The sequence below is a fragment of the Mycobacterium decipiens genome, assembly GCF_963853665.1.
Lineage (GTDB): Bacteria > Actinomycetota > Actinomycetes > Mycobacteriales > Mycobacteriaceae > Mycobacterium > Mycobacterium decipiens.
On sequence record NZ_OY970459.1, the window covers coordinates 2,186,145 to 2,301,487 of the forward strand.

81 protein-coding genes, 8 pseudogenes and 1 riboswitch (2 of these 90 cut by a window edge) are annotated in these 115,343 nt (G+C 64.5%); of the genes and pseudogenes, 58 read left to right on the top strand and 31 right to left on the bottom strand.

Going from position 1 to position 115,343, the window contains the following annotated elements:
* The 5 genes and pseudogenes from sufD to AADZ55_RS09960 all read left to right on the top strand — a co-directional run.
* A protein-coding gene (gene sufD, locus AADZ55_RS09940; protein WP_085325137.1) for a Fe-S cluster assembly protein SufD crosses the window boundary here: on the top strand, positions 1 to 1,126 show its 3' portion. The gene continues 86 nt to the left of window position 1, outside the view; 1,126 of the gene's 1,212 nt are visible here — the last part of the coding sequence; the start codon falls outside the window, past its left edge; the stop codon is at positions 1,124 to 1,126.
* Positions 1,123 to 1,911 (top strand): Fe-S cluster assembly ATPase SufC, encoded by a 789-nt coding sequence (gene sufC / locus AADZ55_RS09945; RefSeq protein ID WP_085325136.1) that lies wholly within the window; start codon positions 1,123 to 1,125, stop codon positions 1,909 to 1,911. The genes sufD and sufC overlap by 4 nt, the downstream gene beginning before the upstream one ends.
* Positions 1,912 to 1,913: 2 nt before the next feature.
* The gene (locus AADZ55_RS09950; RefSeq protein ID WP_085325135.1) at positions 1,914 to 3,167 is read left to right on the top strand and encodes a cysteine desulfurase; all 1,254 of its coding nucleotides are present in this window, start codon (positions 1,914 to 1,916) and stop codon (positions 3,165 to 3,167) included.
* Positions 3,164 to 3,680, top strand: a pseudogene (sufU, locus tag AADZ55_RS09955) (Fe-S cluster assembly sulfur transfer protein SufU); the annotation flags it as partial. The gene AADZ55_RS09950 and the pseudogene sufU, both read left to right, overlap by 4 nt.
* On the top strand, positions 3,658 to 4,005 hold the full coding sequence (locus AADZ55_RS09960; RefSeq protein WP_085325134.1) for a metal-sulfur cluster assembly factor: 348 nt from the start codon (positions 3,658 to 3,660) through the stop codon (positions 4,003 to 4,005). The pseudogene sufU and the gene AADZ55_RS09960, both read left to right, overlap by 23 nt.
* Before the next feature lie 9 nt (positions 4,006 to 4,014).
* Here the strand turns inward: AADZ55_RS09960 and AADZ55_RS09965 are convergent, their stop codons facing one another.
* Positions 4,015 to 5,844, bottom strand: a complete 1,830-nt coding sequence (locus AADZ55_RS09965; RefSeq protein WP_085325215.1) for an acyl-CoA dehydrogenase — start codon at positions 5,842 to 5,844, stop codon at positions 4,015 to 4,017.
* A gap of 123 nt (positions 5,845 to 5,967) precedes the next feature.
* A pseudogene (locus AADZ55_RS09970) lies at positions 5,968 to 7,068 on the bottom strand (PE family protein); the annotation flags it as partial.
* Between the two features lie 338 nt (positions 7,069 to 7,406).
* Here AADZ55_RS09970 and AADZ55_RS09975 point away from each other — a divergent pair.
* From AADZ55_RS09975 to AADZ55_RS10000, 6 genes and pseudogenes are all read left to right on the top strand, one after another.
* Positions 7,407 to 9,380 carry a heavy metal translocating P-type ATPase gene (locus tag AADZ55_RS09975; RefSeq protein ID WP_085325132.1) on the top strand — a complete coding sequence of 658 codons (1,974 nt, stop codon included), beginning with the start codon at positions 7,407 to 7,409 and terminating at the stop codon, positions 9,378 to 9,380.
* 42 nt (positions 9,381 to 9,422) lie between these two features.
* Positions 9,423 to 9,781 (top strand): annotated as a pseudogene (locus AADZ55_RS09980) (thioredoxin family protein).
* 57 nt (positions 9,782 to 9,838) lie between these two features.
* Positions 9,839 to 10,210, top strand: coding sequence for a thioredoxin (trxA, locus tag AADZ55_RS09985; RefSeq protein WP_085325131.1), 372 nt, complete (start codon positions 9,839 to 9,841; stop codon positions 10,208 to 10,210).
* Positions 10,211 to 10,225: 15 nt separating this feature from the next.
* A pseudogene (locus AADZ55_RS09990) lies at positions 10,226 to 11,056 on the top strand (enoyl-CoA hydratase); the annotation flags it as partial.
* 21 nt (positions 11,057 to 11,077) lie between these two features.
* Entirely contained in the window at positions 11,078 to 12,715 is a 1,638-nt protein-coding gene (locus AADZ55_RS09995; protein WP_085325129.1) for a macrolide ABC transporter ATP-binding protein, read from the top strand.
* 109 nt (positions 12,716 to 12,824) lie between these two features.
* Positions 12,825 to 13,025: a helix-turn-helix domain-containing protein gene (locus AADZ55_RS10000; RefSeq protein ID WP_085325214.1), complete on the top strand. Its 201-nt coding sequence runs from the start codon at positions 12,825 to 12,827 to the stop codon at positions 13,023 to 13,025.
* A gap of 45 nt (positions 13,026 to 13,070) precedes the next feature.
* Here the strand turns inward: AADZ55_RS10000 and AADZ55_RS10005 are convergent, their stop codons facing one another.
* Together AADZ55_RS10005 and AADZ55_RS10010 are read right to left on the bottom strand one after the other, a co-directional pair.
* Positions 13,071 to 13,634, bottom strand: a complete 564-nt coding sequence (locus AADZ55_RS10005; protein WP_085325128.1) for a TetR/AcrR family transcriptional regulator — start codon at positions 13,632 to 13,634, stop codon at positions 13,071 to 13,073.
* A gap of 21 nt (positions 13,635 to 13,655) precedes the next feature.
* Positions 13,656 to 16,496, bottom strand: a complete 2,841-nt coding sequence (locus AADZ55_RS10010; protein ID WP_085325127.1) for an aconitate hydratase — start codon at positions 16,494 to 16,496, stop codon at positions 13,656 to 13,658.
* Between the two features lie 281 nt (positions 16,497 to 16,777).
* Here AADZ55_RS10010 and AADZ55_RS10015 point away from each other — a divergent pair, with 281 nt between their 5' ends.
* The 6 genes from AADZ55_RS10015 (at position 16,778) to AADZ55_RS10040 (ending at position 22,988) form a co-directional block, all read left to right on the top strand.
* Positions 16,778 to 17,329: a DUF6676 family protein gene (locus AADZ55_RS10015; RefSeq protein WP_085325126.1), complete on the top strand. Its 552-nt coding sequence runs from the start codon at positions 16,778 to 16,780 to the stop codon at positions 17,327 to 17,329.
* 225 nt (positions 17,330 to 17,554) lie between these two features.
* Positions 17,555 to 18,970: an NlpC/P60 family peptidoglycan endopeptidase RipA gene (gene ripA, locus AADZ55_RS10020; protein ID WP_085325125.1), complete on the top strand. Its 1,416-nt coding sequence runs from the start codon at positions 17,555 to 17,557 to the stop codon at positions 18,968 to 18,970.
* A gap of 10 nt (positions 18,971 to 18,980) precedes the next feature.
* Entirely contained in the window at positions 18,981 to 19,706 is a 726-nt protein-coding gene (ripB, locus tag AADZ55_RS10025; protein WP_085325124.1) for an NlpC/P60 family peptidoglycan endopeptidase RipB, read from the top strand.
* Positions 19,707 to 19,847: 141 nt separating this feature from the next.
* The gene (locus tag AADZ55_RS10030) at positions 19,848 to 20,978 is read left to right on the top strand and encodes an AAA family ATPase (protein ID WP_085325123.1); all 1,131 of its coding nucleotides are present in this window, start codon (positions 19,848 to 19,850) and stop codon (positions 20,976 to 20,978) included.
* Entirely contained in the window at positions 20,975 to 21,928 is a 954-nt protein-coding gene (locus tag AADZ55_RS10035) for a DUF58 domain-containing protein (RefSeq protein WP_085325122.1), read from the top strand. Before AADZ55_RS10030 ends, AADZ55_RS10035 begins: the two co-directional genes overlap by 4 nt.
* Positions 21,929 to 21,980: 52 nt before the next feature.
* The gene (locus AADZ55_RS10040) at positions 21,981 to 22,988 is read left to right on the top strand and encodes a VWA domain-containing protein (RefSeq protein WP_085325121.1); all 1,008 of its coding nucleotides are present in this window, start codon (positions 21,981 to 21,983) and stop codon (positions 22,986 to 22,988) included.
* Here AADZ55_RS10040 and AADZ55_RS23565 read toward each other — a convergent pair.
* A pseudogene (locus AADZ55_RS23565) lies at positions 22,966 to 23,438 on the bottom strand (hypothetical protein). The gene AADZ55_RS10040 and the pseudogene AADZ55_RS23565 sit on opposite strands and share 23 nt — an antisense overlap.
* A gap of 142 nt (positions 23,439 to 23,580) precedes the next feature.
* Between AADZ55_RS23565 and fabG1 the strand changes: the two are divergent.
* Genes fabG1 through AADZ55_RS10060 form a run of 3 tightly spaced genes read left to right on the top strand, consistent with a single transcriptional unit; the run spans position 23,581 to position 26,224 of the window.
* A complete protein-coding gene (gene fabG1 / locus AADZ55_RS10050) occupies positions 23,581 to 24,348 on the top strand; it encodes a 3-oxoacyl-ACP reductase FabG1 (RefSeq protein ID WP_085325120.1) in 768 nt (255 codons plus the stop codon).
* A 14-nt stretch (positions 24,349 to 24,362) separates the two neighbouring features.
* On the top strand, positions 24,363 to 25,172 hold the full coding sequence (inhA, locus tag AADZ55_RS10055; protein WP_085325119.1) for an NADH-dependent enoyl-ACP reductase InhA: 810 nt from the start codon (positions 24,363 to 24,365) through the stop codon (positions 25,170 to 25,172).
* Between the two features lie 5 nt (positions 25,173 to 25,177).
* On the top strand, positions 25,178 to 26,224 hold the full coding sequence (locus tag AADZ55_RS10060; RefSeq protein ID WP_085325118.1) for a ferrochelatase: 1,047 nt from the start codon (positions 25,178 to 25,180) through the stop codon (positions 26,222 to 26,224).
* Here AADZ55_RS10060 and AADZ55_RS10065 read toward each other — a convergent pair.
* Positions 26,190 to 27,125 (bottom strand): hypothetical protein, encoded by a 936-nt coding sequence (locus AADZ55_RS10065; RefSeq protein ID WP_085325213.1) that lies wholly within the window; start codon positions 27,123 to 27,125, stop codon positions 26,190 to 26,192. The genes AADZ55_RS10060 and AADZ55_RS10065 overlap by 35 nt on opposite strands.
* A gap of 57 nt (positions 27,126 to 27,182) precedes the next feature.
* Between AADZ55_RS10065 and AADZ55_RS10070 the strand changes: the two genes are divergently transcribed.
* From AADZ55_RS10070 to AADZ55_RS10080, 3 genes are read left to right on the top strand one after another with little or no spacing between them, the layout of a single operon-like run.
* Positions 27,183 to 27,617, top strand: coding sequence for an NfeD family protein (locus AADZ55_RS10070; RefSeq protein ID WP_085325117.1), 435 nt, complete (start codon positions 27,183 to 27,185; stop codon positions 27,615 to 27,617).
* Between the two features lie 35 nt (positions 27,618 to 27,652).
* Entirely contained in the window at positions 27,653 to 28,798 is a 1,146-nt protein-coding gene (locus AADZ55_RS10075; protein WP_085325116.1) for an SPFH domain-containing protein, read from the top strand.
* Positions 28,799 to 28,807: 9 nt separating this feature from the next.
* Positions 28,808 to 29,161 carry a DoxX family protein gene (locus AADZ55_RS10080; protein ID WP_085325115.1) on the top strand — a complete coding sequence of 118 codons (354 nt, stop codon included), beginning with the start codon at positions 28,808 to 28,810 and terminating at the stop codon, positions 29,159 to 29,161.
* Here AADZ55_RS10080 and AADZ55_RS10085 read toward each other — a convergent pair.
* On the bottom strand, positions 29,158 to 29,655 hold the full coding sequence (locus AADZ55_RS10085) for a nitroreductase family deazaflavin-dependent oxidoreductase (RefSeq protein ID WP_423202373.1): 498 nt from the start codon (positions 29,653 to 29,655) through the stop codon (positions 29,158 to 29,160). The two genes, AADZ55_RS10080 and AADZ55_RS10085, sit on opposite strands and share 4 nt — an antisense overlap.
* Before the next feature lie 710 nt (positions 29,656 to 30,365).
* Between AADZ55_RS10085 and AADZ55_RS10090 the strand changes: the two genes are divergently transcribed.
* Together AADZ55_RS10090 and AADZ55_RS10095 are read left to right on the top strand one after the other, a co-directional pair.
* Complete coding sequence (locus AADZ55_RS10090) at positions 30,366 to 31,109, top strand: response regulator transcription factor (protein ID WP_085325211.1); 744 nt, start codon at positions 30,366 to 30,368, stop codon at positions 31,107 to 31,109.
* Positions 31,106 to 32,596, top strand: a complete 1,491-nt coding sequence (locus tag AADZ55_RS10095) for a HAMP domain-containing sensor histidine kinase (protein WP_341286289.1) — start codon at positions 31,106 to 31,108, stop codon at positions 32,594 to 32,596. Before AADZ55_RS10090 ends, AADZ55_RS10095 begins: the two co-directional genes overlap by 4 nt.
* A gap of 291 nt (positions 32,597 to 32,887) precedes the next feature.
* Here the strand turns inward: AADZ55_RS10095 and AADZ55_RS10100 are convergent, their stop codons facing one another.
* Positions 32,888 to 33,649 carry a TVP38/TMEM64 family protein gene (locus AADZ55_RS10100; protein ID WP_119185041.1) on the bottom strand — a complete coding sequence of 254 codons (762 nt, stop codon included), beginning with the start codon at positions 33,647 to 33,649 and terminating at the stop codon, positions 32,888 to 32,890.
* A gap of 190 nt (positions 33,650 to 33,839) precedes the next feature.
* On the opposite strand from AADZ55_RS10100, the gene mutA reads away from it, so the two are divergent.
* The 4 genes from mutA to AADZ55_RS10120 all read left to right on the top strand — a co-directional run bounded on the left by mutA (position 33,840) and on the right by AADZ55_RS10120 (position 40,385).
* Positions 33,840 to 35,702 carry a methylmalonyl-CoA mutase small subunit gene (mutA, locus tag AADZ55_RS10105; RefSeq protein ID WP_085326527.1) on the top strand — a complete coding sequence of 621 codons (1,863 nt, stop codon included), beginning with the start codon at positions 33,840 to 33,842 and terminating at the stop codon, positions 35,700 to 35,702.
* Positions 35,703 to 37,964, top strand: a complete 2,262-nt coding sequence (gene scpA / locus AADZ55_RS10110; RefSeq protein ID WP_085326526.1) for a methylmalonyl-CoA mutase — start codon at positions 35,703 to 35,705, stop codon at positions 37,962 to 37,964.
* A gap of 100 nt (positions 37,965 to 38,064) precedes the next feature.
* Complete coding sequence (meaB, locus tag AADZ55_RS10115; RefSeq protein ID WP_085326525.1) at positions 38,065 to 39,036, top strand: methylmalonyl Co-A mutase-associated GTPase MeaB; 972 nt, start codon at positions 38,065 to 38,067, stop codon at positions 39,034 to 39,036.
* Between the two features lie 62 nt (positions 39,037 to 39,098).
* Positions 39,099 to 40,385: a serine hydrolase domain-containing protein gene (locus AADZ55_RS10120; protein WP_085326524.1), complete on the top strand. Its 1,287-nt coding sequence runs from the start codon at positions 39,099 to 39,101 to the stop codon at positions 40,383 to 40,385.
* A 7-nt stretch (positions 40,386 to 40,392) separates the two neighbouring features.
* Here the strand turns inward: AADZ55_RS10120 and AADZ55_RS10125 are convergent, their stop codons facing one another.
* Positions 40,393 to 40,611: a dodecin gene (locus AADZ55_RS10125; RefSeq protein ID WP_085326523.1), complete on the bottom strand. Its 219-nt coding sequence runs from the start codon at positions 40,609 to 40,611 to the stop codon at positions 40,393 to 40,395.
* A gap of 201 nt (positions 40,612 to 40,812) precedes the next feature.
* On the opposite strand from AADZ55_RS10125, the gene AADZ55_RS10130 reads away from it, so the two are divergent.
* The 7 genes from AADZ55_RS10130 (at position 40,813) to AADZ55_RS10160 (ending at position 51,111) form a co-directional block, all read left to right on the top strand.
* Complete coding sequence (locus AADZ55_RS10130; protein WP_085326522.1) at positions 40,813 to 42,336, top strand: glycosyltransferase family 87 protein; 1,524 nt, start codon at positions 40,813 to 40,815, stop codon at positions 42,334 to 42,336.
* 196 nt (positions 42,337 to 42,532) lie between these two features.
* A complete protein-coding gene (locus tag AADZ55_RS10135; protein ID WP_085326538.1) occupies positions 42,533 to 43,792 on the top strand; it encodes a nucleotide sugar dehydrogenase in 1,260 nt (419 codons plus the stop codon).
* Complete coding sequence (locus AADZ55_RS10140) at positions 43,789 to 44,808, top strand: NAD-dependent epimerase/dehydratase family protein (RefSeq protein ID WP_085326521.1); 1,020 nt, start codon at positions 43,789 to 43,791, stop codon at positions 44,806 to 44,808. Before AADZ55_RS10135 ends, AADZ55_RS10140 begins: the two co-directional genes overlap by 4 nt.
* Before the next feature lie 29 nt (positions 44,809 to 44,837).
* Complete coding sequence (locus AADZ55_RS10145) at positions 44,838 to 46,331, top strand: glycosyltransferase (protein ID WP_085326520.1); 1,494 nt, start codon at positions 44,838 to 44,840, stop codon at positions 46,329 to 46,331.
* A gap of 150 nt (positions 46,332 to 46,481) precedes the next feature.
* A complete protein-coding gene (locus AADZ55_RS10150; RefSeq protein WP_085326519.1) occupies positions 46,482 to 46,922 on the top strand; it encodes a hypothetical protein in 441 nt (146 codons plus the stop codon).
* Between the two features lie 333 nt (positions 46,923 to 47,255).
* Complete coding sequence (locus AADZ55_RS10155; RefSeq protein WP_242670225.1) at positions 47,256 to 49,130, top strand: hypothetical protein; 1,875 nt, start codon at positions 47,256 to 47,258, stop codon at positions 49,128 to 49,130.
* A gap of 55 nt (positions 49,131 to 49,185) precedes the next feature.
* Positions 49,186 to 51,111, top strand: a complete 1,926-nt coding sequence (locus AADZ55_RS10160; protein ID WP_085326517.1) for a hypothetical protein — start codon at positions 49,186 to 49,188, stop codon at positions 51,109 to 51,111.
* Positions 51,112 to 51,326: 215 nt separating this feature from the next.
* Here AADZ55_RS10160 and rfbG read toward each other — a convergent pair whose 3' ends face one another.
* Positions 51,327 to 52,343 (bottom strand): CDP-glucose 4,6-dehydratase, encoded by a 1,017-nt coding sequence (rfbG, locus tag AADZ55_RS10165; protein ID WP_085326516.1) that lies wholly within the window; start codon positions 52,341 to 52,343, stop codon positions 51,327 to 51,329.
* Between the two features lie 190 nt (positions 52,344 to 52,533).
* A complete protein-coding gene (locus AADZ55_RS10170) occupies positions 52,534 to 53,280 on the bottom strand; it encodes a TylF/MycF/NovP-related O-methyltransferase (protein ID WP_085326515.1) in 747 nt (248 codons plus the stop codon).
* Between the two features lie 417 nt (positions 53,281 to 53,697).
* On the opposite strand from AADZ55_RS10170, the gene AADZ55_RS10175 reads away from it, so the two are divergent.
* Genes AADZ55_RS10175 through AADZ55_RS10185 form a run of 3 tightly spaced genes read left to right on the top strand, consistent with a single transcriptional unit; the run spans position 53,698 to position 56,135 of the window.
* The gene (locus AADZ55_RS10175; RefSeq protein ID WP_119185040.1) at positions 53,698 to 54,705 is read left to right on the top strand and encodes a glycosyltransferase family 2 protein; all 1,008 of its coding nucleotides are present in this window, start codon (positions 53,698 to 53,700) and stop codon (positions 54,703 to 54,705) included.
* Positions 54,706 to 54,714: 9 nt separating this feature from the next.
* A complete protein-coding gene (locus AADZ55_RS10180; protein WP_242670213.1) occupies positions 54,715 to 55,227 on the top strand; it encodes a GtrA family protein in 513 nt (170 codons plus the stop codon).
* Positions 55,224 to 56,135, top strand: a complete 912-nt coding sequence (locus AADZ55_RS10185) for a glycosyltransferase family 2 protein (protein ID WP_085326514.1) — start codon at positions 55,224 to 55,226, stop codon at positions 56,133 to 56,135. The genes AADZ55_RS10180 and AADZ55_RS10185 overlap by 4 nt, the downstream gene beginning before the upstream one ends.
* A 36-nt stretch (positions 56,136 to 56,171) precedes the next feature.
* Here the strand turns inward: AADZ55_RS10185 and gmd are convergent, their stop codons facing one another.
* Both gmd and AADZ55_RS10195 read right to left on the bottom strand, forming a co-directional pair.
* Complete coding sequence (gene gmd, locus AADZ55_RS10190) at positions 56,172 to 57,194, bottom strand: GDP-mannose 4,6-dehydratase (RefSeq protein ID WP_085326535.1); 1,023 nt, start codon at positions 57,192 to 57,194, stop codon at positions 56,172 to 56,174.
* A 117-nt stretch (positions 57,195 to 57,311) separates the two neighbouring features.
* A complete protein-coding gene (locus tag AADZ55_RS10195; RefSeq protein WP_085326513.1) occupies positions 57,312 to 58,628 on the bottom strand; it encodes a hypothetical protein in 1,317 nt (438 codons plus the stop codon).
* A gap of 163 nt (positions 58,629 to 58,791) precedes the next feature.
* Between AADZ55_RS10195 and AADZ55_RS10200 the strand changes: the two genes are divergently transcribed.
* Complete coding sequence (locus tag AADZ55_RS10200; protein ID WP_085326512.1) at positions 58,792 to 60,543, top strand: AMP-binding protein; 1,752 nt, start codon at positions 58,792 to 58,794, stop codon at positions 60,541 to 60,543.
* A 25-nt stretch (positions 60,544 to 60,568) separates the two neighbouring features.
* Here the strand turns inward: AADZ55_RS10200 and AADZ55_RS10205 are convergent, their stop codons facing one another.
* The 4 genes and pseudogenes from AADZ55_RS10205 to AADZ55_RS10220 form a co-directional block, all read right to left on the bottom strand.
* Entirely contained in the window at positions 60,569 to 64,195 is a 3,627-nt protein-coding gene (locus AADZ55_RS10205) for an RND family transporter (protein WP_085326511.1), read from the bottom strand.
* Between the two features lie 268 nt (positions 64,196 to 64,463).
* A complete protein-coding gene (locus tag AADZ55_RS10210) occupies positions 64,464 to 65,210 on the bottom strand; it encodes a glycosyltransferase family 2 protein (RefSeq protein WP_085326510.1) in 747 nt (248 codons plus the stop codon).
* A gap of 91 nt (positions 65,211 to 65,301) precedes the next feature.
* On the bottom strand, positions 65,302 to 66,270 hold the full coding sequence (locus tag AADZ55_RS10215; protein ID WP_085326534.1) for a GDP-L-fucose synthase family protein: 969 nt from the start codon (positions 66,268 to 66,270) through the stop codon (positions 65,302 to 65,304).
* Positions 66,271 to 66,359: 89 nt separating this feature from the next.
* Positions 66,360 to 66,545: pseudogene (locus tag AADZ55_RS10220) on the bottom strand (GDP-mannose 4,6-dehydratase); the annotation flags it as partial.
* Between the two features lie 289 nt (positions 66,546 to 66,834).
* Here AADZ55_RS10220 and AADZ55_RS10225 point away from each other — a divergent pair.
* The 3 genes from AADZ55_RS10225 to AADZ55_RS10235 are packed head-to-tail and all read left to right on the top strand — an operon-like array spanning position 66,835 to position 69,490.
* Complete coding sequence (locus AADZ55_RS10225; protein WP_085326508.1) at positions 66,835 to 67,578, top strand: GAP family protein; 744 nt, start codon at positions 66,835 to 66,837, stop codon at positions 67,576 to 67,578.
* A gap of 47 nt (positions 67,579 to 67,625) precedes the next feature.
* On the top strand, positions 67,626 to 68,636 hold the full coding sequence (locus AADZ55_RS10230) for a glycosyltransferase family 2 protein (RefSeq protein WP_085326533.1): 1,011 nt from the start codon (positions 67,626 to 67,628) through the stop codon (positions 68,634 to 68,636).
* A 59-nt stretch (positions 68,637 to 68,695) separates the two neighbouring features.
* Positions 68,696 to 69,490 (top strand): glycosyltransferase family 2 protein, encoded by a 795-nt coding sequence (locus AADZ55_RS10235; RefSeq protein ID WP_242670250.1) that lies wholly within the window; start codon positions 68,696 to 68,698, stop codon positions 69,488 to 69,490.
* A gap of 12 nt (positions 69,491 to 69,502) precedes the next feature.
* On the opposite strand, the gene AADZ55_RS10240 is transcribed toward AADZ55_RS10235, so the two are convergent.
* The 7 genes from AADZ55_RS10240 to AADZ55_RS10270 form a co-directional block, all read right to left on the bottom strand.
* Positions 69,503 to 70,798: a glycosyltransferase gene (locus AADZ55_RS10240; RefSeq protein WP_085326507.1), complete on the bottom strand. Its 1,296-nt coding sequence runs from the start codon at positions 70,796 to 70,798 to the stop codon at positions 69,503 to 69,505.
* Between the two features lie 214 nt (positions 70,799 to 71,012).
* Complete coding sequence (locus AADZ55_RS10245; RefSeq protein ID WP_165759435.1) at positions 71,013 to 72,509, bottom strand: condensation domain-containing protein; 1,497 nt, start codon at positions 72,507 to 72,509, stop codon at positions 71,013 to 71,015.
* A 7-nt stretch (positions 72,510 to 72,516) separates the two neighbouring features.
* On the bottom strand, positions 72,517 to 78,810 hold the full coding sequence (gene pks2 / locus AADZ55_RS10250) for a sulfolipid-1 biosynthesis phthioceranic/hydroxyphthioceranic acid synthase (RefSeq protein ID WP_085326506.1): 6,294 nt from the start codon (positions 78,808 to 78,810) through the stop codon (positions 72,517 to 72,519).
* A 567-nt stretch (positions 78,811 to 79,377) separates the two neighbouring features.
* On the bottom strand, positions 79,378 to 80,835 hold the full coding sequence (locus tag AADZ55_RS10255) for a condensation domain-containing protein (RefSeq protein WP_165759433.1): 1,458 nt from the start codon (positions 80,833 to 80,835) through the stop codon (positions 79,378 to 79,380).
* A gap of 58 nt (positions 80,836 to 80,893) precedes the next feature.
* A complete protein-coding gene (gene pks2 / locus AADZ55_RS10260; RefSeq protein WP_085326504.1) occupies positions 80,894 to 87,235 on the bottom strand; it encodes a sulfolipid-1 biosynthesis phthioceranic/hydroxyphthioceranic acid synthase in 6,342 nt (2,113 codons plus the stop codon).
* Between the two features lie 343 nt (positions 87,236 to 87,578).
* Positions 87,579 to 89,288 carry a class I adenylate-forming enzyme family protein gene (locus tag AADZ55_RS10265; protein WP_207569129.1) on the bottom strand — a complete coding sequence of 570 codons (1,710 nt, stop codon included), beginning with the start codon at positions 89,286 to 89,288 and terminating at the stop codon, positions 87,579 to 87,581.
* A 58-nt stretch (positions 89,289 to 89,346) separates the two neighbouring features.
* Positions 89,347 to 90,753 carry an APC family permease gene (locus AADZ55_RS10270; RefSeq protein ID WP_085326530.1) on the bottom strand — a complete coding sequence of 469 codons (1,407 nt, stop codon included), beginning with the start codon at positions 90,751 to 90,753 and terminating at the stop codon, positions 89,347 to 89,349.
* 354 nt (positions 90,754 to 91,107) lie between these two features.
* On the opposite strand from AADZ55_RS10270, the gene AADZ55_RS10275 reads away from it, so the two are divergent.
* Together AADZ55_RS10275 and AADZ55_RS10280 are read left to right on the top strand one after the other, a co-directional pair.
* Positions 91,108 to 92,211 (top strand): zinc-dependent alcohol dehydrogenase, encoded by a 1,104-nt coding sequence (locus AADZ55_RS10275; RefSeq protein WP_085326501.1) that lies wholly within the window; start codon positions 91,108 to 91,110, stop codon positions 92,209 to 92,211.
* Entirely contained in the window at positions 92,208 to 92,774 is a 567-nt protein-coding gene (locus AADZ55_RS10280; protein WP_085326500.1) for a carboxymuconolactone decarboxylase family protein, read from the top strand. The genes AADZ55_RS10275 and AADZ55_RS10280 overlap by 4 nt, the downstream gene beginning before the upstream one ends.
* 8 nt (positions 92,775 to 92,782) lie before the next feature.
* On the opposite strand, the gene AADZ55_RS10285 is transcribed toward AADZ55_RS10280, so the two are convergent.
* Complete coding sequence (locus AADZ55_RS10285; RefSeq protein ID WP_085326499.1) at positions 92,783 to 93,217, bottom strand: PaaI family thioesterase; 435 nt, start codon at positions 93,215 to 93,217, stop codon at positions 92,783 to 92,785.
* Between the two features lie 59 nt (positions 93,218 to 93,276).
* Here AADZ55_RS10285 and AADZ55_RS10290 point away from each other — a divergent pair, with 59 nt between their 5' ends.
* The 4 genes from AADZ55_RS10290 (at position 93,277) to ileS (ending at position 99,440) form a co-directional block, all read left to right on the top strand.
* Positions 93,277 to 94,404: an NAD(P)H-dependent flavin oxidoreductase gene (locus AADZ55_RS10290; protein ID WP_085326498.1), complete on the top strand. Its 1,128-nt coding sequence runs from the start codon at positions 93,277 to 93,279 to the stop codon at positions 94,402 to 94,404.
* A 6-nt stretch (positions 94,405 to 94,410) separates the two neighbouring features.
* Positions 94,411 to 95,103, top strand: coding sequence for a TetR/AcrR family transcriptional regulator (locus AADZ55_RS10295; RefSeq protein ID WP_085326497.1), 693 nt, complete (start codon positions 94,411 to 94,413; stop codon positions 95,101 to 95,103).
* A 97-nt stretch (positions 95,104 to 95,200) separates the two neighbouring features.
* Positions 95,201 to 95,370, top strand: a riboswitch (M-box (ykoK) riboswitch).
* Between the two features lie 294 nt (positions 95,371 to 95,664).
* The gene (locus AADZ55_RS10300) at positions 95,665 to 95,901 is read left to right on the top strand and encodes an Rv1535 family protein (RefSeq protein WP_085326496.1); all 237 of its coding nucleotides are present in this window, start codon (positions 95,665 to 95,667) and stop codon (positions 95,899 to 95,901) included.
* A 377-nt stretch (positions 95,902 to 96,278) separates the two neighbouring features.
* On the top strand, positions 96,279 to 99,440 hold the full coding sequence (gene ileS / locus AADZ55_RS10305; RefSeq protein ID WP_085326529.1) for an isoleucine--tRNA ligase: 3,162 nt from the start codon (positions 96,279 to 96,281) through the stop codon (positions 99,438 to 99,440).
* An 8-nt stretch (positions 99,441 to 99,448) separates the two neighbouring features.
* Here ileS and AADZ55_RS10310 read toward each other — a convergent pair whose 3' ends face one another.
* Positions 99,449 to 100,015, bottom strand: a complete 567-nt coding sequence (locus AADZ55_RS10310; protein WP_085326495.1) for a class I SAM-dependent methyltransferase — start codon at positions 100,013 to 100,015, stop codon at positions 99,449 to 99,451.
* A 56-nt stretch (positions 100,016 to 100,071) separates the two neighbouring features.
* Between AADZ55_RS10310 and AADZ55_RS10315 the strand changes: the two genes are divergently transcribed.
* Positions 100,072 to 101,466: a DNA polymerase IV gene (locus AADZ55_RS10315; RefSeq protein ID WP_341286307.1), complete on the top strand. Its 1,395-nt coding sequence runs from the start codon at positions 100,072 to 100,074 to the stop codon at positions 101,464 to 101,466.
* Here the strand turns inward: AADZ55_RS10315 and AADZ55_RS10320 are convergent.
* Positions 101,431 to 102,411 carry an asparaginase gene (locus AADZ55_RS10320; RefSeq protein WP_085324829.1) on the bottom strand — a complete coding sequence of 327 codons (981 nt, stop codon included), beginning with the start codon at positions 102,409 to 102,411 and terminating at the stop codon, positions 101,431 to 101,433. The two genes, AADZ55_RS10315 and AADZ55_RS10320, sit on opposite strands and share 36 nt — an antisense overlap.
* 65 nt (positions 102,412 to 102,476) lie before the next feature.
* Between AADZ55_RS10320 and lspA the strand changes: the two genes are divergently transcribed.
* Both lspA and AADZ55_RS10330 read left to right on the top strand, forming a co-directional pair.
* Positions 102,477 to 103,085: a signal peptidase II gene (lspA, locus tag AADZ55_RS10325; RefSeq protein WP_085324717.1), complete on the top strand. Its 609-nt coding sequence runs from the start codon at positions 102,477 to 102,479 to the stop codon at positions 103,083 to 103,085.
* The gene (locus AADZ55_RS10330; RefSeq protein ID WP_085324718.1) at positions 103,078 to 104,004 is read left to right on the top strand and encodes an RluA family pseudouridine synthase; all 927 of its coding nucleotides are present in this window, start codon (positions 103,078 to 103,080) and stop codon (positions 104,002 to 104,004) included. The genes lspA and AADZ55_RS10330 overlap by 8 nt, the downstream gene beginning before the upstream one ends.
* A 36-nt stretch (positions 104,005 to 104,040) precedes the next feature.
* On the opposite strand, the gene AADZ55_RS10335 is transcribed toward AADZ55_RS10330, so the two are convergent.
* Both AADZ55_RS10335 and glbN read right to left on the bottom strand, forming a co-directional pair.
* On the bottom strand, positions 104,041 to 104,667 hold the full coding sequence (locus tag AADZ55_RS10335; protein WP_085324719.1) for a lysozyme inhibitor LprI family protein: 627 nt from the start codon (positions 104,665 to 104,667) through the stop codon (positions 104,041 to 104,043).
* Between the two features lie 57 nt (positions 104,668 to 104,724).
* Positions 104,725 to 105,135 (bottom strand): group 1 truncated hemoglobin GlbN, encoded by a 411-nt coding sequence (gene glbN, locus AADZ55_RS10340; protein ID WP_085324720.1) that lies wholly within the window; start codon positions 105,133 to 105,135, stop codon positions 104,725 to 104,727.
* 184 nt (positions 105,136 to 105,319) lie between these two features.
* Between glbN and AADZ55_RS10345 the strand changes: the two genes are divergently transcribed.
* The 4 genes from AADZ55_RS10345 (at position 105,320) to dnaE (ending at position 111,312) form a co-directional block, all read left to right on the top strand.
* Positions 105,320 to 106,345: an SDR family NAD(P)-dependent oxidoreductase gene (locus AADZ55_RS10345; RefSeq protein WP_085324721.1), complete on the top strand. Its 1,026-nt coding sequence runs from the start codon at positions 105,320 to 105,322 to the stop codon at positions 106,343 to 106,345.
* A 4-nt stretch (positions 106,346 to 106,349) separates the two neighbouring features.
* On the top strand, positions 106,350 to 107,153 hold the full coding sequence (locus AADZ55_RS10350) for an SDR family NAD(P)-dependent oxidoreductase (protein ID WP_085324722.1): 804 nt from the start codon (positions 106,350 to 106,352) through the stop codon (positions 107,151 to 107,153).
* 121 nt (positions 107,154 to 107,274) lie between these two features.
* Positions 107,275 to 107,706: a type II toxin-antitoxin system Rv0910 family toxin gene (locus tag AADZ55_RS10355; protein ID WP_085324723.1), complete on the top strand. Its 432-nt coding sequence runs from the start codon at positions 107,275 to 107,277 to the stop codon at positions 107,704 to 107,706.
* Positions 107,707 to 107,772: 66 nt separating this feature from the next.
* Positions 107,773 to 111,312, top strand: a complete 3,540-nt coding sequence (dnaE, locus tag AADZ55_RS10360) for a DNA polymerase III subunit alpha (RefSeq protein ID WP_085324724.1) — start codon at positions 107,773 to 107,775, stop codon at positions 111,310 to 111,312.
* Positions 111,313 to 111,362: 50 nt separating this feature from the next.
* On the opposite strand, the pseudogene AADZ55_RS10365 reads toward dnaE, so the two are convergent.
* A pseudogene (locus AADZ55_RS10365) lies at positions 111,363 to 112,019 on the bottom strand (hypothetical protein); the annotation flags it as partial.
* Between the two features lie 13 nt (positions 112,020 to 112,032).
* Positions 112,033 to 112,197: pseudogene (locus AADZ55_RS10370) on the bottom strand (PPE domain-containing protein); the annotation flags it as partial.
* 450 nt (positions 112,198 to 112,647) lie between these two features.
* Here AADZ55_RS10370 and fadD11 point away from each other — a divergent pair.
* Positions 112,648 to 114,474, top strand: coding sequence for a fatty acid--CoA ligase FadD11 (gene fadD11, locus AADZ55_RS10375; RefSeq protein ID WP_085324726.1), 1,827 nt, complete (start codon positions 112,648 to 112,650; stop codon positions 114,472 to 114,474).
* Between the two features lie 13 nt (positions 114,475 to 114,487).
* Positions 114,488 to 115,343 carry the beginning of a lysophospholipid acyltransferase gene (locus AADZ55_RS10380; protein ID WP_085324830.1) on the top strand. 1,082 nt of this gene lie beyond the right edge of the window, so 856 of the gene's 1,938 nt are visible here — the first part of the coding sequence; the start codon lies at positions 114,488 to 114,490; the stop codon falls past the right edge of the window.

Here is a 115,343-nt window from a genome sequence, read left to right on the forward strand (position 1 = left end):
TTTCGAGGTACCGCACGGCCGCGACGAGATTTGGCGGTTCACCCCGCTGCGGCGGTTGCGTGGCCTGCACGATGGATCCGCACCGGCCACCGGCAGTGCTCAGATCAGCGTCAGCGAGCAGCCTGGGGTGCGGGTCGAGACCGTGCGCCGCGGCGACCCGCGGCTAGGAGGGGGCGGTGTTCCCGCTGATCGTGTTGCCGCTCAGGCATTTTCGTCGTTCAACTCCGCGACGCTGGTCAGCGTCGGCCGAGACACCCAGATCACCGAGCCGGTGAACGTCGCCATCACCGGTCCCGGCGCGGGCGCGGTTGCCTACGGGCACCTGCAGATCCGCGTCGAGGAGCTGGCCGAGGCGGTCGTAGTCGTCGACAACCGGGGCAGCGGAACCTACGCCGACAATGTCGAATTCATTGTCGACGACGCTGCCCGGCTCACGGTCGTGTGGATCACCGACTGGGCCGACGACGTGGTCCACCTCAGCGCGCACCACGCCCGGCTCGGCAAGGACGCGGTGCTGCGACACGTCACCGTCACGTTGGGCGGCGAGGTGGTGCGGATGTCGGCCAACGTGCGTTTCTCCGGTCCCGGTGGGGATGCCGAACTGCTGGGCCTGTACTTCGCAGATGACGGCCAGCACCTCGAGTCGCGGTTGTTGGTTGACCACGCTCACCCCGACTGCAAGTCGAACGTGCTGTACAAGGGTGCGCTGCAAGGAGATCCGGCTTCGTCGTTGCCCGACGCACACACGGTCTGGGTGGGCGACGTCCTAATCCGCGCCGAGGCCACCGGTACCGACACCTTCGAGGTGAACCGCAATCTGGTGCTCACCGATGGTGCGCGTGCCGACTCGGTGCCCAACCTCGAGATTGAGACCGGTGAGATCGCCGGCGCCGGACATGCCAGCGCCACCGGCCGTTTTGACGACGAGCAATTGTTCTACCTGCGCTCCCGCGGTATCCCGGAAGAGCTGGCCCGCCGGCTGGTGGTACGCGGCTTTTTCGGCGAGATCATCGCCAAGATCGCCGTCCCCGAGGTACGCGAGCGCCTGACCGCAGCCATCGAACACGAACTGGCCATCACGGAAACCAAAACAACGGAAAAGACGGAAAAAACAGCAGCCTCATGACCACATTGACTATCAAAGACCTGCACGTCAGCGTCGAGAACCCGAACGCCGCCGACGGGGAGCGCGAGATCCCCATCCTTAGGGGCGTCGACCTCACCGTGAGATCCGGTGAGACACATGCCTTGATGGGCCCCAACGGCTCCGGCAAGTCCACGCTGTCATACGCCATCGCAGGGCATCCCAAATACCAGGTGACTTCGGGGTCCATCACGCTGGACGGTGCGGACGTGTTGGCCATGAGCATCGACGAGCGCGCCCGGGCTGGACTGTTTCTGGCCATGCAGTATCCCGTCGAGGTACCCGGCGTCTCAATGTCGAACTTTCTGCGGTCAGCGGCGACCGCCGTCCGGGGCGAACCGCCGAAGCTGCGGCACTGGGTGAAAGAGGTGAAGGCCGCGATGGCCGACCTCAACATCGACCCGGCGTTCGCCGAGCGAAGTGTCAACGAGGGCTTCTCCGGTGGTGAGAAGAAGCGCCACGAGATCCTGCAGCTTGAACTGCTCAAGCCGAAGATCGCCATCTTGGACGAGACCGATTCCGGCCTGGACGTCGACGCGCTGCGCGTGGTCAGCGACGGTGTGAACCGCTATGCGGACTCCGTGCACGGCGGCATCCTGTTGATCACCCACTACACCCGCATCCTGCGTTACATCCATCCAGAGCATGTGCACGTGTTCGTCGGCGGGCGCATCGTCGAATCCGGTGGTTCGGAGCTGGCCGACGAACTTGATCAGAACGGCTACGTACGCTTCTCCCCCCATCAAGCGGCGGCAACGGGCGCCTAGCCATGACCACCTCGGTGACCCCGCTCGACCTTTCGGCGATCCGCGCCGATTTTCCGATACTGAAGCGGGTCATGCGCAGCGGAAATCAGTTGGCGTACCTGGACTCCGGGGCGACATCACAGCGGCCTCTGCAGGTGCTTGATGCCGAGCGCGAGTTCCTGGCCTTGTCCAACGGCGCCGTGCATCGGGGTGCCCACCAGCTGATGGAGGAGGCCACCGACGCCTACGAGCAGGGCCGCGCCGACGTCGCGTCGTTCGTCGGTGCTGACGCCGACGAGTTGGTGTTCACCAAGAACGCCACCGAGGCGCTCAACTTGGTGTCATATGTGCTGGGGGACAACCGTTTCGGGCAGGCAGTCGGCCACGGCGACGTTATTGTCACCACGGAACTCGAGCACCACGCCAACCTGATCCCGTGGCAGGAGCTCGCCCGGCGCACCGGTGCCACGTTGCGCTGGTATGGCGTCACTGACAACGGCCATATCGACCTGGACTCACTGCAACTCGACGAGCGCGTCAAAGTCGTTGCGTTCACCCATCACTCGAATGTGACGGGTGCAGTGACGCCGGTGCGTGAATTGGTCTCCCGCGCTAAGGACGTGGGTGCGCTGACCGTGCTGGACGCCTGCCAGTCGGTGCCACATCAGCCGGTCGACCTGCACGGGCTCGATGTTGACTTCGCCGCGTTCTCGGGTCATAAAATGTTGGGCCCCAATGGAATCGGTGCACTGTACGGGCGTCGTGAACTTCTGGCACAGATGCCGCCTTTCCTCACCGGTGGTTCGATGATCGAAACGGTGACCATGGAGGCCACCACGTACGCCCCGGCGCCGCAACGGTTCGAGGCCGGTACTCCGATGACCTCCCAGGTGGTCGGGTTGGCCGCCGCGGTACGCTATTTGGGATCCATCGGGATGGACGCCGTCGAAGCCCACGAACGCGAGCTGGTTGCCGCGACCATCGAGGGCCTATCCGGAATCGAGGCAGTCCGCATCATCGGGCCCACATCGATGGAAAACCGTGGATCGCCAGTCTCGTTCGTCGTCGACGGCGTGCACGCGCATGACGTCGGTCAGGTGCTCGACGACGACGGCGTCGCAGTTCGGGTCGGGCATCACTGTGCGTTGCCGCTGCACCGCAGGTTTCACCTGGCCGCCACGGCGCGGGCGTCGTTCGCGGTGTACAACACCGCCGACGAGGTGGACCGGTTGGTGGCCGGTGTGCGGCGCTCCCTGGATTTCTTTGGGAGAGCCTGAAGTTGCGCCTGGAGCAGATCTATCAGGACGTGATCCTTGACCACTACAAGCACCCGCAGCATAGGGGGCTGCGGGAGCCGTACGGCGCGCAGGTGTACCACGTGAACCCGATCTGCGGTGATGAGATCACCCTGCGGGTCGCGTTATCCGACGACGGTGCGATCGTCGCAGACGTTTCTTATGACGGGCAAGGTTGTTCGATCAGCCAGGCGTCGACGTCGGTGCTCACCCAGCAGGTGATCGGTCAGAGCGTTCCTGAGGCGCTGAAGACCATCACGGCGTTTACTGAAATGGTGTCCTCGCGCGGAGCGGTCGAAGGAGACGAAGAAGTCCTGGGTGACGGGGTCGCGTTCGCCGGGGTAGCCAAGTACCCGGCGCGGGTGAAGTGCGCGCTGCTCGGATGGATGGCGTTTAAGGATGCGCTGGCCCAAGCTAGCGTGGAAAGTGATGCGCTCAGTGCAGGCCAGTCACATCCTCGAGGAGGTCAGGGATGAGCGAAACCACCGCACCGGACGACGAGTTGCTCGCCGATGTCGAGGAGGCGATGCGCGACGTCGTCGACCCGGAGCTCGGGATCAACGTCGTTGACCTGGGATTGGTCTACGGTCTAGGCCTGGAAGAAGGCGACGAAGGAACTGTCGCGCTGATCGATATGACGTTGACTTCGGCGGCGTGTCCGCTAACCGATGTGATCGAGGACCAGTCGCGCAGCGCGTTGGTCGGTAGTGGCCTGGTCAACGAGATACGGATCAATTGGGTGTGGAACCCGCCGTGGGGCCCGGACAAGATCACCGAGGATGGGCGCGAGCAACTACGCGCCCTCGGCTTCACCGTCTGAACGGCACCGTCAGAAGGCGTCTTCGGAGAGACGCATGACCTCGTGGTCAATGGATTCGATGACACTGCGGACTCCGGTCAGTTTCGGCAGCATGTTCTTCGCAAAGAATGCGGCGACCGCGATCTTGCCCCGATAGAACGGCTCATCGTTCTTCGAGGGCCCGTCGGCCAACGCGGCGCGCGCAACGCCGGCTTGGACGAGCAACCGCCAGCCGATGAGCAGGTCGCCGACGGCTAGCAGGTATCGCACGGATCCCAGCCCGACTTTGTAGATGTCGTTGGGGTGCTGTGCGGCGGACATCAAGTATCCGCTCAGCGTGCCCGTCATTGTGGTGACATCGTCGAGCGCGGTTTGCAGTAGCTGGGCGTAGGGCTTCAGCGCCTCGTCAATGTTGTCGATGGTGTCACTGATCTGGCCTGTCACATGGCGCAGGGCTTGTCCGTGGTCGCGCACGATCTTGCGGAAGAAGAAGTCCAGGGCCTGGATTGCGGTGGTGCCTTCGTAGAGCGAATCGATCTTGGCATCGCGGATGTACTGCTCGATGGGATAGTCGACCAGAAAGCCCGAGCCGCCCAGCGTCTGCAGTGACTCGGTCAGGATCTCGTAGGCCCGTTCTGAGCCGACCCCTTTGACGATGGGCAACAGCAGATCGTCGACGCGGTGCGCCATGTCGTGGTCGGCGCCCGAAACTCGTTGTGCCACATCGTCATCCTGGTGCGCGGCGGCGTAGAGGTACAGCGCCCGTAGGCCTTCGGCGTAGGCCTTTTGGGTCATCAGGCTGCGGCGCACATCGGGGTGGTGCATGATGGTGACCCGCGGCGCCGTCTTATCCGTCATCTGGGTCAGATCCGCACCTTGTATCCGCTCCTTGGCATACGCCAGCGCATTGAGATAGCCGGTGGACAACGTGCCAGCGGATTTGATGCCGATTGTCATCCGAGCGTGTTCGATAATGGTGAACATCTGGGCGATCCCGTTGTGGGTGCCGCCGACCAGGTAGCCAACGGCGGGCACGTCGGTGCCGCCAAACGTCAATTCGCACGTCGGGGAGGACTTCAGACCCATCTTGTGTTCCAGCCCGGTGGCGTAAACGCCGTTGCGGGGCCCGAGCTCCAAGGTGTCGGGGTCGAAAAGGTAGTTGGGGACATAGAACAGGCTCAACCCCTTGGTGCCTGGTCCCGCTCCTTCCGGCCGGGCCAGCACGAGATGGAAGATGTTCTCGGCGGTATCGCCGACGTCGCCACCGGAGATGAACCGCTTGACGCCCTCGATGTGCCAGGTGCCGTCCGGTTGTTGGATGGCCTTGGCGCGGCCCGCGCCGACATCGGAGCCGGCGTCGGGTTCGGTGAGCACCATGGTGGCCTGCCAGCCGCGCTCCACACCCATTGCCGCCCATCGCCGCTGTTGTTCGTCGCCCTCGATGTAGAGCGAATTGGCCATCACCGAGCCCAGGTTGAAGAAGCACGCGGAGGGATTGGCGCACAAGATCATTTCATTGACCGCCCAGGTGAGCGGCGGCGGCGCGGCCATGCCGCCGATCTCCTCGGGCATACCCAGCCGCCACCACTCGGCCTCTTTGATCGCTTGCACCGTCTTTACCAACTCGTCGGACACGCTGATGCTGTGGGTGGCCGGATCGAACACCGGTGGGTTGCGGTCGGCGTGGGCGAAGGATTCGGCGACTGGACCTTCGGCCAGGCGCGCCACTTCGGCCAGAATCGTGCGGACCGTGTCGGCGTCGAGCTCGCTATAGCGTCCGGTACCTAGGACGGCGCCGACGTCAAGGACCTCGAACAGGTTGAACTCGAGATCGCGGACGTTGGCGATGTAGTGCCCCAATGCGGTTCCCTTCACGTCGGCCAATCAGCCCGCGATCGGGCCTCGATCCGGAACAGTCTCTCCGAGTACGGAAAACGTACGCAACCGTAACCAGTGGTATTGCGGGCTGACCTGCTACTACTAGCCGGGCGCGCCGTCTTGGCCGAACAGCAGTCCGCGCTTGCCGCCGAGGCCGTCGGTGGCACCCAATCCGCCGCCGGTCCCGCCGTTGCCGCCGTTGCCGATCAGCAGCGCGTTGCCGCCGTTGCCGCCGTTGCCGTCTACCAAGCCACCATCACCACCGGCCCCGCCATTGCCGATCAACCCGGCCTGGCCGCCGACGCCGCCATTGGCGTTCGACCCGCCGGTGCCACCGGTGCCGCCGTTGCCCAGGAAGAATCCGGCGTTGCCACCACCCCCGGCGTTCCCGTCGGAACTGGCGCCTCCGCCTGCGCCACCGTCGCCCAGCAAAATGGCCTGGCCACCGTTACCGCCGCTGAAGACACCGTTGCCGCCGGCGCCGCCGTTGCCGTACAGAAAGCCACCATTGCCACCGGGACCGGCGACTCCCATGCCGTTAGGGACGCCGCCGCCAGCGCCGCCCGCGCCCAGGAGTAGGGCGGACCCACCGAGACCACCGCTGCCGCCTCCGCCGCCGCCGAGACCGCCGGCACCGCCATTGCCGAACAGCCCGCCGGTGCCACCGCTGCCGCCGTTCGCGCCCAGCCCGCCGGCCCCGCCGGCCCCGCCGTCACCGATCAATCCCGCGGACCCGCCGTTGCCGCCGCCTACCCCGGCGGTGGATGACGAGAAGCCGTTGCCACCGTTGCCGAGCAGCAGTCCGCCGGCCGCTCCGTTCGGGTTCGCGGCCGTCCCATCGGCGCCGTTGCCGATCAGCGGACGGCCCAACAGCAATTGGGTGGGCGCATTGATGGCGTCGAGCACCGGCTGCAACGGGCCGGCGGCGGCGGCCTCTGCGCTGGCGTACGCCGCCGCGCCACCAAGCAGGCTCTGCACGAACTGGTCGTGAAACGCCGCGGCCTGGGTGCTCAGCGTCTGATAGCCCCGGCCGTACGAGTCGAACAACGCCGCGATGGCGGCCGACACTTCGTCGGCGCCCGCAGCGACGACGGCGGTCGTCTGGGCCGCCGCGGCCGAGTTGGCCTCACTAATCGTCGAACCGATCCGCGCCAGATTCCCCGCTGCCCCCGAAACCATCTCCGTGTTAGCGATCACGAAAGACATTTCGCACCTCCCCTGTGAAGCGTCAGTGACGGAAGAATCTTATCGTGATTCGGCAGCTATGTTTGTCCATTCTGCATCCATTTTCAGGTTGATTTTGCATGCACAGGTTCAGAATTCAATCTGCATCGTTTATGTGCCAGATGTGAACCGAGGTCGACCTAGAAGCGTGAGCGTTTGAGCCGATGGACGAGCAGGCGGCGTTGCGGGTTGCCCCGCTTGCCTTGTGCGAGTGACCAATTCAATCGCATACCGAAATGCAATCGAGATTTCGTGGCGATCGCTGCGTCCCTACACTCGGTTCATCCTGACGAACTCTCAACCTTTGTGAGGCCGCCGGAATGACCTTGACCGCTCTCGAAGTGACTGTCGCGGAGGCTTCTTTCGACCGCGATCCGAACATGGCCAACCGACCTTTGAGCTGGCGGGCGGCGCTTTGGTCGGTGGTATCCGTGCGCTGGGCGGGTGTCGCGCTGCTGCTGTTTTTGGCTGGTCTGGCAGCGCAACTGAACGGTGCCCCCGAGACTATCTGGTGGACTCTGTATCTGGCCTGTTATCTCACGGGTGGATGGGGCTCGGCATGGGCCGGCGCACAAGCGTTGCGCAACAAGGCGCTCGATGTGGATCTGTTGATGATCGTTGCGGCGATCGGAGCGGTCGCGATCGGGCAGATCTTCGACGGCGCGCTGCTCATCGTGATCTTCGCGACCTCCGGTGCGCTGGACGACGTTGCCACCAAACACACCGCGGAATCGGTGAAAGGCCTACTGGACCTGGCGCCGGATCGAGCCGTGGTGGTTGGGGGCGATGGCAGCGAACGGGTGGTGGCGGCCAGTGAGCTGGTGGTGGGTGACCGGGTGGTGGTACGGCCCGGGGAGCGGATACCCGCAGACGGTGCGGTGCTGTCGGGGTCCTCGGAAGTCGACCAATGCTCGATCACCGGTGAATCGATGCCGGTGGCCAAGGCTCGTGCTGACGAGGTCTTCGCCGGCACCGTGAACGGGTCGGGCGTGCTGCATCTGGTGGTCACCTGTGACCCGTCGGAGACCGTGGTGGCCCGCATTGTCGAACTGGTGGCCGAAGCTTCGGCTACGAAGGCCAAAACCCAACTGCTCATTGAGAAAATCGAGCAGCGCTACTCCCTGGGTATGGTTGCGGCCACCCTCGCTCTCATCGTTATTCCGCTGATGCTGGGCGACCACCTGCGGCCGGTATTGCTGCGGGCCATGACGTTCATGATCGTGGCATCCCCGTGCGCGGTGGTGCTGGCCACGATGCCGCCGCTGCTCTCGGCGATCGCCAACGCGGGCCGGCACGGAGTACTGGTCAAATCCGCGGTGGTCGTCGAACACCTCGCCGGTACCAGCATCGTTGCGCTGGACAAGACCGGCACACTGACCTGCGGCATCCCACAACTAGCTAGCGTCGAACCGCTGCAACCCGACGTGGTCGACGCCCGGCGATTGCTGCAATTGGCAGCTGCCGCAGAACAATCCAGCGAGCATCCGCTGGGGCGCGCCATTGTGGCCGAAGCTCGTCGGCGCGGCATCGCCATACCGCCCGCCGACGACTTCCGCGCCTTGCCGGGCCGCGGCGTCCGGGCCATCGTGGGCGGTGATTTCGTCGAGGTCGCTAGCCCGCAAAGCTATCGGGGCGCACCGCTAGCCGAACTCGCTTCGATCGTGGCGGCCGGCGCCACTGCCGCCATTGTCCTGGTGGACGGAGTGGCCATCGGCGTGCTCGGACTCACCGATCAGATTCGTCCCGACGCTGTGGCGTCCGTCGCAGCGATGACTGCACTGACCTCCGCACCGCCGGTGCTGTTGACAGGTGACAATGGGCGCGCGGCACGACGGGTTGCTCAGCACGCCGGGATCACCGATGTGCGTGCCGCGTTGCTGCCCGAGCAGAAGGTCGAGGCGGTGCGTGGCCTGCAGGCCAGCGGTCACCGGGTGCTTCTTGTCGGCGACGGTGTCAACGACGCCCCCGCCATGGCCGCCGCCCGCACCTCCGTCGCCATGGGCGCCGGCGCCGACCTAACCCTGCAGACCGCCGACGGAGTCACCGTGCGCGACGAACTGCACACCATCCCGACGATCATCGGGTTGGCCCGGCAGGCGCGCCGGGTGGTCATCGCCAATCTCGCCATCGCGGCCGCCTTCATTGCGGTCCTGGTGCTGTGGGATTTGTTTGGGCACCTACCGCTGCCGCTGGGTGTGGCCGGTCACGAAGGGTCCACCGTGCTGGTTGCCCTCAACGGCATGCGCTTGTTGACCAACCGGTCCTGGCGGGCTGCGGCCTCGACCGCGCGCTAGGCTCGAGTCGCCGAACTGACCAGGCCGCGTTAGGGGGCGCGCGTGAGCACTCGAGACCTCACTGCCGCGTACTTCCAGCAGACCATCACCGCCAACACCAACGTGCTGGTCTACTTTGGGCACCGTTGTGCGCTCCCTGTGACCTGTTCACGCCGACCTACGAGGCGTCGTCGCAGAAGCACTTCGACGTCGTGCATGGCAAGGTCAATTTCGAAACCGAGAAGGATCTGGTCTCGGTCGCTCAGATCAAGTTGTCGCCCACGCTGATGGCGTTCAAGAAGGGCAAGCTGGTGTTCAAACAAGCTGGTATCGCGAATCCCGCGATAATGGACGACCTGGTCCGGCAACTGTGGGCCTACACATTCGAGTCCGCTGCGGCCGGCGGGGGTACCACCGCTTGAGCAGGTCGGCGTGCGGCCCCCGGAACAAAGACCCCATGTCGTGGCGTTGAGGCAGGCGTGACTACCCAAGACCTCACCGCCGCACAGTTCAACGAAACGATAGAGAGCAACGACATGGTGCTCGTCGACTATTGGGCGTCGTGGTGCGGCCCGTGCCGCGCGTTCGCGCCGACGTTTAAGGAATCGTCGGAGAAACACCCCGATGTGGTGCACGCCAAAGTCGACACCGAAGCCGAACAGGAACTCGCAGCGGCCGCTCAGATCCGGTCTATCCCCACGATCATGGCCTTCAAGAAGGGCAAATTATTGTTCAACCAGGCTGGCGCGCTGCCGCCGGCAGCGTTGGAGAGCCTGGTGCAGCAGCTCAAGGCCTACGAGGTGGAGGCCGTCGACAGCGCCCCCCAAACTGGGCGAGCCGAACAAGCCTGACCGGGCGCGGCTCGGCTCGCCGGGTACTGTTCAACGGTGAGTTTGGTCCTTGTCGAACACCCGCGGCCCGAGATCGCGCAGATCACCCTAAATCGGCCGGAGCGGATGAACTCCATGGCTTTCGATGTCATGGTGCCCCTCAAGGCGGCCCTTGAGCAGGTCAGTTGCGACAACTCCGTGCGTGTGGTGGTGCTGACCGGCGCGGGTAGGGGGTTTTCCTCAGGTGCCGATCACAAGTCCGCCGGGGCGGTGCCGCACGTCGAGGACTTGACCCGGCCGACATACGCGCTGCGCTCGATGGAGCTGCTTGACGACGTCATTCTTATGCTGCGGCGGCTGCATCAACCGGTGATCGCCGCGGTCAACGGTCCGGCCATCGGCGGTGGGCTGTGCCTGGCACTGGCCGCGGACATCCGGGTGGCCTCGACTAGCGCCTACTTCCGGGCCGCGGGCATCAACAACGGGCTGACCGCCAGTGAACTGGGGCTCAGCTACCTGCTGCCGCGGGCCATCGGATCGTCACGTGCGTTCGAGATCATGCTGACCGGCCGCGATGTCAGCGCCGAGGAAGCCGAGCGGATCGGGCTGGTGTCACGCCAGGTACCCGACGAACAGCTGCTGGACAGCTGCTATGCGATCGCCGCGCGGATGGCGGCGTTCTCGCGACCCGGAATTGAGTTGACCAAACGTACGTTGTGGAGTGGACTGGACGCCGCCAGTCTGGAGGCGCACATGCAGGCCGAAGGCCTGGGGCAGCTCTTCGTCCGGCTGCTCACCGCCAACTTCGAAGAAGCAGTTGCCGCGCGCGCCGAGAAGCGGGCGCCGGTATTCACCGACGACAAGTAGCGACAACCAAGGGGAGCGATCGTGATCACGGCCACGGACCTTGAGGTCCGCGCTGGTGCGCGCATCCTGCTCTCACCCGACGGCCCGGACCTGCGTGTGCAGCCCGGCGATCGAATCGGGCTGGTCGGGCGCAACGGTGCAGGCAAGACCACCACGCTGCGCATTCTGGCGGGGGAGACGGAACCCTATGCCGGGTCGGTCACCCGCGCTGGCGGAATCGGTTACCTGCCACAGGATCCCAAAGAGGGCGATCTCGACGTGCTGGCCCGCGACCGAGTGCTGTCCGCCCGCGGACTGGACGTGCTGCTCACCGATCTGGAAAAGCAGCAGGCGTTGATGGCCGAGGTCGCCGACGAGGACGAGCGTGATCGCGCCATCCGTCGCTACGGCCAGCTCGAGGAGCGATTCGTCGCACTGGGCGGCTACGGGGCAGAAAGCGAAGCCGGCCGCATCTGCGCCAGTCTCGGCCTGCCCGAACGGGTGCTGACCCAGCCGTTGCGCACCCTGTCCGGAGGTCAGCGCCGTCGGGTGGAACTGGCCCGCATTCTGTTCGCCGCGTCGGAAGGAGGTGCGGGCGCGTCAGGTTCGTTGACCACGCTGCTGCTCGACGAGCCGACCAACCACCTGGACGCGGATTCGCTTGGCTGGCTGCGCGATTTCCTGCGAGCCCATACTGGCGGCCTGGTGGTCATCAGCCACAACGTCGACCTGGTGGCCGATGTTGTCAATCGGGTGTGGTTCCTGGACGCCGTGCGCGGTGAGATGGACGTGTACAACATGGGCTGGCAGCGCTACCTCGACGCCCGCGCCACCGACGAGCAACGGCGCCGCCGCGAACGCACCAACGCCGAACGCAAGGCAGTCGCGCTGCGCACGCAGGCCGCTAAGTTGGGTGCCAAGGCCACCAAAGCCGTTGCGGCGCAAAACATGTTGCGCCGTGCCGATCGGATGATGGCCGCACTCGACGAGGAGCGGGTCGCCGACAAGGTGGCCCGGATCAAGTTCCCCACCCCGGCCGCGTGTGGGCGCACACCGCTGGTGGCCAAGGGACTGAGCAAGACGTACGGATCCTTGGAAGTCTTCGCCGGTGTCGATCTGGCGATCGACCGCGGTTCGCGGGTTGTCATACTGGGACTCAACGGTGCCGGCAAGACCACCCTGTTGCGATTGCTGGCCGGCGTCGAGCAGCCCGATACCGGAGCGCTTGAACCCGGATACGGTTTGCGGATCGGCTATTTCGCGCAGGAGCACGACACGCTCGACAACGACGCGAACGTCTGGGAGAACATCCGGCACGCCGCACCCGATTCCGGCGAGCAGGATCTGCGCGGTTTGTTGGGCGCGTTCATGTTCAGTGGTCCGCAACTCGAGCAACCGGCGGGCACGCTGTCCGGAGGTGAGAAGACCCGGCTCGCGTTGGCCGGATTGGTGGCCTCCACCGCGAACGTGTTGCTGCTCGACGAACCGACCAACAATCTCGATCCGGCCTCGCGTGAGCAGGTGCTCGACGCGTTACGTAGTTATCGGGGCGCGGTGGTCTTGGTGACGCATGATCCCGGGGCGGCCGAGGCGCTAGTCCCCCAACGTGTCGTGTTGTTGCCTGACGGCACCGAGGACTACTGGTCCGACGAGTATCGGGATCTCATCGAGCTGGCCTGATTCCGGTTCGGTTTTGGGGCCACAGCGATTTCGGCCAAAGCGGCCACGTCGCCGGCGATTGCTTTCTACGCTATGTGCTTTGGGATGGTGACGATGCGTGGAGGGCCCCGTGAGAAACCCGCGAAAGTCGAGGAAGACGCGCGAGCAGGTATTGCAGGAGTTGCGTAACGCGTATGAGGGCGGCGCCAGCATCCGCAACCTAGTGGCTTCCACCGGTAGGTCATACGGGACCATTCACAGCATGCTGCGTGAGTCTGGTACCACCATGCGCAGCCGCGGCGGCCCCAACCACACTTCCCGGCATTGTTAGTCGCCGGATAGGCCGCCGACCGGGAATCCACCGACGGCACGCGATCTAGCTGCGCCGGACCGACTTCTCCACCAGGTCGAGGACGGCGGCGAGGCGCTGTGGGTCTTCGCCGGACGCCAGCCGAGCCACCAATCCGTCCAGCACCAGGTCCAGGTAGCATTGCAGCACCTCGCTGGGGACGTCGTCGCGCACGATATGGGCCCGCTTCTGCCGGCGCAACCGATCGGTCGTCGCAGCCGCCAGTTCAGCGGAGCGCTCCGCCCATCCGCGGCTGAACTCGGGGTCATTGCGCAGCTTGCGCGCGATCTCCAACCGGGTGGCCAGCCAGTCGAACTGGTCCGGTGCGGCAAGCATGTCGCGCATCACCTGGATGAGGCCTTCACGGGACGCGACCGCGGCCATCCGCTCGGCGTCCTCACGCGCCAGCGCGAAAAACAACGCGTCCTTGTCCCGGAAGTGGTGGAAGATCGCACCGCGCGACAATCCGATCGCCTTTTCCAGGCGCCGGACCGTGGCTTTGTCGTAGCCGTACTCGGCGAAACAGCGGCGAGCGCCGTCGAGGATCTGCCGACGGCGAGCCGCCAGATGGTCCTCGCTGACCTTGGGCACGGGAAGCTGGGCCGGTCCGAGCTAACCGGATTTCAGCATGTTGCGCAGCACGTACTGCAGGATGCCGCCGTTGCGGTAGTAGTCCGCTTCGCCGGGGGTATCGATGCGCACCACCGCATCGAACTCGACCCTGGAGCCATCCTGCTTGACCGCGGCGACACGCACGGTCTTGGGCGTCTTGCCGTCGTTCAGCGCGTCGATACCGGTGATGTCGAAGACCTCGGTGCCGTTCAGGCCCAGATCCTTGGCGGACTTGCCCTCGGGGAACTGCAGTGGGATCACGCCCATGCCGATGAGGTTGGAGCGGTGGATGCGCTCGAACGACTCGGCGATCACCGCCCGGACTCCCAGTAACAACGTACCTTTGGCCGCCCAGTCCCGTGACGAGCCGGAGCCGTACTCCTTGCCGCCGAGCACCACCAGCGGAATGTTCTGCGCCGCATAGTTTTGCGCCGCGTCGTAGATGAACGCCTGGGGAGCGTCGGGCTGGGTGAAGTCACGCGTATACCCACCGGACACGTCATCAAGCAGCATGTTGCGCAGCCGGATGTTGGCGAACGTGCCGCGAATCATCACTTCGTGATTGCCGCGCCGCGACCCAAAGGAGTTGTAGTCCTTGCGCTGCACGCCATGCGCGTCGAGGTATTGCGCCGCCGGGGTGCCGGGCTTGATGGCGCCGGCGGGGGAGATGTGGTCGGTTGTGACCGAATCGCCAAGCAGCGCCAGCACCCGCGCGCCGGTGATGTCGCCAACCGGCTGCGGGTCGGCGGGCATGCCCTCGAAATACGGTGGCTTGCGCACGTAGGTCGAATTCGGGTCCCACTCAAAGGTGTTGCCGCTCGGGGTCGGCAGGTTGCGCCAGCGGTCATCGCCCTTGAACACGTCGGCGTAGTTCTTGGTGAACATCTCCTGGTTGATCGCCGCGGCAATGGTGTCGGAGACGTCCTGCTGCGACGGCCAGATGTCGCGCAGGTAGACATCCTTGCCTTGTTTGTCTGTGCCCAGCGGCTGCGACTCGAAGTCGAAGTCCATCGTCCCGGCCAGCGCGTAGGCGATCACCAGCGGTGGCGACGCCAGGTAGTTCATCTTCACGTCGGGGTTGATGCGGCCCTCGAAGTTCCGGTTGCCGGACAGCACCGCGGCCACGGAGAGGTCGTTGTCGTTGACCGCCTTTGATATCGCCTCGGGCAGCGGCCCGGAGTTACCGATGCAGGTGGTGCAGCCGTAGCCGACGAGATAGAAGCCGAGCTTCTCCAGATACGGCCACAGGCCCGACCTGTCGTAGTAGTCGTTGACCACTTGTGAGCCCGGCGCCATCGTGGTTTTCACCCACGGCTTGGAAGCCAGGCCCTTCTCGACGGCGTTGCGGGCCAAAAGCGCCGCACCCAGCATCACCTCGGGATTGGAGGTGTTGGTGCACGACGTGATCGCCGCGATCACCACCGCGCCGTGGTCGAGCACGAATTCGCCGAGTTCTTGCGCCTTCACCAGCACGGGGTCGCTGACCCGGCCATCGGCGTTTGCCGCGGCCGAGTGTCCGACGGCGACGTCGTCGTCGGCGAACGTAAGCTGTCCCGGGTCGCTGGCCGGGAACGTCTCCTCGACCACCTCGTCCAACTTCGAGTGTCGGTCGTGTGGGGAACCGTTTCCGACATAGTGGGAAATCTGCTCACGGAATGTGGACTTCGCGTCGGACAACGCGATTCGGTCCTGCGGACGTTTCGGTCCGGCGATCGACGGCACCACGTCGGAGAGGTTGAGTTCGAGGTATTCGGAGAACGCCGGCTCGTGCTTGGGGTCGAGCCACATACCCTGCTCTTTGGCGTAGGCCTCGACGAGCGCCACCTGCTCGGGTTTGCGACCAGTGAACCGCAGGTACTTGATCGTCTCTTCGTCGATCGGGAAAATTGCTGCGGTGGAACCGAATTCGGGGCTCATGTTACCCAGGGTGGCGCGGTTGGCCAACGGTACCTCGGCGACACCCTCGCCATAGAACTCGACGAACTTACCGACGACGCCGTGCTTGCGCAGCATCTCGGTGACGGTCAGCACGACGTCGGTGGCCGTGACGCCCGGCTGGATCTCACCGGTCAACTTGAAGCCGACCACCCGCGGAATGAGCATCGACACGGGCTGACCGAGCATGGCCGCCTCGGCTTCGATGCCGCCCACCCCCCAGCCCAGAACCCCGAGGCCGTTGACCATCGTGGTGTGCGAGTCGGTGCCCACGCAGGTGTCGGGATACGCCTCCACTGTTCCTCGCGCGTTCGGGCGGGTCATCACCACGCTCGCCAGGTATTCGATATTGACCTGGTGCACGATGCCGGTGCCCGGCGGCACCACCTTGAAGTCGTCGAATGCGCCCTGGCCCCAGCGCAGGAATTGGTAGCGCTCGCCGTTGCGCTGGTATTCGATCTCGACGTTGCGCTCGAACGCGTCGGCGCGGCCGAACAGGTCGGCGATCACCGAGTGGTCGATCACCAGGTCGGCCGGCGCCAACGGGTTGACCTTGTCCGGATTGCCGCCCAGATCGCCGATCGCCTCACGCATGGTGGCCAAGTCCACGATGCACGGCACGCCGGTGAAGTCCTGCATTATGACGCGGGCGGGCGTGTACTGGATCTCGATGCTGGGCTCCGCGTGTGGATCCCAGTTGGCGATGGCCTCGATGTGGTCCTTGGTGATGTTGCTGCCGTCCTCGTTGCGCATCAGGTTCTCGGCAAGGACTTTCAGGCTGTAGGGGAGTTTCGCGGTATTTGGGACCGCGTCGAGACGATAGATCTGGTAACTCCGGGCATCACCGTCGCCGACCTTGAGGATGTCGCGGGCTCCGAACGAGTTCACCGAATCTTTGCTACTCACATCAACTCCCAGGGATTTAGTTCTCCCGCCGACGGGCCGTGTCGACGTCGTGGTGCCACTTTAACAGTACGCTTGTCCTGCATTAGATACTCCTACCTGCCAGTCTCGCCGGGTGGGGCGCACGGTGGAACCCCCGAGGTCAGGTCGCCGGGCGTACTCCGCTCGCCGGCCCGCCGAGCGTCACGCTAGGGTGACCGCGGTGGCCGAGCGTCACACCAGCGTGACGGCAATGCCGAAGCCGCCCGGGCTTGTTCCCAGCACTAGTGGAGGGTTTGGACACGATGACCGGGCACGGTTCTTTCGGGCAACTGCCGCTATACATTCCGCAGGACGTCGACATGCCCGCGGTCAAGGCCGAGGTCGCCGCGGTCGGTGTCAGTGCGCCACCGGCGGCCATGCCGGGACTGCTCGAGGTGGTCGGGCACGCCCGCGACGAGGGCATCAATCTCAAGATCGTGCTGCTCGACCACAACCCCCCCAATGACACACCGTTGCGTGATATCGCGACCGTTGTGGGGGCGGACTACTCGAATGCCACGGTCCTAGTGCTCAGTCCGAGCTTTGTCGGCAGTTACAGCAATCAATACCCCCGCGTGACGCTCGAGGCCGGGGAAGACTACTCCAAGACCGGCAACCCGGTGCAGTCGGCGCAGAACTTTTTGCATGAGCTGGACACGCCCGAGTTCCCTTGGAGCGCGTTGACCATTGTGTTGCTGATCGGTGTGCTGGCGGCAGCTGTTGGCACTCGGCTCATGCAATTGCGCGGTAAACGATCAGCAACGCCGGCTGACGCCCCCCAAGCTTCGGATAAGGATCCGAATCAGGGCGTATAGCCAGGCATTTCTATCGCGGCAAGTAACGCAGCGCTGCTGCTGATGGCAAACGCGTCAGGTCACCGTTCGGTCACATTAATTGCACGTACCGGGGGCAGTTTGTGACTTACGTTTCCATAGCGTCAGACGTGACGTACGGTGCAAATGATGCTTGTGATGTCTTTGGCGTTTTCAGTGAAATCTTGCGCTGTTCGGCCGAGTTGAGCCATAGGAGACCTGAGTCGAATGAGACGGATCCGCCGGGGCTCTGCTTCGCGACCGGCTGCAAGGCTTTTCCGGCCGGCCATTCCGTCGGCCTTGAGTGTGGCCCTGCTGGTATGCACACCGGGACTGGCAGCAGCCGATCCGGAAACGGCCACCATCGCCGCGCTGATCGCCGACGTTGCCCGGGCCAACCAGCGCCTGGAAGACCTCGGCGCCGAAGTTCAGACGGAACAGGAAAGCGTCAACAAGGCGATAGTCGACGTGGAGACCGCTCGGGACGGTGCAGCCGTGGCCGAACATGACGTGGGGGTCAGCCAGCAGGCGGTCAAGGACGCCAACACGGCGATCGCCGCGGCTCAACAACGGTTCGACACCTTCGCAGCGGCCACCTATGTGAATGGTCCCTCGGTCAGCTACCTGAACGCGACCAGCCCCGACGAGATCATCGCCACCGTGACCGCCGCTAAGACCCTTACCGCCAGTTCCCAGGCGGTGATGGCCAACCTGCAGCGGGCCCGGACCGAACAGGTGAACAAGGAGTCGGCGGCGCGGCTGGCTAAGCAGAAGGCGGACGAAGCCGCCGCAGACGCGCAGGCCAGCGAGGATGCCGCGGTGGCCGCGCTCGCCGAGACCCGGCGAAAGTTCGACGAACAACGCGAGGAGGTCAAACGCCTCGCCGCCGAGCGCGACGCGGCCGAAGCCAAGCTCAAGGCGGCCCGACTTGTTGCCTGGTCCTCGGCTGGAGGGCAGGGTGCGCCGCCGGGGATGTGGGATCCCGGAGCGGGGCCTGCCGGTGGGCGCCGATGGGATGGCCTGTGGGATCCCACACTGCCCATGATCCCCAGCGCCAACATTCCCGGTGACCCGATCGCGGTGGTGAACCAGGTGTTGGGGATCTCCGCGACGTCGGCGCAGGTCACCGCCAATATGGGGCGCAAGTTCCTAGAGCAGCTGGGCATCCTGCAGCCCACCGACACCGGCATCACCAACGCCCCCGCGGGTTCGGCTTCGGGCCGGATTCCTCGGGTTTACGGGCGGCAGGCCTCCGAGTACGCGATCCGCCGCGGAATGTCTCAGATCGGGGTGCCCTATTCCTGGGGGGGTGGCAATGCCGCGGGCCCAAGCAAGGGGATCGACTCCGGGGCCGGCACGGTCGGTTTCGACTGTTCGGGCCTGGTCTTGTATTCGTTTGCCGGGGTGGGCATCAAGCTTCCGCATTACTCGGGTTCGCAGTACAACCTCGGCCGCAAGATCCCGTCCGCGCAGATGCGCCGCGGCGACGTGATCTTCTACGGCCCGAACGGCAGCCAGCACGTGACCATCTACCTCGGCGACGGCCAAATGCTCGAGGCGCCCGACGTCGGATTGAAGGTGCGGGTTGCGCCCGTGCGCACCAGCGGCATGACCCCTTACGTGGTCAGATATATCGAGTACTAATCGAGGACCCATGCGCCACAAGCGTTTTCGACCGATCAAGCTGGCCTGGATCACCGCGCTGGTGAGCGGGCTGGCGGTCGGTGTGGCGGCGCCGGCCGGTGCCGAGCCAGGGCCATGGGACCCCACACTGCCGGCAATTGTCAGTGCCGGCGCCCCGGGCGATCCGCTCGCCGTAGCCAACGCCTCGCTGCAGGCCACCGCCCAGGCCACCCAGACCACGCTCGATTTGGGCAAGCAATTCCTTGGTGGGCTGGGAATCAACCTCGGTGGCACCGCTCCAGGCGCGCCCAGCGCGGCCGCTACCGGGGCGAGCCGGATTCCGCGGGCCAACGCCCGCCAGGCCGTCGAGCACGTGATCCGCCGGGCCGGGTCGCAGATGGGGGTGCCGTATTCGTGGGGCGGCGGCTCGCTGGAGGGCCCTAGCAAGGGTGTGGACTCCGGCGCCAATACCGTCGGCTTCGACTGCTCGGGCCTGATGCGGTATGCCTTCGCCGGGGTCGGCGTGTTGATCCCGCGGTTTTCCGGCGACCAGTACAACGCCGGCCGCCACGTTCCTCCCGCCCAAGCCAAGCGCGGCGATCTGATCTTTTACGGCCCGGGCGGCGGCCAGCACGTGACCATGTATCTGGGCAACGGTCAGATGTTGGAGGCATCCGGAAGCGCCGGCAAAGTCACGGTGAGTCCGGTGCGCAAGGCCGGAATGACACCGTTCGTGACTAGGATCATCGAGTACTGAGCCAATGTGGGATTTGCCGGCCGGGTAACCGCGGCGTCGACGTAATCCAGCAGGCCTGGAATAGTTGAACGAGGGCACGTCGCTGCCCCCGACGTTGGTCGTGTCGGCAGTCGTGTCCGATTGAGCTGTGGAGGGTTGTTCATGACATCAGCAGGTGGGGCCCCGGGCGCCAGCGGTTACCAGGGTCCGGGTGGGCAATCAGCTCCCGGCGCGCATGAAGCGCCGCCCGGCGGCGCCGATGGGCTGGCCGCCGAAGTACACACCCTGGAAAGGGCCATCTTTGAGGTCAAGCGGATCATCGTCGGCCAGGACCAGCTGGTGGAGCGGATGCTGGTCGGCCTGCTGTCCAAGGGGCACGTGTTGCTCGAGGGTGTTCCCGGCGTGGCCAAGACGCTGGCGGTGGAGACCTTCGCGCGCGTGGTCGGCGGGACGTTCGCACGCATCCAGTTCACCCCCGACCTGGTGCCTACCGACATCATCGGGACGCGCATCTACCGGCAGGGCCGGGAAGAGTTCGATACCGAGCTGGGGCCGGTGGTGGCCAACTTCCTGCTCGCCGACGAGATCAACCGTGCTCCGGCAAAGGTGCAGTCGGCGTTGCTGGAAGTCATGCAGGAACGCCATGTGTCCATCGGCGGCAAGACCTTCCCGATGCCCAACCCGTTCCTCGTGATGGCCACCCAGAACCCGATCGAGCACGAGGGCGTCTATCCGCTGCCGGAGGCGCAGCGGGACCGCTTCCTGTTCAAGATCAACGTCGGCTACCCGTCGCCCGAAGAAGAGCGCGAAATCATCTACCGGATGGGTGTCACCCCGCCCCAGGCCAAGCAGATCCTGAACACGGGAGACCTGCTGCGGCTGCAGGACATCGCGGCCAACAACTTCGTCCATCACGCGCTGGTCGATTATGTCGTCCGAGTCGTCTTCGCCACCCGCAAACCCGAGCAGCTGGGGATGAACGACGTGAAGAGCTGGATCGCGTTCGGCGCATCCCCGCGTGCCTCGCTGGGCATCATCGCCGCCGCCCGCTCGCTGGCACTGGTCCGGGGCCGCGACTACGTCATCCCGCAGGACGTCATCGAGGTCATTCCTGATGTGCTGCGGCACCGGTTGGTGCTCACGTATGACGCGCTCGCCGACGAGATCTCACCCGAGATCGTCATCAACCGAGTGATGCAGACCGTGGCGTTGCCGCAGGTGAATGCCGTTCCGCAGCAAGGCCATTCGGTGCCGCCGGTGATGCAGGCAGCGGCTGCGGCTAGCGGCCGGTGACCGAATCCAAAGCGCCGGCGGTCGTCCATCCGCCGTCGATGCTGCGAGGCGACATCGACGACCCGAAGCTGGCGGCGGCGCTGCGCACTCTCGAGCTGACCGTCAAACAGAAGCTCGACGGTGTCCTGCACGGCGATCACCTCGGCCTGATCCCGGGGCCAGGTTCGGAGCCAGGGGAGTCGCGGCTATACCAGCCCGGTGACGATGTCCGCCGGATGGACTGGGCGGTCACCGCGCGTACCACCCACCCGCATGTCCGGCAGATGATCGCCGACCGGGAACTGGAAACCTGGCTGGTGGTCGACATGTCGGCCAGCCTGGACTTTGGCACCGCGTTCTGCGAGAAGCGTGACCTCGCGGTGGCGGCCGCGGCTGCGATCACCTTCCTGAACAGTGGCGGCGGCAACCGGCTGGGCGCGCTGATCGCCAACGGCGCCACGATGGCTCGTGTGCCGGCTCGCACCGGGCGCCAGCATCAGCACACGATGTTGCGCACCATTGCGACCATGCCCAAGGCTCCCACAGGGGTCCGCGGTGACCTGGCGATAGCCATCGATGCGCTGCGCCGGCCCGAGCGTCGTCGCGGGATGGCGGTCATCATCAGCGATTTCTTGGGCCCGATCAACTGGATGCGTCCACTGCGGGCGATCGCGGCCCGCCATGAGGTGCTGGCCATCGAAGTGCTCGATCCGCGCGATGTCGAATTGCCGGACGTGGGTGATGTGGTGTTGCAGGACACCGAGTCTGGGGTCGTTCGCGAGTTCACCATCGATCCTGCGCTGCGCGACGACTTCGCCCGGGCGGCGGCCGCTCACCGGGCCGACGTGGCTCGGACCATACGCGGTTGTGGGGCGCCGCTGCTAACGCTTCGCACCGACCGCGACTGGCTCGCCGACATCGTCCGTTTCGTCGCCTCTCGCCGGCGTGGGGCAATGGCGGGGCACCAGTGATACATACGATCCCAGTGACACATTCGCTCATGCACTCTGAGACGGGTCCGTTATGACGTTGCCGTTGCTCGGGCCGATGACGTTGTCCGGCTTCGCGCACTCCTGGTTCTTCCTATTCCTTTTCCTGGTTGCCGGGCTGGTTGCGCTATACATCCTGATGCAGCTGGCACGGCAGCGGCGGATGCTGCGGTTCGCCAACATGGAGTTGCTGGAGAGCGTCGCCCCCAAGCGGCCCTCTCGATTCCGACATGTTCCGGCGATCCTGCTGGTGTTGGCGCTATTGCTGTTCACCGTCGCGATGGCCGGGCCGACGCATGACGTCCGGATTCCCCGCAACCGTGCGGTGGTGATGTTGGTGATCGACGTGTCGCAGTCGATGCGTGCTACCGATGTCGAACCCAACCGGATGGTCGCCGCGCAGGAGGCCGCCAAGCAGTTCGCCGATGAGCTGACCCCGGGCATCAATCTCGGATTGATTGCCTATGCGGGCACCGCTACCGTCCTGGTGTCTCCGACGACCAACCGGGAGGCGACCAAGAATGCGCTGGACAAGTTGCAGTTCGCCGACCGCACGGCTACCGGTGAGGCGATCTTCACCGCGCTGCAGGCCATCGCCACCGTGGGCGCGGTGATCGGTGGGGGCGACACTCCGCCGCCGGCGCGCATCGTATTGTTCTCCGACGGTAAGGAGACGATGCCGACCAACCCGGACAACCCCAAAGGCGCCTACACCGCCGCCCGTACCGCCAAGGATCAGGGCGTGCCGATCTCGACGATCTCGTTCGGCACGCCCTACGGCTTCGTCGAGATCAACGACCAGCGCCAGCCGGTACCCGTCGACGACGAAACGATGAAGAAGGTCGCCCAGCTTTCCGGCGGAAACGCCTACAACGCCGCGACGCTGGCCGAGCTGAAGGCGGTCTACGCATCGCTGCAGCAGCAGATCGGCTACGAGACGATCAAGGGTGACGCCAGCGTCGGCTGGCTGCGCTTAGGTGCGCTGGTGCTGGCGCTGGCCGCGCTGGCCGCATTGCTGATCAACCGCCGGCTGCCGAACTAGCCGCTCGGCGCGCCCGTGCTTCGGCCACCCGGCGAACAACATCGTCGTGGTGGTCTTCGGCTACCACCCGGGTCATGATCCACCGGCGACCAAGATGTCCTCCCAGCCCATACCCAAATAGGCCTCCGCCCAACCCCATTCGTTGCGCACCGCGATCTGCGTCTGGGGACGCGGAAACCCCGCACCGACCAACAGCGGGCGTAGCCAGGTTTCCCTCGGCGACTGCGCCCCGCCGTCGACTCGACCGATGACTTCGACCTCATCGGCCTGTATTCGATCTTCCCGGACTTGCACCCCAGCAGCCGGGCGGCGGTTGGTGTCAATAATCGCGGCGGGCAGGTACCCGCCTTGATGCAGCGCAACGCAGCGACTCCCGAGCTCATCGGGGGTTAATGCGCGCGCGGCCAGGGCTACACTGCCCACGAGGGGGCCCAAGAACAGGTCGGACATGGCGGAAGTGTGCCGAGTCACACCGACAACTCACGCGAGCGTAGCGCCGCTGCGACTATCGGCGCGATTTCTCGCGGTGGCGTTACGCCCGCGAGCGCGAGCCGATTTCGGTGTTGTCGCGGTGAGACGATAGGTTGACGGGGTGACTAACACAGCCACCGATACCGCTACAAGCAGCGCCCCCGAAGGGGCTCGACCCGCATTCATATCCCGTTCAGTGCTGGTCACCGGAGGAAACCGGGGGATCGGGCTGGCGGTGGCGCGCCGCCTGGCTGCCGACGGGCACCGCGTGGCGGTGACCCACCGGTCGTCCGGCGCGCCCGAGGGATTGTTCGGTGTCGAGTGCGATGTCACCGACAATGACGCCGTCGACGCAGCCTTCAAGAACGTCGAGGAGCACCAGGGTCCGGTGGAGGTCCTGGTCGCCAACGCCGGCGTCACCTCCGACATGCTCATCATGCGGATGAGCGAAGAACAGTTCCAAAAGGTCATCGACGCCAACCTGACCGGTGTCTTCCGGGTCGCCAAGCGGGCATCGCGCAACATGATCAAGAAGCGGTTCGGGCGATTCATTTTCATGGGGTCCGTCGTCGGGCTGACCGGCTTGCCGGGGCAGGCGAACTACGCCGCGTCCAAGGCTGGGCTGGTCGGGATGGCTCGATCGCTGACCCGCGAGCTGGGGTCGCGGTCGATCACCGCCAACGTGGTGGCCCCCGGTTTCATCGACACCGAGATGACCCGTGCCATGGAACCCAAGTACGTGGAAATGGCGCAGCAGGCGATTCCTTTGGGCCGCATCGGCAACGTCGCCGAGGTCGCCGGTGTCGTTAGCTTTCTGGCGTCCGAGGACGCCGCATACATCTCAGGCGCGGTGATCCCGGTCGACGGCGGCGCCGGCATGGGTCACTGAAAGTAAGGACGGAAATGACAGGACTGCTGGAAGGCAAACGGATCCTGGTCAGCGGGATCATCACCGACTCGTCGATCGCGTTTCACATCGCGCGGGTGGCACAAGAGCAGGGTGCCCAACTGGTGCTGACCGGATATGACCGGATGCGGCTGATTGAGCGCATCACCGACCGATTGCCGGAGAAGGCCCCGCTGCTCGAACTTGACGTGCAGAATGACGAGCACCTGGCCACGTTGGCCGGCCGGGTGACCGAGGTGATCGGTGCGGGCAAAAATCTAGACGGTGTGGTGCATTCGATCGGTTTCATGCCGCAGAGCGGGATGGGGATCAATCCGTTCTTCGATGCGCCCTATGAGGACGTGGCCAAGGGCATCCACATCTCGGCGTACTCGTACGCTGCGATGGCCAAGGCGCTGCTGCCGATAATGAACCCCGGCGGTTGCATCGTCGGCATGGACTTCGACCCGACCCGGGCGATGCCGGCCTACAACTGGATGACGGTTGCCAAGAGTGCGTTGGAGTCGGTCAACCGGTTCGTGGCGCGCGAGGCCGGCAAGGTTGGCGTTCGTTCGAATCTGGTTGCCGCCGGACCGATCCGCACGCTGGCGATGAGCGCGATCGTCGGTGGCGCGCTCGGTGACGAGGCGGGCGCGCAGATCCAGCTGCTTGAGGAGGGCTGGGACCAGCGCGCTCCGGTCGGCTGGAACATGAAGGACCCGACGCCGGTCGCCAAGACCGTGTGCGCGCTGCTGTCCGACTGGCTGCCGGCGACCACGGGCGACATCATCTACGCCGACGGCGGTGCGCATACCCAATTGCTCTAGAACGCATGCAATTTGACGCCGTTCTGCTCTTGTCTTTCGGCGGGCCGGAGGGCCCCGAGCAGGTGCGGCCGTTCCTGGAGAACGTCACCCGGGGCCGGGGTGTGCCGGCGGAACGGCTCGATGCCGTAGCCGAGCACTACCTGCATTTCGGTGGGGTATCACCGATCAACGCGATCAACCGGGCGCTGATCACTGAGTTGCGTGCAGCGTTGGACGTGCCGGTATATTTCGGCAACCGCAATTGGGAACCCTACGTCGAAGATACCGTTATAGCGATGCGCGACAACGGTGTTCATCGCGCGGCGGTATTCACCACTTCGGCGTGGAGCGGCTATTCCAGCTGCACGCAGTATGTCGAAGACATTGCTCGCGCACGTGTGGCAGCCGGCCCGGACGCACCCGAGCTGGTCAAACTCCGGCCCTACTTTGACCATCCGATTTTTGTGGAGATGTTCGCCGAGGCCGTCGCCGAGGCCGCCGACACCGTACCCGCCGAGCTGCTCGGCAACACGCGCCTGGTGTTCACCGCGCATTCGATCCCGGTGGCGGCCGACCAGCATTGGGGTCCGCATCTCTACAGCCGCCAAGTCGCTTATGCCGCACGGCTGGTCGCGGCAGCCGCCGGATACAACGATTATGACCTGACCTGGCAGTCGCGATCGGGCCCGGCGCAGGTTGCATGGCTGGAGCCTGACGTTGCCGACCATCTCGGGAGCCTGACTGGTGCCGGCGTCAAAGCTGTGATCGTGTGTCCGATTGGATTCGTCGCCGACCACATCGAGGTGGTGTGGGATCTCGATCACGAGCTGCGACTACAGGCGGAGGCAGCGGGCATCGTGTACGCGCGGGCCAGCACACCCAATGCCGACCCGCGGTTCGCCCGGCTGGCCGCAGGTTTGATCGACGAACTCCGCTACGGCCGTGAAGCTGCCCGGGTACCGGGCCTTGCTGCGGTGCCCGGCTGTGAGTCCAGCATCAACGGCGAGCCATGTCGTCCGCCGCACTGTGTTGCGCGGGTCAATCCGGCCAGGCCGACTGCAGGATCGCACTGACTGCGGCCATGCGCGCCGAACGCACCACGGCGGTCAGCGGCCGCAGCGCATCGGTGGCAAGCTGAGCTTCCGACGATGATTGCGTTCCGTTCGGCGTCAGCCCGGCGACGATGCGGTCTGCGGTGGAATCGGGCAATCGACTTAGGCCGGCACTGACCGCGATGATCGCATCGACGTGCGCGGCGTTCTCCAGCACCCGCAGTGCCCGCGATGGCGCGTGGTCGGGAATACGGTGTTGCCGTGCGGATTCCAGCAGCTGCTCGACCAGGCGGCGCGGATTGGCAATGTCGGCGGCGGATCCCAGCCCGATGGTGCTCAATGCATCGGCGGCCGAGCGTACCGCCGAGCGCAGCGCGTACTCGGCATCGCCGAGTTCGTAGTGTTCGAGCGTGGGCACGCCGGGAAGGGAATAGACCATCCAAGACAGCGCACACAATTCGGGTGTGGCCGGCTCGTCCTGCGTGGCTTCGTCGACATCGCCATAGGAGGACTCGGGGACGAGTCCAATGGCGCTGCCGGGAGCGTCTGGGTTGGCGACGATCACCGCCTCGCCAGCGGCAAGGGCGTCGTGCTCGAACTGCGTCCCCGCCGCCAGCCCGCGCACATCGCCCGGTACCGGCAACACCACATTGATCGTGCCGCGCAACCGATGCGACGCCGCTGGTGTGGACACCGTCGGTCGGCCCACCGCGGCGCGCAGCGTTTGTAACAGTGACACCGTCCCGGTGTCCTGCACATCCGGCCAGGGCAACCCGGTGTGACCCGCGGCGACGGCATCATACGCAGTGACCGATTGCGTTGGCGCCCAAAGTGATAACGCGTCCAGGACGTCGTCGGGCGCGGCTTTGCCGGCGAGCCAGGCGTTGGCCCACATCGACAGCGAAACACTGGGACACCACATGATCTCGCAGTGTAGTTGTTTGACCCGGTCGAGGCGGATCACGCGTATCCTGAGCCCATGCCCGTCGCTTTGATCTGGCTAATCGCGGCGCTGGTGCTCGTCGGCGCCGAGGCACTGACCGGGGATATGTTCTTGTTGATGCTGGGCGGCGGTGCGCTCGCCGCCTCCGCAACCAGCTGGCTGCTGGATTGGCCGGTGTGGGCCGACGGGGCGGTGTTCCTTGTCGTCTCGGTTCTGCTGCTGGTGCTGGTCCGGCCGGCGCTGCGGCGGCGGCTGACCCAGGCCAAGGGAGCGCAGTTGGGCATCAAGGCGCTGGAGGGCAAGAAGGCACTGGTGCTCGGCCGGGTCGCCCGAGACGAAGGCCAGGTGAAGCTTGACGGCCAGGTATGGACGGCGCGTCCGCTGAACGAGACCGACGTCTACCAACCCGGCGAGTCGGTGACCGTCGTGCACATCGACGGTGCCACGGCGGTGGTTTTTAAGAGCGGTTAGTCCATCTGCAGAACGACTGCGAGAAAGGAATCCCGGTGCAAGGAGCGGTTGCTGGTCTGGTTTTTCTGGCTGTACTGGTGATATTCGCCATCGTTGTGGTGGCCAAGTCCGTTGCGTTGATCCCACAGGCCGAGGCGGCGGTGATCGAACGGCTGGGTCGGTACAGCCGCACCGTTAGTGGGCAGTTGACGTTGTTGGTACCCTTCATCGACCGCATCCGGGCGCGTGTGGACCTGCGCGAACGGGTGGTGTCGTTCCCGCCACAGCCGGTGATCACCGAGGACAACCTGACCCTCAATATCGACACCGTGGTCTACTTCCAGGTCACCGTTCCGCAGGCGGCGGTCTATGAAATCAGCAACTACATCGTCGGGGTCGAGCAGCTCGCCACGACCACGCTGCGCAACGTGGTCGGCGGCATGACGCTGGAGCAGACGCTGACCTCCCGCGACCAGATCAACGCCCAGTTGCGTGGGGTGCTCGACGAAGCGACCGGTCGCTGGGGCCTGCGGGTGGCGCGAGTGGAGCTGAAGGCGATCGACCCGCCGCCGTCCATTCAGGCGTCAATGGAAAAGCAGATGAAGGCCGACCGGGAGAAACGGGCGATGATTTTGACCGCCGAAGGAACCCGGGAGGCGGCAATCAAACAGGCCGAAGGCCAGAAGCAGTCGCAGATCCTGGCGGCCGAGGGCGCCAAGCAGGCCGCGATCCTGGCCGCCGAGGCCGATCGGCAGTCTCGGATGTTGCGCGCGCAGGGTGAGCGTGCAGCGGCCTACCTGCAGGCGCAGGGGCAAGCCAAGGCCATCGAGAAAACGTTCGCCGCTATCAAGGCCGGCCGGCCCACCCCGGAATTGCTGGCCTACCAGTATCTGCAGACGCTGCCGGAGATGGCGCGCGGTGAGGCCAACAAGGTGTGGGTAGTGCCCAGCGACTTCAACGCGGCGTTGCAGGGGTTCACCCGACTTCTGGGCAAGCCGGGCGAGGACGGAGTGTTCCGGTTCGAGCCGTCTCCTGCGGAAGATCTGCCCAAGCCTGCGATCGCCGCTGACGACGAGGAAGTTGCGGATTGGTTCTCCACCGAAACCGACCCCGCGATCGCTCAGGCGGTGGCCAAGGCCGAGGCGATAGCCCGCAAGCCCGTGGAGAGTCCGCTTGGGACACCTCCCGGGTTGACTCAATAGGGTTGCCCGATGCGTCTCACTTCGCCGAAAGCCTACGCGGTACTGGCGGCTTTTCAGGCCGGCGATGCGGTGGCGTGCGCCATCCCGCTGCCGCCTATCGCCAATGTGTTGGACGACCTGGAAGTTCCGGTCGGCATTCGCCCGGTGCTGCCGATGGTCAAGGCCGCCTCCGCGATCGGTCTGCTGTTGGGCACCCGGTTCCCGGCCTTGGCGAGGCTGACGACGGCGATGCTGACGCTGTACTTCGTGCTGGCCGTGGGCGCGCACATCCGGGTACGAGATCGGGTTGTCAATGCGATTCCGGCGGCGTCACTACTGGCGTTGTTCGCGGTAATGACGGTGAAGGGGCCGGAGCACAGCTAAGCCTCGAGGCGCAATTCGACCATCGGTAGCGGCGTGTCGGTATCGGTGATCGCGGTGCCGAGAGTCTCCTCGAGTACCGGCTTGAGCTGTTCGTACGCGCGAGGGTGCCGGCCGCGGTACTCGGCCAGCGTGCGGTCGGCCTCCCCTTGGTCGAGGATGCGAGCGGTTGCGGGTGCGGGCGGGCGGCTGCCGGCGTAGACACGTACCCGCGGGTTGGCCGCAATGTTGCGGAACCACTGAGCTTTTGCGCCAAAGCCGGATGCGACGACGTAGCTGTCGGGCTCGGCGTGAGCGACGACTTCCAGCACGGCATGCCGCCGCGCGCCGGTTTTGCGACCGATGTGTTCAAGCATCAGGATGCGTGAGCCGAACAGCGCGCCGGCGCGGGCCTGGTAGATCCAGACCGGCGCGCGCATCAGACGGCGGGAGCGCAGCACCCGGGCACCGGCCCTGGCAAAAAGGGATGTGGAGTGTGCTTGTGACCTCTTGGACATCTTTGCCTCCCCGTCCTTTGTATCAGGCGCTGAGAAGGCCCGCCGCGGATGTCTGCGCGGCGGGCCCCAGCCGAGTTCGCAACGGCCTTAGGCGTGGGGTCCAGCCGGTGCGGGTGCGGGTGATGCCGGGCCCCCCGGTGCTTGCCCTGGGGCAGCCGGTGGCGGAGGCCCGGGTGGTAGTCCGGGCGCAGGCGCGCCAGGCGGTGGGCCAAACCGGAAGGCGTTGCCTCCCGGCGGCGGAGGCAGCTGGGGTGGTCTACCAGCCATGGGCCCCGGCGGGGTGCCCGGTCGCGGCGGAGGCACCTGCATCCAACCCGCCGGCCCGGACGACCATGCCGGCGATCCCGGCGGCGGAGGCGGCGCGGCAGGACCAAAGCCGAATGCCCAGATCAGTACGGAGGCCCCCGCGCTGGCAACCGCGCCGACGACCAAGCCCGCCAGCCCGACACCGACCACCACCCCCGTTGAGTAGCGGCGGTGCGCAGGTCCCGGCGGTGCAACGGCCGGTGCGGGAGCGGGAGTGGGCACGGAGCCCTGGTTTGCGGTGTGGGTCCCGATGTTGGGGTTGGTGGCGCTGTCTTCGGTGGTCATGCGGATCTCCACTTCGTTGGTTGTAGGTAGTCGGGACGGTAGTGACCGAACTTGAAGTGGATCTGAAGAAATTCGGGTGCTTCAGGCTGATCTCAGAACGGCGCATTAACAATGGGGTCATGACCGATCCTTCGCGGGCGGACCGCACCGGCAGCCGTTCGGTCGCTGGCCGGGCCGATCAATTCAGCGTCGGGGTACCGCGGGTGCTGGTGGTCGAGGATTCCGAGACCATCCGGGAAATGGTCAGTGAGGCGTTGACCGACGTCGGGTACCACACTGACACCCGTTGCGACGGAACCGGATTGGAAGACGTTCTGGACGGACTGCGGCCGGACCTGGTGGTGCTCGACGTGATGCTGCCGGGCCGTGACGGGTTCGCACTCATTGACGTCATTCGCGAATGGGGCGATATCGGGATCGTGTTGATCACCGCCCGTGATGGCCTGCCGGACCGATTGCGCGGCCTGGACGGCGGGGCCGACGACTATGTGGTGAAGCCATTCGAACTCGCCGAACTCGTGTCACGGGTCGGTGCGGTGTTGCGGCGGCGGGGGCGGCTGCCCCAGGTGGTTCAGGTGGGCGACCTGATGTTGGACCTCGATGCCGGTGTGGCCGCACGCGACGGACACCGGCTGGACCTGACCGCCACCGAGCTGCGGCTGCTGGGCTTCCTGGTGGAGCAACGCGGCCGGATCGTCAGCGCCGGCCAGATTCTCAATGCGGTGTGGGGTTATGACGCCTACGACCCCAACCTGGTGCAGGTGCATGTCAGCGGATTGCGGCGCAAACTCGAGGCCCACGGGCCACGAATTCTGCACACGGTCCGCGGTATCGGGTATCGACTGCAACCGCTGCGGTCATGACGGCAGTGCCGACGGGGCCGCCGGGCACGGCCGATCCCAGGACGCCAACGCCGTCGCTGCAGCGCCGGGTGACCCTGCTGGTGGTGGTGCTGTTGGCGGGGCTGCTGGTGGTGCTGGGAGTCACCATCGACGTGAGCCTGGGTCTGCTAGCCCACCGAAATTTGCACGACCGCCTGCTCGCTGCCACCGCACGAGCGGACGCGCTGGCGGCCGCGCACACTTCGCCCGATCTGCTCGCCGCCGAACTCAACGGTGGCGGCGTGCGGGCCCTGCTGGTCAGCGCCGACGGTGGGCGCTACGGTGATCGCGGGATCAACCCGGACACCGCCTCGGGCCCCACCGTCCCCCCGCCGCCCGGTCCCCCTCCGCCGGGCCCTCATCCAGGACCGCCACCGCCACCTCCTGGCCCGCCGCCTCCGCCGCCGGACGCCACCGCGACAGTCGTGGTACACCCCTTGCCGGAGGGGGCTCGGCTGATCCTGGTTGCCGACACCACGCAGACCACACAAGTGACCCGCCAGTTGCGTCAGCTGATGATCGGTGCGGGCCTGGTGACCCTGGTGGTGGCGGCGCTGCTGCTGGTCGTGGTCAGCCGGGCGGCACTGCGGCCGTTGGATCGGCTTACCACGCTGGCCAAACACATCGCCACCGGTGACCGCGGCCGGCGGTTGCGCCCCGATCGCACCGACACCGAACTCGGGCGCGCGGCGAGCGCATTCGACGGGATGCTCGACGCGTTGGAAGCCTCCGAGCTGCGGGCCCAGCGGGCCGCCGCGTCCGCCCAGCGCGCCGAAAGCGCGACCAGGCAATTCCTCGTCGACGCCGCGCATGAGCTGCGCACGCCGATCGCCGGTATTCAGGTCGCTGCCGAACAACTCGCCGCCAGCGCCGGCCAGCACGAATCCGACCCCGCCGCACGCGGTCAATACCGCCGCGCCAGCCTGCTGCAGTCCGATGCCCGCCGGGCCGGGCGGCTGGTGGCCGACATGCTGGATCTGAGCCGTATCGACGCCGGGCTGCCGCTGGATCTGCAAGAGACCGACTTGGCCGCGATCGTCGTCGCCGAAGCCGACCGGACCGCCATGCTGGCGCCGCAGATCGTGGTTACCCGGACCGGTCTCACCGGGTTGACGGTGGCGGCGGATCCCACCCGGGTGGCGCAGATCCTGTCCAACCTGCTCGACAACGCCCGCAGGTACACCCCGGCCGGCGGTTCGATCACCATCGATCTGAGCACCGATCGCGGGACGGCGGAGTTAACCGTCACCGACACCGGGCCCGGCGTACCCGCCGACGCGCGTGACCGGGTCTTCGAGCGGTTGGTGCGGCTGGATGCCGGACGCGCCCGCGATCATGGTGGCGCCGGCTTGGGCCTGCCTATCGCGCGGGCGCTGGCCCGAGCTCATGGTGGCGAACTGATATGTCTGCCGCACAAAGGCGGCGCGCAATTCCGGCTGAGTCTGCCTTTGGTCGGCCGCCGCAAGTGACCCAAGTGAAATCGCCATACGCTCGGCTTGGATGATGTCGGAGCACTCAAACGGCAGCAATGCCGGTGCAAAGAGATCAGCGCCAGCAATCTGTTGTGCGGCCCACTGACCGTCGCCGCCGGAATCGAGCAAGACGGCCATTACCGCGGATGCGTCGCAGACAATGCGCCCCGACGGCTTGGGCGGTCGGCTTGTCCGTGATTGCCACCACAACTGGATATTGGCGTCAGTGCAGGTGTAATGCAGTTATGTTCGCGCGCCGACCGATTGCGCGAAACGAGCGCCCGATCGTCAGTGGGTAATGACCGGCTCTTGGACTGGCTCGTCGAGGTGCAACGCCTTGCGGTGGTGTCGTCGATACTGGCGGATCTCGAAGATGAGCCCAGACAGACCCAAGGCGCCCGTGCACACCGACACCAGGATCAGCAGCGGGTTGGGATGACCGGCGAGCGCGTCGCCGAGGATCACCACGGCGGCTGTGCCGGGGAGCAGACCGCCCAGCGTAGCCAGCGAGTAGGGCAGCACACGCACGGCTGACGCGCCCGCGGCGTAGTTGAGCGCCGAGAACGGCACGGCGGGAATCAACCGCAGCGACAGGATGGCCAGCCAGCCGCGCTCGCGCAGACGCTCATCCAGCCGCTCGATCCCGCGGTAGCCAACGAGGCGGCTGAGCCGCCACCCGGCCGCGCGCACCAGCAGCATCGCGATTACCGCGCTCGTCGTACTGCCGACCGCCGCGATCGACACGCCGAAAACCGGGCCGAACAGGAGCCCGGCGGCCAGGGTGAAGGCCGTGCGGGGGAGCGGCGCCACCGTCACGACGATGTGTGCCAGCAGGAACGCCAATGGAAACCAGGGGCCCAACGATGTCGCCCAGTCGCGCAACTGCATCGCCGTGGGCAGCGGAACCAGCAGCGCCACCGCGACCAGCATTGTGATTCCGACCACTGTCCCGACCACCCGTGGCAGGGACAACTGACGCGCCGTCGCCACGAGCGCAGCGATGATTCCCCGCAGCGTGGCGCCGGTTTTGCAGATGGCGGCAGCCGTCACGTTTGCCAAGGTTACGGGGCCAAGATGAATATCTCGTTTCCCCCCGCTGGCGTTTCGTCACACTCCGGCCTCGATCGCCGCCCCTGGGCACTTATGAGACGCTGGCGATCAATTAGCCTGATTAGTGAGTCGTTTCCCCGAAGCATCCCGATGCAAAGTTGCCAATTTGCTGCGATAACAGGAGCAGTCGGTGTCCGTTGATGTACCCGAGCTCGCCGACCTAGAACAGGTTCGCGGGCGCTGGCGCCGTGCGGTCGCCGGCGTGCTGTCCAAGAGCACCCGAAGCGACGCGGCCGCGTTGGGGGACCAACCCGAGCACCTGCTGGATAACCCGACCTATGACGGGTTTGCAATCCGGGCCCTTTACACCGCGTTCGACGAGCTGCCGGAGCCGCCGCTGCCGGGCCAGTGGCCCTACGTGCGTGGCGGCGACGCGTTGCGCGACGTCAAAGCGGGCTGGAAGGTTGCCGAGGCGTTTCCCGGGCCTGGCCAGGACTCCGGCGCCCCCGCCAACGCGGACCTGCTGGCCGCGTTAGCTGACGGGGTCAGCGCGCTGCTGATCCGGGTGGGGAAATCCGGTGTGGCGTCCGCGCAGCTTCAGCGGCTGCTGTCGGGTGTGTACCTGAACATGGCGCCGGTCATGCTCGACGCGGGGGCCGATTATCTGGCGGCCTGCGACGCCATGCTGGAGCTGGTGGCCCAGCTGGAGCCCGACCAGCGCACCACGCTGTCGATCGATCTGGGGGGCGACCCGCTGACCGCGTCGCTGAGTGGCCGTGGTGCACCGCCGATCGAGGAGGTCATCGCGGTTGCCTCGCGGGTGGCCGGCGATCGAGGGGTGCGAGCGATCACCGTCGACGGACCCGCTTTCCACAATCTGGGCGCCACCGCGGCCACCGAACTCGGCGCCAGCATCGCCGCGGCGGTGGCATACCTTCGGTTGCTGACCGAGTCCGGCCGCTCGGTCGGCGAGGCATTGCGGCAGATCAGCTTCCGGCTCGCCGCCGATGACGACCAGTTCATGACGCTGGCCAAGATGCGGGCGGTGCGCCAACTATGGGCCCGGGTGGCCGAGGTCGCCGGTGATCCGGATGGCGGCGCTGCGACGATACACGCGGAGACGTCGCTGCCGATGATGACTCAGCGCGATCCGTGGGTGAACATGCTGCGTTGCACGCTGGCCGCCTTCGGCGCGGGAGTCGGCGGTGCCGACACGGTCCTGGTGTTCCCGTTCGACGTCGCGATTCCCGGTGGCTTTCCCGGGATTGCGCCCAGCTTTGCGCGCCGGATCGCCCGCAATACCCAGCTGTTGCTCTTGGAAGAGGCACACGTCGGCCGGGTGCTCGACCCGGCCGGTGGGTCCTGGTTCGTCGAGGACCTCACCGAACAGCTGGCACGGCAGGCCTGGCAGAACTTCCAGGCCATCGAGGGCCACGGCGGATTCGTCGACGCCCACGACTATCTAACGGAGCAGATCGCCGGACTCGCGGCGCGCCGCGCCGACGATATCGCGCATCGCCGCATCGCCATCACCGGCGTCAACGAGTTTCCGAACTTGGGTGAACCTGCTCTGCCACAAGGTGATCCGGCCAGCATCGCTGGGAATGTGGTGCGCTGCGCCGCCGAGTTCGAAGCACTGCGCGATCGATCGGATGCCTACCTGGCGCGCGCGGGTGCACGTCCGCGGGCGTTGCTGTTGGCGTTGGGCCCGTTGGCCGAGCACAACATCGCGACGACGTTCGCGGCAAACCTGTTGGCATCGGGCGGCATTGAGGCAATCAACCCGGGCACGGTCGACGCGGCCGGCGTCGCGCAGGCCGTCCGGGACGCGGGGTCGCCGACGGTCGCGGTCATCTGCGGCACCGACCAGCGCTACTGCGACGAGGCCGCTGACGTTGCTCAGGCGGCCCGAAGCGCCGGAATAGAGCGGGTGTACCTGGCCGGATCCGAGAAGGCGGCCGCGGACGCTCAAAGCCGGCCCGATGAGTTCCTCACCGCCAAAATCAATGCGGTCGAAGCACTGTCAAATCTGCTGACTCGGTTGGGAGCCTAGATGACGGCCACAGTTCCCTCGATCGGCAGCTTCTCCGACATCCCGCTGCGGAGCGATCGGACCATCGCGCCGCCCACCGAAACCGATGTGGAAAGGCATGTCGCTGCGGCTGCGGCAGCGCACCGGTACACGCCTGAGCAGTTGCACTGGCACACGCCCGAAGGAATTGACGTCCAACCGGTTTACATCGCCGCCGATCGCAGCGCCGCCGAGGCCGACGGCTACCCGCTGAACAGCTTTCCGGGCGAGCCGCCGTTCGTCCGTGGCCCCTATCCGACGATGTATGTCAACCAGCCGTGGACCATTCGCCAGTACGCCGGATTCTCCACCGCCGCGGAGTCCAACGCGTTTTACCGCCGCAACCTGGCCGCCGGTCAGAAGGGCCTGTCGGTGGCCTTCGACCTGGCCACCCACCGTGGCTACGACTCGGACCATCCCCGCGTACAGGGTGACGTCGGAATGGCCGGCGTAGCAATAGATTCCATCCTGGACATGCGGCAGTTGTTCGATCGCATCGACCTGTCGGCGGTATCGGTATCGATGACGATGAACGGCGCCGTGCTGCCGATCCTGGCGCTGTATGTGGTTGCCGCGGAGGAGCAGGGCGTGCCGCCGGAGAAACTGGCCGGCACCATCCAGAACGACATCCTCAAAGAGTTCATGGTCCGCAACACCTATATCTATCCACCCAAGCCGTCGATGCGGATCATCTCCGACATCTTCGCCTACACCAGCGCGAGGATGCCAAAGTTCAACTCCATCTCGATATCCGGCTACCACATCCAAGAGGCAGGTGCCACAGCGGATCTGGAGTTGGCCTACACCCTTGCCGACGGCGTGGAATACATCAAGGCGGGCCTGGATGCCGGCTTGGACATCGACAAGTTCGCGCCCCGGCTGTCTTTCTTCTGGGGTATCGGGATGAACTTCTTCATGGAGATCGCGAAGCTGCGGGCGGGTCGGCTGCTGTGGAGTGAGCTGGTCGCCGAATTCGGAAGCCAGAGCCCGAAATCCAGGTCACTACGCACGCATTCGCAGACCTCGGGCTGGTCGCTGACCGCCCAGGACGTGTTCAACAACGTGGCCCGCACCTGCATCGAGGCGATGGCCGCAACCCAGGGCCACACTCAGTCGCTGCACACCAACGCTTTAGATGAGGCGTTGGCGTTGCCCACCGATTTCTCCGCCCGCATCGCCCGCAACACTCAGCTGTTGCTACAGCAGGAGTCGGGCACCACGAGGCCGATCGACCCCTGGGGGGGCTCCTACTACGTGGAGTGGTTGACCCATCAGCTTGCGCGGCGGGCGCGGGCTCACATCGCCGAGGTCGCCGAGCACGGCGGTATGGCTCAGGCGATCAGCGACGGCATCCCCAAGCTACGCATCGAGGAGGCGGCGGCGCGCACCCAGGCCCGCATCGACTCCGGCCAGCAGCCGGTGGTCGGGGTGAACAAGTATCAAGTCGAGGAGGACCACGAGATCGAGGTGCTCAAGGTCGAGAACAGCCGGGTACGTGCCGAGCAGCTGGCCAAACTGCACGAACTGCGCGCCGGCCGGGACCGGGCGGCGGTCAAGACCGCGTTGGCCGAGCTGACCCGCGCCGCCGCGGCCCATGGTCGTGCCGGGGGAGATGGACTGGGCAATAACCTGCTAGCTCTGGCCATCAACGCGGCACGGGCCAAGGCGACGGTCGGGGAAATCTCCGATGCGCTGGAGCAGGTCTACGGGCGTCACCAGGCAGAGATCCGTACCATCGCCGGGGTCTATCGCGACGAAGTCAAAGGAGGCGGCAACATCGCCCCGCTTTCTCAAGCGACCCAACTGGTAGAGAAATTCGCCGAGGCCGATGGCCGCAGGCCACGCATTTTGGTGGCCAAGATGGGTCAGGACGGCCACGACCGGGGACAGAAGGTGATCGCGACGGCCTTCGCCGATATCGGGTTCGACGTCGACGTCGGGTCGCTATTCTCCACGCCCGACGAGGTGGCCCGGCAGGCCGCCGACAACGACGTGCACGTGGTCGGGGTGTCCTCGCTGGCCGCTGGCCACTTGACGCTGGTCCCGGCGCTGCGCGTAGCACTGGCTGAGGTGGGCCGGCCCGACATCATGATCGTGGTTGGCGGCGTCATTCCACCCGGCGATTTCGACGAGCTGTATGCCGCCGGGGCCGCGGCCATCTTCCCGCCCGGGACGGTGATCGCCGACGCCGCAGTCGACTTGCTGCACAAGCTTGCCGGCCGGCTGGGTTACGCGCTGGGCTAGTGGACATCCAACTTTTTCCCGCAAGCGTAGCGCCATGGCGAGGTTCGTCTGCCTTTCTCGCCGTGGCGCTCCGCTCGGCACGCTGGACGGGGCGGGTTAAGTGACCACCGAGCTACTGGCTGACGCGATCCGCGGTGGTGACCGTGCGGCCTTGCCGCGGGCCATCACGCTGCTGGAATCCACCCGTGCCGACCACCGTGAACAGGCCCAACAGCTGCTGCTGGCTCTGCTGCCGCACGCTGGGAAGGCCCATCGAGTGGGCATAACCGGGGTCCCGGGAGTGGGCAAGTCCACCATGATCGAAGCCCTCGGCATGTACTTGATCGACCAGGGGCACCGGGTGGCGGTACTGGCCGTCGACCCGTCGTCGACCCGTACCGGTGGATCGATTCTGGGAGATAAAACCCGGATGGCTCGACTGGCGATGCACCCCGACGCCTACATCCGGCCGTCGCCAACCTCCGGAACACTGGGTGGGGTGGCCAAGGCCACTCGCGAGGCGGTCGTTCTGCTGGAAGCTGCCGGTTTCGATGTGATCTTGATCGAAACCGTCGGGGTCGGCCAGTCAGAGGTGGCGGTGGCAAACATGGTCGACACGTTCGTGCTGCTCACCCTGGCACGTACCGGCGATCAGTTGCAGGGCATCAAAAAGGGTGTGCTGGAGCTGGCTGACATCGTGGTGGTGAACAAGGCGGACGGGGAGCACCGGCGCGAAGCGGAGTTAGCGGCTCGGGAGCTGTCCGCGGCGATCAGATTGATCCATCCACGCGAAACGCTTTGGCGGCCACCGGTTCTCACGATGAGTGCGATTGAGGGGAACGGTTTGACAGGGCTGTGGGAAACCGTCGAGCGGCATTGCACAGTCTTGACCGAAGCGGGAGAGTTCGAGGCTCGTCGCCGCGACCAGCAAGTCGACTGGACCTGGCAGATGGTCCGCGACTTCGTCCTGGACCGGGTGCTGTCCAATCCAGCCGTGCGCGAAATCCGCGCCGACCTAGAGCGTCAGGTCCGGGCGGGGGAGTTGACCCCGGCTCTGGCGGCCCAGCAAATACTGCGTGTCGCATCTTCCTAACGGAAAGGTAAATTAATCGTTGTTTGCCCATGGCCGCTGCGAAACCCAAGTAAATTCAAACCGTGCAGGTTGACAACGGAGTCGATCGCCGTGTGGTTCCCCCCCACGATGCCCCTGGCGTGGGCCATGGGGTGTCCGGTGCGGCGGACCCACGGTTTGCTTGCGTCGTCCGCGCCTTCGCCAGCATGTTCCCCGGGCGCCGGTTCGGCGGCGGGGCGCTGGCGGTGTATCTCGACGGCCAGCCCGTTGTCGACGTGTGGAAGGGCTGGTCGGACCGGGGGGGCCGGGTGCCGTGGTCGGCGGACACCGCGCCAATGGTGTTCTCGGCGACCAAGGGCATGGCGTCCACGGTCATCCACCGGCTCACCGATCGGGGGCTGATCGACTACGAGACCCCCGTTGCTGAGTATTGGCCGGAGTTCGGCGCCAACGGCAAGTCCGATCTCACCGTTGCAGAGGTGATGAGGCACCGTGCTGGCTTGTCGGGTTTGCGAGGCGCCACTTGGGAAGACTTGCTGGACCACGTCATCATGGAAGACCGGCTGGCCGCAGCGGCGCCTGGACGCCTGCTGGGCAAACCGGCGTATCACGCACTGACGTACGGCTGGCTGCTGTCCGGGCTAGCCAGGGCCGTCACCGGAAAGGGGATGCGCGCGCTCATCCGCGAAGAGCTGGCCGAACCGTTGGACACTGATGGCCTCCACCTGGGCCGGCCGCCGGCGCAAGCGCCAACGCAGGTTGCCGAGATCATCATGCCGCAGAACATCGTCGGCAACCCGATTGTCAACGTTCTCGCGCACAAGGTCGCCCACGAGCTGTCCGGTGGATACCGCTCCATGTACTTCCCGGGCATCATGGCCGCCGTCCAAGGTGATATTCCGTTGCTGGACGCCGAGATCCCGGCAGCCAACGGGGTGGTGACGGCCCGCGCGGTAGCCCGGATGTACGGAGCGATCGCCAACGGCGGCGAGATCGACGGCATTCGGTTCCTATCACGCGAACTGGTCGCGGGCCTGACCGGCCGCCACAGCCTGCAGCCGGATCGGAACCTCCTGGTGCCGCTGAATTTCCATCTGGGCTATCACAGCGTGCCCATTCCCAATATGATGCCGGGCTTCGGCCATGCGGGGATGGGCGGTTCGATCGGCTGGGCCGATCCCGCCAGCGGAGTGGCGTTCGCGTTGATGCACAACCGGCTGCTGTCACCATTCGTGATGACTGATCACGCCGCGTTCGTCGGAATCTACGCCCTGATACGGCAGGCGGCAGATAGGGCCCGCAAGCGCGGCTTCAAGCCGGTAACGGAGTTCGGGGCGCCGTTCTGCCAGCCGGGCGCCGTCGCCGGCTGACCCGCCGTTAGGACGGCGAATCTTCCAGGCGAAAACCAACTTTCAGTGTCACCTGGAAGTGTGCAACGGCGCCGTCCACCAGATGGCCGCGAACTGAGTCCACTTCGAACCAGTCCAGGCCGCGCATGGTCTGCGCCGCTCGTGCCAGACCGTTGCGGATAGCCGCATCGATACCGTCGGCTGAGGTTCCGACAATCTCGATCACGCGGTAGGTGTGGTTGCTCATCGCGTCCCGTACATCCTCTCGTCTAGGTGGCGTCGCAAGGATAGTCCGCAGCGGCCGCCAAGCGGGGGACTTCGGGGTGTCCTCGGTCGCTCGCAAAGACTTTGAATATTGGGTTGTTAGAAGCGCTACTGGGTTAAACTTCGGGACGGCCGGGGTGGGGGCTTGCTCCCTCTACCGTTGCGGAGAACCGGGGAGAACGCAGTGAAACGACCCGTAGAGGCAGTTTGGCGTGCCGGGTCGGCGATCAGACAGCGACTTGTCGCGGTCGCCAGCCAATCCGAGCGCAGCATCCTGCTCGGCACCGTGTTGCTGGCGACGGCAATCTCGGCGGTGACGGGCTTTATTCTCGCCCAGTACTACTCGATCGACGTGCTCTCCTCGCTGATTTTCGTCCCGCATGACTGCTACCTCGATTGGGGAATGAACGTCGGTCGGCACTGTTTTAGCGACTACACGATGCCGGTGACCCTGGGGTTGCGGTCCAATCCGTGGGAGCCTTACCCGGCATTCACCTCAGCCGACCACGTGCCCTTCCAAAACAACTACCCACCGGCCGGAATGGTGCCGCACGTGACCTTTGGGCTGCTCGGTCAATGGCTGCACGCGCCGCAAGTCGGGTTGTTCGGTTATCTGCTCGCTTTGGCGATCGCAGTGTTCAGTCCTGCACTGTGGGCCGCTCGAGGGGCACATGGTCACGAGCGAGTGGTGGTCTTCTTGGCGTGTGGCATAGCGGCGATTCCGGCCTGGATGGCAATCGATCGGGGCAACTCGGTGGGGTTCGTGGTGCCCATCGCGCTGGTCTATCTGATAGCGCTATGCCGACGGCGGTGGCGACTCGTGGCGATTATGGTCGTCCTGGCGGCGTTGGTGAAACCGCAGTTCGTCCTACTGGCGGTCGCACTCTTGGCGATGCGGCAATGGCGCTGGGGCGTCAATGCGGTGGCGGGGTCGATTTTCTTCAACCTTGCCGCCTATGCGCTGTGGCCCCACGATCTTCCGCAGACGATCATGCAATCCATCCGTGCCACCCTGGAACCCGGTGCTTTCCAACGGCTCGCGGGAGCGCTAAACGTGTCGTTTGGGAGGGTGGTCCTACTAATCCCCGATTCCATAGCGGACCTGAAAAACGGCGGCGCGGTTCCGGAGGGCTTCCTCGACGGCGTGCGCTCGCTCGTCGGGTATATCGTCCTTGTCCTCGTCGTCGTCTTTATGGTCGCTCTCGGGCGCCGGATGTCTCCGGTCATGGCGGGAATCGTGGTGCTGGCCACTGCATCGCTCTTCCCCGCGCTGAGTCAGCCGTACTATCTGGTGTTCGTGTTGCCGGTGGCCGCGCTGGTGGTCCGGGATCCGGATGCCCCACCGGGATGCGGCATTTTCGACCGGCCCGCGACGGTGGGTGGCCGCCGCCGCGCAGCTGGGGTTTTGGTGAGTTTAGCCGCGGCGCTCAGCATCGCCCAGATCGCGTTGCCAGGCCCGTCTTTTCAATGGCCGGTTGTGGGGCAGCTGGGGCTCCCGGGAATCCCCGTCTATACCCCGCCGCTGGTTGTCAGCACGCTGTCGTTGGCGCCGGTCTTGTGGTTCATTGCCTGCGTTGCGGTCATGGTCTCCTACCTCCGCAAGCCCGCTTCCACGTACCGGAGTGATCCGGTGCTGGAGCCTGATAAGTCCCCGGATGCTGCCGCCGACAGCGGGCGGCTCAAAGCCGAGTTGTTGGCCGAGTATTGATCTTCATATCGGGCCATCTATGTGGATGAAATGTGAAATGCTGTACCGCAAGCTGCCATCGTCACCGGCGCCGCCCGGGGGATCGGCCTTGGTGGTACGCGGGAAACGCCGTTTCTTTCAGCGGCGGTCTCGTACGCTCCAACACGCGGTATCGATGTAGGTAGGGAAATGTCTGTCTGTGGACGTAGGGGATAACGTGGCAACTCAACTCTCAGAGCGCATCTGCATTGTCGGCGGCGCGGGACACGTAGGGCTACCGCTGGCACTGGTGTTGGCCGACATCGGTTACACCGTCGACATCCTGGATACGAACACCGAGGCCCTGAAAACCATCATGGCCGGCAAGATGCCCTTTATCGAAAACGGAGCCGAGGATCTGCTCGAGCGGTTATTGCCCACTGGCCGTATCGCGGCGACCACCGATTCATGGGTGGTCCGGAACTCCGACATCGTGATCTGCGTCGTCGGGACGCCGGTCGACGAGTACCTGACTCCGCAGGCGCACACGTTCTTCCGCATCATCAACGAAATCAGTCCGTACTTCCACGACGAGCAGACCCTCATTCTCAGGAGCACCGTCTACCCGGGTCTCACCCAGCGCGTTCACGATCTGTTCCAGGAGCGCGGAATTGGCGTCCATGTGACGTTCTGTCCTGAGCGCATTGCGCAGGGTCATTCGATTCGCGAATTGCGGATGATCCCGCAGATCATCAGCGGATTCGACGAAGATGGGATTCGGGTGGTTCGCGAGCTTTTCTCGCTGGTGACCAGCGAGATCATTGAGGTCGAGCCACAAGAAGCCGAGCTGGCCAAGCTGTTCTGCAATAGCTACCGCTACATCCAGTTCGCCGTCGCGAACCAGTTCTACCTGCTTAGCCGTGAGGCTGGTCTCGATTTCAACCGCGTACACCATGCTGCTACGTATAAGAACGGGCGCGTCGATAGTCTGCCGAGAGCCGGGTTGGCGGCCGGCCCATGCTTGCTGAAGGACACGATGCAGCTTGCCGCGTTCAGTAACAACAACTTCATGTTGGGGCACTCGGCGATGCTGATTAACGAAGGCCAGCCGCAGTTTATCGTCAACATGCTCAAGCGCCGGGTCAATCTGCGCGACAAGACCGTTGGCATTCTGGGCATGACGTTCAAGGCCGACTGTGACGACACCCGCGACTCGCTGAGTTTCAAGCTCAGGCATCTACTGATGCTGGAGGCCCGAAAAGTGATGCTGCACGATCCCTTCCTGGAAGGCCCGGACTACTTCCCGCTCGACACGGTGGTAGAGGGGGCGGACGTCCTGGTTATCGGCGTTCCGCACACTGACTACCGAGGTCTTCGCATACCGCCAGGCAAGATAGTGGAGGATGTCTGGGGATGCGTGGACGTGAGCGAGCTTGACGACGACGCGGTAAACGGTGCCCAACTGGCGACACTAGGGATGGGGGCGGCGGCTCGGTGAAGATTCTGGTAACCGGCAGCGCGGGGTTCATCAACGGCTACGTCGTCGACGAGCTGCTGCGGGCCGGCCACGATGTCGTGGGTATCGACAACTACTCAAAGTACGGCAAGGTCAAGAAAAGCTACGACGACCACCCTCGTTATCACTTCGTCGAGGGCGACGTCAAAGATGTCGATCTGATGTGCCGGCTGGTCGAGGGTTGCGATCAGATGGTGGCCAGCGCCGCCCGCATCGGCGGCATCACCTACTTCCACGAGTACGCCTATGACCTGCTTGCCGAGAACGAACGGATCGCGGCCGCCCACTTTGATGCTGCTATATACGCATACAAGAAGGGGTGGCTCAAGAAGATCAACGTACTCAGTTCGTCGATGGTGTTCGAGAACGCCTCAGTCTTCCCGACGCCGGAGAAACACATCGCCGAATGCCCACCTCCGACAAGCACTTACGGATTCCAGAAGCTAGCCTGCGAGTACTTCGCCCATGGCGCATACGAGCAGTACGGTCTCCCGTATACGATCATCCGCCCCTTCAACTGTGTGGGCACCGGAGAGCAGCGGGCGCTGGGTGGGCGCGAAATTCCAAGCGGCAATGTCAAACTCGCGATGAGTCACGTCGTGCCGGATTTGATCCAGAAAGTGGCGAAGGGCCAGGATCCGTTGCACATCCTTGGGGATGGCACGCAGGTGCGCCACTATACGTACGGCGGCGACCTTGCACGCGGCATTCGCACGTGCATGGAGCACCCGGCGGCGTTGAACGGGGATTTCAACCTGTCCACGCCCGAGGCCACGACCGTTGTCGAACTCGCCGACGTGATCTGGCGCAAGATGCGCCCAGACACACCATTTCGTTACGAAAGCGATCCGCCGTTCGAGCATGACGTCCAGCTGCGCTCCCCGGACGTCCACAAGGCCTATGAGGTGCTTGGCTTCTCGGCGACGACCACGCTGGATACCATGCTGGATGAGGTCATACCCTGGGTTGTGAACGCCGTCGAGGCCGGGACCATTTGACGTGCGAAGGTCGTTGCCACGAGGACGCCGTGCGCATCACGGGTGACGCGGATCTTCGGCAGCTTTACCGCAATCGCTTCGGCCACCACCGCGAGTCGAGATCCGCCATCTGGCGTGTACTTGTCGACGACTTCTTTCAGGCGTGGATCAAGCGCAGCGATACCGTGGTGGACTTGGGATGCGGCTACGGCGAATTCCTGAACCACGTGAGGGCCGCGCACCGAATCGGTGTGGATCTCAACCCGGACAGTGCCAACATGCTCGAACCCGAAGTGGAGTTCCACCAGGGTCGAGCCGACGACCTCGGCTTTCTCGAAGATGAGTCGGTCGATGTCGTCTTCAGCAGCAATTTGTTGGAGCATCTGCAAAGCAAGGCCGAAGTGGAGCGCACGATCGCCGAGGTTCGACGGGTGCTCAAGCCCGGCGGGCACTTCATCGCCCTGGGACCGAACATTCGCTTTCTCTCCGGTGACTATTGGGACTTCTGGGACCACGCGGTGCCGATCAGCGATCGTTCACTGGCCGAGCTGCTGGGCATCCACCACTTCGAAATCGTGGCGACCTACGATCGTTTTCTGCCGTACACGACGTATTCTCCACTGCCGAAGGCGCCGATCCTGGTGCGGCTGTTTCTGCGATCCAGACTGGCGTGGCGGGTCTTGGGAAGGCAGTTCCTGGTCCGGGCGCGTAAGTCGCGATCGGAGGCAGACTTTCAGCGCGTGGTCAGTGTCGTCGTCCCGGTGTATAACGAGGGCGAAAATATTCAGGTCTGCGTCAGAAGGCTCGCTGAGGCATTAGCGGATACCCCACACGAGCTACTCGTCTGCTACGACTTCGACGCGGACACCACGCTGCCGGCACTCGCCGCCATGCCCGACCGCCCCTCCACTGTGCGACTGGTCCGAAACGCGCTCGGCAAGGGTGTGGCCAACGCGCTGATCGCCGGCTTCGCGGCAGCTCGTGGCGACGTGGTCGTCACCAGCATGGCGGACCTGTCCGACCCACCGTCGGTAATTCCGTTGATGGCGGCCAAGATCCGCGAAGAGGGGGCCGACATCGTCAGCGGGTCACGCTATATGCCAGGCGGTTCACAGACTGGTGGGCCACGGTTGAAGACCCTCATGTCGCGGACGGCCGGGCTGAGTTTGCATTATCTGGGTCGCCTGCCGACCCATGATGCCACCACGAACTTCCGTGCTTACAGCCGCCGGTTCCTCGACGATGTTGCAGTGCAGAGTGTGCGCGGATTCGAGGTGGGGCTGGAGCTCACGACGAAAGCGCATCTGCTTGGCTATCGGGTCGATGAGGTCCCCAGCAGCTGGACAGACCGAACCGCCGGCACCAGCAAATTCGACTTGGTCGGCTGGCTGCCAGCATATCTGCACTGGTACGGGCTGGCCATGCGGCGGCCGATGCTGCTTTGGGCCGGCGGGGGAGTGGCAGTGCTCCTAGCCACACGGCTCATGCGCCGATGCCGTTTCGGTACACGCGGCGCAGCTGGGCGCGAAAGGCTATGTCACTAAGGTGAATTGGTGCTACCGACTAGTCTGTCCGCCAGTATCACCAAGTGCGTTGGTGGCAGTACTGCTACACGGCTTCGCTCGCCGACTGGCGACCGTTCGCTGCTTGCAAGCCGCCATGTATCGGTCCTACTCCGGCTACAATCCATCCGCATGAAGCGTGTTGCACTGGTTGCCAGTGTGCTACTGCTGGCGGGGTGCGGGGGCGCCACGCACACCACAGCCTCGACCGTGACTATCACGCAAACTGTCACCGCTCAGCCCACCGCCGCTCGAACGGCGGGTCAGCAGCCGCCGCCACCTCCGGCACTCAAGACGGTTATCGACGCCTACGGCAACCCGCAGAGCGTCATAGACCGCGACGGCGCGTATCTGATTCTTGTCGACGTAATGCCGGGCAGGTATCGCACAGCTGGTGGGACAATGTGCTATTGGGCGCGGCTCCGCAGCACCAATACAAGGGATATCATCGATAGCCGGAAGAGCAGTGTTCCGCAGATAGTCGAGATAAACGAGAACGACACCGCGTTCTTGACGCAAAACTGTGGGACCTGGCAGATGGTACACATCTCGACCATCCTGGAGCCCTGGTGACGATCCATGGTGAAATCTGTACGGCAACGCCGAAACGGTCGATGTCGCTGATGGATTCAGGCTAAGCGTGCCGGCGCAAGGCATCGACACGTTGGGGTATTGGCCTATCGCCATCGTCGCACAGCTCGGTGAGGACTTGCCACCAGCTTTAAAAGAGCGACGGAACTCCTCGGAAATCGTCGTCGCATTGGTGAAAGCTGCCAATTCTATTGGAGTCATTGGTAGTTTGCGGGCATGGGGGTAGTCGCGTTGGTACCGGTGAGAACGTCGGGGAAGGTGAGAACATGGCTCTCGACAACAACATGGGGCTCCGTCCGTTGGCAACGGGGCCTCGTGGCCGGCATCGCTGGTGTCATGTTCTGGCCGCAGTCGGCGGTCAATCCTAGCGTCGGGCTCGATCCGTCTTGGCAGGCCGGGCTCGCCCTGGCCCGAGTGCAACACATTGCGTGGGGTAGTGAGCTCGTATTCACCTACGGACCCCTCGGGTTCCTCCGGACCAGCAGCTACTACACGTTTGGTCAATCGGTGCTCGCCGCGGCCTGCCAGGTGGCTATCATCGCCGCACTGTTCCTCGGCATCGCGGCAGCCCTGCGTCAGCGCCTCCCGCCGATGACATCGCTCGTCGGCGCGTTCATCACGACCGGCATTGTCACCTTCCTGTCCGTCGGTCATGGCATTGCTTTCAAAGCGCCTTCTGCCCTGGAAATGATGTACCCCGAGCTGGTGGTTCTCGCGGCGTTCGTGTGGGCGAGCGTGCCCCTGTTGCAACAGGAGCCACGGCGGTCGACGGTATTCGCCACCTGCCTCGCGCTCGGTGCGGTGGCAGGCTTTCAGCTGCTGATGAAGTTCAACACCGGCCTCGCGATCGTGGCCGTCGCGCTGGCACTGTCGGTCCTGCTCGACTGGAAAGCGCTCGGCCGGCATTGCGCAACGGTGGCCGTGTTCGCGGCGTCCATTCCCATCTGCTGGGTGCTAGCCGGCCAACGACCGGGGGACCTGCCCGCATGGCTCCGGTCCAGCATCGCGATTGCATCGGGTTACGTTGACGGGATGGCCACCGTGCCCCTCCCACGATGGGCATTGCCCGCGGTCCTGTTAAGCCTTGCCTGGATCGGGGCGCTCTGCAGAATGTTCATGTGGGGCGGATCGGAGATCCCCCGCCGTTACCTGGCGCTCGTCGGTCTCGCGACCGTGATCTCCGCCAAGGCCGCGTTCGGACGTTTCGAACCCTGGCACTTCGCCATTCTGCTCGGCCTCATGGTCGTTACGCTGGCGATCACCCCTTGGTCCCGGGCTCGCCTGCCTGCTCTGGTGCTGGCTGCGGTAGCAATCGCTTTCGTGTTCGCCGTCGGGGTAGGAGGGGCACAGGCTGTCAACGGCCGCGTCGCGTTGGCGATGCAGGCACCCGCGCAAGCGGTCGACCGCCTGGCCGCGTTCGCTGTGCCCGGTCAGGTCGCAAGACGAATCGAACAAGCCAAGGCACGCCAGCGTGCGCTTTACGCCATCTCGGACCGCTTTATCGCCACCATCGGGTCGGGAACCGTTCACATTGACCCCCAAGAGATTTCGGCAGTCTGGGCCCACGATCTGGCGTGGCGCCCGACACCGGTCTTTCAGACCTATCAGGCTCTCACGCCAATGCTCGATGACATGAATGCCGAATCACTTGCTCAAAGGCCACAATTCGTGCTGTCCCGGCTATCGGCAGCCTCGCCCGCCATCGGCCTCGATGGCCGGCTTGGCGTGCAAGAATCTCCCAAATATTCGCGTGCGCTGCTGTGCAACTACACCCTGAGCGGCATTGAGAACCGCTGGGCGCTCTTCACCCACACCCGCCCCCATTGCGGACCCCTCACCATGCTGTCGGAGGTCCCCATCAAGGAGCACGAGGCGATCCGGGTCCCCGACCCGAGCGGACCGGACAAGGCCGTCCTGGTGGGGATCGATCTGGATCAAACCTTCAACGACCGGCTCTACCAGGGCAAGGTCTTGCCGTTGACCACTTTCACGCTCCTTGTCGACGGGGTCACATATCGCCTCATCGCCAAGAACGCAGCTGAGCCATTTCTTGTCAGCACCCCCGCGTCCGTCGCTGGCACCAACCTGCAAATCCATGCCCAAGCCATCGGCGTCGGCCGCACTGTAAACCTTCTTCAGCCTTTTGTCAGCGCGCGAGCGCGTTTCTACGAGATGAGTGTCGGGCACTGACACTCAGGACAATCGGTCGTCTGGGTAGTCTCAGTGGGATTGCTATTTTGCGGTGATGGTGACACAGCGCTTGCAGCCCATCAGGACGTGGTGTTCAACCACAACATGGGGGTCCCGCCGTTGGCAACAAGCCCTGGCGGCGCTGATCGCCGCTCTGACCATCGCGCCACAGTCTTCCGTCGACGCGAGTGTCGGTCTCGATCCGTCTTGGGAGGTTGTCGTTGCTTTAGCTCCAGCTCGGCACATCCGCTGGGGTCCCGACCTCGTGTTCACCTACGGGCCTCTCGGATACCTGCAAACCACCGCCTACTATGCGTTCGACCAATCGGTACTTGCAACGGTCTACCAATTCGCCGTCGTCGCCGCACTATTCCTTGGCATCGCGGCGGTGTTGCGGCAACGCTGTGCGCCGATGACGTCTCTCATCGGCGCGTTTTTCGCCACCTGGTTGGTAGCCATCCTCCAGGTGGGTCATGGGACCGCGTTGGGCATGATGTACCCCGAGCTGGTCATTCTCGCGGTGTTCGCGTGGGCGTCGGTCCCGCTGTTGCAGCGGGATCCCAAGCGGTCGACGATCTTTGTCGCGTGCACGGTCCTCGGCGCGGTCGCCGGGTTGCAACTCCTGGTGAAGTTCAACACCGGCCTGACCATTGTGGTTCTCGCACTGGCCGCATCGGTATTGCTCGGCTGGATGGCCGTAGTACGCCATTGCGCAACGCTGGCGGCGTTCTCGGCGTCCACGCTCGCCTGGTGGGTGCTCGCGGGCCAACAACTGCGGGACCTGCCCGCCTGGTTAAGGTCCAGCGCCGCCATCCTGTCCGGGTACAACGAGTCGCAGGCGCTGCCCCTCACGCGGCTTGCCGTTCCGGCGATCCTGTTGTGCCTGGCGTGGATTGCGGTGTTGTGCGTGATATTTGTGCGCGGCGGCCCACGGATTCCCCGCAGCTTCGTGCTGTTTGTTGGGCTGTTGACGCTAATCACCATCAAGAGCGCATTCGGACGCTTCGACATATGGCACTTCAGCATGTTGCTGGGGGTGATCGTTGTTGCGGTGGCGCTGGCTCCTGGCCTCCGAATTCGACATCGAGCGTCGGTGCTGGCTGCGGTCGTGTTCGTATTCGCGTTCAATGACGGGCCCCCCCTGGTCCGTCACCGTGTCGTGGCTGCCGTACAGGGGCCCGTGCAATCGATCGACCGCCTGCTCACGTTGGCGGTGCCCGGTCGCGTCGAGCAACGCATTGCACGCGCCAAGGCGCGGCAGCGTGCGACCTACGCAGTACCGGAGCGCTTCATCAAAACCATTGGCTCACAAGCCGTCCACGTCGACCCCGATGAAACCTCAGTTGTATGGGCCTACGACCTGGCGTGGCGTCCCGCACCCGTGTTCGCGACATACTCGGCGTACACGCCGTCGCTCGACAAACTGAATAGCAATACGCTGGCCGACGGGCCCGCATTTGTCCTATCGCGTGTGTCCGCGAAATTGCCTGCGACCGGCATCGACAACCGGCTCGGCACGCAGGAATCCCCACTGTATTCGCGTGCGCTGTTATGCAATTTCACGCTCAGCGGGGTCGAGAACCACTGGGCGTTATTCACCCACACCCGCCCCCGCTGCGGACCGCTTACCCCACTATCGGAAGTCCACGTCGACAACAACAACTCGGTCAGCGTCCCGGCGCCAAGCCGGCCGGACATGGCGATCCTGGTGGCGATAGACCTCGAGCCAACCGTCGTCGACCGGCTCTTCGGTGGCACTATCGCTCCGCTGACCACTTTCACGGTCGTGCTCGACGGGGTCAGCTACCGCCTCATCGCCGGAAACGCGGCCGAGCCATTTATCGTCGTCAGCCCGCCCTCGGTCAACGGTACGAACCTGGATATCCATGCCCACACCATCGGCGTCGGTCGGACCCGGGCAGTGGGGCCCGACGGCGCACACGCCCACCTGCGCTTCTTCGAAATGGGTGTGGGGCCGTGACCGAAATTGGCGAGTGAGGGTGCGCGCGCCGGCCTGCGCAGGCACTTGGCAGCGCAGGCGTGATGCCGAGGGTCACCAGCACCGCGGCGATCTTGCCGTACCGGTGATCGATGAAGTTGCCCGCCGGCACCGAGCAGGCGGTGAAGATCGCGCTGGTCGTGGATGAGCTGAATCAGCAACCCCGACGGCGCCGATCCGGGGCAGGTCGAATTCGGTCATTGGAGTCTTTCGAATGCGGCGATCTGCTGGCGGGTCATGGTAAGGGCGTCAGTGCCGGCGCGTACGCGCCGCTCCCAGTCGATCGTCCAAGCCAGGGCATCGCGGAAGTTGAGCCGATTGCGCCAGCCCAGTTCGTATTGCGCCTTAGTGGAGTCGAGGGCCAGCAGGCTGGCCTCGTGTGGATTGTTGCCCTCATCGAGGTCCCAATTCGCGCCGCCGCCCCACAGCTCGGCAGCCAGCATGGCCACCTGGCCAACGTCGACGAAGCTGTCGTGGCCCGGCCCGAAGTTCCACTGGCCCAGACCGAATCCGGCCAGTAGCGCGTCGATGAGGGTGAGGTAACCGTTGAGGCAGTCCAGTACGTGCTGCCATGGCCGTACTGCGCGCGGGAACCGTAACAGCGGCGCCTGGCCGCGCGCGTAGGCGGCCACCAGGTCCGGCAGCAGCCGCTCCCGGCTGATGTCGCCGCCGCCGATGACGTTGCCGGCGCGGGCAATCGCGGTGGGAGCGCCGGGAAAGCTGCGAACCCACGACTGGGTCAGCAGGTCGGCCATCGCCTTTGACGCGCTATAGGGATCGTCGCCACCGAGGGGGTCGGTTTCGACGTAGCCGGCCTCCTGGTTGATGTTGCGATACACCTTGTCGGTGGTCACGACGACGTGTGCACGCACCGACGCGGTGGCGGCGACGGATTCCAGCAGGTTGAGCGTGCCGATGGTGTTGGTCTCGTAGGTGTACCGCGGGTTGCGATACGACTCGCGAACCAGCGACTGGGCGGCCATGTGCACTACGACGTCCGGGGCAGCCGTCTTCACCGCTGCCATGGTGGCCGCCGCGTCGCGGATGTCCACCCGGAAGTCAAAGACAAGCTGGTCGGCGAGCCCCGTCCGCTCGAACAGACTGCCCTCATGTGGGTCGAGGGCCAGGCCTGACACCTGATGTCCGCGGCTTAGCAGCAGCAGCGCAAGCCAGGGCCCCTTAAACCCAGTGTGCCCGGTAACCAGGTAATGCACGGTTATCGCGCGACCTCGGCTATGCATCCTCGGATCGAGTCCGGCACCCACCCAGACGGTTCACTGCTGATGGTCAGCTCCTTTCGGCGGCCGTCGAGAGCCTATCGTGGTGGCGATGCGGCCTATCGGGTCGCGATTGATGTCGGCCGGCCCCGAGCGGCATGTTTGCAGCCTCACCGGCTAGCAGCGGCTACCGGGGTGGCTTCATAAGAATTGCTTGCCCCCCGGTCGGCAGCCTGAGTATTTGCAACCCACGGTCGCGAGCAAAACGATCGTAGCCGACCTTCTGTTGGTAATGGCGGGGCCACCCGTAATCGTCCATGATAACGACGCCAAACGGCACAATCTTCGGCCAAAAATACTCAAGCGCGGCGATTTCTGGTGCGGTGCAATTCATATCGAGATGTAGATATGCGATCTGTTCGCTTGTAACTCTTTCGAGCGTACCCGGAACTGAACCTTGGACTAACTCAACAAAGTCCAGTCCGGCGAAGTTCTTCTGCACGCGCTCAAAGCAGTCGGAATAGTCGAGATAGCCGGCGTGGGCCTCTTCCTCCGGCGTGAGTTGAGAGCGGTCCAGTCCCTGGAACGTATCAAGAAGCCAGAAACGTTTCCGGAGGCGTCCGAAGTCGGTGTGGGTGATGACCGCCATCGCGGTACCACCGTGGTCGACGCCGCACTCGACAAAATCACCCGCCAGTGCCGAGGCATGGTTGGCGGCCCAACACAACACGTGAATGCGCCAGCGCACATTCCATCTGCCAAATGATCCGGTTGCCTTCGCGGCCGCATAGACGCGCTTGAATTGTTCTGTCTTGCGGAAGTCCGCATTGGTTGTTGTGAAGAGGCCGTCCTCGTAAAAGCTCGTCCGCAATCGCCGCGCCATAAACAGGGTGTTGGCTATCGGGTGCGGCAGATTTTGAATAAAGCTTCGCATCGGTCTCCCTTGAGCTTGTTCACTACTGCAAAACTACCCGGTCACAAAACGGGACAATACTTCGGAGTGAGTCGGGGCGCGGAACGCGGGTCCCGAGTGGATTGGGGACAACGGGCTCCTGTCGAGAGTTGCTCGATCCGAACGTCGGCGCAGCCGCGCTCGCCTTGGCGAGGCTTGCCGACGTGCCGGTCGAGTGCGTCCCTGCGATCGACGAATGGTACGGCGGGGCTCAAACCGGCTCGATCTAGCTGCCTCGCGGCAACCCCGGCTCGGCGGCCCTGTTGGCACATTCTCCGTGCTCAGCGGCCAAACAGGGACCGGATTGGATCACCGGTATCCGCACCCGGGTATCGAAATCGTCCGGCGATCATTGCGAAAGCGCCGCGCCAAGCCGACCTGGGAACTAAATTTACGGCCATGGCTGCGATGGGTCGCCCGGCGATTTCGGTGGTGGCGCCTTGCTTTGACGAGGAGGAGGTTCTACCGGAGTTCCTGCGCCGGGTGGGGGCTGTGTTGGATTCGCTGGGGGGAACCAGCGAGATCGTCTTGGTCGACGATGGTTCGCGTGATCTGACCTGGGAGGTCATGTCCAAGGCGGCGGCAGAGGATCCGCGCATTGTCGCGGTTCGTCTGATGCGTAACCATGGTCATCAGCTGGCGCTGACGGCGGGACTGAGTGCCTGCCGCGGCGAACGCGTACTGATCATCGACGCCGATCTGCAGGATCCGCCCGAGCTCCTGCCCGACATGATGGCGTTGATGGACCAAGGTGCCGACGTCGTTTATGGCCAGCGCCGCCAACGCGAAGGCGAGGGTGTGTTCAAACGCGCCACTGCCAGCATCTTCTACCGCACCCTCAGCCGCGTTACCGATGTCGACATCCCGTGCGACACCGGTGATTTCCGTTTGATCACCCGCACCGTTCTCGACCTGCTGATGGCAATGCCCGAGCGCCACCGCTTCGTCCGCGGCATGGTCGCCTGGATCGGTGGCAAGCAGGTTCCATTGGTCTACGACCGAAAGGCCAGGGTGGCCGGGCAGAGCAAATACCCGTTCACCAAGATGGTGCGTTTTGCGGCCGACGCGGTTTGCGGCTTCTCCGTGGCGCCGCTCAAGCTGTCGATGATGCTCGGCTGGGTGATGGCGGCCGTCGGATTCTTCTTTGCCATCTACTCGAGTGTGGGCGCAATACTCGGACACACCGTCCCGGGCTGGAGTTCGCTGATGGCCGCACTCGGCATATTGAGCGGTATGCAGTTCCTGATGCTCGGAGCTATCGGGGCCTACCTCGGTCGATTGTATGACCAGAGCAAAGGTCGGCCGCTGTACATAGTCCGGGAGACCGTGAGCTCTGGTGAAAACGTCGTCGTACCCACGATGCCGGCTAGTGCGGCTGTAGCGTCGTTGACTCGCCCGTCGGATTAGCTGAGTGTCGTGACTGTTGACGCGTTTGCGGGTGACGGCAAGGAGATTCGTCCACCAGCGGGGATGACCGGGGTACCTGGTCCGCTGTTTCGTTTGATCCGGGATCAGCGGATCGCCTTTCTCATTGTCGGTGGCATGAACACCGGAATCGGAGGGGTTTGGTTCGTACTGTTCCTGTGGCTGTTTCCCCCGGGACCTGTCGGATATCTGGGTGCGTTGGTCTGCGCGCATATCGGTGCGGTGCTGTGCGCGTTCGTCCTCTACCGTAGGTTTGTGTTTCGAGTAAGGGGTCATGTGTTGCGGGATTTGGCCCGATTCGAGCTGGTCAATCTCTCAACTCTGGCTTTCAATTTCGCCATGCTGCCGGCTTTGGTGGAAGTGTTCGGCTGGCCGGTGCTGGTGTCACAGGTCGCCATCGCCGGCATGACGGTGGTGTACAGCTGGTTTGCGCACCGGGGCTTCTCGTTTCACCGCAGCCCCGCTGAGCTCGGCCTAATTGAGCATCGGCAAGCCGTGCTGTGACGCCCCAGGTGTCGATTGTCGTTCCGGCATACAACAGTGTTGCCTTCATCGACACCACAATGAAGTCGATTCTGTCGCAGACCTTTCGCGATTTCGAGCTGGTCGTCTCCGATCACAGCTCCACCGATGGCACCTGGGAGGCGCTACAGCGATTTGCCACTGACCCCCGGGTCCGCTTGAGCCGGTTGGCTTCCGGCGGGGGCGCGCCGGCGAACTTCAATGCCGTCACCGATCTGGCCACCGGCGAATTCATCAAGCTGGTCTGCGGTGACGATCTACTCTCTCCGGATTGCCTGGCCGAGCAGGTGGCAGCGTTGGCGGCGCATCCGTCGGCGGTCATGGCCGCCAGTACCCGGGACGTAATAGACGCCACGGGTGCACCGGTGCTGCGCAACCGTGGGTTGGCCGGGCTGTGTGGCGAGGTTGACGGCGCCGAGGCGATCAAGCGGACCGTGCGGGCCGGCACGAACATTTACGGTGAGCCGGCGGCGGTATTGTTCAGACGAGCAGCGTTGATGGATGCCGGCGGTTGGGACGGTCGTTTCCCGTATCTCATAGACGAGGCGACCTACTGCGCAGTCCTGCTTCATGGGAATCTTGTCGCGGTACCACGCTGCCTTTCTGCGTTCCGGGTCAGCGAATCCCAATGGAGTGTGCGGCTGGTGCGCGCGCAGGCCGATCAAGCCATCGGTTTCAGCCGCGAGTTCGCGGCGGCACACCCCGGCCTATTCAGTCGGCGCGACCTGGCGGTCGGCAGCATGAGGGCCCGCGTCAACGCCGTCGCCCGGCGTGCCGTATACCGCTGGCTAGGTCGCCGGATGCGCTACCGGGTGGCCATCGACGGTGATCCACGCGGCGCCGACACGTCGGATACCGGGATTGGTGTCGGCCAGGCGCCGATGACGTAGGCAAACGCCGGGGCATGCCGACAGATGCGTCCGAGCTCATTTCCGACCGGCGAGCGTCGGCTTGTCGATCCACGGCTTGCCCTCGCACGCCAAGGCCGCGATGTCCGCGTCCACCATGATGCGCGCCAGTTCGGCGGTGTGTATGGAAGCCTTCCAGCCAAGCGACTCGGCGGCCTTGGTCGCATCACCGATCAGGGAGTCCACCTCGGTGGGGCGCAGGTAGCGCTCGTCGAACCGCACGTGCTGCTGCCAGTCCAACCCGGCGTGTTCGAATGCCGTCTGGGCAAACTCGCGCACGGTGTACCCGCGCCCCGTCGCCAGAACGTAGTCGTCGGGCTCGCGAGCCTGCAGCATCCGCCACATCCCTTCGACGTACTCGGGTGCATATCCCCAGTCGCGCACCGCATCGAGGTTGCCCAAATAGACCTCAGACTCGATGCCGGCCTTGATGCGTGCCACAGCCCGCGTGATCTTTCGGGTCACGAATGTCTCACCACGCCGGGGTGATTCATGATTGAACAGGATGCCGTTCACCGCGAACAATCCGTAGGCTTCTCGATAATTGCGTGTCGCCCAATAGGAGTAAACCTTGGCCGCCCCGTACGGTGACCGGGGATAGAACGGCGTTTGCTCGTTCTGGGGTGGCGGTGAGGCGCCGTACATCTCAGACGAGGACGCCTGATAGAAGCGGCAGTGCACCTTGGATAGCCGGACGGCTTCGAGCAGTCGCATGGATCCCATACCGGTGGTGTCGCCGGTGTGCACGGGTTCGTCGAAGCTGACGCGCACGTGCGACTGCGCCGCGAGGTTGTACACCTCGTCGGGCTCGATGGTGCTGAGCAACGTAACCAGGCGGGTGCCGTCGATGAGATCGCCGTAGTGCAAGAACAGCCGTGCCCCTGGTTCGTGCGGATCAACGTAGAGGTGATCTATCCGTGCTGTGTTGAACGTTGAAGCCCGACGGATCAGCCCATGGACCTCGTATCCCTTGCTCAAGAGCAGCTCTGCGAGATAGGAGCCGTCCTGTCCGGTGATTCCGGTTATGAGCGCTCGCTTCACTGGGTTCTCACTCCTGTCGGTGCACGCGTTCGCCAGACCGCCGTTGTGCCCGGATTCAAAGTACAGGACATCCTCGGCCGGGCGAATCAGCACGCTCGAATCGAGCCAATCGGCTGACTAGCCGTCGATTCGTGCCGTCAGATCAAATTCGGCAAAGGTACGAGATACGAGTTCGCGCAACTCATCGTGAGAGTTTGACCGGCCGGCACGGTATCCGACGACGGTGATGAAGATCTGTCCGGGGGCCCGGCCCGAAGCGACGAACAACTGCCCGCCGATGCGTTCGAGGGTGCCCTTCGTGATGCCGGGCTCGATCAATCGTCCGTACGCATGGTCGGCATCGGTGCCGTCCGGCCGGTTCGCCGCGGGGTCCAGCTCGCCAAGATTGGAGCAACCGATCGGCAGGTCCGCGGCACCCAGCCCGACTCCTACCAGCCTTCGTGCCACCCATTTCGGTGTCATCGAGGTCAGTGGGAGTGTCGCCAACATTTCATTGGCGTTGTCCGCGAGCTCGGCGAGTGCTTGCTTGAGCTTGGCGCGTATCTCACCGAGGTCCCATGCCGCGTGGGTGGGGTCGACGGCGATGGAGGCGAACGTCAGGGCGTTTCCGCGGGTATCGTCCTCGAGACGTTCGCCGACCGGAAAGGCCAGGGTGACCGATCCGTCGTCAAGCTGGCGCCCCATTCGCACGCCGAGCCTGGCTGCGAATCCCGCGACCAGCGAGTTGCTGGTTCCGCCAAGGCTTTTTGCGCGCGCATCCCAATGGGCCTGGTCGATGTATGCGGCCAGCGCGGGCACGGCCACGACCTGATCGCCGCCCGCTATCCGCGGGGCGGGTGGCGCCGCGGTGATCGACGAGGCGAGATCCTGGCGCCTGCGCTGGGCCAGTCGGACCAGCGTGACCAACCCCCGCGCCAGCTCGGGCACCGACGCCAGGGTCTGTCGGCCGTCCTCGAGCAAAGCTCGCGCCCGCGTGCGCGAGCCGGGGAGGGGATAACCCAGGTCGCGCCTTGTGCCCTTCGCCGCGTCGGCTATCACCTGGCATAGCCCTAGCCCATCGATGACGGTGTGGGACGCCACCAAGCTGACCGCCGTCCCGTTGTTCTGCAGCGGCAGCACTCCCAGATGCCAGCTGGGCCCCAACTCCGGGTCAATGGGCAGGCACGCCCGCTCGTAGGCCCACGCGTTCAGATCGGCGGGTGGCCGCGGCGCCGCAGCGATGTCGACGTCCGCGGGCCCCCGCGACACCACCCACCGATCCCGCGCGAACGGTAGCGGAGACCGTTCGATCCGACGCCCCAACAACCCGTATCCAAGATTGTCGTGGAAGCGACGTAGCGCATCGATGTCTACCGGGCGGTGGTAAATCCAGGTCACTTGGGCCAGCGTCGGGTAACCAAGCGTCCGCAGCGCCAGAAATGACGCTTGATCCATGTGTGCAAGTCGGTTGTCCACGGTACGGTGATTATTCCAGCCGCTGGGGCGGGTTCATGGTGTTCGGGGGGAGGCGCATAGCCGCTGGTCGTACCGGAACCTCGGGCGCGCAATCGGCGGGTTCCGGATCTTGGCTAGAACCATCTCGAACGAAGGTAGTCTGATGGCCGTGGTTGAATCTTCACTTCCAACCGTGATTCGCGAGCGTGCTAGTTTGCAGCCCAATGACATCGCGTTCACGTATATCGATTACGACCAGTCGTGGGACGGTGTTGAAGAAACCCTGACGTGGTCGCAGCTACATCGGCGGACGCTAAACCTTGCCGCACAGCTTAGGGAATGCGGCTCAACCGGTGACCGGGCATTGATCCTCATACCGCAAGGACTGGATTACATCGTTAGTTTTCTGGCCTCATTGCAGGCCGGAGTCATCGCGGTTCCGCTTTCGGTTCCGTACGGTGGTGCCCACGATGAGCGCACTACTTCGGTGCTGGCGGATACGTCACCCGCGATCATTCTCACGGCGTCCTCAGTCGTCGGTATTGTCAGCGAGTACGTACAGCCGCAGCCCGGCCAAAGCGCAACATCAATTATCGAAGTTGATCGGCTGGACCTGAATGGACGGCCGGCGCCGAGTTCGCGCGCCACCAACCACGACTGGCCGGATACGTTGTATTTGCAGTACACGTCAGGGTCCACCCGTACGCCGGCCGGCGTCATGGTCTCGAATAAGAATTTGTTCGCCAATTTCGAACAAATCATGACCAGCTACTATGGCGGCTACGGAAAGCTTGCTCCACCGGGCTCCACTGTGGTGTCGTGGCTGCCTTTCTACCACGACATGGGTTTCTTTTTAGGAATCATACTGCCGGTCTTGGCGGGCATTCCGGCCAAGCTGACGAGCCCGATAGGATTCCTGCAGCGGCCCGCGCGATGGATGCAATTGCTGGCGAGCAACACTCTCGCATTTTCGGCCGCGCCGAACTTCGCCTACGATCTGGCCTCACGCAAGACGAAGGACGAAGACATGGCCGGGCTCGACCTCGGCGGTGTCCACGGCATCCTCAATGGCAGCGAACGGGTGCAGCCGGTGACCCTGAAGCGCTTTATCGACCGGTTCGCCCCCTTCAACCTTCACCCTACGGTGGTACGTCCCTCGTATGGCATGGCCGAAGCGACGGTGTACGTGGCGACCCGCAAGGCCGGTCAACCACCAAAAATCGTCAATTTCGATTCCGCCAAGCTGCCCGACGGCCGTGCGGAGCGGTGCGAAAGTGAAAGCGGCACACCGCTGGTCAGCTACGGCGTGGTGGATACGCAGCCGGTGCGCATCGTCGATCCCGACACCCGGATCGAGTGCCCGGAGGGAACGGTCGGTGAGATCTGGGTGCACGGCGGGAACGTCGCGTCCGGCTACTGGCGGAAACCCGAGGTGACGGCCAGCACGTTCGGGGCCAATATTGTCAACCCTTCGGCAGGAACACCCGAAGGCCCGTGGCTGCGGACGGGAGATTCGGGCTTCCGTTCCGAGGGTGAGCTGTTCATCATGGGTCGCATCAAGGATCTGTTGATCGTGTATGGACGTAACCATTCTCCGGACGACATCGAGGCGACGATCCAAACGATCACTCCAGGTCGTTGCGCGGCGATCGCCGTGCCCCAGGACGGCGCCGAAAAGCTGGTTGCCATCATCGAACTCAAGAAGAAGGACGAGTCCGACGCGGACGCGACGGAGCGACTCGGCGTGGTGAAACGCGAAGTCACCTCAGCGATATCGAAATCGCACGGGCTGAGCGTGGCGGATCTTGTTCTGGTGTCCCCGGGCTCGATTCCTATTACCACAAGCGGCAAGGTGCGACGGGCGCAATGTGTCCAGCTGTACCGTCAGGACGAGTTCACCCGCTTGGACGTCTAGGCATCGGCAAACACCGGGTCTGGAATCAGGTGAACACTGACTTGTCGGAGGACGGCGCCGTGTGCTCGACAGGATGTTCGCCGTCGCTCTCGCTATTGCCGTTTGTCGGCTGATGTGGCGGCAGGCCGAACCCTGGTAGGGCGGGGTCGGCGGAATGGTCAATCGGGTTGTCGCAGTTGCGGTTCGACGTGTCATCCGACAGGTCGTAGGTAGGTAGGCCGCCGAGGCCGAACAGCGGTAGCGAGTGGCCGAGGAGATGGTCGACCGGCTCTTTGCCGATGACTTTGCCATTGACTTTGCCGTTGCCGTTGGTTTTTGACACGCAATCCAGGACGTCGTAGGGCGGGAGCTCAGCCAGCCCGAACAGCGGCAGCGAATGTCCGGGGAGATGGTCGATCAGGTACTTGTTGTTGCCGTTGGTTGCGCTACGCGGCTTGCCGTTGCTGCGTGGCATCGTGCCGGGCAGGCCGTCCTTGCGCGCGTGCCCGTTGATGGGGCGAGCGACCTTCGTTGTCGGCCGGCCGGACACCGGCTTCTTGGGTTTGCGGCCACCAATGCCTTTCACCCGATCTAGCCACAGGTCGGATTTCCGTGCCCGCTTGCGCCGCTTGACCTGCCGCGCTGAGTCTTGCCCCAGCTTTGATGGCCACCAGTTGGCCTGGCCGATCAGCGCGGTCAAGGCCGGCACCGTAACGGTGCGCACCAGGAACGTGTCGAGCACAATCCCGATCCCGATGGTGAAGCCGGCCTGGGCCATGGTGTTGATGCTGGCGGTCATCAGGCCGAACATTGAGGCGGCGAAGATGAGACCCGCCGACGTGATCACACCACCGGTGGAGCCCACTGTGCGAATGACGCCGACCCGCACGCCATGCGGTGACTCGTCACGGATCCGTGAGATGAGCAGCATGTTGTAGTCGGCGCCGACCGCAACCAACAATATGAAGGACAGTCCGGGCAAACTCCAATGCATTCCTTGGCCCAATATAAATTGGAACAAGATGACGCCAATGCCCAGGGCCGACAAGTAGGACACGAGCACCGAACCGATTAAGTAGATGGGCGCGACGATTGCGCGCAACAGAAGGACCAGGATCAGGAAAACAATGAGGACCGTCGCAATGACGATGAATTTGATGTCGTTATTGTAATAGTCGCGAGTATCCCGAAGCCCAGTAGGAATTCCTGCAACACCTATCGTCGCTTCCGCAAGTTCGGTATTCGGTCGAGCGGACTCCGCGATACGGACAATCTCGTTGACCTGATCCATCGCCTCGGTGGTGAACGGATTGAGCGCGCTCTGCACGAAGTATCGCGCGGCATGCCCGTCGGGCGAGAGGAAAATCTGGGCGCCCTTCTTGAACTCATCTCTCGTCATAAACTGCGGCGGAATGTTGAAGCCCGCCATCGACGGCTTCTCCGCGTCATGCTTCATCCCCAACAGGAAGTCGGAGGCCTCGTTGAGTCCCGAGCCCATCTTTTTGGTCTGATCGACCAATTGCTGCACGCCTTCGGCCAATGCTGCGCTGCCCTCGGCAAGGGCATTGGCGCCTTGTTGCAGTTGAGCCAACTTGGTGGGAAGGCCGTTGACCGCTTTGAGGCCGTTGACGATTTGCTTGAGTTGCTGATCCAATTGGTTCACCGTCTGGGCGAGCGTCTGGTATTCCTTCGTCTGTTGAAGCGTGACAGCCAGTGCAGCGATCGACTTAAGAAGTCCATTGTTTTGTGCTTGGACCAACGCCGCCAACTCGGCGCGTGAACTCCGGCAGGCGGGGTCCTTGTTGCAGACCGGGCTGGAATTGAGGGCCTTCACCATCGGGTTGGCCCAGACGGCAGTCTGTTCGGCGTAGGCGATGGTCCCGCCCAGATCGTTGCCGAGCGCCCGCATCCGTCCGACAAACTGGGACGCATTGTCGAGTTGTTGGATTGTCTTGTCCCCACCCATCAGGGCCACCATGGCCTGCAGGGTGTTGACTAGCCCGCTGGTGCTGGAGACGGCCCCATTGACTTCGTTTCGCACCTGGGCGAGGGCGTCGGCCAACTGGTGCGCACCGCCGGCCAGCTGGTCTAGGTCACCGCCATGATCCTCGATGGCTGAGGACGCTTCGTCGAGTTTGCTGCCGACTTCACCCGCCTGATACGAGACCTTGGTCTCCTTCAGCGGCTCCCCGTTCGGCCGAGTTAAGCCGCGCACCATCACAATGTCGGGCATTTCGGCTATCCGGCGGGACATCATCTCGATGTCGGCGAGGGCGCTCGGTGTCCGCAAGTCGCGGGGAGATTTGATGAAGAGCACCATCGGAGTCATCGCGTTCATCGGGAAATGGCGGTTCATCGCCGTATACCCTTTGGCGCTGTCCACGTCTTGCGGAACCGTCTTGAGGTCGTCGTAATTGAACCGGATGAAGCCAGCGCAGCTGGCCAGCACGATAAGCACAATGACACTGCCGACCAGATGGATCTTGGGCCGGCGGACAATGCGGACTCCGGAACGCCGCCAGAACCGTGTGGTGAGGTCGCGTCGCGGCTTGACCCAGCCACGTCGTCCGGCGAGCACCAGGATGGCGGGCAGCAGGGTGACCGCGGCCAACAACGACACCATGATCGAGACCGAGATCGCCGGACCGACCGACGAAAACACTTCCAGTTTGGTGAACACCATCGCCAGAAAGGTCACCGCTACGGTGGCCGCCGACGCGGCGATGACCTTGCCGATGGACATCAACGCTTTCTTGACGGCTTGGTCCGAACTGTTGCCGTGCCGCACATAGTCGTGGTAGCGGCTGATCAGGAAAACGGCGTAATCTGTTCCGGCGCCGATCATTACCGCACTCATAAAGATAATGCTCTGCATGTTGATGGCCAGGCCCAGTTCGGCCAGCGCGGACAAGAAGCCCTGCGCGGACACCACCGAGGTGCCGATCGTGATCAGCGGCACCAACATGGTGATCAGGTTCCGATAGACGAGGATCAGGATGATCAACACGCTGACCGCGGTGCCGATCTCGATGACCTTTACATCCGCCTCACCGAGTTCCTGCAGGTCGGCGACCGTGGCCACCGGTCCGCTGAGGTTGGCCGTCAGGCTAGTTCCCGCAACGGTCTCCTTGACAATCTCAACGATGTGTTTGAACGTCGTTTGGGTCTCGGGGGCAGCCGCGTCGCCGGGGAGGTTTATCGGTACGATCCAGGCCTTGTTGTCCTTGCTGGCCAAGATCTCCTTCATGGGCGGCGCGCTGAGGAAGTCCTGTACCGATATTTGATCCTGCGTGCTTTGCCGCAGGTTGCCGATTAGTTTGCGGTAGACCTCCTCGTCTGCGGGTCCCAGCCCATTCTCGTTGGTCAAGACAACCATCAGGAGAGAGCCGCTTCCGCCCTTCTTGCCGCCACCACCGCCACCGCCCGGGCCCTTTTCCTCGAAAGCCTTGCTCATCTCCCTTTGCAGGACCATCACCGGGGCGTCGGGAGGCAGGGGAGCCTGCTCGCGCTTTGCGGCTTGCACCTGCAGGGGTGGGAGTAGGAGTGTAAGAGCGGCCGCCACCGCGATCCAGCATCCGATGACCGCGAGTGGCCACCGTACGACGAAATCGCCTACCCGGTCGAAGAGCCCCCCGGGTTTAGCTTCGTCATGACCGGTTGTCCGCCGTGACACTGCACAACCTTATAAGCCAAACCATGCCTTCCGTGGGGAAATCGCAATTCCCTTATTTACCGTGATGTTGCCGTTACTTTGCGCGGGGGGATTCCCAGTCGCCCAATGAATTGGCAGGTCACGGGCCTTTTGTGGGAGCGGCTGGAGGAGTTCTGGATGTGCGCATTTTCAGTGTTCAAATCTGTTGCCGATTTTGGCGAAGGCGTCGCGCAACGGGCGGTGCGCACGACCCGTCGCCGATGCCGCGGGCAGCCAGCTCCGGCGATCCTCAGCTGCCGCCACTGCGTCCGGCGACCACGTTGCGCCTCCCGGGCAGCTTCCGACGACACACTTCCAAGGCCGACGCCCCGACGAATCGCGGGAGTCGCTTTTTGAACTCCTCGTCCTCTTTCATGCTGAGCCCGCTTGTGTCGTTGTAGTTCGCAACGACGATGTCCATGTAGCGGGTGACCAGCGCCGGGTTGGAGAAGCAGCGGATATTGAAGTCCCAGTCGGCCCACAGGCGGTAGCGCAGGTTGTAGGGGCCGATGCTGGCGAAGAGCTCACGGCGGTAGAAGATTGCCTGGTGGCAGATGTTTTGCTCGAAGAGCAGGCGGTCGACGTCGAAGGCGCCGGCGTAACGGGACCGTTTTGAGCGCATGATCACATCGCCGTATACCAGATCGCTGGGCTGGTGTTCGGCGATGAAGCTGGCCACCTGGCCTAGGACGTCCGGCTCATACAGGGTGTCGTCGGCACCCAGGAAGAGCACCCATGTCCCGGAGGCCAGCCTTACGCCGTGGTTCATCGCGTCGTACGGGCCCTCGTCGGGGCCGCAATGGATGACCAGCCGCTTGCCGAGGCTGGGGGCGTAGCGGTTGGCGATATCAGGCGTTCGGTCCGTCGAGCCGCCGTCAACCATGACCAGCTCGAAGTCCCGGTGAGTCTGGCCGGTGATGCTGTCCAGGCAGGAACGCAGCGTCGAGGCGACGTTGAAGGTGGGGATCACGATCGAGAATAACGGCGCCGCAGGCATTTCCGGTCAGTCGTCCTCACGGAAGAACATGCCATGCGAGTTGGTGCCGGTGCGAAGCACGACATCATGAGCGCGGTGCGACAAATTCAATTCAGCGCCTTACCGCGGCGGTGTTCGCGCGATACCAGGCCACCGTTGACTCGATGCCGTCGCGCAACGGGATTTCAGGCCGCCAGCCCGCCTCCCGCAACACCGAAACGTCCAACAGTTTGCGTGGTGTTCCGTCCGGTTTGCTCGGGTCCCAGCGGGTCTGGCCGCTGTAGCCCACCGCCTCGGCCACCATGTCGGCGATCTCGCTGATGGTGTGGTCGACGCCGGTACCCACGTTGACCTGATTCGGCCCGTCGAAGTGCTCCAGCAAGTACAGGCAGGCACTTGCCAGATCATCGACATGGAGTAGCTCACGCCGGGGCGATCCGGTGCCCCAGTTCGTCACCTCCTGTGTGCCGCTGGCTTTGGCTTCTTCATACCTGCGGATAAGTGCTGGCAGTAGATGCGAGCCCGACGGGGAGAAGTTGTCACCCGGTCCGTACAGGTTGGTGGGCATCGCCGAGATCCACGGCAGCCCAAATTGCCGCCTAACCGCCTGCACCTGAAGGATTCCGGCGATCTTGGCGATCGCATAGGCATCGTTCGTCGGCTCCAGCGGGCCGGTGAGCAGTGCGCTCTCGCGGATGGGCTGGGGGCTGAGTTTTGGGTATATGCAGGACGAGCCGAGGAACAGCAGCCGCGGTACCCGTGCCGCGACGGCCGCATCGAGCAGGTTTACCTGTATCTGGAGGTTCTCGGAGAGAAAATCAGCGGGATAGGTGTTGTTGGCCATGATGCCGCCGACTCGGGCCGCCGCGTCGATGACCACCTGAGGTCTTGTCCCGAGAACGAAGTCCAACGTGGCCGCGCGATCGGTCAGATCGAGTTCGCCGCGTGACCGCACCAGAAGGTTGGTGAATCCGGTTTCCTGGAACTTGCGTAGCAGGGCGGACCCGACCAGCCCGCGGTGCCCGGCGATAAACACCGGGGCGGTGCGGTCCAGGGCACCGACGGATTTGCCCATGCTCATTTCCGGGCTCATTTTTGAGCTCGCGGCTCGGCGCCCCTCGGCGCATCGGCATGCTTGGCTTCGCGCACCCGCAGCATCCGCCACATCCCTTCGACGCACAGGTGATCGATTCGCGACGTGTTGAACGTCGCAGCTCGACGGGTAAGCCCGTGGACCGCATATCCCTTGTTTAGCAGCAGTTCTGCGAGATATGAGCCGTCCTGTCCGGTGAGTTCGGTTAGCCGCGATCGCTTCACTGGGTTCCTATTTCTGCCGGTGCATATCCGGCACCGCATTCTGGTATCCCATCGCGGATGTCCGTTCCTGGTCAGGTCACGACGACGCCGCCGCGCCGTCAGCTTGATAGTAGATTGAAACCCTGATGAGTCCGCCTACTAGGTTCGCTACCAGGTTGGGGAGCCGCTCTACCAGTGGCCGAAAGGGTGCGCGTCAGCTCGCGCAGATGCAGCGAATTTCGGCTGCGTGACGGACCGGCTTTCGGCTCGTTATAGCTGGTCAGAGTTCTGCAGACCGAATCTTTCGATACCGCCCCGAGCGTCGCCGTAGCAGGGTAGCGTACGCAGCGTGTGGGTAGCAGTGTTGTTTTTCGGTATTGGAAATTCGCTTGACCCGCTGCGCTTTGGCCTTACGGCGCTCCTGTTGTCGCGACCTCGCCCAGTGGCCAACTTGCTCGCTTTCTGGCTTGGCGGTATCACGGCGGGCATCGGTGTCGCCACGGCCGTGCTGCTACTGCTGCGCGAGGTCGCTTTGGGACTTCTCGAAGATGCTGCGTCCGCGTTCGAAAGTGCGCAATCCTCGGTTGCGATCCTCGCGGCCGGGCGTCTCCAGATCACCCTGGGTGTGCTTGCGCTGCTAGTCGCAGCTGTCCTGAGGGCGCGCCATCAGGCACGGGTAGCGGTACACAGTGGCGGTGCGCCGGCCCTGGCGCCGCAGCCGTCGAGACCAAACCCGCTCGCGCGGCTGATGTCCAACCTCCAGGACATGTTGGACCGGGGGCTTATTTGGGGAGCGTTCGCAGCCGGGCTTGGATCGGCAACGCCCCCTGCCGAGTGCCTGATAGTGCTCACCGCCATCATGGCATCGGGAGCTCCTGTTGGTGTGCAGTTCAGCGCTTTCGTTGCATTCACTCTGCTGTTGCTTGCTGTCGTAGAGATTTCGCTGGTCGCCTACTTGGCGGTGCCACGCAAAGCCGAAGCGGTGGTGATGCAGTTGGATCGCTGGGTCCGTGCCCATCGCCCGCAGATCACCCAGACGGTGCTCATCGTGGTGGGGATTGCGTGGGTGGTTCAAGGTATTGGGAGGCTCTGAGCCGCTCGACGATGGCCGACGACCGTCGAGTAGATTTCAGCGCCGCAATGTGTCGTCAGTCATCGTTGACCGGCGGAGGTCTTGACGGAGTGCCGGTGAGCCCAACTGTCTCGGTGTGTATACCGACGTACAACAACAGCGCGACGATCGAGCGGTGCCTGCGCAGCGTGTTGGATCAGGAAGGTGTCGACTTCGAGATACTTGTTGTTGACGACGATTCGTCGGACGAGAGTTCCGCGATTGCGGCAACAATGCTCAGACCCGGAGACCGGCTGATACGCAACGAGTCTCGAGTGGGCCTCAACCGAAATCACAACAAGTGTCTCGAGCTCGCCCGTGGTAGGTGCATCCAGTTTGTGCACGGAGACGACTGGTTGCTTCCGGGAGCGTTGCAGGCGCTTGCTGGATGTTTTGACGATCCGACAGTCGGAATGGCTTTCGCGCCCCGGCGCGTGATAAGTGACGACCCCAAGTTTAAGAGGCGGTATGGCACCGTCCACACCCACTTCCGGAAGCTTCGAGAACACAACTACGGACCGTCTCTCGTCACCCAGATGGTGCTGCGAGGCGCGAACGGCAACTGGATAGGCGAACCGACCTGCGTGATGTTTCGGCACAGACTGGCGTTGGACACGGGGGGGTTTCGCAACGATATCTATCAACTTGTTGACCTGGACCTGTGGTTGCGCTTGATGCTGCGATGCGCCGTCCGTTTTGTTCCACAAGAACTGTCGGTGCGCAGTCACACTGCGGCGACCGAGACGACACAAATAAGGAGGACGCGGCGCTACTGGCTTGATCAACTGCGCATTCTCACTTGGCTGATCGTGGATCCGGCGTCACCCGCCGTAACTCGGGTCATCGCGGGGATGTGGTGGCTCCCCGCCTGGCTGGCGCTGCCCGTCGAGGCCGCGGTGTTCGGCCCGCAGCGGTGGTTGCGGATAAAGACACTTGCCCTGGCTCCCGTCCGCGAGTTCGGGCATGCTCGACGCCTATGCAAAGGCAGGTTAACGCTCACCGCGGCGCTGCTGCCAGCGGGCGGTTCGAACTTTGAATAGGCGTGCCGGCGCTGGCGAGTGTCCCACGTCTGGAACGGCTCTCGACGCAGGTATTGCCGGTGTACCGTGGGCTCATGTCGTTACTGATTGCGGTGCCGGTATTCGGGCAGCACGAGTACACGCACGCGCTGGTAGCTGATTTGGAGCGCGAAGGTGCCGAGTATTTGATCGTCGACAACCGCGGTGACTATCCGAAGATCGGCAACGAACGGGTTACCACACCCGGCGCAAATCTCGGCTGGGCCGGCGGCAGCCAATACGGGTTTCAAACTGCGTTCTCCGAGGGCTACTCGCACGCAATGACGCTCAACAACGACACCCGTATCTCAATGGGCTTCGTCACCGCCCTGCTCGACTCGCGCCTACCCGCTGACGCGGGAATCGTGGGGACGATGATCGATCACGGATTCCCGTATGCGGAGGCTGACCCGAAACCAGAAGCGGCGGAGTACAATCCGCAAGCGCAGTTTCGCGTAGTGCCCGCTGTGGAGGGAACGGCACTCATGCTGTCCCGCGATTGCTGGCAGGATACCGGCGGGTTGGATCTAGAGAATTTCAACCGCTACGGTTGGGGAATCGATCTCGATCTTGCGCTACGTGCTCGCGACGCTGGTTACGGCCTCTATACAACGGAGATGGCCTATATCAACCACTTCGGACGCAAGACTGCCAACGCGCACTTTGGCCGCTGGCGGTATGAGCTAGGCGCAAATTTGGCAATGCTCCAGGGGCTGCGAAGGTTGCATGGCTGGGCCGCAACCCTCGCAATCATGCGGGAGATAGGCGCGGCGCATAACCGCAAGTGGCACAAACGGTTTCCGCTTGACCACATGATGGGCCTGCCAAAGGACTGAAGTCTCAAGGTTTTAGATGCGGCGAAGGTGACTTCCGCTATGTGCGCGGGCAGCTCCCGATGCGCGCGAGCGAGAACGATGCTGGCGGACAGTGTCCTCCAACAGGTCGGCCGTGGCGATTCGGCTGTCGGCAGATTTGGTCATCTGGCTGGCGACCTGACGGGCGCGGATAACGTACTTGGGGCTGAGGATGGTGTGCAAATCTTTGACGAGTGATTTTCGACTGGCGGCCGCGAAGCGCCGGGCCAAGCCCACCTTGAGTCGTCTGACTTGAGCAGCCCAGATTGGTTGTTCAGCCCCGATCCAGAGCACCAATGTGGGGACCCCGGCTCGCATACCGGCGGCCAGGGTGCCCGGGCCGCCGTGATGTACGACCGCGCGGCACTCGGGAAAGACGGATGAGTGGTTCACCGCGCGGACAACCTTAACGTTGTCCAGCGTGGTCTCCTCGGGGAGATCACTTACCCCTGAGCAGATCAGGGCGCGCTCGCCCAACTGTGCGCAGACATCGCTGATCATGGCGACTGTGTCGGAGAGGGATTCGATCCGCATGCTGCCAAAGCCGAAGTAAATCGGCGGTGTTCCCGTGGCAATCCATGATGCAATCTCATCGTCGGACTCCGTTGGCAACTCCATAGTCAGCGCCCCAACAAACGGCCGTCGACCGCCCCATTCCTGTGCCAGACCTGGAAAGTAGACCTTCTGGTCGTAGGCCTGAATCTCTAGAGATCCTTCGGCGATCCGGCGCGTCGAGGAGACGGCTGTCTCCGGCAGGCCCAATTGACGGCGTTGCGTGTTTTCAGCGTCCTTGCACATCCGCCAATAGATCCAGTCAAGCAGTCTCATCGTGGAGCGAATCGCTGGCGCAGGCAAATAGGGAACAAGCTGGCCGTTGACCCGGTGCGGGAAGTAGTGCAGTGCGGCCATTGGAATGTCGTAGTACTCCGCGACGTTGACGACGACTCCCTGGTAGGTCTGGCCCGTCACGATCAGGTCCGCCCCGTCGGCCAGTGAGGTCAATGTGGTGCTCATGTCCGACCAGCCCCGGGTTAGGTACTCCGCGCCCTCGTGCACCAGCCTGACCGGATTTCGAACCCGCCAGAAGTTACGGAAGATATCCTCGTCCAGTTGCGCCAGGGAGTCGGGGCCATAAGGAGCTGCGGTAAACCCGACCGATTCGACGAACCCGAGCAGGTTGGGTGGGACCGCCATGCGGACCTCGTGCCCGCGCCGCTGCAGCTCCTGAGCGACTGCGGCGCAGGGCTCGACGTCCCCGCGAGTTCCATGGACTGCCAAGACACATTTCATCTGCGAAACCAGGCCTTTCGATTTGGATGCACGGACTGGCGCGTCCACTTCGCATCAGCGATTCCGAGAAACTGCCTCGATGCGATCCGAGCTGAAGAAGCGCCGGCGCGCCGGGCGCGAGGCGCCGCGTCTAAGCCCACCCCGAAGGCCCTGACGCGGGGATCATGCAGCCGAGTCATGATGACTTCCGCCCAGGAAGTAGAGCTCGTCAATTTTAGCTGGATACGCGAACTGGTGAAGCTGCGTACCGGCCCGCCGCCACGCGGCTAAATATTGAGCTGATGACCTCTCCATAACGGGTCGCAGACTCCCGGGCAATGGGATTGTTCGGGAAGGAAATCATCAGCGACACCTCGTCGAAGAGACGGATTACCGACATGTACAAGTATGCCGGGCTTCGGCCGTCATTGTAGGCCGTTGCATTCGCTCCTTTTAATGCGGTAGCGACGACCGCCGAAAGCGGGGGTAGACCTGCATCCATGTAGTTCATCATGGTGAACTGCGGCCCGTACCTCTTCAGCCAAGGCGCCAATTCCAGCACCCGATCGTAGGGCACATTCGCGAGGTCTATATTCTCGTCGAATGACGCTTGAGTGGCACGGGCGGTCTCTTCGAAAGAGCTCGGGTCAATGGGAACGGTAAACGGCACGATTCCGGTGAACCAACCCATCGTCATGTACTCAGCGGGTGATTTGCGCCTATCGATTGGTGTAAGTCCGTAGTACGTTTCCTGGCCGGTCAATTCATGGTGCGCCAGTGCTGTGCAGGCGAACAGGCCACCGCTAAATCGGGCACCCGCTGAGATGCAGGCGGATTCGAAATGGGCCGTTTGGTCTGGATCCATCAGAGGCACGACCATGATGTCGCCGCCGCACGGAATCGATTGATCACCCAGCGGTAACGGGAAGTCCGGCATGCCTCCACCGTTGTTCTCGGCGAACTCAATCCATTTGCGGACCTCGGGGGAATCCAGGGTCATGGTTTCCGCGTACGCCCGCTCCTGCGTGCAGAATTCCTCATGACTGGCCGTGGGTGGCAGGGCAACGGGCGGTTTGCCCGCCACCAGCGCTTGATAGTTCGTCAAAACCTCTACGTACAGACCGGTAATCAACGCCGGGTCGCAGTGGAGATGATCGACAAACGCAAAGAAGGCGAAATGGTCCTCGCGCTGAATTAGGCCAAACTTGAAGCAATCCCACTCCAGTGGACTCGGAGTAGATAGGATCAGATCCCGCCATTCGGCCTGCGTCAACTCGCCATACTGAACCGGGACGAACTGGATGTCGCGGGGGTTGGCTATTTTGTGTCGGAGGATGGTCTGGGCGTCCTTGTACTCGAACCAACTGCGGTACGTTTCGTGGCGGCGAAGGTGCCCGTTAATGACGTGAGTCATGGCACGGATGTCGCACTTACCGGGTATGTCCCACGAGCCCATGACCACCCGTGAATAATCAAGCCCCCGATCCCCGAATTCGACATAGCCTCGCAAATGGCCGGCTTGCATGGAGCTGGGTGGCGCAGGCACTACCGGCGCTTGCCGAGCTTTCGCGAGAGACGAAGGTGTGGGCTGCCAGGTCACGACTGGGCCAGGACCAGGCTCCCAGTCATAAACCGTTCCGACGCCGAGACTGACGTCCGCCGAGCCCCCACCTATGATCACGGTCCCTCCTCGATTCCGGCCGCTGCGGGCGCCGTAGGCGCTTAGGTCCATTCCTACCTCACGAAGGTGCTGCAATGTTGGCTTTTGATGTCAATTTGTCGTAAAGGTGGTCCGCCAAACCCCGGATGGTGGTGATGTCGGATGTGGTAATGCGTATCTTGGTCTCGGCTTCAATGTGGGTGCGCAGTTCGAGGTTCCCCAGGGAGTCGAGGCCGAACTCGGAGAGCGGACGGTCGGTATCGACGGTGCGTCGCAGAATCAGGCCGACCTGTTCGGAGATCATGCGGCGGAGCCGGGATGGCCACTCGTTCTGGTCCATTTCGTCTAGCTCAGCGAGGAACTTGCTTGTGCCCGAACGGCTTTGTCCCAGCGATTGGAACATTTCCCCGAACGGGCTGCGCTGGGCAAAGGCCGTCAACCACGGTGATCCGATCACCGGGGCGTAGCCGGTGTAGGCGCGATTGTGGCGCAGCAGCGCCTCGAAGGCGTAGGCGCCTTCCTCGGGATTGATCGCGTCGCCGGCCTCTTCGGCAAACGTTGTCGCGCGGCCGATCTCGGCCCAGGCTCCCCAGGCGATCGAGGTGGCCGGAAGACCCTGGGTTCGGCGCCATTGGGTAAAGGCGTCCAGCCAGCTGTTGGCCGCGGCATAGGCACCCTGACCTGGTGAGCCCACCAGGGCCGCCGCCGAGGAGAATGAGCAGAACCAGTCCAGCGGCTGGTCGGCGGTGGCCTGGTGGAGATGCCAGGCGCCGTATACCTTGGGCGCCCAGTCACGCTCGATGAGTTCTTCGGTGATGTTGGCCAACGTCGCGTCCTCGACCACTGCGGCCGCGTGCAGTACACCCCGCAACGGCAGCCCGGTCGCGGTGGCCGCGGCCACTAATTTCTCGGCGGTGCCGACCTCAGCGATATCGCCGCACTCGACCACCACGTCGGAGCCAATGGCGCGCACGAGTTCGATGGTCTCCAGCGCTTTTTGACTCGGCGCCGAGCGCGAGCTGAGCACGATGCGTCCGGCACCGGCGCTGGCCATCTTCTCGGCCAGGAATAATCCCAGCCCACCGAGCCCGCCGGTAATGATGTAGGAACCGTCGCCGCGGAAGACGCGGGCCTGGGCCGGGGGCATCACCACGCTGCTGCGCCCGGCGTGGGGCACATCGAGGATGAGCTTGCCGGTGTGTTCGGCCGCACCCATCACCCGGATCGCGGTAGCCGCGTCGGCCAGCGGGTAGTGCGTGCTTTCGGGCATGGGCAGTACGCCCTCGGCGGTCAACCGGTACACGGTGTTGCACAACTCGCGGACCGCAGCGGGATGACTCACCGACAGCAAGCCGAGGTCCACACCGTAGAACGCGAGGTTCTGCCGGAACGGGAAGAGTCCGAGCTTGGTATCGCCGTAGATATCGCGTTTGCCGATCTCGATGAAACGTCCACCCAGGCTTAGCAGTTTGATCCCGGCCAGTTGCGCGGCACCGAACACGGAGTTGAGCACGATGTCGACGCCGTAGCCGTCGGTGTCACGGCGGATCTGTTCGGCGAATTCCACGCTGCGTGAGTCGTAGACATGCTCGATTCCCATGTCGCGCAACAGTTGCCGACGCGTCTCGCTGCCGGCGGTGGCGTAGATCTCGGCTCCGGCGGCACGTGCGATCGCAATCGCCGCCTGACCCACCCCACCTGTGCCGGAGTGGATCAGTACTTTGTCACCGGTCTTGATCCGGGCCAGCTCCTGCAGGCCGTACCAAGCGGTGGCCGAGGCGGTGGTCACCGCGGCGGCCTGGGCATCGGTCAGGCCCGCTGGCAAGGTGGCGGCCAGACGGGCATCACACGTGACGAATGTGCTCCAGCACCCGTTGGGGGACATTCCGCCGACATGGTCGCCGACCTTGTGGTCGGTGACGTCGGGTCCGACCGCGGTCACCACGCCGGCGAAATCGGTGCCCAGCTGTGGCTGGCGCCCGTCAAGGGTCTGGTAGCGGCCGAAGGTGACCAGCACATCGGCGAAGTTAATGCTGGACGCGTTGACCGCAACCTCGATCTCGCCCGGCCCCGGTGGGACCCGGTCGAATGCGGTGAATTCCAAAGTTTGCAGGTCACCGGGTGTACGGATTTGCAAACGCACGCCGTGGTGCTCGTGGTCGACGATGGTGGTCTGGCGCTCCTCGGGGCGTAGCGGAGCCGGGCACAATCGCGCGGTGTACCACTCGTCGTTGCGCCAGGCCGTCTCATCTTCTCCGGACTCGGCCAGCAGCAGTTGGCGCGCGACCTGCTCGGTGCCGGTCTGCTCGTCGACATCGATGTAGGTGACCTTCAAGTGCGGGTGCTCGGCGCTGATCACCCGCAGCAGTCCACGCAGCCCGCCCTGTTCAAGGTTGGCGCGGTCGTCGGCCAGCACCGTCTGGGCGTTTCTGGTCACGACATATAGGCGGGGCGCTTGGCCCACGATTTCTGGGAGTTCGCGGGCGATGCGCACCACATGCTTGACGTACTGCCCGCCGCGGGCGGGAGACTCCCGATCGGGGTTACCGTTTTGCGGGGAGGTGAGCACCACCACACCGGTGAACCCGCCGGCTTCGAACTGGTCGCGCAGCCGTGCGGCCTGTGCCGCATGGTCGGCGTCATGGAGCCAGGACATTGTCGTGCATTGCGCGTCGTGCAGTTTCAGCGCGTCGGTCAACTCGGTAGCCACTAGGTCCGCGGCATCGGAGGTGCTGATCAACAGCCACCTCCCCGGCTCTTCGTGACCTTTCTCCGCCAGCTCGCGCTGTTGCCATTCGATGGTCAGCAACCGCTCGCCCAGGACACGGTCACGTTCGCTGCTCTGGGACACGCCGGTGCCCATCCGCAGGCCGCGCACCGACAGCAGCACGGTGCCGTGCTCGTCCAACACGTCGAGGTCGGCTTCGATGCCCGAGCCGCACCCGGTCACCGTCGTGTAGCAGTAATGGGCGTGGCGAGCCGGGCCGTAAGCACGGATCCGGCGCACACCCAACGGCAGTAACAGACCGCCCGCCATATTTTCGTTGGCATTGCGGACACTGGGGTGCGCGGCCACTGACTGGAAACACGCGTCCAGCAGGGCCGGATGCACCCCATAGGCACCCTGTTGGGAGCGGATCGAGCCCGGCACCGCGACTTCGGCCAGCACCGTGGTGCCGCCAGTTTCCTGGGCGGTGTGTGCGGTCGCCAGGCCGGTGAAAGCCGGACCGTACTGAATACCGCGCACGTCGAACCCTTGCCGAAGGTCATCGCCTGCCGCGGGGTTCGGGTGCAGCGCCAGCAGGCCCGCTATGTCCTGCACGGCTGGCTGATCGTCATCCGCTGCGGCATGCAGCATGGCCGAGGCCCGCCGCGACCGCTCTCCATCCTGGTTGGTCTCCACCACGAATGGGACCACCCCGGGTGCCTCCACCGTCGCGGTGGCGGCGACGGGGGTTTCTTCATCGAGCAGCAGCATCTGCTCAAACCGGATATCGCGAACTTCGGACGCCTCGCCGAGAACGGTGCGCGCCGCGGCCAACGCCATTTCGCAGTAGGCAGCCCCCGGAAAGGCGGCCGCACTGTGGATCTGGTGATCGGCCAGCCAGGGCAGCGCCACGGTTCCGACCTCACCCTGCCAAACGTGTCGCTCCGGCTCCTCGGGCAGCCGTACATGGGAGCCCAACAACGGATGGACGGCGACGGTATTGGCGCGTGCGAGCCGATCCGTAGTGTCGTCGATAAGCAGGCGGCGGTGGTTCCACGCGGGCAGCGGCGCCTCGATCAGCCGCCCATCGGGGTAGAGCACTGAGAAGTCCACCGCGGCGCCCGCGGCGTATAGGTCGCCGACCAGTCCGCGCAGCCCGTGCGGCAGAGGTTGCTCACGGCGCATGCCGGCCAGCGCAGCCGCTGACATGTCGAGGCTGCGCGCGGTCTGATCGATGGCGTGGGTCAGCAATGGGTGTGGGCTTAGCTCGGTGAAGACGCGGTAGCCGTCCTCGAGTGCTGCCTGCACCGCGGCGGCGAAGCGCACCGTGTGGCGTAGGTTGTCCACCCAGTAGTAGGCGTCGCAGTATGGCTCCTCGCGCGGGTCAAACAAGGTCGCCGAGTAGTAGGGGATCTTCGATTCCAGTGGGCTGATCTCGGCGAGCAGCTCGGCCAGCTCATCGAGAATCGGGTCCACCTGCGGGGAGTGGGAGGCCACGTCGACGGCCACTTCCCGGGCCATCACGTCGCGCTCTTCCCAGGCGGCCACCAGATCGCGCACGGTCTGGGTCGCCCCGCCGATCACGGTGGACTGCGGCGAGGCCACCACAGCGACCACGGCGTCGTTGACCCCGCGTGCCATCAACTCCGAAAGTACTTGCTGGGCAGGTAGTTCCACCGAGGCCATGGCACCGGAACCGGCGATGCGGGTCATCAGCTTGGAGCGGCGGCAGATGACGCGCACCCCGTCGGCTAGGGACAACGCTCCGGCGACCACCGCGGCCGCGGATTCACCCAGTGAGTGGCCGATCACCGCGCCGGGGGCCACGCCATAGGACTTCATCGTGGCCGCCAGCGCGACCTGCATGGTGAACAGGGTCGGCTGCACCCGGTCGATGCCGGTCACCACCTGCGGTGCGGTCATCGCCTCGGTCACCGAGAAGCCGGACTCCGCGGCGACCAGCGGCTCGATCTCGGCGACCGTCGCGGCGAACACCGGCTCGTTGGCCAACAGGTCGGTGCCCATGGTTGCCCACTGCGAACCCTGCCCAGAGAACACCCAGACCGGTCCGCGGTCGTCCCGGCCGACCGCCGGCGGATAAGGCGTCTCGCCGTGGGCGACCTCGCGTAGCGCCTCGGTCAGCTCGGTGGCGGTGCTGGCCAGCACGGCGCTGCGCACCGGCCGGTACCCGCGCCGGCGGGCCAGCGTGTAGGCCAGATCGGCTGGCGCGAGGCCGGGTTCTTGTGCGTCGACCCAATCGGCCAGCCGCTCGGCGGATTGGCGCAGTGCGTCCTGCGAGCTCGCCGACAGCGGAAACAGCAGCGCCCCGTCCACACCGGGACTGGCCGGCGCGCCGGAACCGTCGGCGGGCGCGGGAGCTTGTTCGAGAATGGCGTGCACATTGGTTCCCGAGATGCCGTAGGACGACACCGCCGCCCGCCGGGGCGCGTCGTGATCGCTCGTGGGCCACGGCGTAATCTCTTGCGGCACAAACAGTTCAGTGTCAATCTCGGCGAGCTTGTCGGGCAGGCCGGTGAAGTGCAGATTCTGCGGGACCACGCCGTGCTGTAGGGCGAGGACCGCCTTCATTAGCCCTAACGCTCCGGCGGCGGACTGGGTGTGTCCGAAATTGGTCTTCACCGATCCGAGCACGCAGGGGCCGTCGTTGCCGTATACCTCGGCCAGGCTGGCGTATTCGATGGGGTCACCCACTGGGGTGCCGGTGCCGTGCGCCTCGACCACGCCGACGGTGGCCGGGTCCACGTCGGCCGCCGCCAGCGCCGCGCGGTAAACCGTGGCTTGCGCGTCTGCCGACGGTGTCACGATATTGACGGTGTGGCCGTCCTGGTTGGCGGCGGTGCCGCGGATCACCGCGAGAATCCGGTCACCGTCGGCCAGCGCATCGGGCAGCCGCTTGAGTAACAGCACGGCAGCGCCCTCGCCGGACACGAAACCGTCGGCGGCCTCGTCGAACGCATGGCAGCGTCCGGTCGGCGACAGCATGCCCGATGCCGACCCCGAGGCGAACCTGCGTGGTTCCAGCATTGCGTAGACACCGCCCGCGAACGCCAGGTCACTTTCGCCGTCATTCAGGCTGCGACAGGCGAGGTGGGCAGCAAACAAACCAGAAGAGCATGCGGTGTCGACCGTGACCGCGGGACCGTGGACCTTGAGCGCGTACGCGATCCGCCCCGACGCCATGCAGGAGTTGGTGCCGGTATTGCCGTACGGCCCCTCGAATGTATGCGCGTCGGCATGCACGAACTGGTAGTCGCCGTGGTTCAATCCGATGAACACACCGGTTAGCGAGCCCCCCATCTGCTGCGGAGTCAGCCCCGCGTGTTCCATGGCCTCCCAGGAGGTTTCCAGCAGCAAGCGGTGCTGCGGGTCCATTGCAGTGGCTTCTGTTTCAGGGATTCCGAAGAACTCCGGATCGAAGTCGCCGATGTTCTCCATGAACGCGCCCCACTTACAAATGGACCGTCCAGGCACACCGGGTTCGGGGTCGTAGTACTCGTCGATGTCCCAGCGGTCGGGGGGAACCTCGGTGACAAGATCGTCCCCCCGCAGCAACGCATCCCACAACAGGTCAGGCGAGTCAATGCCCCCCGGCAGCCGGCACGCCATACCAATGACGGCAACCGGCACAACACGTGTCTTATCCACGTCCGTTTCGCTCCTTACCCCGTGCTTCAAACCTTTGTCAGCTGCGTATCGTCAAACTTCGGTCCGGGCTGACAGAACCGCAGCATCAGACGCACCCACTGACCCCCACACTTCAAGCCAACTTTTTAGTTCATTGGCGTGATCAGCAGCGTAGCCGGTTGCACTCATACATGTGGAAAAATCGTTCGGACGTACAAAAAAAGTTCCTGGCGCTGGCGTCAATACCAGGCCGTCCTCGGATCTATGACTGATTCATCAGTCAATAGCGAAGTACCTGCGTATGGGGATAATGCGCCAGTGTAGGGTGTAGTTCGCGAGACGCTGTGCGCCTCGCTGTCCCATGTCGCCTTTCCCTGGCTCGCCGCCAATATGTGATGGTGGACGACCGCCCGTGCCGGACTGGCTTAGGTTGCCAGCCGGGCTCCGTACCACCCAAATTGCCTAGCCGCGGAAGACGGATTGCCGAAGTGTGGGAGGCTACCCGAACTCCGATGCTCAGGTTAAGCCAATTGGTGCCCCGAAATCCTCGAAATCGGAAATATTACCGGCAGGTTTCGCTGGATGCGCTCAAGGCCGTTGCCCCTGAAGCTGGGCGCCCAGGGGCGGGAGGACGATATCGCTCGATCTGCCTTCGGCGATGCGCAGGTACACCGATTTCATTGTCTGCAGGTACCGCGCGACCGAGCCATGGGCAATCGGATTGCTCGGGAACGACGCCGTGACGGTGGTCTCCTCGTGGAACTTGTTGACCCACATGCACACTCGCGCGCTGATCCTGCCGTCGCTGAATACCCTGACGTTCATTCGGTCCAGCTGCAGTGCGATGACCGCTGACAGCGGAGGCACGCCGGCATCGAGGAACGACAGCATGGGAAAGCCGCCGCGCAAAGGGGGCCTGGTGAGCCAGGGCGCCAGTTCCAACACGCGCTCGAACGGCACTTTGGCCAAATGGGTGCTCTGATCGAAGGAGATCTGGGCGCCCCGGGCGGTCTCGGCGAAGGACGAGCCGACTGCGACGGTGAACGGTATGTGGCCGATGAACCATCCGGTGGTCATCAATTCCGACGGCGCGTTACGAGTGCTGGTGGGAGTTACGGCGTAATAGGTATTCGAGCCGGTGAGTTCATGTTCGGTGAGGGCAGCGCATGCGAACACGCCACCGCTGAACCGGGCGCCGGCGCTGGTGCAGGCCGCCTCGAATCGGGCGCTCTGGCGGGCGTCCATCAGTTGCAGCGAAAGCAATTCACCCGTGGCGACCAGCGACGTGTCACCCAACGGCAACGGGAACGACGGCAGAGCCCCGTCGTTGCTTTCGAAGAATTCAATCCATTGCCGTATCTCTGGGGACTTGAGCGTCAACCCGCAGGTGTAGGCGCGCTCGCGCAGGCAATAGTCCGCATAGCTGCCGACGTCCGGCAGGGGGCTCGGGCCGTCACCGTCGATCAGGGCGTGGTACATCCCGTGAATCTCCCAGAACAGGGCACTGATGAACGTCGCGTCAACATGGAGATGATCAATACTGATGCAGACGGTGAAGTGGTCGTCTCGCTGAATGATGGCGAACCTGAAGCAATCCCACTGCAGTGGACTCGGCGTAGCCAATATGTAGTCTTGCCACTGTTTTGGCGTCATCTCGCCATGTTCAACCGGAATCATTTCGATGGCGGCCGGATCGTTGATCATGTGCCGAACGATGTGCGCAGTATCGGTGAATTCGAACCAGCTGTGGTACGTGTCGTGTCTGCGCAGGTGCGTGTTGATGACGTACGTCATCGCCCGGATGTCGCATTGACCGCCGATGTCCAAGGCGGCCACCACGAGCCGGGACATGTCGAGGCCGCGCGCAGCTTGGTCGCGATAGCCAAGCAGGTGCCGGGCTTGGATATAACTTGGCGGCACTGCACTTATTGGTGCATTTCGCGCCTTGTGGAGCGCAGCTGGTGAGGCGCGCCAAAGCCAGACCGAACCAGGGGCAGGGACCCAGTCGCCGACGGTCGCCAGACCTACGTGGCCCAAGACAACCAATGTCGCTCCTTAAGATTCAGCCCAGACTCTCAGGGTATTTCATGACAGCGCTAGACCCTTACATTGTCGCCGTGGCGTTTTCGGCAGCGGCCAGCGTCTCGCACAAGTGATCCGCTAGGCCCCGCACCGTGGTGACGTCGGTCGAGTGGATGCGTACCCCGGTTTCAGTTTCGATGCGGGTGCGCAATTCCAGGTTGCCCAGTGAATCGAGGCCGTACAGCGACAGCGGACGGTCCGGGTCTACGGTGCGGCGCAGAATCATGCTGACCTGCTCGGCGATCAGACGACGAAATCGCTTGGGCCACTCTGCGAGCGGAAGCTCTTCGAGTTCCGCACGGAACTGGCTGTGTTTGGGTCGGCTTGTTCCGGTGGATTGGAATGCGCCTGCGAAGCGGCTACGTTGCGCCAGGGCAGTCAACCAGGCAGATCCGACGACCGGGGCATACCCGCTAACTGTACGAGTGCTGCGCAGCAGCGCTTCGAACGCGTAGGCACCTTCGTTGGGGGTGATCATCGCGGTGTCGCCGCTTTCCGCCAGGCCTGCGCCGCGGCCGATCTCGGCCCACGCGCCCCAGGCGATCGCGCTAGCCGGACGGCCGTGGGCCCGCCGCCAGTGGGTGAAGGCATCCAGCCAGCTGTTGGCCGCGGCATAGGCACCCTGTCCCGGCGAGCCCAGCAGGGCCGCCGCCGAGGAGAACGAACAGAACCAGTCCAGCGGTGCGGCTGCGGTGGCCTGGTGCAGATTCCACGCGCCACGCACCTTCGGCGCCCAGTCGCGCTCGATCAACTCGTCGGTGATGTTGGCCAGGGTGGCGTCCTCGACTACGGCAGCCCCGTGTAGCACACCGCGCAACGGAAGCCCGGTGGCGGTTGCGGCCGCGACCAACCTCTGTGCGGTGTCGGCGAGCGCGATGTCGCCACATACCACCGCGATGTCCGATCCGGTGGTCCGGATGAGTTCGATTGTCTCCAAGACTCTTTGGTTAGGCGCGGAACGCGAGTTGAGCACGATGCGGCCGGCGCCCGCCCCACCGTTCGCCGAGGCCATCTGTTCGGCGAGGAACAACCCGAGGCCACCGAGACCGCCGGTGATGATGTAGGCCCCGTCGGGGCGGAAGACGCGAACGTGCTCGCGCGGCATTGTCACGCTGCTGGTCCCGGTCTGCGGAATGTCGAGGACGAGCTTGCCGGTGTGTTCGGCCGCACTCATCACCCGGATGGCGGTGGCTGCCTCGGCAAGCGGGTAGTGCGTGCTCTCGGGCATTGGCAGCGAGCCCTCGGCGGTCAGTCGGTACACCGTGCCGAACAGATCTCGGAGGCTGTCCGGGTGGGTGATCGACATCAGCCACAGGTCAAGGGCGAAAAAGGCCAGGTTGCGGCGGAACGGAAGGAGCCCCAGCCGGGTGTCGCCGTAGATGTCGCGTTTGCCGATCTCGACGAATCGTCCACCGAAGGTGAGTAGGTCGACTCCGGCGCGCTGCGCCGCGCCGGTCAGTGAGTTGAGCACGACGTCTACGCCGGCGTTGCCGGTGTCGCGGCGGATCAGCTCGGCAAAGTCGATGTTTCGCGAGTCGTAAACATGATCAATTCCCATGGTGCGTAATGTCTCTCGACGAGACTCGCTGCCGGCGGTGGCGAAAATCTCGGCTCCGGTGGCGCGGGCGATGGCGATCGCCGCCTGGCCGACACCGCCGGTCGCGGAATGGATCAGCACCTTGTCACCGGCTTTGATCCGCGCCAGGTCTTGCAGGGCGTACCAGGCGGTGGCCGATGCTGTGGTCACCGCGGCGGCTTGGGCGTCGGTCAGGCCTACCGGGATCTTGACGGCGAGGTGCGCCGCACAGATGACATACGTTGCCCAGCATCCGTTGGCCGACAGGCCGCCCACCCGGTCACCGACCTTCAGTTCTGTGACGTCGGGCCCGATCGCGGTCACCACGCCAACGAAGTCGCTGCCCAGCCCCGGTAGCGGTCCAACGCTGCGGTATCTGCCGAATACGCCGAGCACATCGGCGAAGTTGATGCTGGATGCGGTGACCGCGACCTCGATCTGTCCGGGACCGGGCGAAACCCGCTCGAACGCGACGAGTTCCATCGTTTGGAGGTCACCCACGGTGCGGATCTGCATGCGCATCCCGTCACGCCCATGGTTGACGATGGTGGTTCGCCGTTCTTCGGGGCCCAGCGGAGCGGGGCGCAGGCGTGCGATGTACAAGCTGTCGTTGCGCCAGGCGGTCTCGTCTTCTTCCGACCCGGCCAGCAGTTGTCTTCCCACCTGCTCCGCAGTGGTCTGCTGGTCGACGTCGATATGGGTGGTATGCAGGTGCGGGTGCTCGGCGCCGATTACCCGCAGCAGGCCGCGCACGCCGCCCTGCTCGAGATTGGCGCAATCGTCGGCCAGTACCGTCTGGGCGTCTCTGGTCACGACATACAACCGCGGCGCACAGCCCGGGATGTCGGTTAGCTCAGCGGCGATGCGTACCAGCTGCTGGACGTAGTCACTGCTCAGAAACCCAGGGCACGGACCGGAAGGTTTGCGATTGGGTGGCCCGGTCAGCACGACCACGCCGGCCAAGTTGCGGACACCAAGCGCAGCACGCAACCGCTCGGCAGGTCGTGCTGACCGGGGCGACTGGCCGGTGTGCCGCGGCCAGGACAGGGCTACGCATTCCGCGCCGTGCAGCCGCAACGCATCGGCTAACCCCGTCGCGAACAGATCGGCGGCTTCATCGACAGGGGGGCCAACGCTGATCAGCAGCCATGCTCCGGTTGTCCCAGCATCAATCCTGGCCAGCTCGCCGCGCTGCCAGTCGATGGTCAGTAGCCGTTCGCCCAGCAGGCGATCCTGGTCGGTGCTCTCCGAGAAGCCGGTGCCCATCTGCAGGCCACGCACGATCAGCACCACAGACCCGTGCTCGTCCATGACATCGATGTCGGCCTCGACATTCGTGCCGCACTCGGTCACCCTCGTATGGCAGTAGCGGACGTTGCGGGTGGACGCATAGGTGCGCAACCGGCGCACACCCAACGGCAACAGCAGCCCGCCGTAGCGCATGCCGCCGACCTCCCGGACGGCGGGATGGGCTGCAACCGACTGGAAACATGCGTCCAGCAGGGCGGGGTGCACGATGTAGCCGGCTTGCTGTGTCCGGATCGCACTTGGCAAACCGACCTCGCCCAGTACCGCATCGATTGTCCCTTCCGATATGTAGGCGGCGACCAAACCGGTGAAAGCGGAACCGAACTGAACACCACGCGCGTCGAACCATTCCCGGAGTTCGGTGCCCTCGAGCCGACATGGATGGGCCGCCAGCAAGTCGTCGATATCCTGTGCTGGGGGCCGGTCGGTGTCATCTGGCAAGTCGGCTACGGCACACAGCGCGGCGGTGGCCCGGCGCACCCGGTCGCCCTGCCGGAACGTCTCCACGTCGAAGGTGGCGCGACCGGCCGTCTGCATCGCCGCGACGGCTCCGACCGGCGACTTCTCGTCCAACAACAGCGCCTGCTCAAAGCGGATGTCGCGGACTTCGGCCTGCTCGCCGAGGACCGTGCGGGCCGCGGCCAACGCCATCTCGCAATAGGCAGCCCCCGGCAGTGCGGCCACATGATGAATCTGATGATCGCCCAGCCACGGCAGCGCGGCGGTGCCGACCTCGGCCGTCCAGGCGTGCCGCTCGGGCTCCTCCATCAGCTGCACGTGCGAGCCCAATAGTGGATGCACCGCAACGGTATTGGCCCCGGAGCAGGGGCCCGCAGTGTCAGGCTCATGCAGTAGGCGACGGTTTGTCCATGCCGGCAACGGTGCGTCCACCAGCTTTCCGCCGGGATAGCAAACGGAGAAGTCCACGGCAGCGCCGGCGTTGTGCAGGTTGGCCATGAACTCGATCAGTCCGTGTGGCAGCGGCTGATCGCGCCGCATAGCCGCCACGGCGGCTACCGGGGTGTCGTGGCTGGCGGCGGTCTGTTCGACGGCGCGGGTCAGTAGAGGGTGGGGTGACAGCTCGCCGAACACCCGGTGGCCGTCCTCGAGCGCCGCGCGCACCGCCGCGGAGAACCGCACGGCGTGACGTAGGTTGTCCACCCAATAGCGGGCGTCGCACGCCGGCCGTTCGCGGGGATCGAACAGCGTCGCCGAGTAGTAGGGAACCTGCGGCGTCCTGGGGGAGATGTCGGCCAGCACGTGGGACAGCTCGTCGAGGATGGGATCGACCTGCGGGGTGTGCGACGCCACGTCGACCGCGACCTCGCGGGCCAGCACGTCGCGTTCTTCCCACGCCGCGATTAGATCGCGAATGGTCTGGGCCGCCCCGCCGATCACGGTCGACTGCGGTGAAGTTACGACGGCAATCACGACGTCCTTGGCGCCGCGACTTGTCAGCTCCTGGCGCACTTGTTGGGCGGGCAGTTCCACCGCCGCCATTGCGCCGATGCCAGCGATTCGGGTGCATAGGCGGGAGCGTCGACAAATGACGCGTGCCCCGTCTTCCAGCGACAGCGCCCCTGCGACGACGGCCGCCGCCACCTCACCGAGTGAATGCCCGATCACCGCACCCGGCGCAACGCCGTAGGACTTTATCGTGGCGGCCAGCGCGACCTGCATGGCGAACAAGGTCGGCTGTACGCGGTCGATACCGGTCACGGTTTTTCGTCCGGTCATCGCCCGCGTCACCGAGAACCCGGATTCCCGTGCGATCAGCGGTTCGGCGGCGGCGACGGTCGCAGCGAACACCGGCTCGGTGGCCAACAGGTCGGCGCCCATGGCGGTCCACTGTGAGCCCTGCCCAGAGAACACCCACACCGGTCCGCGGTCGTCTTGCCCGACGGCGGCCGGAATAGCTGTGTCGCTGTCGCCGACCTCGCGCAAACGCTCGACCAGCTCGGTGTTGTCGGTAGCGATCAGCGACGTGCGCACCGGCCGGTGTGCACGCCGACGCGCCAGCGTGTAGGCCAGATCCGAGGGCGCGGTCGAGTCGGCATGCTGCTGCACCCAGTCGGCCAGCTGGCGCGAACTCTGGCGCAGCGCCTCGGCCGAAGTAGCGGACAACGCAAACAAGCGGGCGGCCGGCTGGAACGGGTCTGCTCCATCGTGCTGGGCTCCTGTTTCGGGCGCTTGCTCGAGAATGGCGTGGACGTTGGTGCCCGACATTCCGTACGACGAAACCGCTGCCCGCCGTGGTGCCGCGCCGTCGCGGCGCGGCCATGGAGTAATCTGCTGCGGCACAAAAAGTCCGGTCTGGATCTGGGCAAGCGCCTCAGGCAGCCGGGTATGGTGCAGCATCGGTGGGACCGCACCGTGCTGCAGCGACAGAATCGCCTTGATGATCCCCACTGCTCCGGCGGCGGCCTCGGTGTGCCCCAGATTGCTCTTGGCCGACGCGAGTGCACACCGATTTCCGTTGTTGCCGTATACCTGCGCCAGGCCGGCGAATTCGATTGGGTCACCGACAGGGGTGCCGGTGCCATGAGCCTCGACCATGCCAACGGTGTCGGCGTCAACCCCGGCCGTCGCCAGCGCGGTCCGATACGCCACGACTTGTGCCTTTAGCGACGGGGTCGAAATGTTATCGGTGCGACCGTCCTGATTGGTCGCCGTGCCGCGGAGCACAGCAAGAATCCGGTCACCATCGGCCAGCGCATCGGGGAGCCTCTTGAGCAGCACCATTGCGCAGCCCTCGGAACGGACGAACCCGTCGGCCGCGGCGTCGAACGTCCGGCAGCGTCCGGTGGGGGAGAGCATGCCTTGCGCAGAAGCTGAGGCGAATATCCGCGGCTCCAGCATGATCATGCAACCGCCCGCCAAGGCAAGGTTGCTCTCCCGCTCGTGCAGACTGCGGCAGGCCAGATGCACCGCAAGCAGACTCGACGAACACGCGGTGTCCACGGTCATCGCGGGGCCGCGCAGCCCCATGGCGTAGGAGACCCGCCCCGAGCCCATGCTCAAGGGGGTGCCGGTGAACCCGTATGCGTCTTCCAGTGCGCCCGCCGCACCGGTCACAAATGCGTAGTCGTCATGGCACATCCCCACGAACACACCGGTCAGCGAGCCGGTCAAGGATTTCGGAGCCAGCCCGGCGTGCTCCACGGCCTCCCATGAGGTCTGCATAAGCAATCGGTGCTGTGGATCGATCGCAATCGCTTCGTGCTCACTGATGCCGAAGAACTCGGGATCGAACCCCGCAACGTCGGCCAGGAACCCGCCCCAGCGCGACACCGATCGCCCGGGTATGCCCGGCTCGGGGTCGTAGTACTCATCCGCGTCCCACCGGTCGGCGGGAATCTCTGTGATCAGGTCGTCGCCGGTGCGCAATGCCTCCCACAACTTCTCTGGGGAATCGATGCCGTTGGGCAGCCGGCACGCCATGCCGATTACGGCAACGGGAGTGACGTGGGTCTGATCCAATGCCTTTCACCTCTATTCACAAATGCGCAAAAGGGCGGCTTCGCGAGGTTTGCGAGACTTTAAAATGCTTCGGAGAATCGCTTCCCACGCCGGGCATGAGGCCATCCTCCCTGCTCAGCACCGTCAGACCGGGGATCAACGCGCCGGCTATTTCTCCGACGATGTGGCTTTACGCCCCCACCTGTCGCCCATTGCCACCTGGGGCGCCGCGTGACGGGTTGCCAAAGACGCCACGCGGCCTCGCTGATTTGCTGGCCCGCAACTACTTTCGTAACGGGGTGGAAGCGCAGCTGGCGCGGTGCCGACCATCGATGGATGGTACGGCCCCTATGCCACCAGGGTGCTATTGGAAATGGTGTCGCAGTGCCTGTTTGACGATTTTGCCGTTCGGATTGCGCGGCAGCATTTCGGGGTGGCGGGCAAAGGAAACGGGCAGTTTGTACCGGGCCAGGCGCTGGGCAAGGTGGTCGTGCAGTTCGGCATCGCTGACATCGGCGCCGGCGACTAGATGCACCACCGCTGCGGGTTGTTCACCGAGGGTGGGGTGGGCTAGTCCAATAACAGCGGCGTCGACGACGGCGGGATGCTCATAGAGCGCGGACTCGACCTCGGTGGTGTAGATGTTTTCCCCGCCGCGGATGAGCATGTCCTTCTTGCGGTCGACGATCGTGAGATAGCCGTCGGGGTTGATACGGGCCAAATCTCCGGTGCGAAGCCAACCATCGGTGAATGCCTCCGCGGTGGCGGTGGGGTTGTTCCAGTAGCCGCGAACAACGTTGGCTCCGCGAACCCATAGTTCGCCGACTTGGTTCGGCCTCAGCTGGTTTCCGCGCTTATCGACGATGATCATGTCTCCGGTCGGCAGCGCCAGGCCGCAGCTGTCGGGGTGGGTGAGGTAATCTTCACCGCCGTGGGCCGTGAATGTGCCCGATGTTTCGGTCATACCCCAGCCTTGTGCGGGGGTGGCCTGTGACCAGGTGTCGGTGATCCGTTGTGCTAGCGCTGTTGCCGCCGGGGCGCCTCCGTAGTTGACCGTTTCGATCGAGGAGAGATCGAACTGTTGACGGTCGGGGTGATGCAGGATCTGCCAGGCAATGGTGGGCACACCACCGATGGTGGTGCAGCGTTCGCGTTCGATGAGGTTAAGTGCCTCACGTGGATCCCAGCGGGACATGAGCACGATGTGGTCGCCGGCCAGCATCACGGAGTGAAGGATTGTCAGCGACCCAGTCACATGGAACAGCGGCACCGACAACAACGTGCATTTGGCCGGCGCATGATGGTCGGGCACCGGGATCGGTTCACCACGGCGTAGTGCTGCGCGCGCTGGCCCGAATCCTGAGGCGAATGCGACGGTTGCGGCGTTGCGGTGGGTTCCGATGGCCCCCTTGGGTTTTCCAGTAGTACCGGAGGTGTAGAAGATGGTGGCGTCGGCGTCTGGATCGACCTTCAGGTCAGGCGGCGGCTGGTCGGGAAGCCCATCCCAGGCCGAGCTGTCGCCGATCACTGCCTCTAGCGGGACAACAGCGCGATCGCAGTGGTCCAACTCGGCTGTGTCCTGGGTGACGTAGACCCGGCGCATCGCGGCACACACCGACAACGACGGCCCAAGGCGGGCAAGCCGTTCCCGATCGGCGATGACAACTCGTGCATCGCAATCCGATAGAACGTATTCCAACTCTCGGGCGGTCCACCAAGCGTTCAGCGGCACCACGATCGCGCCGGCGAGCAATGCGCCATAAAAGGCGACCGGCCACTGTGGTCGATTCGACATGATGACAGCGACTCGGTCGCCGGGCTGGACCCCATCGTCTGATAGCGCATGGGCCAAAGCCACCGCTGCCCGCGCAAACGACCGATAGCTGACCCGCTGATTCTCATAGACCACAAACAGGCGGTCGCCGTGGGCGCGCGCGGAACCAAATAGGTCCAGCAGGGTTGCCGGTGCGTTCTTCCACACCGAGGTGCGACGTCCGGCGACGATGCGCTGCTCGGTTTCATAGGGCTGCCCAGGTGCAGTCAACACACGGTGGGCCTCGGCCACAGTGCACATTGGCCACCTCCCCGTCGCGCCGGGACTGGTGTTGGGCTGCCGAGCCGCATCGGGTCGGCTAGACACGGTCACCCGCTGCCTCATACAGAGCAGGCTTCAGCGCCGGTTGGGACAAAGCCTGATAGGCGTGCGGGCGGCGGGTCCGCAGGATCGCCGCGGTGATCATGCCGGCGGGAAACGTCGCGACGATCAGCGCCAGCAACACCCGGCTAGCCGCGACCCCGCCGATGAGCAGAACAAGGTGTGAGGCAACGATCCAGGCCAGCCCCGCCAAGCAGACCAGCGCGATCACCGGCACAATTCGGGTTGGCGCCAAGGGCTCCCGAACTTGCCGGTGTGTCCAAAAGAAGACCGCCACCGCCAGTGAAGTCAACGCCATCAACACGATTACCCCCAGGGTGGCGGCTCCAGAAAACCATGGATATACCTGGCTGACCGGGTCCATGTGCGCTGCCGCGACCACCGGCACAGTGGCTGTCGTGACGATCGTGGTGGCCAGGGAGGCGCGCGATGGGGAGCCGTGTTTGGCGTGGATCACGCCCACGGCTTTCGGAAGCAAGGCACGGGTTCCCATGGTGAACACATAGCGGGTTGCCACGTTGTGGAAGCACAGCATGCAGGCCAGCAGGCTGGTCAACAGCAACAGTTGCATCACTTCCTGCATCACCGGGCCGACATGGGTCTTGGCCAGGCCCACAACGAGATTGGCGGGGTCGTCGGTGGCCGCGTCGACCAGCTTGTCTGCTCCCACACCGACGGTAAGAGCCCATGCCGAGATGGCATAGAACAGTCCGACTCCCGTGACCGCCAGGTAGGTAGCCCGTGGAATGGTGCGCTGCGGTGTGATGGCCTCGTTGCGGAAGACCGCGGTGGTCTCGAAGCCAATAAAGCACAAAAAGGCGAACATCAACCCCAACGACGGCACACCCCGGGACAGCGCGACAGGATCGACCGCGGCAACACTCGCGCTCATGCCCCGGTAGCCGCCGGCAGCGATCAGCGCCACGTCAACGACGATGACGACCAGACACTCAGCAACAAGCATGAACGCCAGAACTTTTGAACTTAGTTCGATGTCGCGGTAGCCGAGCATCCCCGTGACAGCCAGCCACAGGGCTGTCCAAACCCACCATGGTGTACCGGGGCCGCCCAGATCTGTGACGGTGTTGGCTGTGACGGCACCGAGATAGCACGTGATGGAGACCAGGAGCAGAAAATAGCTGCTGAGCGCCAGCATGGCTGCCCCTACGCCGGGGATGCGACCCAAACCGGCCTGAATATACGAGTAGAAGGCTCCGGCGTCGTCGACAAACCGCGTCATCTTGGTAAAGCCAACCGCGAACAAGACCAGGATGATCGTCGCCGCGACGAAAAACACGAAGGCGGCGGCGTTTTGGCTGACCCTAACCACCATTGGCACCACCGCGCCGACCGCGGCCAAAGGCGCAGCCCCAGCCAACACCATCAACACCACCGACCCGACTCCCAGGCCGCGACGAAGACCCTGCGACTCGCTCTGAATGGGCGAGCCAACAGGATCAGCGTTGAGTCTCACAAGCAGTTCGGCAGCTCAGCCAGGCCAGGCGGGGAACCGACGCGGCAAGAGCCAATAGCGGCGCCGCTGCCGCGATCAATTCTTACGGCCAGCATCTGATCCACGAGGCACAAGACTACTGCGGGTGCCGTAGTGGCCCTGCGCAGGGTTTCGGCGGCGACGTGGTCCAACGCGTCGAACCGCAAGTCGCCCACGTCAATCGCGGACGCCGAAATGGCCTGCGTACCCAAATCAAATCCGACCAAACTGGTCTAGTGTGCTGGTATGTCAGACGGCGCGGTGGCGCGGGCACTGGTATTGGAGGCCCCGCGCAGCCTGGTCGTTCGCCAGTACCGTATTCCGCCCATCGGCGAGGACGACGCACTGGTGCGGGTAGAGGCCTGCGGGCTGTGCGGCACCGATCATGAGCAGTACACGGGCGAGCTTGCCGGTGGGTTCGCCTTCGTACCCGGCCACGAGACGGTCGGGACCATTGCGGCCATCGGACCGACCGCGGCGCAGCGGTGGGGCGTATCAGTCGGCGACCGGGTCGCCGTCGAGGTATTCCAGTCGTGTCGCGGGTGTGCAAACTGTCTTGGCGGCGAGTACCGGCGCTGCCTACGGCATGGCCTCGCTGACATGTACGGTTTCATCCCGGTCGACCGCGAGCCCGGCCTATGGGGCGGCTACGCCGAATATCAGTACCTGGCACCGGATTCGATGGTGTTGCCCGTGGCCGGTGATCTCAGCCCGGAAGTGGCCACCCTGTTCAACCCCCTGGGCGCCGGAATACGTTGGGGAGTAACGGTCCCCGAAACCAAACCGGGCGACGTCGTTGCGGTGCTGGGCCCGGGTATTCGGGGGCTGTGCGCTGCCGCGGCGGCAAAAGAGGCCGGTGCCGGGTTCGTGATGGTGACTGGGTTCGGCCCCCGCGACGCCGAGCGGTTGGCGCTCGCCGCACAGTTTGGAGCCGACCTCGCCGTCGACGTCGCGATCGACGACCCGGTCGCCGCCCTGACCAAACAGACCGGTGGCCTGGCAGACGTCGTCGTCGACGTGACCGCCAAGGCGCCGGCAGCATTCGCGCAGGCGATCGCGCTGGCCCGGCCCGCCGGGACCGTCGTGGTTGCGGGCACCCGGGGCTTGGGCAGCGGGGCACCGGGATTTTCGCCCGACAACGTTGTGCTCAAGGAGCTGCGCGTGCTCGGCGCCCTCGGCGTAGACACCACCGCCTATCAGATCGCGCTCGATCTGTTGATGTCCCGTCGATATCCCTTCGTGAGTCTGCCTCGCCGCTGCGTGCGGCTTGAAGACGCCGAGGATCTGCTGGCTACCATGGCCGGTGAACGCGAAGGTGTCCCACCTATCCACGGAGTGCTCACACCATGACAACATCCCGCGTGCCCCTGTTGCCGGTCGACGAGGCCAAAGCCGCTGCGGACGAAGCCGGCGTACCTGACTACATGGCCGAGCTCAGCATCTTCCAAGTGTTGCTGAATCATCCGCGACTGGCGCGGACCTTTAACGACATGCTCGCCACCATGTTGTGGCACGGTGCCCTGGACCCGCGGCTGCGCGAACTGGTGATCATGCGGATTGGCTGGCTCACCGCGTGCGACTACGAATGGACCCAACACTGGCGCGTTGCTTCGGGTCTTGGCGTCTCGGCTGACGATCTGCTCGGTGTGCGGGATTGGCAGGGGTACAACGGGTTCGGCCCCACTGAGCGAGCGGTGCTGGCGGCTACCGATGACGTGGTGCGCGACGGCGTGGTGAGTGCACAGAGCTGGGCTGCCTGTGAGCGCGAATTGCATTGCGACAGAGCGATTCTTGTCGAACTAGTCACTGCAATAGGCGCGTGGCGAATGGTCGCCTCGATCCTGCACAGCCTCAAGGTTCCGTTGGAAGACGGCGTGTCCAGCTGGCCTCCCGACGGCCAGCACCCCGAGTGAGGAACGGCTCAGACGATCCGGTAGGTCTGCACGGCATGGGCGACGATGTTCCCGGCGGGATCGGTCGCGGTGATCTCGGTGAAGGTGAGTTCCTTGCGGCGCCGGGCGGTGCGGGCGTGACAGAACAAGTCACACCGCTTGGCGGCGCCGGTGTATTGGATGCTCATCGCGACTGTGGAGGCGCGGGTGCCCCTGTCGAAGTCGTGGTTTGACCAGGCAGCGGCCGCGCCGGCGGTGTCCATCACCGACGCGATCACCCCACCGTGAAAATAGGTGCCGTCATTGGTGAGGTCGGCACGGAACGGCAGTCGGATGAGGACGTCGTCAGGTTCGTAACGTTCGAAAACGATCCCCAGCCCACCGATAAACGGCGTCTTCGGCATCAGGTCACGCACCGCTTGGCGACGCTTGTGCTGTTCTTGCGCGGTCAACGGGTCGGACATGGCAGCTAGACTACCTTATTAGATTGACATATCAATCAATAACTCATAGCGTCGTAGAAGTGCGGACCAGAGTCGCCGAGTTGCTCGGTGTGGAGTTTCCGATATGCGCGTTCAGTCACTGCCGCGATGTCGTGGCCGCGGTGTCCAACGCGGGCGGGTTCGGGATCCTCGGTGCGGTCGCGCATACCCCCAAACGGCTGGAGAGCGAGCTGACCTGGATCGCGGAGCACACGGGTGGCCGGCCGTTCGGAGTCGACTTGCTCCTGCCGCCCAAATACGTCGGCGCTGAGCGAGGCGGGATCGACCCACGGCAGGCCCGGGAGCTATTACCCGATCAGCACCGGACCTTTGTCGACGACCTGCTGGCCCGCTACGGCATCACTGCGGTCGGGAACCAGGAGCGTTCGCCGTTGGCCGGCGGGCTCAACATCTCGCCCAAGGGTTACGAGCCGCTGCTCGATGTGGCCTTTGCCCACGACATCCGGCTGATCGCCAGCGCGCTCGGGCCGCCGCCACCGGACCTCGTCGAGCGCGCCCACGGCCACGACGTGCTGGTTGCCGCCCTAGCCGGCACGACGCAACACGCGCGGCGACACGCGGCGGCCGGTGTAGACCTGATCGTCGCGCAGGGCACCGAGGCCGGCGGCCACACCGGCGAGGTGGCGACCATGGTCCTGGTTCCAGAGGTCGTCGATGCGGTCTCTCCGACACCCGTGCTGGCTGCGGGCGGGATCGCCCGCGGCCGCCAGGTCGCCGCGGCGCTGGCCTTGGGAGCGGAGGGCGTCTGGTGTGGCTCGGTCTGGTTGACCACCGAAGAGGCCGAAACGCCCCCGGTGGTCAAGGACAAGTTCCTGGCCGCAACATCCTCGGACACGGTGCGGTCCCGGTCGCTGACCGGCAAGCCGGCGCGCATGTTGCGCACGGCCTGGACCGACGAGTGGGATCGGCCGGAAAGCCCCGACCCGCTCGGCATGCCGCTACAGAGCGCGCTGGTCAGCGACCCGCAATTGCGCATCAACCAGGCCGCCGACCAACCCGGCGCCAGGGCTCGTGAGTTGGCGACCTACTTCGTCGGGCAGGTGGTCGGGTCGCTCGACCGGGTGCGGCCGGCACGCTCGGTGGTCCTCGACATGGTCGAGGAGTTCATCGACACCATCGGGCAGTTGAACGGTCTCATGGATAGGTGATCCGAGATGAGCAGCACCGGCACCCGGCGGCGCCGAGCGGTTAGCGATGAGGACAAGTCGCAACGGCGCGAGGAGATCTTGACCGCGGCCAAAAAAGTATTCGCCCGCAAGGGTTTTCATGCCACCACGATCGCGGACATCGCCAAACAGGCCGGCCTCGCGTACGGCTTGATCTACTGGTACTTCGACTCGAAGGACGACTTGTTCCACGCGTTGATGGCCGTTGAAGAGGATGCCCTGCGGGCTCATGTCGCGGCCGAATTGGCCTGCGTTGGCGGGTCAACCGACAGCACCGGGGGACAGGCACCGCTTCGGGCGCTGTTGCAGACTTCAGTGCTGGCCACATTCGAGTTCTTCGAAGCCGACAATGCCACTGTCAAACTGCTGTTCCGCGATGCCTACGCGCTGGGGGACCGGTTCGAAAGGCAGCTCGGCGGGATCTACGAGCGGTTCATCGACGAAATCGAAGCCGTCGTCGTTGCCGCTCAAGAGCGTGGCGAGGTGGTGGACGTACCGTCCCGGATGGTCGCCTACACGCTGGCGGCATTGGTGGGGCAGTTGGCACACCGACGGCTCAACACCGACGACAGCGTCACCGCCGGCCAGGTAGCCGACTTTGTCGTTTCGCTGGTGCTAGACGGGCTACGCCCGCGTCCACCGTCGGCCGGGACCAGCGGTGGTCGGGCCGCCCGAAGCTGAGGGAAGGCTGCCAAACCCCATCGTGAAAGCGTAAGAATTCGGACACGCGCCCAGATCAAATTGACCGCGACGGGTAGGTCGTGCATTATCGGTCCGGTAAGCACCTCGTTAGGTGAGGCGGCTACACGAACATAGGCCACTGACCCCGAACGTCGAAAGACGCCCCGGGTCAGGACAGCTCCTCCCGGCTTAAGGGTTGAGCCCAGGTGGCTTCCGGATTAGCGGACACGTCGTGTGGTGCCAAAGCTCTGACGAGTGGGGTGCGGATTTCCGACAATCGTCGGTATTTCTGAACTCCTTGTGTTTTGATCGTGCGAGTTGCGCGCGTGTCGTGGCCGTGAGGAGGTGAGGGACGCATGAGTTCCGGTGACAGTCCGGGTCGATATCCGGGCTTTGTTTCGTCCCGATCCGGTTTCTCCTCCGACGCTCTCAGCTGAGTCGTCAATACCAGGTCAGCCTTCTTGGATCGGAACCGCTACGGGACGGAACTAATTCGGTTTTAGTTCATATGTTCTGGTTTGGTTTCAGTCCTCGTTTTCCAATTCCGTCTAGGAGGCGATAATGACCGCTGCACTGTACGACGAAGTCGTAACCGTAGCCCCCGCCCCCAAGCTGCAAGTAGTGCGGGATGTATCCCCGATCCCCGCGCCAAAGAAGGTTGCTCGCCGGGGCGACGCGCTGCCTTTCGGCGCTGGAGGTGACCCGCTGGTCGACGGGGCGGCCCGTTTGCTGAGCATTCCGCTGCGGCACCTGTACGCCGCGCTGTGGCGCGTCGGGCTGCTCGAAGTCCAGGCCTAAGTAGGTTCGTCCCATGGCTTATGAGCAATACACGGACCCGAGGGGCTACCCGACTGCAGGCGCGTCCTGTGGCCAGGTAGCCCCTCGGAGCCGGTTGGCGCGGCGTTGAGGATTTGCGGAGCTTCAGTAGCAGCCCCGTAGAATCAGGGCAACGGCATCGATCCGGCCATCACCGGGGAGCCTTCGGAAGAACAGCCAGTCTGGCCCAGTAGAACCGAACGGGTTGGCCCGTCACAGCCTGAGTTGAGCGGCCACGCGTGAGCGTGGCAAGCGGGGTGGTACCGCGGCGCACGCGCACCAGCGTGGCGTCGTCCCCGGCCTGGATCACGGGCACGCAGTGCCGAACGGTGCTGGGGCATAGGGAGACGACGCGCAAAGTGACCAATAACGCATATCCGAAACTCGCCGGCGGGGCACCCGACTTTCCGGCACTCGAGCTCGAGATCCTTGACTATTGGGCCCACGACGACACCTTCCGGGCCAGCATCGCCCGGCGCGACGGTGCCCCCGAGTACGTGTTCTACGACGGGCCCCCGTTTGCCAACGGCTTGCCGCACTACGGGCACCTGCTCACCGGCTACGTCAAGGACATCGTGCCGCGATACCGCACCATGTGCGGTTACCAAGTCGAGCGTCGCTTCGGCTGGGACACTCATGGGCTGCCCGCCGAACTCGAAGTCGAGCGTCAGCTGGGCATCACCGACAAATCCCAGATCGAGGTCATGGGCATCGTGGCGTTTAACGACGCCTGCCGGGCATCGGTGTTGCGCTACACCGACGAATGGCAGGCGTATGTGACCCGCCAGGCCCGCTGGGTCGACTTCGACAACGATTACAAGACGCTCGATCTGTCCTACATGGAGTCGGTGGTCTGGGCATTCAAACAGCTGTGGGACAAGGGCCTGGTGTACGAGGGCTACCGGGTGCTGCCCTACTGCTGGCGTGATGAAACTCCGCTGTCCAATCACGAACTGCGAATGGATGACGACGTCTACCAAAGTCGCCAAGATCCCGCGGTCACAGTGGGATTCAAGGTGGTGGGCCGCACACCGGACAACCCGCTGGATGGCGCCTATCTGCTGGTATGGACGACGACTCCGTGGACCCTGCCGTCGAACCTCGCGGTTGCCGTAAGCCCGGACGTCACTTACGTACTGGTCGGAGCGGGCGATCGTCGTTTCGTGCTGGCCGAAGCACGGTTGAGCGCCTACGCCCGCGAGCTTGGTGAGGAGCCCGAGGTGCTCGGCAGCTACCCCGGCTCCGAACTATTGGGCACCCGCTACTTGCCCCCATTTGCGTATTTTATGGACTCGCCCAACGCTTTTCAGGTGCTGGCCGGCGACTTTGTGACGACCGAGGACGGCACCGGCATTGTGCATATGGCGCCGGCCTACGGCGAGGACGACATGGTGGTCGCGGAGGCGGTCGGAATCGTGCCGGTCACTCCGGTCGATTCCAAGGGCTGCTTCGACGTCACCGTTCCCGATTACCAAGGGCAACATGTCTTTGACGCCAACACGCAGATCGTCCGGGACCTGAAGACCGCAAGCGGCCCAGCTGCGGTGAACGGCCCTGTGTTGATCCGCCACGAAACCTACGAGCACCCCTACCCGCACTGCTGGCGATGCCGCAACCCGCTGATCTACCGGGCCGTGTCGTCGTGGTTCGTCGCCGTCACCAAGTTCCGTGACCGCATGGTGGAACTGAACCAGCAGATCGCCTGGTATCCCGAACACGTCAAGAACGGTCAGTTCGGGAAGTGGCTGCAGGGCGCCCGGGATTGGTCGATCTCCCGGAACCGCTACTGGGGCACGCCGATTCCGGTGTGGAAGTCTGACGACCCGGACTACCCGCGCATCGACGTGTACGGCAGCTTGGACGAGCTGGAGCGTGACTTCGACGTTCGCCCGACCAATTTGCACCGGCCCTACATCGATGAGCTCACTCGGCCCAACCCCGACGATCCCACCGGGCGTAGCACGATGCGGCGCATACCGGATGTGCTCGACGTGTGGTTCGACTCGGGCTCCATGCCGTACGCGCAGGTGCACTACCCGTTCGAGAATGCGGATTGGTTCGACGGGGCCCATCGCGGGAGCCCCGACAAGCAGGTCGACGCGCATTATCCCGGCGATTTCATCGTCGAGTACATCGGACAGACCCGTGGCTGGTTTTACACACTGCATGTGCTGGCCACTGCGCTCTTCGACCGGCCGGCATTCAAAACCTGTGTGGCGCACGGGATTGTCCTTGGTTTCGATGGCCAGAAGATGAGCAAGTCGCTGCGCAACTATCCGGATGTGACAGAGGTGTTCGATCGTGACGGCTCCGACGCCATGCGATGGTTTCTGATGGCCTCGCCGATCCTGCGCGGCGGCAACCTGATCGTCACCGAACAGGGAATTCGCGACGGTGTGCGGCAAGTCCTGCTGCCACTCTGGAACGCCTACAGCTTCCTGGCTCTCTACGCTCCGAAAGTCGGTACCTGGCGCGTCGATTCGACGCATGTGCTGGATCGCTACATCCTGGCCAAGCTGGCCGTGCTACGCGATGACATCAGCGCGTCCATGGAGATCTACGACATCCCTGGTGCCTGCGAGCAGTTGCGCCAGTTCACCGAGGCATTGACGAATTGGTATGTGCGACGTTCGCGTTCGCGGTTCTGGGAGGAAGACGCCGATGCGATAGACACCCTGCACACGGTGCTGGAGGTGACTACGCGGCTGGCCGCCCCGCTGCTTCCGCTGATCACCGAGATGATCTGGCGCGGTCTCACGCGCGAGCGCTCGGTGCACCTGACGGACTGGCCAAAGTCCGACCTGCTGCCATCGGATGCCGACCTGGTCGCCGCGATGGACCAGGTACGAGATGTCTGCTCGGCCGCATCGTCGCTGCGCAAGGCCAAAAAGCTGCGGGTGCGGCTGCCCTTGCCGAAGCTCACTGTGGCAGTGGACAACCCACAACGGTTGAAGCCATTCACCGACCTGATCGGCGACGAGCTCAACGTCAAGCAGGTCGAACTGACCGATGCGATTGACGCCTATGGGCGATTCGAGCTCGCCGTCAACGCCCGGGTGGCCGGGCCGCGGCTGGGCAAGGATGTGCAGGGCGCCATCAAGGCGGTCAAGGCCGGCGAAGGCGTCGTCAACCCGGACGGCACCTTGTCGGTGGGCCCCGCGGTGCTGGCGCCCGACGAGTTCAGCTCCCGGCTGGTGGCCGCCGACCCGGAGTTCACCGCGGCGTTGCCCGATGGGGCCGGACTGGTTGTTCTCGACGGCACGGTGACCCCTGAACTCGAAGCCGAGGGCTGGGCCAAGGATCGCATCCGCGAACTGCAGGAGCTGCGTAAGTCGACCGGGCTGGATGTAACCGATCGCATCCGCGTGGTGATGTCGGTGCCTGTTGACCGCGAAGACTGGGCGCGCACCCACCGCGACCTCATCGCCGGCGAAATCCTCGCCACCAGCTTCGAATTCGCCGAACCCGCGGAGGGTGTGGACATCGGTGACGGCGTGCGGGTGAGTATCGCGAAAACCTGAGCTGCGGGCTAGGGCTTGGCTGCGCGCCAGCGCTGCCGATCGCCGCGCACCTCAACCTCAACATCGTGGAATCCCGCTGCGCGGAGGCGATCCGGCAGGCCCTCGGGCGCGAGTGGGTTGCAGGTGTCGCGGAAATGCAGGATCCGGAACATCACCGATGGCACGCCGTCGCTGCCGGCGAAGACGCCACCGGGGCGAAGCACTCGGAACGCCTCAGCGAACAGCCGGTCCTGTAGCTCTGCCGTTGGGATGTGGTGGGCCATCGTGAAGCAGACCACGGAGCTGAACTCGTCGGCCGGCAATCCGGTGTCGGTGCCGTCGCCGTTGATGATGCGCGCGCGATCCCCATACAACCCCTGCAGGCGTTGTGCCATCGGCGTGTCGATCTCAACCGCAGTGAGCTTGGGTGTTGCCTTCACCAGTACCCGCAGATTTGCGCCGTACCCCGGCCCGATCTCGAGGGCGTTGTCGCCCAGATCCACATCGGCGAGCACCCACGGCAGCAGTTGGCTCTCGACCTCCTTCGCCCAGCGCTTCGAGCTGCAGCACCATCTGTGACAAAGGTTCATCGCCATAGGGAAAACGTAGCGCAGTAGCCCCAAATAGCATCACGGATGTGGAGTCCCGCTGGGTGCTGCACCTGGACATGGACGCGTTCTTTGCCTCGGTCGAACAGCTCACCCGACCGACCCTACGGGGGCGGCCGGTGCTGGTTGGCGGGCTGGGCGGGCGGGGCGTGGTGGCCGGCGCGAGCTATGAAGCGCGGGTGTTCGGCGCCCGATCGGCCATGCCGATGCATCAGGCCCGCAGGCTGATCGGCGTGACGGCGGTCGTGTTGCCGCCGCGCGGTGTGGTCTATGGGATCGCGAGCCGCCGGGTGTTCGACACCGTACGCGGACTGGTGCCCGTCGTCGAGCAGCTGTCTTTCGACGAGGCGTTCGGAGAGCCGCCACAACTTGCCGGGGCATCGGCCGAGGATGTCGAGACGTTCTGCGAGCGCTTGCGGAGGCGGGTGCGCGACGAGACCGGCTTGATCGCCTCGGTCGGCGCGGGCTCGGGCAAACAGATCGCCAAGATCGCGTCCGGCCTGGCCAAACCCGACGGCATTCGGGTGGTCCGGCGCGCCGAAGAGGAAGCGCTGCTCAGCGGGTTGCCGGTGCGGCGGCTGTGGGGTATCGGCCCGGTGGCCGAGGAAAAGCTGCATAGGCTCGGCATTGAGACGATCGGCCAGCTGGCCGCGTTGAGCGACGCCGAGGCGGCCAACATCCTGGGCGCTACGATTGGTCCCGCGCTGCACCGGCTGGCCCGCGGTATCGACGACCGACCGGTCGCAGAGCGTGCCGAAGCCAAGCAAATCAGCGCCGAGTCCACGTTCGCCGTCGATCTGACCACCATCGAGCAATTGCGCGAAGCGATCGACCCCATCGCTGAGCACGCTCACCAACGTCTGGTGCGCGACGGCCGCGGCGCCCGCACCGTCACGGTGAAGTTGAAGAAATCGGACATGAGCACACTGACCCGCTCGGCGACCATGCCCTACCCGACGACCGAGGCCGGCGCATTGGTTGCGGTGGCCCGGCGGCTGCTGCTGGACCCACATCAGATCGGGCCCATTCGTCTTCTGGGCGTTGGGTTTTCCGGTTTGAGCGAGGTGCGCCAGGAGTCACTGTTTCCGGACTTCGACCTGACGCCGGAGACGTCGCAGGCGCATCAGTCCTTCGAAACACCGGGAGCCGCGCCGCTGGCCGCACCCGACACGTCGGCGTGGCGGGTGGGCGACGATGTCGCCCACCCCGATCTCGGGCACGGCTGGGTGCAGGGCGCGGGCCACGGCGTGGTGACCGTGCGGTTCGAGACGCGTGGTTCAGGCCCGGGCCCGGCGCGGACGTTCCCCGTCGATACCGGCGACATCGCCACCGCTAACCCGGTAGACAGCTTGGACTGGCCGGACTACATCGGCCAGTTGCCGGTCGAGGAGTTGGCTGGCCCCTCACCCCCAACGGTCGATGACGTCGGCGACCGGTGAGTTCGCCGCCAGCGCGGCCATCAGCAGCACCCGGGCCTGGGACGGCGGCAGTCGCGGTACCATCACCGCGCCGGCATCCACCAGGTCGTGCCCGGGCCCGTAGCCTGCGCCGACCCGCGCGCCGGCGACCCGGCTAGACACCGCGACAACCACCGGGTCGTGTCCATCCCGACAGTGTCGACGGACCCCGTCGATCACGGCTGCCCCGGCGTTGCCCGAGCCCAGCGCCTCCAATACCACGGCGCGCGCGCCGGCCGCCACACAGGCGTCCATCGCCACCGAGTCACTTCCCGGATAGACCGCGACGATGTCGACGCGTGGCGCCGTGGCGGCGCTGAGATCGCCGAGATATGGCCGCGGTTTGGTGTGCGTAAGCCGCACGCCGGCCGGGGTAACACCAAGCGACTCCCCGGCGAATCCGCTCAGGTCCGGATTGGCCACCTTGCGTAGGCCCAACGGCTGCAACACCCGGCCGCCGAAACTCACCAGCACCCCAAGGTCGCGGGCGGCCGGGTCGGCCGCCAGCGCCAGCGCGTCGCGCAGGTTGGCCGGACCATCGGCGTCGGAGGCGTCGGCACTGAGCAAGGCCCCGGTCACCACGACCGGGGCGCTACCCGCATAGGTGAGGTCCAGCCACAGTGCGGTCTCTTCGAGCGTGTCGGTGCCGTGAGTGATGACCACCCCGTCTGCGCCGTCGCGGATCGCGGCTTGGATCGAAGCGCCCATCCGATCCCAATCGGCGGGCGTCAGCTTTGAGCTGTCATGCGCCATCAGGTCGACTATTTCGATGTCCAGGTCGATGTCGAGGCCTGCGATCAGCGCCGCCCCGCACTGGGTTGGCCGCAGTACCCCATCGGGGCCTGCGGTGGTCGAGATTGTCCCTCCGGTGGTGATGACGGTGACGCGAGCCATGCGGGCATCATTCCGCACGTGGATTGCTCCCATCCGGTTGCGGGGGTCTGGTCGGGCCGCGTCGGTCATAGCGGTTGGCCCTGAGGGATGATGGTGGAGTGCCTGACGAACCGACGGGATCGGTTGATCCGCTGACCTCAACCGGGGAAGCCGGGGAGGCGGGGAAACCCGAGGCTCCCACCCCGCCGCGGCGGCTGCGCATGTTGTTGTCGGTGGCTGCGGTGGTGCTCGTACTCGACATAGTCAGCAAGGTGATAGCCGTCAAACTGCTGCCGCCAGGCCAGCCGGTGTCGATCATCGGCGACACGGTCACCTGGACTCTGGTGCGCAATTCGGGGGCGGCGTTCTCGATGGCGACCGGATACACCTGGGTTCTGACACTGATCGCGACGGGTGTCGTGGTGGGCATCTTCTGGATGGGCCGGCGGCTGGTGTCGCCGTGGTGGGCGTTGGGCCTCGGGATGATTCTGGGCGGTGCGATGGGCAACCTGGTTGATCGCTTCTTCCGGGCGCCCGGGCCGCTGCGCGGGCATGTGGTGGACTTCTTGTCGGTCGGTTGGTGGCCGGTGTTCAACGTCGCCGACCCATCGGTAGTGGGTGGCGCCATCCTGCTGGTCATCCTGTCGATCTTCGGCTTCGACTTCGACACGGTAGGTCGGCGGCGCGCCGACGGGGACACGGTACGTCGGCGGCACGCCGATGACTGACCGCTCAATGCCCGTCCCGGATGGATTGGCGGGCATGCGTGTTGACACCGGGCTTGCTCGCCTGTTGGGACTGTCCCGTACCGCTGCGGCTACCCTCGCCGAAGACGGCGCGGTCGAGCTGGACGGTGTGCAGGCCGGAAAGTCCGATCGGCTCACCTCCGGCGCCTTGTTGCAGGTGCGGTTGCCCGAGCAGCCCGCGCCGCCGCAGAACACGCCCGTCGACATCGAGGGGATGACGATTCTGTATTCCGACGAGGACATCGTCGCGGTCGACAAGCCGGCTGCGGTGGCCGCGCATGCGTCGGTGGGCTGGACCGGGCCCACGGTGCTGGGCGGACTGGCCGCCGCCGGGTACCGGATCACCACGTCGGGTGTGCACGAGCGGCAGGGCATCGTGCATCGCCTCGACGTCGGCACCTCCGGGGTGATGGTGGTGGCGATCTCCGAGCGGGCGTACACGGTGCTCAAGCGGGCGTTCAAACAACGCATGGTGGACAAGCGGTACCACGCGCTGGTGCAAGGACATCCGGATCCGTCCAGCGGGACGATCGACGCACCGATCGGTCGTCACCGCGGTCATGAATGGAAGTTCGCGGTCACCAAGAACGGCCGGCACAGCCTCACGCACTATGACACGCTGGAAGCCTTCGTAGCAGCCAGCCTGCTCGACGTGCATCTGGAAACCGGCCGCACCCATCAGATCCGGGTGCACTTCGCGGCGTTGCATCACCCATGTTGTGGCGACCTCGTTTATGGAGCTGATCCCAAGCTAGCGAAACGGCTCGGCTTAAAACGTCAATGGCTGCACGCGCGTTCACTGGCGTTCGCCCATCCGGCCGACGGTCGGCGGGTGGAGATCGTCAGCCCGTATCCGCCCGATCTAAAGCACGCGCTGGAGATATTGCGCGACGAGGGTTGACGACGCAGTCGTCGGTTCGTCGTGCTTCGAGCGCCGTCACGAGGTGCTGCAGACGAACTTGGTGCCGTTGAAATCGAGTCGCACCTCACCCTGGTGTTCCCAGTATTCAACGCCCTGGCGACCGTACCGGGCGCCACTGCCGGACAGCTCGACGAATAGGATCACCTGGTCGCCTTTCCAATTGAGCACGGCCGTCTTCGGCTCGAATTGGTTATAGAACTGTGCGGTCAACGGGCTGTCCTCCGCGGGACACCGGTAGGTGATGACCGGTGGAGTCATGGTGGCGGGATCGGCGATCGCCAATTGGACCAGCCGGGTCTGGTAGGCCTCCCGTACGCAGGTGCGCGGATCGGTGTTTTGCGTGCATGCATCACGTTGTGTCGTCCAGCCGTGTTGACCGGCTGCCAGCGCCGCCGTGTCCGCACCGGGACGTGCCAGTGCGTGTTGGTAGGCGGCCTGCAGCCGGTGGTCCAGGTCGGTCAAGTGCGGGTCGTCACAAACCAGTTGCTGGATTGTGGTTGCGGGTTTGGCGCAGTCCGGCGAGGGCCCGGCGGTCAGCGAGGTTGTGCTGGGCGGCGGGGACGGACCGAGCTCCGGCTGCGTCGTCTTTGACGCGCAGGCGCTCAGAACTGTGGCGGTCACGAGGACGGCGATCAGTCTCATAGAAGCTGACTACCGGCTACCGGGTCGATGCCGAGTGCGACACGCCCACGGGGGGGCTCAAACTGGTGCCGTGGTGCTCTCGCCCGATGCGACGTCGACCGCCAGCGGCGCGATGACGCCGAGAATTTCTGTGACCGTCTCGGCGTCGACGCCGGCCGCGGTTAGCGCGTCGGCCAGGTGCCCGGCGACCAGGCTGAAGTGCTGCATCGTGATTCCGCGTCCCTGGTGGACCTGCTTCATCGGCGCACCCGTGTAGGGTTCGGGCCCACCGAGGGCGGCGGCAAAGAACTCCGCCTGTTTGCCCTTGAGGCGGCTCATGTTCGTGCCGCTGAAGAAGGCTGACAGGTGGTCATCGGCAAGTACACGGACATAGAAGTCCTCGACGACGACTTCGATCGCCTCGTGTCCGCCGATCTTGTCGTAGATGCTGATCGGCTCACGTTTGCGCAAGCGGGACAGTAGTCGCATCGTGTCAGGGGAACATGCGAGCGTTGCCTGCCCGTTAGGGCGTGATCACGCTGGGATTATCAGCTGTAACACGCCGATTGCCGGCAACCGGTGCGCGGCATCTCTTCATTGGCTCATGTCCTAGTAGGTTTGGCTGCATGACCCGTGTCGCATCACTCCACACCGCCATCAGGAGCTACGAACGATGAATCTTGGTGACCTAACGAACCTCGTCGAGAAGCCGCTCGCGGCGGTGTCCAACATCGTCAACACCCCGAACTCGGCCGGGCGATATCGGCCCTTCTATTTGAGGAACCTGCTCGATGCGGTGCAGGGCCGCAAACTCAGCGACGCGGTGGACGGCAAGGTCGTGCTCATTACGGGCGGGTCGTCAGGCATCGGTGCGGCCGCCGCGAACAAAATTGCCGAGGCGGGCGGCACGGTGGTGTTGGTCGCGCGCACCCTGGAAAACCTCGAAAAGGTCGCCGACGACATACGGGCGATCCGAGGCGATGGTGGTGCCGCCCACGTGTACCCATGCGATCTATCCGACATCGACGCCATTGCCGCGATGGCCGACCAGGTGCTCGCCGATCTAGGCGGCGTCGACATATTGATCAACAACGCGGGCCGGTCAATTCGGCGGTCGTTGGAGTTGTCCTATGACCGGATCCACGACTACCAGCGGACGATGCAATTGAACTACCTCGGTGCGGTACAGCTGATCCTCAAGTTCATCCCCGGGATGCGGGACCGCCGGTTCGGGCACATCGTCAACGTTTCGTCGGTCGGCGTACAGACGCGCGCGCCACGCTTCGGCGCCTATATCGCCAGCAAGGCAGCGCTGGACAGCCTGTGCGACGCGCTGCAAGCCGAGACGGTGCACGACAACGTCCGATTCACCACCGTGCACATGGCGTTGGTCCGGACGCCGATGATCAGCCCGACCACGATCTACGACAAATTCCCCACGCTGACGCCGGAGCAGGCGGCCGGTGTGATCACCGATGCCATCGTGCATCGGCCCCGCCGGGCGAGCTCACCGTTCGGACAGTTCGCAGCCGTTGCCGACGCCGTCAACCCCGCGGTGATGGACCGGGTACGTAACCGTGCCTTCAACATGTTCGGCGACTCGTCCGCAGCCAGGGGAAGCGAATCCCAAACCGACACATCCGGTCTCGACAAGCGGAGCGAAACGTTTGTGCGGGCCACCCGAGGGATACATTGGTGACATCGTGAGCCTTCCGAAACCGAACAATCAGACTACCGTTGTGATCACCGGCGCCTCCTCTGGCATCGGTGTCGAATTGGCTCACGGCCTGGCCGGCCGTGGCTTCCCCCTGATGCTGGTAGCGCGGCGCCGCGAGCGCCTCGATGAGCTGGCCGATCAGTTGCGCCGGGAACACTCCGTCGGGGTCGAGGTCTTGCCACTCGACCTTGCCGATACCCAAGCGAGGGCACAGTTGGCCGATCGCTTGCGTACCGACTCGATTGCCGGTTTGTGCAACAGCGCCGGTTTCGGCACCAGCGGGCGTTTCCACGAGCTGCCGTTCGAACGCGAAAGCGAGGAAGTCACCCTCAATGCGCTGGCGCTGATGGAACTCACCCATGCGGCGCTACCCGGGATGGTCAAGCGCGGCGCCGGCGCGGTGCTGAACATCGCCTCGATCGCGGGCTTCCAGCCGCTTCCCTATATGGCGGTGTATTCGGCCACCAAGGCATTTGTGCTGACGTTCTCCGAGGCCGTGCAGGAGGAGCTGCACGGAACGGGTGTGTCGGTGACTGCCCTATGTCCGGGCCCGGTACCCACCGAGTGGGCTGAGATCGCCAGTGCCGAGAGGTTCAGCGTTCCCTTCGCGCAAGTTTCGCCGCACGACGTCGCCCAAGCCGCGATCGAGGGGATGCTCGCGGGTAAGCGCACCGTGGTGCCCGGCATCGTGCCCAAGTTCGTCAGCACCGGCGGCAGGTTCGCTCCGCGCAGCCTGCTGCTGCCGGCGATCCGGATCGGCAACCGACTGCGCGGCGGGCCCAGTCGCTGAGCGTTTTGCCCCGCTCCTTCTCGGGCCGTTCCGGCCCGCATCGTCGCCGCGGCGGGTTTGATTGCCCCGCTCCTTCTCGGGCCGTTCCGGCCCGCATCGTCGCCGCGGCTAGGCTCAGGCGATGGCTTCCGTTGAGATGTCCGCTGACGTCCCGATGAGCCCGCAAGATATGTGGGACCGCGTTTCGGATCTGTCAGCGTTGGGCGACTGGCTTGTGATCCACGAGGCGTGGCGCAGTGAGGTGCCCGAGGAGCTGACCGAGGGGACGCAGATCGTGGGTGTCGCGCGAGCCAAGGGCATGCGCAACCGGGTGACGTGGACGGTGACCAAGTGGGACCCGCCGCGTGAGGTCGTGATGAAGGGATCTGGGAAGGGCGGAACAAAGTACGGAGTCACCCTCACCGTGCGGCCCGCAGCGGACGGGTCCGCGCTGGGGCTGCGTCTCGAGCTGGGTGGGCGTGCGCTCTTCGGCCCGGTGGGCTCGGCCGCGGCTCGTGCCGTCAAGGGCGACGTGGAGAAGTCGCTCAAGCAGTTCGTCGAGCTATACGGCTAGCCGCTTGAAGACACACTTGGCGACACGCCCGACGGTGTCGGTCCTCGGTCATAGACTGGCGTCTCTATGAACCAATCCTTCGTGCACCTGCATAACCACACCGAGTACTCGATGCTCGATGGTGCAGCGAAGATTACCCCCATGCTCGCCGAGGTTGAGCGGCTTGGCATGCCCGCGATCGGGATGACCGATCACGGAAACATGTTTGGCGCCAGCGAGTTTTACAACTCGGTGACAAAGGCCGGAATCAAGCCGATCATCGGCGTCGAGGCGTATATCGCTCCCGCTTCTCGTTTTGATACCCGGCGCATCTCCTGGGGCGATCCCAGCCAGAAGGCCGACGATGTCTCGGGCAGCGGGTCCTACACGCACCTGACGATGCTGGCCGAGAACGCCACCGGCCTGCGTAACCTGTTCAAGCTGTCCTCGCTGGCCTCGTTCGAGGGCCAGCTGAGCAAGTGGTCGCGCATGGACGCCGAGCTCATCGCCGAGAACGCCGAGGGCATCATCATCACCACCGGCTGCCCGTCTGGGGAGGTGCAGACCCGCCTGCGGCTCGGCCAGCGTCGCGAGGCGCTTGAGGCCGCGGCCAAGTGGCGGGAGATCGTTGGCCCGGACAACTACTTCCTGGAGCTGATGGACCACGGCCTAACCATCGAACGTCGGGTCCGCGACGGTCTGCTCGAGATCGGCCGAACGCTCAACATCCCGCCGCTGGCCACCAATGACTGCCACTACGTAACCCGCGACGCCGCCCACAACCACGAGGCGCTGTTGTGCGTGCAAACCGGCAAGACGCTGTCGGATCCCAATCGGTTCAAGTTCGATGGTGACGGCTATTACCTCAAGTCGGCGGCCGAAATGCGCCAGCTCTGGGACGACGACGTCCCGGGCGCATGCGACTCCACGTTGCTGATCGCAGAGCGGGTGCAGTCCTACGCCGACGTGTGGACACCGCGCGACCGGATGCCGGTCTTCCCGGTGCCCGACGGGCACGATCAGGCGTCCTGGCTGCGCCACGAGGTGGATGCCGGGTTGAGCCGTCGATTCTCCGCCGGTCCGCCGGACGGCTACGCGACGCGCGCGGCCTACGAAATCGACGTCATCTGTTCCAAGGGCTACCCGTCGTATTTCCTGATCGTGGCCGACCTGATCAACTACGCGCGGTCGGTCGGCATCCGGGTCGGGCCCGGCCGGGGCTCGGCGGCGGGTTCGCTGGTGGCCTACGCCCTGGGCATCACCGACATCGACCCGATTCCGCATGGCTTGCTGTTCGAGCGGTTCCTCAACCCGGAACGCACGTCGATGCCCGACATCGACATCGACTTCGACGACCGCCGCCGTGGTGAGATGGTGCGCTACGCTGCCGACAAGTGGGGCCACGACCGGGTAGCCCAGGTCATCACCTTCGGCACCATCAAAACCAAAGCGGCGCTGAAGGATTCGGCGCGAATCCACTACGGGCAGCCGGGATTCGCGATCGCCGACCGGATCACCAAGGCGCTGCCGCCAGCCATCATGGCCAAAGACATTCCGCTTGCGGGTATCACCGACCCCGACCACGAGCGCTACAAGGAAGCCGCCGAGGTTCGCGGTCTGATCGAGACCGACCCGGACGTACGCACCATCTATCAGACGGCGCGCGGCCTGGAAGGCCTGATCCGTAACGCCGGCGTCCACGCGTGTGCGGTGATCATGAGCAGTGAGCCGCTGACCGAGGCGATCCCGTTGTGGAAGCGACAGCAGGATGGCGCCATCATCACCGGGTGGGACTATCCGTCATGCGAGGCCATCGGCCTGCTGAAGATGGACTTCCTGGGCCTGCGCAACCTGACGATCATCGGGGACGCGATCGACAACATCAGGGCCAACAGGGGGATCGACCTCGACCTGGAATCCACGCCGCTGGACGACAGGCCCACCTACGAGCTGCTCGGCCGTGGCGACACCCTGGGTGTGTTCCAGCTCGACGGCGGGCCGATGCGCGACCTGCTGCGCCGCATGCAGCCGACCGGGTTCGAAGACGTCGTCGCCGTCATCGCGCTTTACCGGCCCGGTCCGATGGGCCAGAACGCACACAACGACTACGCCGACCGCAAGAACGGTCGGCAGGCGATCCGGCCGATTCACCCGGAGCTGGCCGATCCGCTCGAGGAGATCTTGGCCGAGACCTACGGCCTCATCGTCTACCAAGAGCAGATCATGCGCATCGCGCAGAAGGTGGCCGGCTACTCGCTGGCCCGAGCCGACATCCTGCGCAAGGCGATGGGTAAAAAGAAGCGCGAGGTGCTGGAGAAGGAGTTCGAGGGCTTCTCGGACGGTATGAAAGCCAACGGGTTCTCGGCCGGCGCCATCAAGGCGCTGTGGGACACCATCCTGCCGTTCGCCGACTACGCATTCAACAAGTCGCACGCCGCCGGCTACGGCATGGTCTCCTATTGGACCGCCTACCTCAAGGCGAACTATCCCGCCGAGTACATGGCCGGTCTGCTCACCTCGGTCGGCGATGACAAGGACAAGGCCGCGGTCTATCTGGCCGATTGCCGCAAGCTGGGTATCACCGTGTTGCCGCCGGATGTCAACGAGTCCGGGTTGAACTTCGCATCGGTGGGCGCCGACATCCGCTATGGGTTGGGCGCGGTGCGCAACGTCGGCGCCAACGTGGTGGGCTCGTTGCTCCAAACCCGCGGCGACAAGGGCAAGTTCACCGACTTCTCGGACTACCTGAACAAGATCGACATCTCGGCCTGCAACAAGAAGGTCACCGAGTCGCTGATCAAGGCGGGTGCGTTCGATTCGCTGGGGCACGCCCGCAAGGGACTTTTCCTGGTGCATACCGACGCAGTGGACTCGGTGTTGGGCACCAAGAAGGCCGAGGCGATGGGTCAGTTCGACCTGTTCGGCGGTGGCGAGGCGGGAAGCGGCAGCGGAGACCCAGTGTTCACCATCAAGGTGCCAGACGACGAGTGGGAGGACAAACACAAACTGGCCCTGGAGCGCGAGATGCTGGGGCTGTACGTGTCCGGGCATCCACTCAACCGGGTCGCGCACCTACTTTCCGCCCAGGTCGACACCGCGATCCCGGCGATCCTCGACGGCGACGTTCCCAACGATGCCCAGGTGCGGGTCGGTGGCATCCTGGCATCGGTGAACCGGCGCGTCAACAAGAACGGAATGCCTTGGGCATCAGCGCAACTGGAAGACCTGACCGGCGGCATCGAGGTGATGTTCTTCCCCCATACCTATTCGAACTACGGCGCCGACATCGCCGACGACGCGGTGGTACTGGTCAATGCCAAGGTGGCGATCCGCGACGATCGCATCGCGTTGATCGCCAACGAACTGATGGTGCCGGACTTCTCCAGCGCCCAAGTGGATCGGCCGCTGGCGGTTAGCTTGCCCACCCGGCAATGCACCATCGACAAGGTGAGTGCGCTGAAGCAGGTGCTGGCACGCCACCCGGGCACCTCCCAGGTGCATTTGCGACTCGTCAGTGGAGACCGGATCACCACGTTGGAGCTCGATCAGTCACTGCGGGTAACGCCGTCGCCGGCATTGATGGGGGACCTGAAGGAACTGCTCGGCCCCGGGTGCTTGGGCGGGTAGCGGGGCGCGCCGCCCGACCACGTCAAAACCGCCCACGAGCGGCCTGATCGTTAATGGATCCAGCCTGACATGCGAGTGTCCCCGTGGAGGTACCCCGAGGCCGCGTCGTCGAAGTTGGCGAAGCCCGACATCACGCTGCCAAAGTTGAAGAACCCCGAGATTGACGTTCCTACGGCCCCGAGTTCGAGGCCGTGCCGGTGACCGTGGGCATCGAGTTTCTGAACCCCGAAATATAGTCACCCACGTTGATGATGCCCGCATTGTGGTTATCTACGTTTGCCAGGCCCGAGTTACCGGTGACAAAGGCGGCGTGCTCGTCGCGGGCGTTGTTATCGGAGCCCGAGCTGAAGGTGCCGCTGTTTGCGTAGCCGAGTTATTGGTGCCCGCATGAAGCCAGCCCGAGTTCGCCACGGGTTGATTGACCGAGTTGAAATAGCCGGTGTTCACGTTGCCCGAGTTGAACCAGCCCGTGCTGAGCCCACCCGAGTTGCCGATACCGGTGCTGGGGCACCGAAATTTATCTGATTATCGCCGGTGAGCCCGAAGCCGATGTTGTTATTCTCGCTGCTCCCGAAGCCAATATTGTTAAAACCTTTGTTGCCGAAGCCGATATTGCCACTGCCAAAATTGTTACCCGTGTTCCCAAACCCAAAGTTTGAATTCCCGGTGTTACCGCCGCCGAGGTTTAGATTTCCGATATTTAGGCCGGACTGCCAAAGGCCCGCCGACCAATTCCGAGGTCACCGACGAAATTGAGGTCGCTGCCGAACCCAAGTCGTCGGCCAGCCCATCCCACCCCAACGCCGCCATCGGCATTGGCCCCGGCCCCGCACCTGCGAACATCAACCCGGAGTTAACCTCCGGCGGCAATACCGAAAAGTTCATCACAATCATCCCCTCCTTGGGCCACGTTCGCCGGGCCCAACCGCAGCGAATCCTCTGAATAGAGAAGGAGCTTCGGGCGGACCCACGTCAAATCTGTCTAACGTCTAGGAATGGAGAGGCGTCTGTGGCTGCTGTGACGATCGAGACCAACGCCGCTCCCAATGCGCGACGCATCGCCGCCATCGGGTGTCGCGAGTCACGGGCAGCGCGCGGCTTGGCATCCGCCAGCCAGTGGTTTGCTGAGGTTGCCGTGACCGTCGCGTACGGTAAACGGATGCGGCGCAACTGCAGTCAACGCCAGGTGCCACCGAGCAGCGTGCCGCGAATCCTGGCTCGGGTGTCGCTGACGTGCGGCGCTTCGTCACGGAAAGTATTCCGTGCCCGTGACCGCGGACGTACGCTCACCAAAGCGATGTGGGCAACGCGGATCCGGTGCTAAGGAGAACGGAAATGGCCACAACCGAGCGTCCGACAACGATGTGCGAGGCGTTCCAGCGCACCGCGGCGATCGATCCGGACGCCGTGGCGCTCCGGACCCCCGGCGGAACCCAGACATTGACATGGCGGGAATACGCGGCGCAGGTGCGGCAGGTCGCTGCCGGCCTGGCCGGGTTGGGGGTTCGGCGCGGCGACACGGTTTCGCTGATGATGGCGAACCGGATCGAGTTCTACCCGCTCGAGGTGGGCGCTCAACACGTCGGCGCCACTTCGTTTTCGGTGTATAACACTTTGCCCGCCGAGCAGCTGACCTATGTGTTCGACAACGCGGGCACCAAGGTGGTGATCTGCGAAGAGCAGTATGTCGACCGCATCCGCGCCAGCGGTTCGTCCATCGAGCGCATCGTCTGCGTTGACGGCACGCCGGCGGGCACGCTGTCGGTGGAGGGCCTATACAGCGCCGCGTCCAGCGACTTCGACTTCGAGTCGACGTGGCGTGCGGTGCAACCCGCGGACGTTGTCACGCTGATCTACACCTCCGGTACCACCGGCAACCCCAAGGGTGTGGAGATGACCCACACGAACCTGCTATTCGAGGGCTATGCCATCGACGAGGTGCTCGGGATCCGGTTCGGTGATCGGGTGACGTCGTTCCTGCCGTCGGCCCACATCGCCGACCGGATGAGCGGTCTGTACTTCCAGGAGATGTTTGGCACGCAGGTCACGGTGGTAGCCGACCCGCGCGCAATTGCAGCTGCGCTGCCCGACGTGCGGCCCACCGTCTGGGTTGCGGTGCCTCGCGTATGGGAGAAGCTTAAGGCCGGAATCGAATTCGCGGTCGGCCAGGAGACGGACGAGATGAAGCGGCAGGCGTTGGCGTGGGCGATGTCGGTGGCCGCGAAGCGCGCCGGAGCGCTGCTCGCCGGCGAACCGATGTCGGATGCGGTGGCCGCCGAGTGGGTCAAGGCCGACGAGTTGGTGCTGTCGAAGCTGCGGGAGCGGCTCGGCTTCGGGGATCTCCGGTGGGCGATGTCGGGCGCGGCTCCGGTCCCGAAGGAAACGCTGGCCTTCTTTGCCAGCATCGGCCTTCAGATCGGTGAGGTGTGGGGAATGTCGGAGCTCAGCGCCGCCGCCACCGTGAGCCATCCTGGCGACGCGCGCCCGGGCAGCGTCGGCAAATTGCTCCCTGGTCTGGAAGGCAAGATCGCCGAGGACGGCGAGTTTTTGGTGCGCGGCCCGCTGGTGATGAGGGGTTATCGCAAGGAACCCGCCAAGACCGCGGAGGCGATCGATTCCGACGGTTGGCTGCACACCGGCGATATCTTCGACATCGACTCCGAAGGCTACCTGCGAGTGGTGGATCGCAAGAAGGAGTTGATCATTAACGCGGCCGGAAAGAACATGTCACCGGCCAACATTGAGAACACCGTCCTGGCCGCGTGCCCCATGGTCGGCGTCGTGATCGCGATCGGCGACGGGCGGCCGTACAACACCGCACTGATGGTTTTCGACGCGGACTCGGTCGGCCCGTATGCGGCCGAGCGCGGCCTGCCGGACGCCTCACCCGCGGCCCTGGCGGCTGACCCGGACGTGATCGCACGGATTGCCGCCGGTGTGGCCGAGGGCAACGCCAAACTGTCGCGGGTCGAGCAAATCAAGCGGTTCCGCGTTTTGCCCACCTTGTGGGAGCCGGGCGGTGACGAGATAACCCTGACGATGAAACTCAAGCGCCGTCCGATCGCCATGAAGTATTCCGCGGAGATCGAACAGCTCTACGCGAATGAGCCGGGTCCGGAGATCCATGAGCCCGCTGCCGCGCCATCGGTACAACCGGCGTGACGGGGGACAGCCGGTGACTGCACGGGATGTTGGCCGCATCGGGCTGCGAAAGGTGCTGCAGCGCACCGGCATTGTTGCTGAGTCGACGACGCCACTGGCGACTGATCCGGCCGAGGTTACCCAGTTGCTGGGCGCCCCATGGTATGACGACCGGCTGTGTGCGCTGGCCGACGAGTTCGGGCGCGACCCGGACAGCGTGCGCGCCGAGGCCGCGGGCTACCTGCGGGAGATGGCCGCCTCACTGGACGAGCGAGCGGTTGAGGCGTGGCGCGGCTTCAGCCGTTGGCTCATGCGGGCCTACGACGTCCTGGTCGACGAGGACCAGATCACGTCCCTGCGCAAGCTGGATCGCAAAGCGACCCTGGCATTCGCCTTTTCGCATCGCTCCTACTTGGATGGCATGCTGCTGCCCGAGGCGATCCTGGCCAACCGGCTCTCGCCGGCGCTGACCTTCGGCGGGGCGAACCTGAACTTCTTTCCAATGGGCGCTTGGGCCAAACGTACCGGGGCGATCTTCATTCGACGTCAGACCAAAGATATTCCCGTGTACCGCTTCGTATTACGTGCCTACGCCGCGCAGTTGGTGCAAAACCACATGAACCTCACCTGGTCGATCGAAGGGGGCAGGACCAGGACCGGCAAGCTGCGTCCACCGGTGTTCGGGATCCTGCGGTACATCACCGATGCGGTCGACGAAATCGACGGTCCCGAAGTGTATTTGGTGCCGACCTCGATCGTGTACGACCAGTTGCATGAGGTGGAGGCCATGACCACCGAGGCTTATGGCGCGGTGAAGCGGCCCGAAGACCTGCGGTTCCTGATCCGGCTGGCGCGCCAGCAGGGTGAGCGACTCGGCCGCGCCTACCTCG

Bases quoted from the DNA above. Each gene is read 5' to 3' on its own strand.
- AADZ55_RS10275 (WP_085326501.1), top strand. From the start codon at position 91,108: ATGTCAGACGGCGCGGTGGCGCGGGCACTGGTATTGGAGGCCCCGCGC.
- AADZ55_RS10355 (WP_085324723.1), top strand. From the start codon at position 107,275: ATGGCTTCCGTTGAGATGTCCGCTGACGTCCCGATGAGCCCGCAAGAT.
- AADZ55_RS10030 (WP_085325123.1), top strand. From the start codon at position 19,848: ATGACATCAGCAGGTGGGGCCCCGGGCGCCAGCGGTTACCAGGGTCCG.
- AADZ55_RS10240 (WP_085326507.1), bottom strand. From the start codon at position 70,798: ATGAAATGTGTCTTGGCAGTCCATGGAACTCGCGGGGACGTCGAGCCC.
- AADZ55_RS10320 (WP_085324829.1), bottom strand. From the start codon at position 102,411: ATGGGAGCAATCCACGTGCGGAATGATGCCCGCATGGCTCGCGTCACC.
- AADZ55_RS10265 (WP_207569129.1), bottom strand. From the start codon at position 89,288: ATGTGCACTGTGGCCGAGGCCCACCGTGTGTTGACTGCACCTGGGCAG.
- AADZ55_RS10160 (WP_085326517.1), top strand. From the start codon at position 49,186: ATGGTGACACAGCGCTTGCAGCCCATCAGGACGTGGTGTTCAACCACA.
- AADZ55_RS10070 (WP_085325117.1), top strand. From the start codon at position 27,183: ATGCCCGTCGCTTTGATCTGGCTAATCGCGGCGCTGGTGCTCGTCGGC.
- AADZ55_RS10335 (WP_085324719.1), bottom strand. From the start codon at position 104,667: ATGAGACTGATCGCCGTCCTCGTGACCGCCACAGTTCTGAGCGCCTGC.
- AADZ55_RS10295 (WP_085326497.1), top strand. From the start codon at position 94,411: ATGAGCAGCACCGGCACCCGGCGGCGCCGAGCGGTTAGCGATGAGGAC.
- AADZ55_RS10080 (WP_085325115.1), top strand. From the start codon at position 28,808: ATGCGTCTCACTTCGCCGAAAGCCTACGCGGTACTGGCGGCTTTTCAG.
- fadD11 (WP_085324726.1), top strand. From the start codon at position 112,648: ATGGCCACAACCGAGCGTCCGACAACGATGTGCGAGGCGTTCCAGCGC.
- AADZ55_RS10280 (WP_085326500.1), top strand. From the start codon at position 92,208: ATGACAACATCCCGCGTGCCCCTGTTGCCGGTCGACGAGGCCAAAGCC.
- scpA (WP_085326526.1), top strand. From the start codon at position 35,703: ATGACGGCCACAGTTCCCTCGATCGGCAGCTTCTCCGACATCCCGCTG.
- dnaE (WP_085324724.1), top strand. From the start codon at position 107,773: ATGAACCAATCCTTCGTGCACCTGCATAACCACACCGAGTACTCGATG.
- AADZ55_RS10065 (WP_085325213.1), bottom strand. From the start codon at position 27,125: ATGTGGTGTCCCAGTGTTTCGCTGTCGATGTGGGCCAACGCCTGGCTC.
- AADZ55_RS10040 (WP_085325121.1), top strand. From the start codon at position 21,981: ATGACGTTGCCGTTGCTCGGGCCGATGACGTTGTCCGGCTTCGCGCAC.
- AADZ55_RS10150 (WP_085326519.1), top strand. From the start codon at position 46,482: ATGAAGCGTGTTGCACTGGTTGCCAGTGTGCTACTGCTGGCGGGGTGC.
- AADZ55_RS10095 (WP_341286289.1), top strand. From the start codon at position 31,106: ATGACGGCAGTGCCGACGGGGCCGCCGGGCACGGCCGATCCCAGGACG.
- sufC (WP_085325136.1), top strand. From the start codon at position 1,123: ATGACCACATTGACTATCAAAGACCTGCACGTCAGCGTCGAGAACCCG.
- AADZ55_RS09975 (WP_085325132.1), top strand. From the start codon at position 7,407: ATGACCTTGACCGCTCTCGAAGTGACTGTCGCGGAGGCTTCTTTCGAC.
- AADZ55_RS10170 (WP_085326515.1), bottom strand. From the start codon at position 53,280: ATGCGAAGCTTTATTCAAAATCTGCCGCACCCGATAGCCAACACCCTG.
- ripB (WP_085325124.1), top strand. From the start codon at position 18,981: ATGCGCCACAAGCGTTTTCGACCGATCAAGCTGGCCTGGATCACCGCG.
- AADZ55_RS10090 (WP_085325211.1), top strand. From the start codon at position 30,366: ATGACCGATCCTTCGCGGGCGGACCGCACCGGCAGCCGTTCGGTCGCT.
- AADZ55_RS10270 (WP_085326530.1), bottom strand. From the start codon at position 90,753: ATGGTGTTGGCTGGGGCTGCGCCTTTGGCCGCGGTCGGCGCGGTGGTG.
- AADZ55_RS10345 (WP_085324721.1), top strand. From the start codon at position 105,320: ATGAATCTTGGTGACCTAACGAACCTCGTCGAGAAGCCGCTCGCGGCG.
- AADZ55_RS10330 (WP_085324718.1), top strand. From the start codon at position 103,078: ATGACTGACCGCTCAATGCCCGTCCCGGATGGATTGGCGGGCATGCGT.
- AADZ55_RS09950 (WP_085325135.1), top strand. From the start codon at position 1,914: ATGACCACCTCGGTGACCCCGCTCGACCTTTCGGCGATCCGCGCCGAT.
- AADZ55_RS10230 (WP_085326533.1), top strand. From the start codon at position 67,626: ATGTGTCGTCAGTCATCGTTGACCGGCGGAGGTCTTGACGGAGTGCCG.
- AADZ55_RS10210 (WP_085326510.1), bottom strand. From the start codon at position 65,210: ATGCCTGCGGCGCCGTTATTCTCGATCGTGATCCCCACCTTCAACGTC.
- AADZ55_RS10215 (WP_085326534.1), bottom strand. From the start codon at position 66,270: ATGAGCATGGGCAAATCCGTCGGTGCCCTGGACCGCACCGCCCCGGTG.
- glbN (WP_085324720.1), bottom strand. From the start codon at position 105,135: ATGCGACTACTGTCCCGCTTGCGCAAACGTGAGCCGATCAGCATCTAC.
- AADZ55_RS10245 (WP_165759435.1), bottom strand. From the start codon at position 72,509: ATGGACCTAAGCGCCTACGGCGCCCGCAGCGGCCGGAATCGAGGAGGG.
- AADZ55_RS10200 (WP_085326512.1), top strand. From the start codon at position 58,792: ATGGCCGTGGTTGAATCTTCACTTCCAACCGTGATTCGCGAGCGTGCT.
- AADZ55_RS10015 (WP_085325126.1), top strand. From the start codon at position 16,778: ATGACCGGGCACGGTTCTTTCGGGCAACTGCCGCTATACATTCCGCAG.
- AADZ55_RS10285 (WP_085326499.1), bottom strand. From the start codon at position 93,217: ATGTCCGACCCGTTGACCGCGCAAGAACAGCACAAGCGTCGCCAAGCG.
- inhA (WP_085325119.1), top strand. From the start codon at position 24,363: ATGACAGGACTGCTGGAAGGCAAACGGATCCTGGTCAGCGGGATCATC.
- AADZ55_RS10085 (WP_423202373.1), bottom strand. From the start codon at position 29,655: ATGTCCAAGAGGTCACAAGCACACTCCACATCCCTTTTTGCCAGGGCC.
- AADZ55_RS10175 (WP_119185040.1), top strand. From the start codon at position 53,698: ATGGCTGCGATGGGTCGCCCGGCGATTTCGGTGGTGGCGCCTTGCTTT.
- AADZ55_RS10300 (WP_085326496.1), top strand. From the start codon at position 95,665: ATGACCGCTGCACTGTACGACGAAGTCGTAACCGTAGCCCCCGCCCCC.
- AADZ55_RS10125 (WP_085326523.1), bottom strand. From the start codon at position 40,611: ATGAGCAACCACACCTACCGCGTGATCGAGATTGTCGGAACCTCAGCC.
- AADZ55_RS09960 (WP_085325134.1), top strand. From the start codon at position 3,658: ATGAGCGAAACCACCGCACCGGACGACGAGTTGCTCGCCGATGTCGAG.
- AADZ55_RS10310 (WP_085326495.1), bottom strand. From the start codon at position 100,015: ATGGCGATGAACCTTTGTCACAGATGGTGCTGCAGCTCGAAGCGCTGG.
- AADZ55_RS10195 (WP_085326513.1), bottom strand. From the start codon at position 58,628: ATGGATCAAGCGTCATTTCTGGCGCTGCGGACGCTTGGTTACCCGACG.
- ripA (WP_085325125.1), top strand. From the start codon at position 17,555: ATGAGACGGATCCGCCGGGGCTCTGCTTCGCGACCGGCTGCAAGGCTT.
- AADZ55_RS10060 (WP_085325118.1), top strand. From the start codon at position 25,178: ATGCAATTTGACGCCGTTCTGCTCTTGTCTTTCGGCGGGCCGGAGGGC.